This is a genomic window from Ruegeria sp. C12 (assembly GCF_056537745.1).
This window is the reverse complement of sequence record NZ_JBQFSA010000008.1, coordinates 1-112,794: the sequence shown is the minus strand read 5'-3', so window position 1 is coordinate 112,794 and position 112,794 is coordinate 1. Positions and strand designations below refer to the sequence as shown.

111 protein-coding genes and 1 riboswitch (1 of these 112 only partly in view) are annotated in these 112,794 nt (G+C 60.1%); of the genes, 51 read left to right on the top strand and 60 right to left on the bottom strand.

Features of this window, described 5'->3' with window-relative positions; translation table 11 throughout:
• Window positions 1–98, bottom strand: partial view of a YcjX family GTP-binding protein gene (locus tag ACR0C9_RS16070; RefSeq protein WP_170623779.1) — the start only. The gene continues 1,318 nt to the left of window position 1, outside the view; the window shows 98 of its 1,416 coding nt (coding positions 1–98); its start codon is at window positions 96–98; its stop codon lies beyond the left edge, outside the window.
• A 107-nt stretch (window positions 99–205) separates the two neighbouring features.
• On the opposite strand from ACR0C9_RS16070, the gene truA reads away from it, so the two are divergent.
• Window positions 206–973 carry a tRNA pseudouridine(38-40) synthase TruA gene (truA, locus tag ACR0C9_RS16065; RefSeq protein WP_170623781.1) on the top strand — a complete coding sequence of 256 codons (768 nt, stop codon included), beginning with the start codon at window positions 206–208 and terminating at the stop codon, window positions 971–973.
• Between the two features lies 1 nt (window position 974).
• Here truA and ACR0C9_RS16060 read toward each other — a convergent pair whose 3' ends face one another.
• The 4 genes from ACR0C9_RS16060 to ACR0C9_RS16045 are packed head-to-tail and all read right to left on the bottom strand — an operon-like array spanning window position 975 to window position 4,655.
• Entirely contained in the window at window positions 975–1,901 is a 927-nt protein-coding gene (locus ACR0C9_RS16060; protein WP_170623784.1) for a HoxN/HupN/NixA family nickel/cobalt transporter, read from the bottom strand.
• A complete protein-coding gene (locus ACR0C9_RS16055; RefSeq protein ID WP_480580163.1) occupies window positions 1,886–2,611 on the bottom strand; it encodes a DUF1007 family protein in 726 nt (241 codons plus the stop codon). The genes ACR0C9_RS16060 and ACR0C9_RS16055 overlap by 16 nt, the downstream gene beginning before the upstream one ends.
• Window positions 2,608–3,411 (bottom strand): thioesterase family protein, encoded by an 804-nt coding sequence (locus ACR0C9_RS16050; RefSeq protein ID WP_170623786.1) that lies wholly within the window; start codon window positions 3,409–3,411, stop codon window positions 2,608–2,610. The genes ACR0C9_RS16055 and ACR0C9_RS16050 overlap by 4 nt, the downstream gene beginning before the upstream one ends.
• Window positions 3,412–3,419: 8 nt before the next feature.
• Window positions 3,420–4,655 carry an acyl-CoA dehydrogenase family protein gene (locus ACR0C9_RS16045; protein WP_170454357.1) on the bottom strand — a complete coding sequence of 412 codons (1,236 nt, stop codon included), beginning with the start codon at window positions 4,653–4,655 and terminating at the stop codon, window positions 3,420–3,422.
• Window positions 4,656–4,782: 127 nt separating this feature from the next.
• Here ACR0C9_RS16045 and ACR0C9_RS16040 point away from each other — a divergent pair, with 127 nt between their 5' ends.
• Complete coding sequence (locus ACR0C9_RS16040; protein ID WP_170632835.1) at window positions 4,783–5,718, top strand: 2-hydroxyacid dehydrogenase; 936 nt, start codon at window positions 4,783–4,785, stop codon at window positions 5,716–5,718.
• Between the two features lie 5 nt (window positions 5,719–5,723).
• Here the strand turns inward: ACR0C9_RS16040 and ACR0C9_RS16035 are convergent, their stop codons facing one another.
• Entirely contained in the window at window positions 5,724–6,041 is a 318-nt protein-coding gene (locus ACR0C9_RS16035; protein ID WP_480781455.1) for a hypothetical protein, read from the bottom strand.
• A gap of 217 nt (window positions 6,042–6,258) precedes the next feature.
• On the opposite strand from ACR0C9_RS16035, the gene ACR0C9_RS16030 reads away from it, so the two are divergent.
• The 3 genes from ACR0C9_RS16030 to ACR0C9_RS16020 all read left to right on the top strand — a co-directional run bounded on the left by ACR0C9_RS16030 (window position 6,259) and on the right by ACR0C9_RS16020 (window position 8,555).
• The gene (locus ACR0C9_RS16030; RefSeq protein WP_480781548.1) at window positions 6,259–7,089 is read left to right on the top strand and encodes a bifunctional allantoicase/(S)-ureidoglycine aminohydrolase; all 831 of its coding nucleotides are present in this window, start codon (window positions 6,259–6,261) and stop codon (window positions 7,087–7,089) included.
• 101 nt (window positions 7,090–7,190) lie between these two features.
• On the top strand, window positions 7,191–7,514 hold the full coding sequence (locus ACR0C9_RS16025) for a hypothetical protein (protein WP_480626831.1): 324 nt from the start codon (window positions 7,191–7,193) through the stop codon (window positions 7,512–7,514).
• Window positions 7,515–7,568: 54 nt separating this feature from the next.
• Entirely contained in the window at window positions 7,569–8,555 is a 987-nt protein-coding gene (locus ACR0C9_RS16020) for a type I glyceraldehyde-3-phosphate dehydrogenase (RefSeq protein WP_480781454.1), read from the top strand.
• A gap of 101 nt (window positions 8,556–8,656) precedes the next feature.
• On the opposite strand, the gene ACR0C9_RS16015 is transcribed toward ACR0C9_RS16020, so the two are convergent.
• Window positions 8,657–9,145 carry an ureidoglycolate lyase gene (locus ACR0C9_RS16015; RefSeq protein WP_480781453.1) on the bottom strand — a complete coding sequence of 163 codons (489 nt, stop codon included), beginning with the start codon at window positions 9,143–9,145 and terminating at the stop codon, window positions 8,657–8,659.
• Window positions 9,142–10,560, bottom strand: a complete 1,419-nt coding sequence (puuE, locus tag ACR0C9_RS16010; RefSeq protein WP_170454369.1) for an allantoinase PuuE — start codon at window positions 10,558–10,560, stop codon at window positions 9,142–9,144. Before puuE ends, ACR0C9_RS16015 begins: the two co-directional genes overlap by 4 nt.
• A 163-nt stretch (window positions 10,561–10,723) precedes the next feature.
• Here puuE and uraH point away from each other — a divergent pair, with 163 nt between their 5' ends.
• Entirely contained in the window at window positions 10,724–11,080 is a 357-nt protein-coding gene (gene uraH, locus ACR0C9_RS16005; RefSeq protein WP_480580137.1) for a hydroxyisourate hydrolase, read from the top strand.
• Window positions 11,081–11,275: 195 nt separating this feature from the next.
• Here uraH and ACR0C9_RS16000 read toward each other — a convergent pair whose 3' ends face one another.
• Window positions 11,276–12,199 (bottom strand): LysR family transcriptional regulator, encoded by a 924-nt coding sequence (locus ACR0C9_RS16000; RefSeq protein WP_480580134.1) that lies wholly within the window; start codon window positions 12,197–12,199, stop codon window positions 11,276–11,278.
• Between the two features lie 96 nt (window positions 12,200–12,295).
• On the opposite strand from ACR0C9_RS16000, the gene ACR0C9_RS15995 reads away from it, so the two are divergent.
• From ACR0C9_RS15995 to ACR0C9_RS15985, 3 genes are all read left to right on the top strand, one after another.
• A complete protein-coding gene (locus ACR0C9_RS15995; protein WP_170623801.1) occupies window positions 12,296–13,519 on the top strand; it encodes a urate hydroxylase PuuD in 1,224 nt (407 codons plus the stop codon).
• Between the two features lie 144 nt (window positions 13,520–13,663).
• Window positions 13,664–15,469, top strand: coding sequence for a BamA/TamA family outer membrane protein (locus ACR0C9_RS15990; RefSeq protein WP_170520482.1), 1,806 nt, complete (start codon window positions 13,664–13,666; stop codon window positions 15,467–15,469).
• Complete coding sequence (locus ACR0C9_RS15985) at window positions 15,469–19,878, top strand: translocation/assembly module TamB domain-containing protein (protein WP_480781547.1); 4,410 nt, start codon at window positions 15,469–15,471, stop codon at window positions 19,876–19,878. The genes ACR0C9_RS15990 and ACR0C9_RS15985 overlap by 1 nt, the downstream gene beginning before the upstream one ends.
• Here the strand turns inward: ACR0C9_RS15985 and ACR0C9_RS15980 are convergent.
• The gene (locus ACR0C9_RS15980; protein ID WP_170454379.1) at window positions 19,875–20,387 is read right to left on the bottom strand and encodes a thioesterase family protein; all 513 of its coding nucleotides are present in this window, start codon (window positions 20,385–20,387) and stop codon (window positions 19,875–19,877) included. The genes ACR0C9_RS15985 and ACR0C9_RS15980 overlap by 4 nt on opposite strands.
• Before the next feature lie 217 nt (window positions 20,388–20,604).
• On the opposite strand from ACR0C9_RS15980, the gene ACR0C9_RS15975 reads away from it, so the two are divergent.
• Window positions 20,605–20,970: an eCIS core domain-containing protein gene (locus ACR0C9_RS15975; RefSeq protein WP_170454381.1), complete on the top strand. Its 366-nt coding sequence runs from the start codon at window positions 20,605–20,607 to the stop codon at window positions 20,968–20,970.
• Between the two features lie 88 nt (window positions 20,971–21,058).
• Here the strand turns inward: ACR0C9_RS15975 and fdhF are convergent, their stop codons facing one another.
• From fdhF to ACR0C9_RS15960, 3 genes are all read right to left on the bottom strand, one after another.
• A complete protein-coding gene (gene fdhF, locus ACR0C9_RS15970; RefSeq protein ID WP_480781452.1) occupies window positions 21,059–23,842 on the bottom strand; it encodes a formate dehydrogenase subunit alpha in 2,784 nt (927 codons plus the stop codon).
• A 13-nt stretch (window positions 23,843–23,855) separates the two neighbouring features.
• Complete coding sequence (locus tag ACR0C9_RS15965) at window positions 23,856–25,559, bottom strand: NAD(P)H-dependent oxidoreductase subunit E (RefSeq protein WP_480781451.1); 1,704 nt, start codon at window positions 25,557–25,559, stop codon at window positions 23,856–23,858.
• An 84-nt stretch (window positions 25,560–25,643) separates the two neighbouring features.
• Window positions 25,644–26,525 (bottom strand): LysR family transcriptional regulator, encoded by an 882-nt coding sequence (locus ACR0C9_RS15960; RefSeq protein WP_170520472.1) that lies wholly within the window; start codon window positions 26,523–26,525, stop codon window positions 25,644–25,646.
• Window positions 26,526–26,778: 253 nt separating this feature from the next.
• Between ACR0C9_RS15960 and ACR0C9_RS15955 the strand changes: the two genes are divergently transcribed.
• Entirely contained in the window at window positions 26,779–27,111 is a 333-nt protein-coding gene (locus ACR0C9_RS15955) for a hypothetical protein (protein ID WP_170454388.1), read from the top strand.
• 198 nt (window positions 27,112–27,309) lie between these two features.
• On the opposite strand, the gene ychF is transcribed toward ACR0C9_RS15955, so the two are convergent.
• Window positions 27,310–28,407, bottom strand: coding sequence for a redox-regulated ATPase YchF (gene ychF, locus ACR0C9_RS15950; RefSeq protein WP_170454390.1), 1,098 nt, complete (start codon window positions 28,405–28,407; stop codon window positions 27,310–27,312).
• A 202-nt stretch (window positions 28,408–28,609) separates the two neighbouring features.
• On the opposite strand from ychF, the gene ACR0C9_RS15945 reads away from it, so the two are divergent.
• The 7 genes from ACR0C9_RS15945 (at window position 28,610) to ACR0C9_RS15915 (ending at window position 34,635) form a co-directional block, all read left to right on the top strand.
• Complete coding sequence (locus ACR0C9_RS15945; RefSeq protein ID WP_480781450.1) at window positions 28,610–29,098, top strand: acyloxyacyl hydrolase; 489 nt, start codon at window positions 28,610–28,612, stop codon at window positions 29,096–29,098.
• 79 nt (window positions 29,099–29,177) lie between these two features.
• Window positions 29,178–29,969, top strand: a complete 792-nt coding sequence (gene trpA, locus ACR0C9_RS15940; RefSeq protein WP_170454394.1) for a tryptophan synthase subunit alpha — start codon at window positions 29,178–29,180, stop codon at window positions 29,967–29,969.
• A gap of 163 nt (window positions 29,970–30,132) precedes the next feature.
• Window positions 30,133–31,299, top strand: coding sequence for an alpha-hydroxy acid oxidase (locus tag ACR0C9_RS15935; RefSeq protein ID WP_480781449.1), 1,167 nt, complete (start codon window positions 30,133–30,135; stop codon window positions 31,297–31,299).
• A 244-nt stretch (window positions 31,300–31,543) separates the two neighbouring features.
• A complete protein-coding gene (locus tag ACR0C9_RS15930) occupies window positions 31,544–32,197 on the top strand; it encodes a 50S ribosomal protein L25/general stress protein Ctc (protein WP_170454398.1) in 654 nt (217 codons plus the stop codon).
• Between the two features lie 124 nt (window positions 32,198–32,321).
• Window positions 32,322–33,002, top strand: coding sequence for an aminoacyl-tRNA hydrolase (gene pth / locus ACR0C9_RS15925; protein WP_170454400.1), 681 nt, complete (start codon window positions 32,322–32,324; stop codon window positions 33,000–33,002).
• Window positions 33,003–33,084: 82 nt separating this feature from the next.
• The gene (locus ACR0C9_RS15920; protein WP_170454402.1) at window positions 33,085–34,248 is read left to right on the top strand and encodes a serine hydrolase domain-containing protein; all 1,164 of its coding nucleotides are present in this window, start codon (window positions 33,085–33,087) and stop codon (window positions 34,246–34,248) included.
• 9 nt (window positions 34,249–34,257) lie between these two features.
• Window positions 34,258–34,635, top strand: coding sequence for a DUF2237 domain-containing protein (locus ACR0C9_RS15915; protein WP_170623822.1), 378 nt, complete (start codon window positions 34,258–34,260; stop codon window positions 34,633–34,635).
• A gap of 226 nt (window positions 34,636–34,861) precedes the next feature.
• Here the strand turns inward: ACR0C9_RS15915 and trpB are convergent, their stop codons facing one another.
• From trpB to rpsA, 6 genes are all read right to left on the bottom strand, one after another.
• Entirely contained in the window at window positions 34,862–36,109 is a 1,248-nt protein-coding gene (gene trpB, locus ACR0C9_RS15910) for a tryptophan synthase subunit beta (RefSeq protein WP_170520461.1), read from the bottom strand.
• Window positions 36,110–36,178: 69 nt separating this feature from the next.
• A complete protein-coding gene (locus ACR0C9_RS15905) occupies window positions 36,179–36,514 on the bottom strand; it encodes a hypothetical protein (protein WP_170454408.1) in 336 nt (111 codons plus the stop codon).
• Between the two features lie 46 nt (window positions 36,515–36,560).
• Window positions 36,561–37,202, bottom strand: coding sequence for a phosphoribosylanthranilate isomerase (locus ACR0C9_RS15900; protein ID WP_480781448.1), 642 nt, complete (start codon window positions 37,200–37,202; stop codon window positions 36,561–36,563).
• A gap of 10 nt (window positions 37,203–37,212) precedes the next feature.
• Window positions 37,213–37,563, bottom strand: coding sequence for a LapA family protein (locus tag ACR0C9_RS15895; RefSeq protein WP_170454588.1), 351 nt, complete (start codon window positions 37,561–37,563; stop codon window positions 37,213–37,215).
• A 7-nt stretch (window positions 37,564–37,570) separates the two neighbouring features.
• A complete protein-coding gene (gene ihfB / locus ACR0C9_RS15890) occupies window positions 37,571–37,855 on the bottom strand; it encodes an integration host factor subunit beta (protein ID WP_050603110.1) in 285 nt (94 codons plus the stop codon).
• 271 nt (window positions 37,856–38,126) lie between these two features.
• Entirely contained in the window at window positions 38,127–39,803 is a 1,677-nt protein-coding gene (rpsA, locus tag ACR0C9_RS15885) for a 30S ribosomal protein S1 (protein WP_170454410.1), read from the bottom strand.
• A gap of 353 nt (window positions 39,804–40,156) precedes the next feature.
• Between rpsA and ACR0C9_RS15880 the strand changes: the two genes are divergently transcribed.
• On the top strand, window positions 40,157–40,564 hold the full coding sequence (locus ACR0C9_RS15880; RefSeq protein WP_170623827.1) for a hypothetical protein: 408 nt from the start codon (window positions 40,157–40,159) through the stop codon (window positions 40,562–40,564).
• A 40-nt stretch (window positions 40,565–40,604) separates the two neighbouring features.
• Here ACR0C9_RS15880 and ACR0C9_RS15875 read toward each other — a convergent pair whose 3' ends face one another.
• A complete protein-coding gene (locus ACR0C9_RS15875) occupies window positions 40,605–42,290 on the bottom strand; it encodes a tryptophan halogenase family protein (RefSeq protein ID WP_170454413.1) in 1,686 nt (561 codons plus the stop codon).
• A gap of 213 nt (window positions 42,291–42,503) precedes the next feature.
• On the bottom strand, window positions 42,504–43,019 hold the full coding sequence (locus ACR0C9_RS15870; RefSeq protein WP_170454415.1) for a hypothetical protein: 516 nt from the start codon (window positions 43,017–43,019) through the stop codon (window positions 42,504–42,506).
• Between the two features lie 220 nt (window positions 43,020–43,239).
• On the opposite strand from ACR0C9_RS15870, the gene ACR0C9_RS15865 reads away from it, so the two are divergent.
• The gene (locus tag ACR0C9_RS15865; RefSeq protein WP_480781447.1) at window positions 43,240–43,719 is read left to right on the top strand and encodes a YHS domain-containing (seleno)protein; all 480 of its coding nucleotides are present in this window, start codon (window positions 43,240–43,242) and stop codon (window positions 43,717–43,719) included.
• A gap of 22 nt (window positions 43,720–43,741) precedes the next feature.
• Here ACR0C9_RS15865 and ACR0C9_RS15860 read toward each other — a convergent pair whose 3' ends face one another.
• Together ACR0C9_RS15860 and aroA are read right to left on the bottom strand one after the other, a co-directional pair.
• A complete protein-coding gene (locus ACR0C9_RS15860) occupies window positions 43,742–44,365 on the bottom strand; it encodes a (d)CMP kinase (protein ID WP_480781446.1) in 624 nt (207 codons plus the stop codon).
• An 8-nt stretch (window positions 44,366–44,373) separates the two neighbouring features.
• Window positions 44,374–45,726, bottom strand: a complete 1,353-nt coding sequence (aroA, locus tag ACR0C9_RS15855) for a 3-phosphoshikimate 1-carboxyvinyltransferase (RefSeq protein ID WP_170454419.1) — start codon at window positions 45,724–45,726, stop codon at window positions 44,374–44,376.
• Window positions 45,727–45,890: 164 nt separating this feature from the next.
• Here aroA and ACR0C9_RS15850 point away from each other — a divergent pair, with 164 nt between their 5' ends.
• Window positions 45,891–46,724, top strand: coding sequence for a hypothetical protein (locus ACR0C9_RS15850; protein ID WP_170454421.1), 834 nt, complete (start codon window positions 45,891–45,893; stop codon window positions 46,722–46,724).
• On the opposite strand, the gene trmB is transcribed toward ACR0C9_RS15850, so the two are convergent.
• The 8 genes from trmB to miaB all read right to left on the bottom strand — a co-directional run bounded on the left by trmB (window position 46,721) and on the right by miaB (window position 55,257).
• Complete coding sequence (gene trmB / locus ACR0C9_RS15845) at window positions 46,721–47,431, bottom strand: tRNA (guanine(46)-N(7))-methyltransferase TrmB (RefSeq protein WP_480781445.1); 711 nt, start codon at window positions 47,429–47,431, stop codon at window positions 46,721–46,723. The genes ACR0C9_RS15850 and trmB overlap by 4 nt on opposite strands.
• Window positions 47,432–47,598: 167 nt before the next feature.
• The gene (metK, locus tag ACR0C9_RS15840; protein ID WP_170454425.1) at window positions 47,599–48,780 is read right to left on the bottom strand and encodes a methionine adenosyltransferase; all 1,182 of its coding nucleotides are present in this window, start codon (window positions 48,778–48,780) and stop codon (window positions 47,599–47,601) included.
• A gap of 5 nt (window positions 48,781–48,785) precedes the next feature.
• Window positions 48,786–48,834: riboswitch (SAM-SAH riboswitch) on the bottom strand.
• Between the two features lie 21 nt (window positions 48,835–48,855).
• Entirely contained in the window at window positions 48,856–50,379 is a 1,524-nt protein-coding gene (lnt, locus tag ACR0C9_RS15835) for an apolipoprotein N-acyltransferase (protein ID WP_170454427.1), read from the bottom strand.
• Window positions 50,376–51,263 (bottom strand): hemolysin family protein, encoded by an 888-nt coding sequence (locus ACR0C9_RS15830; RefSeq protein ID WP_170454429.1) that lies wholly within the window; start codon window positions 51,261–51,263, stop codon window positions 50,376–50,378. The genes lnt and ACR0C9_RS15830 overlap by 4 nt, the downstream gene beginning before the upstream one ends.
• Before the next feature lie 36 nt (window positions 51,264–51,299).
• Window positions 51,300–51,794, bottom strand: a complete 495-nt coding sequence (gene ybeY / locus ACR0C9_RS15825; protein ID WP_170454439.1) for an rRNA maturation RNase YbeY — start codon at window positions 51,792–51,794, stop codon at window positions 51,300–51,302.
• Between the two features lie 35 nt (window positions 51,795–51,829).
• Window positions 51,830–52,852, bottom strand: coding sequence for a PhoH family protein (locus ACR0C9_RS15820; RefSeq protein WP_170520443.1), 1,023 nt, complete (start codon window positions 52,850–52,852; stop codon window positions 51,830–51,832).
• A 136-nt stretch (window positions 52,853–52,988) separates the two neighbouring features.
• A complete protein-coding gene (locus tag ACR0C9_RS15815) occupies window positions 52,989–53,753 on the bottom strand; it encodes an outer membrane protein (RefSeq protein WP_480781444.1) in 765 nt (254 codons plus the stop codon).
• 184 nt (window positions 53,754–53,937) lie between these two features.
• Window positions 53,938–55,257 carry a tRNA (N6-isopentenyl adenosine(37)-C2)-methylthiotransferase MiaB gene (gene miaB, locus ACR0C9_RS15810; protein WP_480781443.1) on the bottom strand — a complete coding sequence of 440 codons (1,320 nt, stop codon included), beginning with the start codon at window positions 55,255–55,257 and terminating at the stop codon, window positions 53,938–53,940.
• A gap of 122 nt (window positions 55,258–55,379) precedes the next feature.
• Between miaB and ACR0C9_RS15805 the strand changes: the two genes are divergently transcribed.
• Window positions 55,380–56,243 carry a glycosyltransferase family 2 protein gene (locus tag ACR0C9_RS15805; RefSeq protein WP_480708517.1) on the top strand — a complete coding sequence of 288 codons (864 nt, stop codon included), beginning with the start codon at window positions 55,380–55,382 and terminating at the stop codon, window positions 56,241–56,243.
• Window positions 56,244–56,313: 70 nt separating this feature from the next.
• Here ACR0C9_RS15805 and ACR0C9_RS15800 read toward each other — a convergent pair whose 3' ends face one another.
• On the bottom strand, window positions 56,314–57,111 hold the full coding sequence (locus ACR0C9_RS15800) for a phytanoyl-CoA dioxygenase family protein (RefSeq protein WP_480781442.1): 798 nt from the start codon (window positions 57,109–57,111) through the stop codon (window positions 56,314–56,316).
• 84 nt (window positions 57,112–57,195) lie between these two features.
• On the opposite strand from ACR0C9_RS15800, the gene ACR0C9_RS15795 reads away from it, so the two are divergent.
• Window positions 57,196–58,092 (top strand): LysR family transcriptional regulator, encoded by an 897-nt coding sequence (locus ACR0C9_RS15795; protein ID WP_480781441.1) that lies wholly within the window; start codon window positions 57,196–57,198, stop codon window positions 58,090–58,092.
• 1 nt (window position 58,093) lies between these two features.
• Here the strand turns inward: ACR0C9_RS15795 and irrA are convergent, their stop codons facing one another.
• Window positions 58,094–58,513: an iron response transcriptional regulator IrrA gene (gene irrA / locus ACR0C9_RS15790; protein ID WP_170454458.1), complete on the bottom strand. Its 420-nt coding sequence runs from the start codon at window positions 58,511–58,513 to the stop codon at window positions 58,094–58,096.
• 211 nt (window positions 58,514–58,724) lie between these two features.
• On the opposite strand from irrA, the gene fabA reads away from it, so the two are divergent.
• Genes fabA through ACR0C9_RS15770 form a run of 4 tightly spaced genes read left to right on the top strand, consistent with a single transcriptional unit; the run spans window position 58,725 to window position 61,526 of the window.
• Window positions 58,725–59,234: a bifunctional 3-hydroxydecanoyl-ACP dehydratase/trans-2-decenoyl-ACP isomerase gene (gene fabA / locus ACR0C9_RS15785; protein ID WP_170326986.1), complete on the top strand. Its 510-nt coding sequence runs from the start codon at window positions 58,725–58,727 to the stop codon at window positions 59,232–59,234.
• A gap of 32 nt (window positions 59,235–59,266) precedes the next feature.
• Window positions 59,267–60,496, top strand: a complete 1,230-nt coding sequence (gene fabB / locus ACR0C9_RS15780) for a beta-ketoacyl-ACP synthase I (protein ID WP_170623841.1) — start codon at window positions 59,267–59,269, stop codon at window positions 60,494–60,496.
• Window positions 60,497–60,501: 5 nt separating this feature from the next.
• Window positions 60,502–61,293: an enoyl-ACP reductase FabI gene (locus tag ACR0C9_RS15775; RefSeq protein WP_170454462.1), complete on the top strand. Its 792-nt coding sequence runs from the start codon at window positions 60,502–60,504 to the stop codon at window positions 61,291–61,293.
• Between the two features lie 59 nt (window positions 61,294–61,352).
• On the top strand, window positions 61,353–61,526 hold the full coding sequence (locus ACR0C9_RS15770; protein WP_170454464.1) for a hypothetical protein: 174 nt from the start codon (window positions 61,353–61,355) through the stop codon (window positions 61,524–61,526).
• A gap of 8 nt (window positions 61,527–61,534) precedes the next feature.
• Here ACR0C9_RS15770 and ACR0C9_RS15765 read toward each other — a convergent pair whose 3' ends face one another.
• On the bottom strand, window positions 61,535–61,963 hold the full coding sequence (locus tag ACR0C9_RS15765) for an FKBP-type peptidyl-prolyl cis-trans isomerase (RefSeq protein WP_170623842.1): 429 nt from the start codon (window positions 61,961–61,963) through the stop codon (window positions 61,535–61,537).
• A gap of 126 nt (window positions 61,964–62,089) precedes the next feature.
• On the opposite strand from ACR0C9_RS15765, the gene ACR0C9_RS15760 reads away from it, so the two are divergent.
• The 8 genes from ACR0C9_RS15760 to ACR0C9_RS15725 all read left to right on the top strand — a co-directional run bounded on the left by ACR0C9_RS15760 (window position 62,090) and on the right by ACR0C9_RS15725 (window position 69,181).
• A complete protein-coding gene (locus ACR0C9_RS15760) occupies window positions 62,090–62,776 on the top strand; it encodes a haloacid dehalogenase type II (RefSeq protein WP_170454468.1) in 687 nt (228 codons plus the stop codon).
• On the top strand, window positions 62,776–63,603 hold the full coding sequence (locus ACR0C9_RS15755) for an alpha/beta fold hydrolase (RefSeq protein ID WP_480781440.1): 828 nt from the start codon (window positions 62,776–62,778) through the stop codon (window positions 63,601–63,603). Before ACR0C9_RS15760 ends, ACR0C9_RS15755 begins: the two co-directional genes overlap by 1 nt.
• Window positions 63,600–64,574: a threonine ammonia-lyase gene (locus ACR0C9_RS15750; protein ID WP_480781439.1), complete on the top strand. Its 975-nt coding sequence runs from the start codon at window positions 63,600–63,602 to the stop codon at window positions 64,572–64,574. The genes ACR0C9_RS15755 and ACR0C9_RS15750 overlap by 4 nt, the downstream gene beginning before the upstream one ends.
• Before the next feature lie 52 nt (window positions 64,575–64,626).
• Window positions 64,627–65,415: a 3-oxoadipate enol-lactonase gene (gene pcaD / locus ACR0C9_RS15745; protein ID WP_480781438.1), complete on the top strand. Its 789-nt coding sequence runs from the start codon at window positions 64,627–64,629 to the stop codon at window positions 65,413–65,415.
• A 12-nt stretch (window positions 65,416–65,427) separates the two neighbouring features.
• Window positions 65,428–66,156, top strand: a complete 729-nt coding sequence (locus ACR0C9_RS15740; protein ID WP_480781437.1) for an alpha/beta fold hydrolase — start codon at window positions 65,428–65,430, stop codon at window positions 66,154–66,156.
• 75 nt (window positions 66,157–66,231) lie between these two features.
• Window positions 66,232–67,449, top strand: coding sequence for a TCR/Tet family MFS transporter (locus ACR0C9_RS15735; protein ID WP_480781546.1), 1,218 nt, complete (start codon window positions 66,232–66,234; stop codon window positions 67,447–67,449).
• Between the two features lie 105 nt (window positions 67,450–67,554).
• Window positions 67,555–68,787, top strand: a complete 1,233-nt coding sequence (locus ACR0C9_RS15730; RefSeq protein ID WP_480781436.1) for a mandelate racemase/muconate lactonizing enzyme family protein — start codon at window positions 67,555–67,557, stop codon at window positions 68,785–68,787.
• Between the two features lie 106 nt (window positions 68,788–68,893).
• A complete protein-coding gene (locus ACR0C9_RS15725; RefSeq protein WP_170737018.1) occupies window positions 68,894–69,181 on the top strand; it encodes a metalloregulator ArsR/SmtB family transcription factor in 288 nt (95 codons plus the stop codon).
• Between the two features lie 3 nt (window positions 69,182–69,184).
• On the opposite strand, the gene ACR0C9_RS15720 is transcribed toward ACR0C9_RS15725, so the two are convergent.
• Window positions 69,185–72,181, bottom strand: a complete 2,997-nt coding sequence (locus ACR0C9_RS15720) for an ABC transporter transmembrane domain-containing protein (protein WP_480781545.1) — start codon at window positions 72,179–72,181, stop codon at window positions 69,185–69,187.
• Between the two features lie 244 nt (window positions 72,182–72,425).
• Between ACR0C9_RS15720 and ACR0C9_RS15715 the strand changes: the two genes are divergently transcribed.
• On the top strand, window positions 72,426–72,785 hold the full coding sequence (locus tag ACR0C9_RS15715; protein WP_480781544.1) for a DUF3307 domain-containing protein: 360 nt from the start codon (window positions 72,426–72,428) through the stop codon (window positions 72,783–72,785).
• A gap of 110 nt (window positions 72,786–72,895) precedes the next feature.
• On the opposite strand, the gene ACR0C9_RS15710 is transcribed toward ACR0C9_RS15715, so the two are convergent.
• From ACR0C9_RS15710 to ACR0C9_RS15685, 6 genes are all read right to left on the bottom strand, one after another.
• Window positions 72,896–74,200, bottom strand: a complete 1,305-nt coding sequence (locus ACR0C9_RS15710) for an FAD-dependent oxidoreductase (RefSeq protein WP_170454482.1) — start codon at window positions 74,198–74,200, stop codon at window positions 72,896–72,898.
• A complete protein-coding gene (locus ACR0C9_RS15705; RefSeq protein WP_170454484.1) occupies window positions 74,197–74,871 on the bottom strand; it encodes a TetR/AcrR family transcriptional regulator in 675 nt (224 codons plus the stop codon). Before ACR0C9_RS15705 ends, ACR0C9_RS15710 begins: the two co-directional genes overlap by 4 nt.
• The gene (locus ACR0C9_RS15700; protein ID WP_170454486.1) at window positions 74,872–76,422 is read right to left on the bottom strand and encodes a trimethylamine methyltransferase family protein; all 1,551 of its coding nucleotides are present in this window, start codon (window positions 76,420–76,422) and stop codon (window positions 74,872–74,874) included.
• A gap of 2 nt (window positions 76,423–76,424) precedes the next feature.
• The gene (locus ACR0C9_RS15695) at window positions 76,425–78,827 is read right to left on the bottom strand and encodes a GcvT family protein (RefSeq protein WP_480626855.1); all 2,403 of its coding nucleotides are present in this window, start codon (window positions 78,825–78,827) and stop codon (window positions 76,425–76,427) included.
• Window positions 78,828–78,940: 113 nt separating this feature from the next.
• Window positions 78,941–79,570, bottom strand: coding sequence for a glutathione S-transferase (locus ACR0C9_RS15690; RefSeq protein WP_170623861.1), 630 nt, complete (start codon window positions 79,568–79,570; stop codon window positions 78,941–78,943).
• 19 nt (window positions 79,571–79,589) lie between these two features.
• Window positions 79,590–80,087, bottom strand: a complete 498-nt coding sequence (locus ACR0C9_RS15685) for a class I SAM-dependent methyltransferase (RefSeq protein ID WP_170623863.1) — start codon at window positions 80,085–80,087, stop codon at window positions 79,590–79,592.
• A 233-nt stretch (window positions 80,088–80,320) separates the two neighbouring features.
• Between ACR0C9_RS15685 and ACR0C9_RS15680 the strand changes: the two genes are divergently transcribed.
• From ACR0C9_RS15680 to ACR0C9_RS15660, 5 genes are read left to right on the top strand one after another with little or no spacing between them, the layout of a single operon-like run.
• Window positions 80,321–82,093 (top strand): ABC transporter ATP-binding protein, encoded by a 1,773-nt coding sequence (locus ACR0C9_RS15680; protein WP_480781435.1) that lies wholly within the window; start codon window positions 80,321–80,323, stop codon window positions 82,091–82,093.
• Window positions 82,086–83,996 carry an ABC transporter substrate-binding protein gene (locus ACR0C9_RS15675; protein WP_170454496.1) on the top strand — a complete coding sequence of 637 codons (1,911 nt, stop codon included), beginning with the start codon at window positions 82,086–82,088 and terminating at the stop codon, window positions 83,994–83,996. The genes ACR0C9_RS15680 and ACR0C9_RS15675 overlap by 8 nt, the downstream gene beginning before the upstream one ends.
• 13 nt (window positions 83,997–84,009) lie before the next feature.
• On the top strand, window positions 84,010–85,038 hold the full coding sequence (locus tag ACR0C9_RS15670; protein WP_170454498.1) for an ABC transporter permease: 1,029 nt from the start codon (window positions 84,010–84,012) through the stop codon (window positions 85,036–85,038).
• Window positions 85,035–86,189: an ABC transporter permease gene (locus tag ACR0C9_RS15665; RefSeq protein ID WP_170454501.1), complete on the top strand. Its 1,155-nt coding sequence runs from the start codon at window positions 85,035–85,037 to the stop codon at window positions 86,187–86,189. Before ACR0C9_RS15670 ends, ACR0C9_RS15665 begins: the two co-directional genes overlap by 4 nt.
• Complete coding sequence (locus tag ACR0C9_RS15660; RefSeq protein ID WP_480781434.1) at window positions 86,186–87,541, top strand: CoA transferase; 1,356 nt, start codon at window positions 86,186–86,188, stop codon at window positions 87,539–87,541. Before ACR0C9_RS15665 ends, ACR0C9_RS15660 begins: the two co-directional genes overlap by 4 nt.
• Window positions 87,542–87,628: 87 nt before the next feature.
• Here the strand turns inward: ACR0C9_RS15660 and ACR0C9_RS15655 are convergent, their stop codons facing one another.
• The gene (locus tag ACR0C9_RS15655; protein WP_170454505.1) at window positions 87,629–90,001 is read right to left on the bottom strand and encodes a mechanosensitive ion channel domain-containing protein; all 2,373 of its coding nucleotides are present in this window, start codon (window positions 89,999–90,001) and stop codon (window positions 87,629–87,631) included.
• Between the two features lie 390 nt (window positions 90,002–90,391).
• Here ACR0C9_RS15655 and ACR0C9_RS15650 point away from each other — a divergent pair, with 390 nt between their 5' ends.
• From ACR0C9_RS15650 to ACR0C9_RS15620, 7 genes are read left to right on the top strand one after another with little or no spacing between them, the layout of a single operon-like run.
• Window positions 90,392–91,606 (top strand): glycosyltransferase, encoded by a 1,215-nt coding sequence (locus ACR0C9_RS15650; protein WP_170454508.1) that lies wholly within the window; start codon window positions 90,392–90,394, stop codon window positions 91,604–91,606.
• On the top strand, window positions 91,603–92,850 hold the full coding sequence (locus tag ACR0C9_RS15645) for a glycosyltransferase (RefSeq protein WP_480580012.1): 1,248 nt from the start codon (window positions 91,603–91,605) through the stop codon (window positions 92,848–92,850). Before ACR0C9_RS15650 ends, ACR0C9_RS15645 begins: the two co-directional genes overlap by 4 nt.
• Complete coding sequence (locus tag ACR0C9_RS15640; RefSeq protein ID WP_480781433.1) at window positions 92,850–93,926, top strand: glycosyltransferase family 4 protein; 1,077 nt, start codon at window positions 92,850–92,852, stop codon at window positions 93,924–93,926. The genes ACR0C9_RS15645 and ACR0C9_RS15640 overlap by 1 nt, the downstream gene beginning before the upstream one ends.
• Window positions 93,923–94,507 (top strand): histidine phosphatase family protein, encoded by a 585-nt coding sequence (locus ACR0C9_RS15635; RefSeq protein ID WP_480781432.1) that lies wholly within the window; start codon window positions 93,923–93,925, stop codon window positions 94,505–94,507. The genes ACR0C9_RS15640 and ACR0C9_RS15635 overlap by 4 nt, the downstream gene beginning before the upstream one ends.
• Window positions 94,504–95,646: a glycosyltransferase family protein gene (locus ACR0C9_RS15630; protein WP_480781431.1), complete on the top strand. Its 1,143-nt coding sequence runs from the start codon at window positions 94,504–94,506 to the stop codon at window positions 95,644–95,646. The genes ACR0C9_RS15635 and ACR0C9_RS15630 overlap by 4 nt, the downstream gene beginning before the upstream one ends.
• Window positions 95,643–96,395 (top strand): polysaccharide deacetylase family protein, encoded by a 753-nt coding sequence (locus ACR0C9_RS15625; protein WP_170623878.1) that lies wholly within the window; start codon window positions 95,643–95,645, stop codon window positions 96,393–96,395. Before ACR0C9_RS15630 ends, ACR0C9_RS15625 begins: the two co-directional genes overlap by 4 nt.
• 17 nt (window positions 96,396–96,412) lie before the next feature.
• Complete coding sequence (locus tag ACR0C9_RS15620; protein WP_170623880.1) at window positions 96,413–96,889, top strand: class I SAM-dependent methyltransferase; 477 nt, start codon at window positions 96,413–96,415, stop codon at window positions 96,887–96,889.
• Here the strand turns inward: ACR0C9_RS15620 and ACR0C9_RS15615 are convergent, their stop codons facing one another.
• Window positions 96,890–98,032, bottom strand: coding sequence for an alpha-D-ribose 1-methylphosphonate 5-triphosphate diphosphatase (locus tag ACR0C9_RS15615; protein ID WP_480781430.1), 1,143 nt, complete (start codon window positions 98,030–98,032; stop codon window positions 96,890–96,892).
• A 53-nt stretch (window positions 98,033–98,085) separates the two neighbouring features.
• Between ACR0C9_RS15615 and ACR0C9_RS15610 the strand changes: the two genes are divergently transcribed.
• Window positions 98,086–98,769 carry a DUF1045 domain-containing protein gene (locus ACR0C9_RS15610; protein ID WP_170454525.1) on the top strand — a complete coding sequence of 228 codons (684 nt, stop codon included), beginning with the start codon at window positions 98,086–98,088 and terminating at the stop codon, window positions 98,767–98,769.
• Here ACR0C9_RS15610 and ACR0C9_RS15605 read toward each other — a convergent pair.
• Genes ACR0C9_RS15605 through phnG form a run of 9 tightly spaced genes read right to left on the bottom strand, consistent with a single transcriptional unit; the run spans window position 98,751 to window position 104,772 of the window.
• Window positions 98,751–99,299 carry a phosphonate metabolism protein/1,5-bisphosphokinase (PRPP-forming) PhnN gene (locus ACR0C9_RS15605; RefSeq protein WP_480781429.1) on the bottom strand — a complete coding sequence of 183 codons (549 nt, stop codon included), beginning with the start codon at window positions 99,297–99,299 and terminating at the stop codon, window positions 98,751–98,753. The genes ACR0C9_RS15610 and ACR0C9_RS15605 overlap by 19 nt on opposite strands.
• Window positions 99,296–99,979, bottom strand: coding sequence for a phosphonate C-P lyase system protein PhnL (gene phnL / locus ACR0C9_RS15600; RefSeq protein ID WP_480579988.1), 684 nt, complete (start codon window positions 99,977–99,979; stop codon window positions 99,296–99,298). The genes ACR0C9_RS15605 and phnL overlap by 4 nt, the downstream gene beginning before the upstream one ends.
• Window positions 99,980–100,001: 22 nt before the next feature.
• Entirely contained in the window at window positions 100,002–100,781 is a 780-nt protein-coding gene (gene phnK / locus ACR0C9_RS15595) for a phosphonate C-P lyase system protein PhnK (RefSeq protein WP_480781543.1), read from the bottom strand.
• Window positions 100,781–101,179: a VOC family protein gene (locus tag ACR0C9_RS15590; RefSeq protein ID WP_480579985.1), complete on the bottom strand. Its 399-nt coding sequence runs from the start codon at window positions 101,177–101,179 to the stop codon at window positions 100,781–100,783. Before ACR0C9_RS15590 ends, phnK begins: the two co-directional genes overlap by 1 nt.
• A complete protein-coding gene (locus tag ACR0C9_RS15585; protein ID WP_480579982.1) occupies window positions 101,176–102,054 on the bottom strand; it encodes an alpha-D-ribose 1-methylphosphonate 5-phosphate C-P-lyase PhnJ in 879 nt (292 codons plus the stop codon). The genes ACR0C9_RS15590 and ACR0C9_RS15585 overlap by 4 nt, the downstream gene beginning before the upstream one ends.
• A complete protein-coding gene (locus tag ACR0C9_RS15580; protein WP_170454538.1) occupies window positions 102,051–102,647 on the bottom strand; it encodes an HAD family hydrolase in 597 nt (198 codons plus the stop codon). Before ACR0C9_RS15580 ends, ACR0C9_RS15585 begins: the two co-directional genes overlap by 4 nt.
• The gene (locus ACR0C9_RS15575; protein WP_170623884.1) at window positions 102,644–103,735 is read right to left on the bottom strand and encodes a carbon-phosphorus lyase complex subunit PhnI; all 1,092 of its coding nucleotides are present in this window, start codon (window positions 103,733–103,735) and stop codon (window positions 102,644–102,646) included. Before ACR0C9_RS15575 ends, ACR0C9_RS15580 begins: the two co-directional genes overlap by 4 nt.
• A 3-nt stretch (window positions 103,736–103,738) precedes the next feature.
• Entirely contained in the window at window positions 103,739–104,314 is a 576-nt protein-coding gene (phnH, locus tag ACR0C9_RS15570) for a phosphonate C-P lyase system protein PhnH (protein WP_170454542.1), read from the bottom strand.
• Window positions 104,314–104,772, bottom strand: coding sequence for a phosphonate C-P lyase system protein PhnG (gene phnG, locus ACR0C9_RS15565; protein ID WP_170623886.1), 459 nt, complete (start codon window positions 104,770–104,772; stop codon window positions 104,314–104,316). Before phnG ends, phnH begins: the two co-directional genes overlap by 1 nt.
• A 102-nt stretch (window positions 104,773–104,874) precedes the next feature.
• Between phnG and phnF the strand changes: the two genes are divergently transcribed.
• The gene (phnF, locus tag ACR0C9_RS15560; protein ID WP_170623887.1) at window positions 104,875–105,585 is read left to right on the top strand and encodes a phosphonate metabolism transcriptional regulator PhnF; all 711 of its coding nucleotides are present in this window, start codon (window positions 104,875–104,877) and stop codon (window positions 105,583–105,585) included.
• Between the two features lie 151 nt (window positions 105,586–105,736).
• On the opposite strand, the gene ACR0C9_RS15555 is transcribed toward phnF, so the two are convergent.
• The 5 genes from ACR0C9_RS15555 to phnC form a co-directional block, all read right to left on the bottom strand.
• Window positions 105,737–106,351, bottom strand: coding sequence for an LbetaH domain-containing protein (locus ACR0C9_RS15555; protein WP_480781428.1), 615 nt, complete (start codon window positions 106,349–106,351; stop codon window positions 105,737–105,739).
• A gap of 19 nt (window positions 106,352–106,370) precedes the next feature.
• Window positions 106,371–107,738: a phosphonate ABC transporter, permease protein PhnE gene (gene phnE / locus ACR0C9_RS15550; RefSeq protein WP_480781427.1), complete on the bottom strand. Its 1,368-nt coding sequence runs from the start codon at window positions 107,736–107,738 to the stop codon at window positions 106,371–106,373.
• Window positions 107,735–108,616: a phosphonate ABC transporter, permease protein PhnE gene (gene phnE, locus ACR0C9_RS15545; RefSeq protein ID WP_170454553.1), complete on the bottom strand. Its 882-nt coding sequence runs from the start codon at window positions 108,614–108,616 to the stop codon at window positions 107,735–107,737. The genes phnE (ACR0C9_RS15550) and phnE (ACR0C9_RS15545) overlap by 4 nt, the downstream gene beginning before the upstream one ends.
• Window positions 108,617–108,682: 66 nt before the next feature.
• The gene (phnD, locus tag ACR0C9_RS15540; protein ID WP_170454555.1) at window positions 108,683–109,585 is read right to left on the bottom strand and encodes a phosphonate ABC transporter substrate-binding protein; all 903 of its coding nucleotides are present in this window, start codon (window positions 109,583–109,585) and stop codon (window positions 108,683–108,685) included.
• Window positions 109,586–109,649: 64 nt separating this feature from the next.
• Window positions 109,650–110,471: a phosphonate ABC transporter ATP-binding protein gene (gene phnC / locus ACR0C9_RS15535; protein ID WP_480781426.1), complete on the bottom strand. Its 822-nt coding sequence runs from the start codon at window positions 110,469–110,471 to the stop codon at window positions 109,650–109,652.
• A gap of 163 nt (window positions 110,472–110,634) precedes the next feature.
• Between phnC and rpe the strand changes: the two genes are divergently transcribed.
• Window positions 110,635–111,324: a ribulose-phosphate 3-epimerase gene (gene rpe / locus ACR0C9_RS15530; protein ID WP_480781425.1), complete on the top strand. Its 690-nt coding sequence runs from the start codon at window positions 110,635–110,637 to the stop codon at window positions 111,322–111,324.
• 67 nt (window positions 111,325–111,391) lie between these two features.
• Here rpe and ACR0C9_RS15525 read toward each other — a convergent pair whose 3' ends face one another.
• Together ACR0C9_RS15525 and ACR0C9_RS15520 are read right to left on the bottom strand one after the other, a co-directional pair.
• Complete coding sequence (locus ACR0C9_RS15525; RefSeq protein WP_480781424.1) at window positions 111,392–112,255, bottom strand: M48 family metallopeptidase; 864 nt, start codon at window positions 112,253–112,255, stop codon at window positions 111,392–111,394.
• A gap of 360 nt (window positions 112,256–112,615) precedes the next feature.
• Window positions 112,616–112,794: EF-Tu C-terminal domain-related protein (locus ACR0C9_RS15520; RefSeq protein WP_480781542.1), on the bottom strand; the 179-nt coding region annotated here is incomplete at its 5' end.

Here is a 112,794-nt window from a genome sequence, read left to right as displayed (position 1 = left end):
CCCAGACGGATGACCGGCTCGAAAAATGTCTCGGACACGCTGTCGCCAATGGTTTCGACGCCGCGCACAAGACTGTCTGCCAGGGATGAGATGACCAAACTGTCGCCCCGCAATTATCGTTTTGCCCAAGATAGGTAGCCGCCTTCGGACATGCCAGTGCTTTCGCCCCCTTGCCCGTTTGCGCGCCGCACGCTACCAGCGGCGCATGCCCAGATATGCGTTGAAAGTCGAATACCAGGGGGAACCGTTTGCCGGTTGGCAGCGGCAGAAGGACTTGCCGTCGGTACAGGGTGCCATCGAGTACGCCTTGTCCCGCATTCAACCGGGCGATCACACCATTGCCGCCGCCGGGCGTACCGATGCGGGCGTGCATGCGCTGGGGCAAGTGGCCCATTGCGATCTGATCAAGGATTGGGATCCGTTCCGCCTGTCCGAGGCGCTGAACTATCACCTCAAGCCGCAACCGGTGGCCATTGTGCAGGCCGCGCAGGTCGCGGACGACTGGCATGCGCGGTTCACGGCGGTCGAACGCCAATACCTGTTCCGCATCCTGATGCGCCGTGCGCCCGCGACCCATGACAAGGGGCAGGTCTGGCGCGTCAATCATAAACTGGATGTCGATGCCATGCAGAAGGGTGCCGACATGCTGATCGGGCGGCATGACTTCACCACGTTCCGCTCGTCGATCTGTCAGGCGGCCAGCCCGGTCAAAACTCTGGATGAGTTGCGGGTCGAGCGGGTTCAGGGCTTTTCCGGCCCCGAGGTTCATTTCCACGTCCGCGCCCGGTCCTTCCTGCACAATCAGGTGCGCAGTTTCGTCGGCACGCTGGAACGCGTTGGCGCGGGCTCGTGGTCACCCGAGGACGTGCGCGATGCGTTGCAGGCCACCGACCGGGCGGCCTGTGGGCCTGTATGCCCGCCGCAAGGGCTGTATCTGGCGCGGGTCGGCTACCCCGAGCCGGTCTTCGACTGACCTAGATCGCGCGCAACAGCAGACCACCGGCTATAACCGCGATCACCAGCCCCGCCACCAGTTCGATGGTCGGTGCCAGAACGGAGGCGAACCGGGTGGCCGAGGCCGAAGCAAGCAGCCCGCCGCGCAGCCCAAATGACGTCCAGCCGACCAAGGTAGTAACCAGTGCCGTGCCCAGCGCCATCGAGAAGGCTCCGGCGATACCGACCATCGCAATACCCATCTGCCAGGTCAGAATCAGCACGAAAAGCGCGCCGGTACAGGGGCGCGCGGCAATACCTGCGATCAGGATGATCGCCTCGCGCAGACTGCCGACATTGGCGACTTCTTCCGCGCTGGGGCCGTGGCGGTGGCCGCAATCCGAACAGACCTCGCCCTCGTGGTGATGATGGTGGTGGTGATCATGGGCATGGGAAGGCTTGGCGTCGTTACGGGACCGCCTGACAAAGCTACGCACCCCCCGAAAAACCAGCCACAGGCCAATCGCTGCAATCGCCGCGTAGCTGATGGGGGCCATTACCTGCTCGGTCGTGCCTACCAAGGTCTCGCGCGACAGCTGAAAGACCAGCACTCCGGCATAGACCAGAACAACCGCCGTCACCGCCTGACCAAGACTGGACAGCACACTGATCGCGGACAAGCGCCAGAACGCGACGCGGCGGCCCAGACCGTACCCTCCGATCAGGACCTTGCCGTGACCGGGACCGATCGCGTGAAAGAACCCGTAGGCGAAACAAACGGTCAGCAGCGTTGCCACGGCTTGCGGCTGCTCGGCCCGCGCTGCCCGCAAGGCCCGTGCGATCTGGTTCTGAAACTCGCGCTGCTCACCCGCGGCCCAGGCGGCGAGGCTGTCAAAGCCACCGCTTCCCCAGAACCAGGCCAACAGGCCAAAGGCGATGGCAACCGGAACGATCAGGTATTTGGACATGACACGAGGATCTCAGTCGCGAAGTTCTCGCCCACCAGAGGGATGTCGTTTTCCTCCAGATCGTAATCCGCATCCAATGTCAGCAGAAACGCCCGCATCTGCGCCAACTGACCATCGATATCGGGATCGACACGCTCGATAAAACATGTGGACGGGCCGGACACGGTCACGGGCCGGTTGACTTCGTATGCGGTATAGTAGGTCTCATCAAACGGTTTGGCCGACAAGGCGTAAGCTGGCACGGCACCCCCTTCGACCTCGCGCAGATGCGTGGTCACGACGCGCCCGTTCTCGGCTGTCGCGTGGGGTTCCAGCGGACCGGACAGCTTGACCGGCGCACCACCGGCAGTCACGACCAGATCGCCGTTGTAGCCTTCGACCCATTGCGCGTCGAACCCGGTCAGATACGCCTCTTCGCTTTCTGTCAGAACGCCATCTGCGTCCTGATCCAGCTTCAAATCCTCCAGAACCAGCAGCGAGTAGAATTCGTCATACGCCCAGGTCACGCGCACATGGGTCAGGTTGCCTGCTTCGTCCACGATGAACTCCAGCCCGGTGTCAATGAAGACATGCGGGTGGGCCAGCGCGGGGATCGGCAGGCAGCAAGTCAGAATGGGTATCAGCCAACGCATGCCGGCAAGATAGGGCGGCAACACCGCAGCGGCAATGCGTTTCCCGGCTTCACCGCAGAAACCGGCCGAGCGCATCATGTGGGTGGGAACAGAACCAACGTTTGCAGCGCTGTCCCCACTGGCCCTTCGGCATCATACAGAACCGATTGCGACATGCCGACGCCCGAAGGTTGCCAGTGCGAGATCGAGTCGGCTGCCAACCATTCCGAGACAGGCTCGCGATGGATGTTCACCGTCAGATCGGTGTTCATGAACCCCATTTCCGCCGTTGGCGCATTCCACGAGATACCGTTGCCGCAATCGGCCAGCGGGCAAAGCGACTGGATCGGCGATTGCACCTCACCCTCCAACAGGTTCGGCGTGCGCATCCAGATGGCTTTCGGCCCGGCCCCCTGTTTGCCCCCTGCCGGGTATCTGATGTCGCTGTAATGGGCAAATCCCGGAAGGTCGTGGCGCAGTTCACCGATCGGGAAAGGCCCATCAACCGCATCTTCGAACCGCAGCTGAGTGACGTGGACATTGGGCACTGTGCCCAGATCACGACGCGCCAGATGCATGGTTGTCGCCGTAGCGCACAGGGTGTCGTCCAGATCGTGCACCGTCACCCGCGTGGTGGCTAGCGTTTTGGTGTGCCGTGTAGTCTCTGCCGCCACCCGCAAGCCCGACAGGGGCAGAGGGCGCAGCAGATCAACCGTCAGACGGGTCAGCATCTTCTCGGGCCCAACCTCGGTTTCAGCAGCGCGCACGATCAGGCCGCTGACGGGCCCCGCGTGACAATGATCGGCTGACCAGGGGCCGCGCGCCGGGTCGTTGCCGACAAAAGCCCCATCTTCTCGCTGATGAAAATAGGCGAGATTGTCGAATTCGTACCTGGTCATGCGGTGCGTCAGACCTTTTCCTGCGTGTGTTTCTTCAATTCGGCCCGCGCGACCTGACGACGGTGAACCGCGTCTGGTCCGTCGGCCAGTCGCAGGGTTCGCACATGAGTCCAGGCGGTGGCCAGTGGTGTGTCCTGACTGACCCCTTGCCCGCCGAACATCTGCACCGCCTCGTCGATCACCTTCAGCGCGACCCGAGGCGCAACCACCTTGATCTGGCTGATCCACGGGGCCGCGGCCCGCGCATCGCCCTGATCCATGTACCACGCCGCTTTCAGACACAGCAGGCGGGCCATCTCGATCTCCATCCGGCATTCGGCGATGATGTCGTAATTGGCACCCAGCTGCGCCAGCTTCTTGCCGAACGCCTCACGCTGCATGGAACGCTTGCACATCTGCTCCAGTGCGCTTTCCGCCTGACCGATTGCGCGCATGCAATGGTGAATGCGCCCCGGCCCCAAGCGGCCCTGCGCAATCTCGAACCCGCGGCCTTCGCCCAAGAGGATATTCTCTGCGGGCACGCGCACGTCGGTAAACCGAATATGCATATGGCCGTGCGGCGCGTCGTCGTGGCCGTAGACCTGCATGGGTCGCAGAACCTCGATCCCGGGCGTATCGGCGGGCACCACGATCATCGACTGGCGCTTGTGCTTGGGCTGATCCTCGCCGCCGGTTTTGACCATCACGATATAGACCTTGCAGCGCGGATCGCCCGCGCCGGATGACCACCATTTCTCGCCATTCAGGACATAGTCATCGCCGTCCCGCACGCAGGACATCGACACATTGGTCGCATCGGATGAAGCCACATCCGGTTCGGTCATCAGATAGGCCGAGCGGATCTGGCCGTCGAGCAGTGGCTTCAACCACTGTTGTTTCATCGCCTCGGTGCCGTAACGCTCGAACACTTCCATATTGCCGGTGTCGGGGGCGGAACAGTTGAACACCTCGGCCCCAAGGGGGGTCTTGCCCATCTCTTCGGCGAAATAAGCATATTCAACCGTGGTCAGCCCGAACCCTTTGTCGCTGTCGGTCAGCCAGAAATTCCACAGACCGGCGGCCTTGGCTTTGGCTTTCAGCCCCTCAAGGATTTCGGCCTGGCGTTCGGTATATTGCCAGCGGTCGTCCTTGTTGATCTCGGCCTGGTATTCTTCTTCCAGCGGCATGATCTCATCCCGGACCATGTCGGCGACACGTTGCAAAAGGGCGCGGTTTTCCTCGCGCAAACCAAATGACATATTCATGAAATTCCCTCCTGCCGGGTGAAATCCGGGCTGTACCTTACGGACCGAGGATGGCTTAACTGTTGCGACTCTGTCCAGTTGCGTGACGGAACGTCACCACGTTCAATTTCAAGGGAAGGAACCGCCCATGGCGCTGTTGATAGACACCGGCCTGACCAACTGGATCAGCGATGCGGACATCGCCAATGACATCCGGTCCGCGATCCCCGGTGCCGATATTCGCACGCCGGACGCAATCGGCAACGCCGATGAGATCACGATGGTTGCGGTCGTGGGCCTGAAAGACGACCACCTGCACCAGCTGCCGAACCTGAAACTGGTGCAAAAGCTTGGGGCGGGCGTAGAAACGATTGTCGGCAATCCCAACCTGCCGGATCACATGCGGGTTGCGCGCCTGAAACCGGATGCACCGGCACAAGGCATTGCCGAATGGTTCGTCGCCTACATTCTGCGCGCCCAGCGTCACATGGCATTTCACGAAGCCGCGCAGGCCCGTGCTGAATGGCTGCCCAAGGAACCAACCTTCACGCCCCATACAACCGTCGGCGTTCTGGGTCTGGGTCATATCGGGGACCGCACGGCGCGAATGCTGCGCGCTGTCGGGTTTCAGGTTCTGGGCTGGAGCCGGTCGCCTAAGCAGATCGAGGGCGTCACCTGCGTGCACGGCGACGATGCCTTGCCCGGTCTGCTGGGGCAGTGCGATCATGTCTGCGCCATCCTGCCCTCGACCCCGCAAACGGTGGGTCTGTTCGACGCGCAGATGCTGGCGACTATGAAACCCGGCAGTCAGCTATTGAACGCCGGTCGCGGCGATCTGATTGACGAGGGTGCGCTGATTGCCGCGCTGGATCAGGGCACGCCCGGCCATGCAATTCTGGATGTGACGTGTCACGAGCCGCTGCCAGCCGACAACCCGCTTTGGCAGCACCCAAGCGTGACGATCACGCCCCATGTGTCCGGTTGGCATCTGGGCGATGCGCTGTCGGATGTGGCAGAAAACTTCCAGCGGCTGACAACCGGCGCGCCACTTCTGAATGAGGTCGACAGGGCGCGCGGTTACTAGCGCAATCAGGGCGCCATCACCCAGTTGCCGCCCGCGTCCTTGCATTGACGGGTTCTGACCCCGCGCGAGGCCTCTTTGCCTTCGGGCTGAATGTCGTGTTGCAGCCGGACGCAATTGCCTTCGACCGCATCAATCCGGATTGTCCCCTTTGATCCGGTCTCGACATTGCTCCACCCGATCTCCTTGCCGACGCTGGGCGTGCCGTCGGTCAGCAAGCTGCGCGAGGCTTTGTTTGCCACCTCGAAATCCGCAGGCGAAAGCCCCATTTCGGCGATGATTCGGGACAATGGTTTGGCCGAGGCGGTCGTCGTAACGCCTGCCATGCTAAGTAGTGCCAATGCGAAAAAGACCCGGGCTTTCATTTCTGCCTCGCTGAACTGAAATCAATTTTGACTTCAAGGATATACCTGCGCGGGGGCGTGGCCAACCCCTATGGCGGCGACCTTCAAATTATCCCGAACAAACCTATCGCAAGCCCAGCGCTAGAGGCCGCACCCGGTTTGGTCACATAGTGCAACGCAAACGAACCCGAGGCACATGATGACACAACCAACCTATTTTTCGCCCCTCGGCGGGCACCCCGGCCAGGACCAGCTTTTGACCGACCGGGCGGTGTTCACAGATGCATATGCCGTCATTCCCAAGGGCACGATGCGCGACATCGTGACCAGCTACCTGCCGTTTTGGGAGGGCACGCGCCTGTGGGTCCTGTCCCGTCCGCTCAGCGGCTTTGCCGAGACGTTTTCGCAATACATTATGGAGGTTCAGCCCGGCGGCGGCAGCGATCAGCCTGAAACAGACCCGCGCGCTCAGGCCGTTCTGTTTGTGGTTGAGGGGGCCGTGCATCTGACGTTGAACGGAACGGAATATAATTTGGATACAGGGGGGTACGCCTATATCCCACCCGGCGCGGACTGGACGTTGCACAACCGATCCGACGCCGTGGCGCGGTTTCACTGGGTTCGCAAGGCCTATGAGGCCGTGAACGGGCTGCCCGTCCCCGACCCGATCATCACCAATGAACGAGACGTGACGCCGATCGAGATGCCCGGAACCGAAGGGCGCTGGTCCACAACGCGCTTTGCCAACCCGCAGGACTTGCGTCACGACATGCATGTCAACATCGTCAATTTCGAACCCGGCGGCGTGATCCCCTTTGCTGAAACCCATGTGATGGAACACGGGCTTTACGTGCTGGAAGGCAAGGCCGTCTACCGGCTCAATCAGGATTGGGTTGAGGTTGAGGCAGGCGATTACATGTGGCTACGCGCCTTTTGCCCGCAGGCCTGTTACGCGGGTGGACCGGGGCGTTTCCGGTATCTTCTGTACAAAGATGTGAACCGGCATATGCCGTTATCCTTGCCCCGCTAAACCCGGTTTCATCGCCTTTTACCCCTGCAGGGGTTCACAGCGGCCCCGGAATTTGCTGAAATCCCAGCAAATTCCATTGTTTGAGTATTGGAGACTGGCTGATGAAACTGCGTACCCCCCTGATGGCTCTGGCCGCATGCGCCATGGTGGCCGCAACCTTGTCCACGCCGGTCGCTGCCAAGGATGAGACCAAATCGGTCTTTGTCATGAGCCGCACATGGGCCGTGACCAAAGTCTCGGACGAGCCGGTCATCTACCGTGCCACCCGCGACAACAACAACCTCAACCCGTTCGGCCCGCCCCCGCGCCTGCGCACCCTGCAGGCCATCGCGGCGATCCAGCAGGCAACCGGATGCAAACCGATCGTGGCCAGCATGTATCAGAACATCTCGGGGCAGTTCTTCTCGCAGGTCAGTTGCGGTTGAAATTGGTACAATACTTTCGTTGAGATCGCCTGATCTGCCTGCCATAGCTTGCGCATGAAACTCGCGATCAACGGATTCGGCCGCATTGGCCGCACGATCCTGCGGCAGGTTCTGGCCCAGCCGCAAGGATCAGATATCGAGCTGGTGCTGATCAACGATATCGCACCGCTGGACACCTGTGCCTATCTGTTCAAATACGACAGCACCTTTGGCCCCTATGCCGGGGACGTGTCTGCCGGTGACGAAGCCCTGATCATAGACGGGCGCACGGTGCCGATGACGCACAGTTCCGATCTGGCGAATATCGATCTGTCAGGCGTTGACGTCCTGCTGGATTGCACCGGCATTGCACGCTCATCCGATGTCGCCCGCCGGGGTCTGGCGGCTGGCGCACGCAAGGTGCTGATCTCGGGGCCCTCGCCCGCCGCTGAACTGACGGTGGTTTTGGGTGCCAATGAGGATCAGCTGGGCGATGCCAGCATCGTCTCGAACGCATCCTGCACCACCAATGGCCTCGCGCCGCTGGTTCGGGCACTGGATCAGATCGGCGGCATCGTCTCGGGCCATATGACCACTATCCACTGTTACACCAACAGCCAGCCGATGGTCGACGCGCCGCGCGGCGATCTTGCGCGTTCGCGCGCAGGGGCGCTGTCGATGGTGCCGACCACGTCCAGCGCGACCCACCTGATCGACGTTGTTCTCCCGCATCTGGCCGGACGGATTTCGGGCGCAGCGGTGCGGGTTCCAACCGCCAGCGTTTCGGCGGTGGACCTTGTGGCAACGCTCGGGCGCGGCATGAGCGAACAGGCTTTCGACACCGCGTTTCGCGAAGCGGTCGAGGCTTCGGCGGTTCTTGGCTGGACCGATCTGCCTTTGGTCTCGTCCGATCTGCGATCCCGCCCCGAATCGCTGGTTATCGCAGGCCCCGAGACCCGAGTGGTCGGCAACAATCAGGTCCGTGTCTTCGGCTGGTATGACAATGAATGGGGCTTTTCCGCCCGCATGCTGGACGTGGCCCGTTTGATGGCGACGGGTTGATCCAGACCAACCGCAGCGGGCGGGCCTGCCCGCGCGCTGCCGGGCCCAACGGGTCAGCGCGCATCTTCGATGCGTTCTGACCGGGCGGGAGCCTTCCGGGGTTAGCCCGCGATCACCTCATAGGGGGTGTCGAACCAGAATTCCTCTAGATTTGCACCGCCACCGATGCGATCCACCACGGCAAACAGGCCCGGGCCGTGCAAAGGCGTCAGCACCCCATGCCACGTACCGCGATGATAGTTCACGGCCTGCCCGGCTCGTGTCATGAACGCCCTGGGCCGCCCAGGCTGCCCCCCCTCATCGGGTGCTACGACAACCAGAAACGGCTGATGGGTCATCGGGATAAAGGCCTGACTGCCCTCCGGGTGCCGCTCGACCATATCCAGCGCATATGGCAGCGCGCGCGGGTTGGCGTCGAACAGGCTGATCCCGGCGCGCCCGTCGCTGAAATCCGTCAGCGCCCGATCATGGTACCGCCCGCATTGCCCCTGATTGATGATCTTGTCCGGGTCGCCAGACACTTCAATCACATCACCAAAAGGCGCAAATTGCTCAGCGGTCAGCGGCTCGGCAACGATCCGGCGGCTCATGAGGGCAACACGTCCCGCAGCCGGAATTCGGCGATGCGTTCAACCTGACGGCAGGCCTCGGCAAACTCGGTATCGCGATCCTGTTCAATCCGCCGCTGAAAGGCCGCAAGGATCGAGGCCTTGTCATGATCGCGCACTGCAATGATGAATGGAAATCCGAACGTTTCAGTGTACCGCGTATTCAATTCGGTGAAGGCCGCGCGCTCCTCATCCGTCAGCGCGTCCAACCCGGCCGAGGCCTGCTCGGACGTGCTTTCCTGCGTCAACCGCTTGGCCTGCGCCAGCTTGCCCGCCAGATCAGGATGCGCTGTCAGAACCCCCAACCGCTCGGGCTCAGAGGTCGACCTGAACATCCGCGCCAAGGCGTTGTGCAACCCGCCTGCGGTGTCATGCGCAGGCCCAAGCTCCAGATCATAGGCCCGCTCGGCAATCCAGGCCGAGTGTTCGAAGATGCCGCCATAGGCTTGGACAAACGCATCCCGCCCCATCTGCGATGGCTTCGGATGGGATTGCGGCGGGTGGGTCTGTGCCCAGTGTTCAGCAATCTGCAACCGGGTGGCAAACCACACATCCGAGAAGCTGCGCGCGTATTCCAGAAAACGTTTCAACGCCATGACGCGGCCCGGTCGCCCAATCAAACGACAATGCAACCCGATGGATAGCATCTTGGGCGCCCCCGCCTGCCCTTCCTCATACAATGCGTCGAAACTGTCCTTGAGATAGGAAAAGAACTGATCGCCCGCATTGAACCCTTGCGGCGTGGCAAAGCGCATATCGTTGCAATCCAGCGTGTAGGGCACGATCAGCTGATCCCGACCGTCGATCTGTGTCCAATAGGGCAGATCGTCGTCATAGGTGTCGGCGACATAATCGAACCCGCCCTCTTCGGCCACCAGACGCACCGTGTTCTCGGAACAGCGCCCGGTGTACCAGCCGCGCGGGCGCTCACCGACGACCTCGGTGTGAAGCCGGATCGCCTCGGCAATTTCGGCGCGCTCCTGCGTCTCGGGCATGTCTTTGTGTTCCACCCATTTCAGCCCATGGCTGGCAATCTCCCAACCGGCGTCTTTCATCGCGGCCACCTGATCCGGCGATCGGGCCAAAGCCGACGCCACGCCGTAAACCGTGATCGGCAGGTCCTGCATCAACCGATGCAGCCGCCAGAACCCGGCCCGCGCGCCGTATTCATAGATCGATTCCATGTTCCAATGGCGCTGGCCCGGCCATTGCGCCGCGCCGACGATCTCGGACAGAAACGCCTCGGATGCGGCATCACCGTGCAGAACGCAGTTCTCGCCGCCCTCTTCGTAATTCAGTACGATCTGGACGGCCAGCTTGGCCCCGCCCGGCCATTGCGCCGCTGGCGGGTTGGCACCGTATCCAATCATGTCGCGGGGGTATCGAGGCGGTTGCATGGCGTCTTCCGGTTTTGGATGTTTCGACAGGCTTATCCTAGAAATTCGCCGATGATTATCAAATCAATCCGAACGCTGTTTCCGGTTCTTTCGGCATTTCCCCTGTTTTGATCTTTGCGCCACACTGTGTCACAGCAAAGTGACGTATCTGAGGGAGGCTTTCGTGGCAGGCTATCTGACAACTCATGTTCTGGACACCGCCCGGGGCTGCCCCGCCGCCGGGTTGAAAATCGCGTTGTACAGCGTGTCCGGCAATTCCCATCGCAAGCTGGTCGAGATGGAAACCAATGCCGATGGTCGCACGAACAGCCCGATCCTGCCGCAGGAGACATTCAAGACGGGCACATACGAGCTGATCTTCTTCGCCGGCGATTACCTGCGCGCGACAGGACAAGACGGGGATGACCCTTTGTTTCTGGATCAGGTGCCGATCCGGTTTGGTATGTCCGACCCCGACGCACATTACCACGTGCCCCTGCTGCTTTCCCCTTACGGCTACTCGACCTATCGCGGCAGCTAACCCTCCCGCCGGTCAGAGACCCTTTCAGGGTCCCTTCCCGTTGGGCCCAGCGCCGCGCCCTGCGGGCCCGGCGCGGTTGCGCTTTTATCAATGGCAACGCCACACCCGATCCCGTCGCACCCGCGCCGCAGCACAGCTGCGGCGCCCGGCCCAACGCTGTGCGGTGCCGGAACGGCACAAACAGGGGCGGGAGCGCTACCCGGCTGGCAATTCCGAGTTTCGGACGACTTTTCCGATCCGCTCGATCATGAAATCCATGAACAGGCGCGCCTTGGGGTCCTGATGGCGGCGGTGTGTATAAAGGCACGCCATCTGCACCGGCACGGGCGGCGTATCCTGCGCGACGGCCACCAGACGACCCGCGCTTAGGTGATCGGCCACTTCAAACACCGGCTTCATGGCAATGCCCTGCCCGGACAGCGCCCAATCTGTCAGGACGTCTCCGTCGTCACATTCGAACCGGCCTGACACCGCATAGCGTTTCGGGCCGTCGGCGGTTTCCAGCATCCACTGAAACTCGGTCGCGCCGGGAAAGCGCAGGTTCAGGCATTCGTGTTTGTCCTTCACCAGATCAGCCCCCGTCGCAGGCATCCCCCGCCGCGTGACATAGTCAGGGGCGGCGCACAGCACGCGCTGGCAATCGGCGATTTTGCGGATGCGCAAGGTGCTGTCCTCGGGCTGACCGATGAAAAAGGCCAGATCCAACCCCTCGGTCGTAAGGTCAACGGATCGATCCGTCAGGCGCAAACGCACATCGATTTCGGGATATTCCGCCAGAAAATCAGGCACATGCGGGGCCAGCAACCGCCGCCCCACCCCCAGCGGAGCCGCCACGAACAGAGACCCACGCGGGGCTTCGGTCAGATGCGTCACCTGCGCTTCGGCCTCATCCACCGCATCCAGCACCGCCACCGCGCCGGGGTAAAACGCCTTGCCCTGCTCGGTCGGTGACAGGTTCCGCGTCGTGCGTTGAAACAGACGCACGCCTAGATGATCCTCAAGCTGAGAAATCCGGGCCGAGGTCACGGCGGGTGAAATCCGCAAATCGCGCCCGGCGGCGGACATGCTGCCCAGATCATAAACCCTGACGAAGGTGCGGATATTGTCGAGATAGGACATCTTATCGTTTTTTTTGATACAGTTTGACAATATACGGGAATACCGAAGAAAAGCCCGTTTGCCTAGTGTGGCGGCAACCAATCGGAGACCTCATTCATGTACGACTTTGCCGTGTTCTGGGACTGGATGGCATTTGCCGTGCGCTGGCTGCATGTGATCACGGCCATGGCGTGGATCGGATCGTCCTTCTACTTCATCGCGCTGGATCTGGGCCTGAACCGCAATATCCCCGGCCCTGCGGATGGCGAGGAATGGCAGGTGCATGGCGGCGGCTTCTACCACATTCAGAAATATCTGGTCGCGCCCGAGCGGATGCCCGACCACCTGACCTGGTTCAAATGGGAAAGCTATTCAACCTGGCTCAGCGGTGCGGCGCTATTGATGATCGTCTACTGGGTCGGCGGAGAACTATACCTGATCGACGCCGAAAAGGCCGATCTGGCACTGTGGCAAGGCATTCTGATCTCGGCAGCGTCCCTGACTATCGGATGGCTGGTCTATGACTTTCTGTGCAAATCCGGTCTGGGCGAGCGTCCAACCCTGTTGATGGTACTGCTGTTCGTCCTGCTGGTGGCTATGGGCTGGGGATACAACCAGATTTTCACCGGGCGCGCGATGATGCTGCATCTGGGGGCCTTTACCGCCACGATCATGACGGCCAACGTGTTCTTCATCATCATGCCGAACCAGCGCATCGTTGTGGATGACCTGAAGAACGGGCGCACACCCGACCCGAAATACGGCAAGATCGCCAAGCTGCGTTCGACCCACAACAACTATCTGACCCTGCCGGTTCTGTTCCTGATGCTGTCCAACCACTACCCGCTGGCCTTTGCGACCCAATACAACTGGATCATCGCCGCGCTGGTGTTCCTGATGGGCGTCACCATCCGGCACTATTTCAACACCCGCCACGCGCGTGCAGGCAACCCCACCTGGACCTGGCTGGCAACCGCCATGCTGTTCATCGCCATCATGTGGCTGTCGACCGCACCGATGTATGAACCGGTTGAAGAGGCCGAGGCGCAGCCGTTGACGCCCTATGAACAGAAATTCGCAGCAGCCGAAGGGTTTGAGCAGGCACACGACATCGTTCTGGGGCGCTGTTCCATGTGCCATGCACGTGAGCCGGTTTGGGAGGGCATCCTTTGGGCCCCCAAAGGCGTTTTGCTGGAAACCGAGGCGGATATTGCCCGCAACGCGCAGCAGATTTACCTGCAGGCCGGTGTGACCCATGCGATGCCGCCGGCCAATGTGACCTTTATGGAACCAGAAGATCGCGATGCCATCATCCGATGGGTCCGCAACGCCGGGCTGTAACGCGGTCACGGATCACGGCAATTCGGCGCATCGCGCGATTAACCCCTTCCCCCAAACGGTTTCAGATGCTCTAACTTGAATTCAAAGAGCCGTGTAGAAACACGGCACAAGAGATTTCGACTCGGGGGCAGTTGGAGCCAACTGATGCAGGGAAGCAAGCCGCGACGCGGTCTGAGATGCTGGCTATTGGGCGCTGTCGCCGCCCTTGCGCCAACAACGCTGGTTGCGTTGGAAACCACACTGACCGCCCCCGGAGCCCCCAAGGAAGTTGTCGAGCGCCTGAAAGAAACCTCTTCCGTCGCCACCGCCGAAGATCGCGGGCTGGACACGCCGCTGGAAATTCTGTCTGCCGCCCTGTCGGATTATCGGACGCTGGTGCAGATCCTATATGACGAGGGGTATTTCAGCCCGGTCGTCAGCATCAAACTGGACGGGCAGGAAGCAGCCGAGATGAGCTCGCTCACCGTTCCCAATCAGATCAACCGCGCGGTTATCACAGTGGAAACCGGCCCGACCTTCAAATTCGGCACGGCAATTGTGCAACCTCTGGCCCCCGACACGGTGCTGCCCGAGGAATTCGCCACCGGCAAGCTGGCCACCACGGGCGCGATCCAACAGGCGGCCTCGGCCGGTGTTCAGGCGTGGCGGGACGCGGGTCATGCCAAGGCAAGTGTGGCCGGGCAGCGAGTGATCGCGCGCCATGCTCAGGCGCGGCTGGATGCAGAGATTGATCTGGACCCGGACAGGCGACTGACTTTTGGCCAGATGTTCATCAAGGGCGACACCGATGTTCGCCACCGGTCGATCGAAAAGATCGCGGGCTTTCCCAGCGGCGAGGTCTATTCGCCCGCCAAAATCCAGAAAGTCGGCACGCGCCTGCGCCGCACCGGAACCTTCAACGTGGTGTCCCTGCAAGAGCGTGAGAAACCGAACCCAGATGGTACGCTGGATTTCGATGCGACCTTCGAAGACCTACCCAAACGCCGTCTGACCTTCGGTGTCGAGCTCGCATCCCGCGATGGTGTCGACGTCACCGCCACCTGGACCCACCGCAATGTCTTTCGCCGGGCCGAACGTCTGCGGTTCGAGGCCGCCCTGCGCAATATCGGCGGGGCCGAGGATCTGGACGGACGCATTGGCCTGCGACTGGATCAACCCGACCGGCTGGGCCCGGACGACAACACCTTCTGGAGCGCGCTGCTGGAGCGTCGAAACACCGACAATTACAACGTGACCGTGGCATCGCTGGCTTATGGTGCGCGGCGCACCTTTTCGGATCAGCTATACGCCGAAGCGTCGGCGGGCTTTCAATGGTCGAACGCAGATGATGCCTATGGTGACGGGCGCAAGTTCCGGTATTTTATCCTGCCATTCCGATCCGAATGGGATCAGCGCGACAGCAAGGTCAGTGCGACAAAAGGGTTTTATCTGGATTCGCAGGTCATGCCGTTTGTTGGGCTTTCGGGTACGGATACCGGCATCCGGCTGTTCTTTGACGGTCGCGCCTATACCAGCCTTGGAACCGGTGGCAGGCTGGTTCTGGCGGGTCGGGTCCAGCTGGGCTCGGTCATCGGGCCACCACCGGATGGGGTGACGCCGGACTTTCTGTTCTTCTCAGGCGGGGCCGGGACGGTGCGCGGGCAACCGTTTGAAAGCCTTGGCATTCCGGTCGGCACCGGCGTTGCGGGCGGCAAATCGTTCCTGGGCTTTTCGGGCGAGGTGCGCGGCAAGATCACCGACACCCTGTCGCTGGTCGGGTTTTATGACTACGGTATCGTAGACACGTCCTCATTCGTCGGCACCGGGGCCGAGGATCATGCCGGGGCTGGGCTTGGGGTCAGATATGATCTGGGCGGTTTTGGTCCGCTGCGCTTTGACCTCGCAGTGCCTGTTCAGGGCGACACGGGCGATGGGTTGCAATTCTATATCGGGATCGGACAGGCCTTTTGATACAGCGTCTTTCATACCCCGTTCTGGTCGTCACACTGACCTGCGCGCCGGTTGCGGCATACGCACAGGACGAAGGCGGCAGCATGATCGAGCGGTTCCTGCAGGACACGCTGTCGGGAGACGATCAGAACGTCACTGTAAAAGGCTTGGAAGGCGCGCTGAGTTCACGCGCAACGATAGAAGAGATCACGGTGGCCGATGACGAAGGCGTCTGGCTGACGATCAAAGGGGCGGAACTGGACTGGAACCGTCTTGCCCTGATCCGGGGCCGGTTTTCAGTCAACGCCCTGACCGCGCAAGAGATCGACGTGGCCCGCGCTCCGGGCACTACAACGACTGAAGCCCCACCCCCGTCAGCAGAAACCCAGCCGTTTCAATTGCCGGAATTGCCGGTCTCAATCGAAATCGGCGAGATTCGGATCGATGAGCTGGCCTTGGGCGAGCCCTTGATCGGCGTGGCCGCGGAACTGACGGTCACTGGCGACCTCTCGTTGGCGGACGGTACACTGGACACAAATCTCGACATTACAAGGCTGGACCGTGCAGGGGATGAGATCACGCTGGCGGCAGGGTTCCAGAACTCGAACAGTCAGATCGATCTGGATCTGAACGTGACCGAAGCCTCGGGCGGGTTGATCTCGACTGCGTTGAAAATCCCCGATAGCCCGCCCATTGGACTGACCGCCAAGGGATCAGGGCCGCTGACAGATTTCACCGCCGATATCGGACTGAGCAGCGACAACCAGCAACGGGTGGCCGGTCAGGTCAGGTTGCGTTCGGCAACGGCCGAGGATGAAACGGCCGAAGACGGGATTGCCTTCACTGCGGACCTAAGCGGTGATCTGACCCCCTTTGTCGCCGACGACATGGATGTATTCTTTGGTCACGACACGCGCCTGTTTGTCGACGGCAAAACACAGCCCGAGGGCGCATTGCAGATCAGCGATCTGGATTTCACGTCCCAGGCCCTGAATCTGGAAGGCGAATTGCAACTGGCGGCGGGTGGGACCTTGCAACTGGCCGCATTGCAGGGGCGCATATCACCGCCCAATGGGGAAACTGTTGTCTTGCCAGCCTCGGGCGGCGAAACTTCGATTGAAGCCGCTCAAATCTCGGCCCTGTTCGATCAGGCGAATGGCAATCTGTGGGACCTGAGTCTGACGGCCAACGCGTTCAAATCGCCTCAGATCAGTCTGGACCGGGCGCAGATCACCGCGCAGGGCACGCTGGAACAGGGCGACATCGTCAACGTCGATGGCGACGTGCAGGCGGCGCTGGACGGGCTTGACCTAGCAGACCCTGCGCTGAACACCGCGCTGGGGGGGCGGATCACGCTGGACGGGGTGTTCGACTATGGCAGCGATCAGTCGCTTGACCTGTCGGGGTTCGAGCTGGTGGGCTCGGACTATACGCTGGGCGTCGATGCGCTGATCAGCGGTTTGACCAGCGGGCTGGCCGTGGATGGCTCGGCCTCGCTGGACGCAACAGATCTGTCCCGGTTCTCTAATCTCGCGCAGTTGCAACTGGGCGGGCAGGCCTCGGCCCGGCTGGTGGGCAAAGGCTCACCGCTTGAGGGCAGCTTTGATGGCAAGCTAGAGGTCAAGGGCAGCGATCTGTCCACCGGGCGCGACGACATCGATCCGGTAATCCGGGGCGAGACAACAATCATAGTCGATGCCAAGCGCGGAGCCGATGGAATCACGCTGCGCGACTTTACCTTGATTGCGGATGCGGCACGGGCGCAGGCAAGCGGGACGGTCACAACCCCTGATGGCAACCTGTCAATCGACGGTCAGGCCAAACTGTCCGCGCGCGATCTGTCAGTTTTTTCCGGTCTGGCGAAACGCGAACTTGGCGGCTCGGTTCAGGCCAGCCTGCAAGGGGCCGGAACGGTTCAGACCCTTGAATTCGACGGCACAGCCAGTGTTACGGCACGCGACATCAAAACCGGGATGGCCGAGATTGACCCCCTTCTGAAAGGCGAAACCATTGTCGAATTCGAAGGGGCGTTGTCGCAAGATCAGATCACGATCCGCGAGGCAACGGTCAACGGGAATGCCGTGACGGCCCAAGTCGCGGCCACGATTGACGATCCAACCGGCGACATTGCTTTCGATGGCGCAACCAGCGCGTCTATTCCCGATCTGTCGCTGTTCTCGGGCCTTGCGGGCCGCGATCTGGCGGGGTCGGTCACCGCCAGTGTCCAAGGGAGCGGGGCCGCGAAAACGCCTCGGTTTGATGGTAAGGCCAGTATGACAAGCCGGGACATCAAAACCGGGATGGCGGATATCGATCCGCTTCTGACAGGGCAAACTTCGGTCGAGTTTGACGGGGCCGTGTCTGAGGATCAGATTACGATCCGCGAGGCCAAGGTCAACGGAAACGCCGTGACAGCCCAGGTCGCGGCCACGATTGACGATCCCACCGGAGATATTGCGGTTGATGGTACGGCCAGTGTGAATGTTCCCAACCTGTCCTTGTTCTCGGGCCTTGCAAGCCGCGATCTGGCGGGATCGGTCGAGGCGCAGCTTCAAGGCAAGGGCGCAGTAGGCAGCAAGGCCTTCGATGTGAACGGCAACGTCAAGGCAGATGGCATCCGCGCGGGGATCGAGCAGGTGGATGCGCTGCTGCAGGGGCGCACGACCCTGACCGTGGACGCCCTGAACGATGAGAACGGGTTGAACATCCGCACCTTCCGCCTGAAAGGAACGGCCCTTTCCGCCAATGCTTCGGGTCAGTTGAGCCGCGAGACCGGGGGGCTGAACTTTACCGCCGCCCTCGACGATCTGGGGCGGTTGTCGGAAACGCTCACCGGTCCGCTGAAACTGGACGGCAATGTTGCGCCGACCGGATCGGGGCTGGAAGGCACGGCCAATTTGCAGGGGCCCGACAGCTCTTACGCCAGCCTTGTCGGAACGGTCGATACCGATGGCTCTGCCGATCTGGACTTTGACGCCAAGCTCAACCGGATCGAGCGGTTTGTGCCCGACTTCCCCGGCACCATCGCGGCAACCGGCAATGCAAAGCGGTCAGACGGGGTCTGGACCATTGATGCCAAGGCAGAAGGACCTGCCGGGATCAACAGCACCGTGGCGGGGACATTCGACGAAACCGCCGGCACAGCTGATCTGAGGGCACAGGGCGGCGTCAACCTTGGCATCGCCAATATCTTCATCACACCGAACAAGATCGAAGGTGCGGCCCGGTTCGATCTGGCGCTGAAGGGCGCACCGGCGCTTGAGTCCCTAAGCGGGTCTATCACCACATCCGGAACGTCCTTTGCGATTCCAACTGCGAGACAGACGGTGACAGGGATCAGCGGGTCGGTCGATCTGGCGCAAAGCCGCGCCACCATCTCAATGAATGGCGGCATGCGCGCCGGTGGCGGGTTTACCGTGTCTGGCCCGGTCGATCTGACGCCGCCGTTCAACGCCCAAATCACCACCGCATTGAACAGCCTCGTGCTGACCGATCAACTGCTGTATGAGACCACGCTCAACGGTCAGATCGTCATGGCGGGGGCTTTGGCCGGAAACAGTTCCCTGTCCGGTCAGATCACGTTTGAGGAAACCAATATCAACCTCGCCGCCGCCTCGGGTGCCGTGGGTGCGGCACCGATCCCCGAGATTACGCATATCGGCGAAAGCCGCGCGCAATATGTCACCCGCGAAAGGGCGCAATTGGTGGTGAAAGAGGAAGCCGCCCAAAGCGACTCGCGCATTGCGCTGGATATCAGTCTGCTGGCCCCCAAAGCCGTCTTTGTGCGCGGGCGCGGCGTGAACGCGGAACTGGGTGGGCGGATTTTCATCGGAGGCACGACACGATCCGTTGTCCCCTCGGGCCAGATTGAACTGATCCGGGGTAATTTCGATATTTTGGGCCGCAGGCTGGCCCTGACCAAAGGGATCGTGACACTGCAAGGCGATCTGACCCCGTATATCGAGTTCGAATCGTCTGCCAGCACCTCGGATGGAACCGCCACGATTGAAATCGCCGGGCCGCTGGATTCCCCGGAAGTCGATGTATTCTCGGACCCCGAACGCCCCGCCGAAGAGGCGCTGGCCATGTTGTTGTTCGGCAACCGGTTCTCGGAACTCTCGCCGTTTATCATCGCGCAAATGGCGGCGTCGCTGGCGCAGCTCAGCGGTGCGGGCGGTGACGCCACCAAAGGGCTGCGCGACTCTACCGGCGTCGACACAATCGATATCGGCGCGACCGAGGGCGGCGCAGGTCGTCTAGGCGCGGGCGCGTATCTCAGCGACAACCTCTACACGGACTTCACCGTCAACACCGAGGGCGATACCGAGGTGAACCTGAACCTGGACGTGAATGATAACTTTACGGTCCGGGGCACGGTCGATGGCAGGGGCGAAACCGGCATAGGCCTGTTCTTCGAGCGCGATTACTAACGGCGAATACCGATTGAGCGACCGATCTGAGGGGCGCTCTCCAAGGTTTTGTGGTCTTCCACCATCCGCGCCAGGCGCGCAATGGCCCAATCCGGGTAAGCAACCGACCGCCCGGTCTGATGGCTGACATTCATGAACAGCGCCTCTTGCGTCGCGCAGACGGCGTTGTCTTCCTCTGAGATCATCTGAGCGAAATAGAGGCCGCGCTTGTGATCAGCGTCCAGCAATCGGAACCGAAAGTAGAACGGCGCGCCAGCGATCACCTCACGCAAAAAATGCAGATGGGCCTGCAGAATGTATGGCCCCTGCCCGTAGGCCTGTACCTGAGGTTCACCAAGCCCCAGATGTTCGACCAGCAGAACCTCGAAGGCATTGTCGAAGGCGACGCCGTAATAGCCCACATTCATATGGCCGTTATAGTCGATCCATTCCGGTTTCACGCCAAAGCCCCGGATTTCCACAGGGGTCGGGTAAGGTCCGTCATATCCGGACAGGGGGCTATTGGTCATCTCATGTCGTCTCCGCTGGGTCAGAATATGAGGCCGATAAACTTCCCGTCTGTCCAGTGTGGAAGTGCGTGACCACAACTCTGCGCTACCTACGTGGGATAAAATTCAATCCTTTCTCAAAAAGTAAAAAATCTGATTTCTATATGTGAAACGTGTCACTGAACCCAGAACCGGGTCGGCGCAAAAAAGGCTTCGAAATCAATACGGAGAGCCATTTATGAAAGCGGAAGAAGCCGAGAAAATCGTCGGGGCATTGAAAAACAAAAAGGCGAAAGTAAAGGCGATCGGAACCGAAGTGTCCGGGACCAAGGCAACCAAGTTGGAAAAGAAACTGCGCGACGGGTTGGAAGGCGCGTTGGGTGCCGACCTGTCCAAGGTCCGCGTTCACATCGGCGGGAATGCCGCCGATATCCGCAAAGAGCTAAAGGCAAAGGCCTTCACCAACGGAAACGACATTTACTTTGGCAAGGGTACGGATTCAAAGAACAACAAGTTGATTGCCCATGAAATCACTCATGTCGTGCAGCAGGCAAAAGGCAAGATGCCAAAACCCCAGAAAGGCAAGGTTCTGGTCTCGGGCTAATTCTTTCCGGTCGTGGGGAACAAAAACAGTGCAACCAAGGTCGGCTCTTGCTTGGGCCGACCTTGGTCGTTTCAGATGGCTTTCCTGCCTATTCCGCCGCGATAGCGTCTTCGATCTTTTCGACGCGAATGGCCGAGAACTTGAACTCGGGGATTTTACCGTAAGGGTCGATGGCCGAGTTGGTCAGGATATTCGCCGCCGCCTCGACATAGGCAAACGGGATGAACACCATATCTTCGGCAATCGCCCGGTCGGCCCGCACCATGATCTCAATCGAACCACGGCGCGTGGTCAGGCGGATCGTTTCGCCCGGCTCGATCCCCATCAGCTTTAGCTGACGCGGGTTCATCGAACAGTTCGCTTCCGGTTCCACGGCGTCCAGAACGGTGGCACGGCGGGTCATCGACCCCGTATGCCAATGCTCCAACTGACGGCCCGTGGTGGCGATCATCGGGTATTCGTCATCCGGCGCTTCATCCGGCGGGATGACACTGGCCGGGGTGAACCGCGCCCTGCCATCGGCACGGGGGAAGCCATCGCCGAACACAATCGCCTGCCCCGGATCGGTCTCTGACAGCGACGGGTAGGTGATGGTTTCGGTCTCAAGCCGCTCCCACGTGATGTTGTCCAGCGAGGCCATGGTAAGCTTCATCTCGGCAAAGACCTGAGACACATCGGTGTAATCCCAGTTCAACCCAATCCGCTGCGCCAGTTCTACCGTGATCTTCCAATCCTCGCGCGCTTCGCCCGGAGGGGTCACGGCGGGCCGCACCCGCTGCACCTGACGGTTGGTGTTCGACACCGTGCCGTTCTTTTCATACAGCGCCGAGGCGGGCAGGATGATATCGGCATAGTTCGCTGTTTCGGTCAGGAAAATGTCCTGCACGATCATCAGATCCAGCTTGGCCAGCGCATCGCGCGCGTGGTTCACATCCGGGTCGGACATGGCCGGGTTTTCGCCCATGATGTACATACCCTTGATGTTGCCCGCATAGGCTTGATCAATGATCTCGGTAACGGTCAGGCCCTTCTCGTTCGAAAAGTCATCCGAGTTCCAGACGTTGTTGAACTTGGCGCGAACGCCGTCATCCATCACCGACTGGTAATCCGGTAGGAACATCGGGATCAGGCCAGCGTCCGAGGCCCCCTGCACGTTGTTCTGCCCCCGCAGCGGATGCAGACCCGCGCCGGGTTTGCCGACATTGCCGGTCATCAACGCAAGACTGATCAGGCAGCGCGAGTTATCGGTGCCGTGAATGTGCTGGCTGACGCCCATACCCCAGAAGATCAGACCAGCTTTGGCCTGCGCAAAGGTGCGCGCCACGCGGCGCAACTGATCCGGTTCGATGCCGCAGATCGGGGCCATCGCCTCGGGCGTGAACTGGCGCAGATGTTCTTTCTCGGCCTCCCAGTTCTCGGTCCAGCGGTGGATGTACTGGCTGTCGTAGAGCTCCTCTTCGACGATCACGTTCATGATCGCGTTCAGCATCGAGACATCCGCCCCCGGACGGAATTGCAGCATCTCATCCGCAAACTTGCGCATGCCGACACCGCGTGGGTCCATCACGATCAGCTTGCCGCCGCGCTTGGTGAACTGCTTGAAATAGGTCGCGGCAACGGGGTGGTTTTCAATCGGGTTCGCCCCGATGATGATCGCCACATCCGCGTTTTCGATCTCGTTGAAGGTCGCGGTCACAGCGCCGGAACCCACGTTCTCGATCAGAGCCGCAACGGACGACGCGTGGCACAGACGGGTGCAGTGGTCGACGTTGTTGTGCTTGAAGCCCTGACGGATGAACTTCTGGAACAGATACGCCTCTTCATTGGTGCATTTAGCCGAACCAAAGCCCGCAACGCTGCGCGGGTCTTCGTTACGCAGGGCTTTCAGCTTCGAGGCCGCCAGATCCATCGCCTCTTCCCAGGTCGCTTCGCGGAAATGGGTGCCCAGATTGCCGGGATCGACGTTCAGCCCCTTTTCAGGCGCATCCTCGCGCCGGATCAGCGGTTTGGTCAGGCGGTGCGGGTGGTGGATATAGTCGAACCCAAACCGGCCTTTGACGCACAGACGGCCTTCGTTCGCGGGGCCGTTGATACCTTCGACATATTTGACCTTACCGTCCTTGACCTTCAGCGAGACCTTGCAGCCAACGCCGCAGAACGGGCAGACGCTTTCGGTCTCGGAATCGTAATCCTTGCTGTCGCCCTTTTGCTGATCGTCCAGCACGGTGGCAGGCATCAGGGCGCCGGTCGGGCAGGCCTGAACGCATTCGCCACAGGCCACACAGGTCGAATCCCCCATCGGATCGTTCTGGTCGAACACCACCTGCGCCGTATGCCCGCGACCGGCCATGCCAATCACGTCATTCACCTGCACTTCCCGGCAGGCACGGACGCAGAGGTTGCAGTTGATGCAGGCGTCCAGATTGACGCGCATTGCAACGTGGCTGTCGTCCAGCAGCGGGATTTTCTCGGCCTCTTTTGCCGGGAAACGGCTGTCTGAAACATCGTTCAGCTTGGCCATATCCCAGAAATGGCTTGAGGTGTCATGCGCCTCTTCGGGCTGGTCGGCGACCAGCAGTTCCATGACCATGGCGCGCGATTTCTCGGCGCGGTCGCTGTCGGTTTTCACGACCATGCCGTCCACCGCCGGACGGATGCACGAGGCGACCAACGTGCGCTCGCCTTCGACCTCGACCATACAGGCGCGGCAGTTGCCGTCGGGGCGATAGCCCGGCTGCGGCTTGTGGCACAGGTGCGGAATGGTGAACCCCTGCCCCTTGGCGGCTTCCCAGATGGTCCAGCCTTCGGGCACGGTGACGTCTTCGCCGTTCAGGTTGAAGGTGACGGTCTTGTTTGGGCTTGCATCAAGCATGGCTCTGTCTCCCTCAGATTTCATCAGCGAAATGTTTCATGACAAGGCGGATCGGGTTCGGGGCCGCCTGCCCCAGACCGCAGATCGAGGCGTCGCCCATGACCTGACACAGATCCTCCAGCAGGTCCTGATCCCACTTGTCCGCCTGCATCAGCTTCACTGCCTTTTCACAGCCCGCCCGGCAGGGCGTGCACTGGCCGCAGCTTTCATCTTCGAAGAAGCGCAGCATGTTCAGCGCCGCATCGCGGGCGGTGTCCTGATCGGACAGGACCACCACGGCGGCCGACCCGATAAAGGTGCCATGCGGTTGCAGCGTGTCGAAATCCAGCGGGATATCATCCATCGATGCGGGCAACAGGCCCGAGGACGGCCCACCCGGCTGATACGCCTTGAAGGTCTGCCCTTCGGCCATGCCACCGGCAGCCTCGATCACGTCCAGAATGGTCGAGCCCGCAGGCAGCAGGTAAACCCCCGGCTTCGCCACCCGGCCCGAGACCGAATAGCTGCGCAGGCCCTTACGGCCGTTCTTTTCCGTGCTGCTCAGGCATTTCGGCCCCTCGCGGCAAATTTTTGAGACCCAATACAGCGTCTCGACATTGTGCACCAAGGTCGGGCGATTAAAGACCCCAACCTGCGCCACGAACGGAGGACGGTGACGCGGCAGACCCTTTTTGCCCTCGATCGACTCGATCATCGCGGATTCTTCACCGCAGATATAGGCACCGGCACCGCGGCGCAGATCGATATAGCCTTTCTCGACAATCCCCGCATCTTCCAGCGCGGCGATTTCGCGGCGCAGGATCTCCAGCACCGCCGGATATTCGTCGCGCATGTAGATAAAGCAGGTCTCGGCCTCGACCGCCCAAGCGGCGATCAACATGCCTTCGAGGAAGACATGCGGCGTACGTTCCAGATAGTAACGGTCCTTGAACGTGCCCGGCTCGCCCTCGTCCCCGTTCACGGCCAGATAGCGCGGGCCTTCGTTCATGCGCACGAAACCCCATTTCTTGCCGGACGGGAAGCCAGCGCCGCCCAGACCACGCAGGCCCGAGGCCAGAACGTCCTCTTGCACCTTCTCCCAATCGCCGCTGTCGCGCAGGTCTTTCAGCTTGGCATAGCCGCCATTTTCGGCGTAGGCGGCAAAGGTTTCGTAGTCGGGCAGATGAGCGTGGGTGTCACCTGCCGCAATCGCCGCCTGCACCTTTTCGGGGGTGGCGCGGTCGATGTGGTTATGACCGATCTCAAGCACCGGAGCCGTGTCGCAGCGGCCCATGCAGGGCGCGCGCACCACGCGGACCTGCGACGCGTCCAAGCCGTCTTCCAGCGCCTTCTGCAACTGCTGGGCACCGGCCATTTCGCAGGACAGAGAATCGCAGACGCGGATGGTCAGCGCGGGCGGGGGCGTCTCGCCCTCTTTTACCACGTCGAAATGGGCGTAGAATGTAGCGGTCTCATAAATCTCGGCCTGTCCGATCCGCATCTCAACCGCCAGCGCGGCGATATGGTCGGCGCTGATATGGCCATGCGCATCCTGTATCAGATGCAGGAACTCGATCAGCAGGTCGCGACGGCGTGGGCGGTCGCCCAGCAGGCGTGTGATTTCCGCCTGTGCCTCATCCGTGAACTGACGGCCTTTGGGCGTGTGCCGCCCCTTGCCTTTACCTGACTTCCAGACGCCCTTGGGTGCGCCTGATGGCTTGGTGTCTAATGGTGCCATGATGCCCTCCGATTAAGGCTCGTGTCTCATCAGACTAGCATATCGTCAAATCGCTTGTCGCAATCGCACGATAACGACAGCTTATCACCGTAAAGACGTCACCACAGCGCGCAGGGCCTCGACCGTGGGCAGTTCCGGGTCGCGGGTCAGGGTCGCCAGACAAATCGGTTTGCTGACTACGGGATCGACCAAAGGCAACACGCGCGTCCCCCTCAGATCGCCCAGCGCCCGCACCAGAACGCGGGGGACAACGGTGGCCGCCAACCCCTCGCGCGCCATCACCATCGAGGCGGTGAAGCCGCTGGTCTCGGCCACCACATCCGGGTGCAGGCCCTGTTCGGCGAAAATCCGATCCAGAATGCGCCGGTTCTGCATCTGCGGCTCCAACAAGCTGAGCGGGAATTCGGCCACCTGCGCCCATGGGATCGGGCCGGTTTCATCCGTCATGTGAGACGGGACCAGCAAAACATAGGTCTCTTCATACAAGGGCTGCACCTGCCGCAGATCGGTGCCGATGCTGTCGCCATAGGTGATGCCCGCATCCAGACTGCCTTCGTCCAGCCGGTGCTGGATCGCGGTCGCGGACATGGTCTCGATCCGGGTTACAATTCGGGGATGAGCGTCCCGCAACCGCTTGACCAGACGCCCGGTGAAGGCAATCGCAGTCGGAATCACGCCGAGGATCAGCGTACCGGTGATCTCACCCTTGGCGGCTAGCACCTGCTGTTCCAATGCCTTGGTGTCGTCCAGAATGCGCCGCGCCCGCTGGACAATCATCTCGCCCTCTTCGGTCAATCCCTGAAACCGGTTGGCACGGCGGACGATTGACACACCCAGCCGGTCTTCGAGGTTGCGAATGCGCATCGAAAAGGCGGGCTGCGAAATCCCGCATTCCTCGGCCGCTTTGGCAAAATGGCGATGCCGTGCAAGGGCGCTGAGGAGTTGGAGGTCGCGGATTTCGATCATTTGGAGATGTCTCTGATACAAGGCCACCGGGTTTTACACGATACCGAAGTGGGGCGCACGCCTTTGTGCACGAACAAGAACTCAATAACCACATTCTGCTTGTCCTTAGCATATTCAAAAAGGGAGAGCGCGCGGTCGACAGGATCCAGCCTGCACTTACCGCTTTAATAAAATATAGTGGTTTCATAAGGTAAGGTGGAATGAATGACAGAGCTGAATACGTTTGTGATTACAGTGAGAGTCCTAATACACAATGCTTGATTTTGATCCCGGCCAACTAACCTTGGCCGCGCGCCGAAAAATAATTAAGCGTGCACGGCGAAATGTCAGTTCAGAAGTCGTCCTGATTTTGACTGCCGGTTTCGCATTGCTGTTGATAACGTCGTTTTGGTTTGGAAACCTGACGTTTCTGCCGCTAGCAGGAATACTGAACATGCGACCAACGGTAGTTTGGATTTGCTTGTCCGCATTCCTCTCAGGCGCTGCCGGCTTGGTTCACGGACTGATCGGAGTAAAGGTTGTTTCGCGTGCGCGGGAACAGGAGTTCTTGATTCATCAATTCGACGAACTAAGAAGCCGCTCTTAAAAAAGATCAGTCGATCACCAAGCAGGCAACCGGCAAAAATCTAATTAGTAGAACGATCCCCGCCCGGCCTTACGCGGCCAGCGACGGATCATTTTGTCACCAAGCTCGGCCGACGCGACGCCTATGCGTTGCAAGCCTTGCTCTACTGGTGACTTAACCAAAATAAGGCACGTCGCAGGCGACCTAACCAGTTCCGGTTCAGGTATTAAACAAAAAGTGCATCACATCGCCGTCCTTGACGATGTAGCCCTTGCCCTCGGCCCGCATCTTGCCTGCCTCTTTCGCGCCCTGCTCGCCATTCGCAGCGATGTAGTCGTCATAGGCGATGGTCTCGGCCCGAATGAAACCCTTTTCGAAATCCCCGTGGATTACACCAGCGGCCTGCGGCGCGGCGGTGCCGGTGCGGATGGTCCAGGCGCGGGCCTCTTTCGGGCCGACGGTGAAATAGGTCTCAAGCTTGAGCAGGTCGTAACCGGCCCGGATCAGGCGGTCGAGGCCGGGTTCTTCCAGGCCCATCTCCTCAAGGAACATCTGCGCTTCGTCCTCTTCCAGCAGGCTGATCTCTTCTTCGATCTTGGCGCTGATTATGACGTGAGAATTGCCCTGCGCGGCGGCCATTTCGGCCACGCGGGCCGAATACTCATTGCCCTCGGCGGCTTCTTCCTCGGACACGTTGCAGACATAGAGCACGGGCTTGGTGGTCAGCAGCTGCAGCATTTTCCACGCTTTGGCGTCCTCGTCGGAGACTTCGACCAGACGCGCGGGTTTGCCGTTTTCCAGCATGGCCTGCGCCTCGGCCAGCAGACGCTCCTGCTGCTGCGCTTCTTTGTCGTTACCTTTCAGCTTGCGCACCAGATTGGCACGGCGCTTTTCGATGCTTTCCAGATCGGCCAGCATAAGCTCGGTCTCGATGGTATCGGCATCGGCTACCGGATCAACGCGGCCATCCACATGGGTCACATCGCCATCTTCGAAACAACGCAGCACATGGGCAATGGCATCGGTCTCGCGAATATTGGCCAGAAACTGGTTGCCCAGCCCCTCGCCCTTCGAGGCCCCTTTGACCAGACCGGCAATGTCCACGAACGTCATCCGGGTCGGGATGATCTGCTTCGATGAGGCAATCGCCGCCAGCTTGTCCAGCCGGTCGTCAGGAACCGCCACATCCCCCACATTGGGTTCAATGGTGCAGAACGGGAAATTCGCCGCCTGCGCGGCCGCGGTCTTGGTCAGCGCGTTGAAGAGGGTCGACTTGCCCACATTCGGCAGACCCACGATTCCCATTTTAAAGCCCATTGCGGCCTCCTGAAAGCGATGTGACGGCGTCTTCTATGCACCTGCGGTGGAATGCGCAAGCAGTAGCGTGACGCGAAACGGACCGAGCCCAAATGGCCACATCACGAAACTGTTCCTAAATCGTGTTCTTGCGCGAATTGAAATTTACATCTTACGATAACCACTTAGCGCGTAACGATGTAACAGCCTTAGAAATACGGTTATGAAGAAGTTCCTTTTCGCCTCTGCTTTGGCGCTTGCCCTTCCTGCAGCAGCCCAGGCTCAATCCTTGATTTTTGGTGCCGGATACGCGGATTTTTCCGATGATGCTGCCGATGATCAGGCCCTTATTTCGCTGGAATACCAGCATCAACCCTTTCACCAGGCGACCCGGTTCAGCGCCGGTTGGGGTGCGGCCCTGTCAGTTGACGCCGATGGCGGCGCCCATCTCGGCGCCGGTCTGATTGGGGTATACAGCCTCAACGACCGTTGGTTTGTCGAAGGCAGCGTGATGCCGGGATACTACAATGAAGGCAGCGATGAGAATGATCTGGGCGGCAGTTTCCAGATCCGCAGCCTTCTGGGCCTCGGCTATACGCTGAATGGCGGCGATAAGATCTCGGTTGCGATCACCCACAAGTCGAACGCCAGCACGCAGGACCCGAACCCGGGCGTGAACACCCTGCTCTTGCGGTATCATCTGGGCTTCTGATCCGTTCTGGTCCGGGCGGGATTGATTTTCGGTGAAACTTTCTGCACATCAGGTCCAAACCTGATTGCAAGGACATCCGATGACCCGTATCGACGCCAAGTTTGCCGCCCTGAAAGCTGAAGGCAAGAAAGCATTTGTTGCCTATGTCATGGCGGGCGACCCCGATTATGACACCTCGCTGGAGGTGGTCAAAGGATTGCCGGGCGCAGGCGTGGACGTGATCGAGCTGGGTTTACCCTTCACCGACCCGATGGCGGACGGCCCCACCATTCAGGCCGCAGGCCAACGCGCGCTGGACGGTGGCATGACATTGCAGCGGACGCTGGATCTGGCGCGCGCTTTCCGTGAAAGCGACGACACCACGCCGATTGTGCTGATGGGCTACTACAACCCGATCTACAGCCGGGGCGTGGACGCGTTTCTGGCGGATGCCAAGGCCGCGGGAATCGATGGCCTGATCGTTGTTGACCTGCCGCCGGAAGAAGATGAAGAGCTTTGCCTGCCCGCTCAAGCGGCGGGCCTGAATTTCATTCGCCTGGCCACGCCAACAACCGACGACAAACGCCTGCCGCGCGTGCTGCAGAATACCTCGGGCTTTGTCTACTATGTCTCGATCACGGGCATCACCGGCGCGGCAGAGGCCGAAGCCACCAATGTCGGACCCGAGGTCGCACGGATCAAATCCGCGACCGATTTGCCCGTCATCGTAGGCTTTGGCATCAATACGCCTGAAAAATCGCGCGCGATTGCAACTGTTGCAGACGGCGCGGTCGTCGGTTCGGCCATTGTCAGCCAGATCGGCGCAGGCAAGCCGGTTGCCGAGGTGCTGGATTTTGTCAAATCCCTGTCCGACGGGGCCCATTCCGTCTGAATAAACGCATCCTAAACTACTTGAGCAAAGCCGCAGCCGGGTCACCCCGCTGCGGCTTTTGTTTTACCGGGGAGTGAACACGGAAAAGGCAATCACGAAAGGCGTAGTGAGGATCTTCAAAACTTGGTAAGAATTTCTAACCAAAACCTCAAAGGTCTGCTACATGCCCGTGATTACCAATATCGATGACCTCAAACGCATCTATGAACGCCGCGTGCCGCGCATGTTCTACGACTATGCGGAAAGCGGCAGCTGGACCGAGCAGACCTTTCATGAAAACAGCTCGGATTTCGAACAGATCCGGCTGCGCCAGCGGGTCGCGGTGGACATGGCGGGGCGTTCGACAGCGTCGCAAATGATCGGACAGGATGTATCGATGCCTGTTGCGCTTGCGCCTGTCGGACTGACCGGAATGCAACATGCGGATGGGGAAATGAAAGCCGCCAAGGCCGCCGAGGAATTCGGCGTGCCGTTCACCTTGTCCACCATGTCCATCAACTCGATCGAGGATGTGGCCGAGCACACAACCAAACCGTTCTGGTTTCAGCTGTATACGATTAAGGATACAGACTACGTCAGCCGACTGATCCAGCGCGCGAAAGATGCAAATTGTTCCGCTCTGGTCATAACGCTGGATCTGCAAATCCTGGGCCAGCGGCACAAGGATCTGAAAAACGGCCTGTCCGCCCCGCCCAAGCTGACCCTGAAAACCATCGCGAACCTGATGACCAAATGGTCTTGGGGCATCGAAATGCTGCGCGCCAAACGGCGAGAGTTCGGGAATATCGTTGGCCATGTCGAGGGCATTTCAGATGCGTCCTCGCTGGGCGCATGGACCGCGGAACAGTTCGATCCAAGCCTGGACTGGACGAAGGTCGAAAAGCTGATGGAGCAATGGGGCGGTAAGGTGATCCTGAAGGGTATTTTGGACGCCGACGACGCAAAAATGGCGGCCAAACTGGGGGCAGACGCTATTATTGTGTCAAACCACGGCGGTCGCCAACTGGACGGCGCGCTCAGTTCGATCCGGGTGTTACCGGAAATCATGGATGCGGTTGGCGGAGATACCGAAGTGCATCTGGACAGCGGCATCCGGTCGGGGCAGGACGTTCTGAAAGCTTTGGCGCTTGGTGCGAGAGGCACCTATATCGGCCGCGCCTTCGTCTATGGCCTGGGTGCGATGGGACAAGCCGGTGTGACCACCGCCCTTGAGGTGATCCAAAAAGAGCTCGACACCACTATGGCGCTTTGCGGGGAACGCAAAGTGACCGATCTGGGCCGTCACAACTTGTTGGTCCCCGAAGATTTTGGTGGGCGTTGGCAAAGCTGATGGGCGTGCGCAGGGGGCTCTGCCCCCGCCGCCCTTCGGGCGGCTCCCCCGAGATATTTGTAGCCAGATGAAGCATGGATCCTTTATTCATCTAGCTATAAATATCCCGGAGCGCGAGGCAGAGCCTCGCAAAAAGGAAAACCGCCAAAAACCCCTTTCCAAACCCAATGAATCAAGCTAAGGACGCGGCTTCACGCGGGCATACAGCCTTGGAGGATGCCCGCCCTAACATTGGAGAATTATCATGGCTGGAGAGATTCCTGATCTCGTAGCTCTGGAACGGACGGGGACAGGCAAGGGCGCCGCTCGTCAGGCACGCCGCGACGGCATGGTTCCGGGCATTGTTTTTGGTGGCGATAAAGAGCCGCTGCCGATTCAGATCCCGTTCAACGTTCTGTTCAAGCGCCTGAAAGCGGGTCGGTTCAAGTCGACACTGTGGAACCTGAAGGTCGAAGGCCACGAAGACGTTCGCGTCATCTGCCGCGACGTTCAGCGTGACGTTGTCAAAGACCTGCCGACCCACCTGGACCTGATGCGCCTGCGCCGGACCACCAAGATCGCGCTGTACATCCCCGTTGAGTTCATCAACGAAGAAGCAGCACCCGGCATCAAGAAGGGCGGCGTTCTGACTGTCGTCCGCCCGGAAGTCGAACTGATGTGCACCGCCGGTGACATTCCTGAGAAGATCACCGTTGATCTGACCGGCCTGAACATCAACGACGTTGTCACCATCTCGTCGGTTGATCTGCCTGCTGGCACCAAGCCGACCATCGACCGTGACTTCGTGATCGCCAACATCTCGGCGCCGACCGGTCTGTCGACCAGCGACGATGAAGAAGGCGAAGAAGTGGCCGCGGACGAAGTAGAAGTCGTCGGCCAGGAAGCTGCAGAAGAATAAATCCGGACCCAACGATTTGGATTTTGAAACGGGGCTCATTTCGGGCCCCGTTTTCTTTTGGTCGGGCTGGAATCGGGTGGTATTCCGTGCCATCAACCCCCTGCACTGCACGAAGGACGAGACGATGAAACTGTTTGTCGGATTGGGGAACCCGGGTTCAAAATACGCCCGCAACCGGCACAATATCGGCTTCATGGCCGTGGACCGGATTGCCGAGGATCACGGGTTTAGCCCCTGGAAGTCCAAATTTCAGGCCGAGATCGCCGAAGGGCGTCTTGGCGGCGAAAAAGTGCTGCTGATCAAGCCCCAGACCTTCATGAACCGTTCGGGTCAATCCGTGGGCGAGGCGATGCGGTTCTACAAGCTGGACTCGACCGACGTGACGGTGTTTCACGACGAATTGGATCTGGCCCCCGGCAAGGTGCGCGTCAAGGCGGGCGGCGGGCATGCCGGGCATAACGGTCTGCGTTCGATCCACGAACATATCAGCCCGGCCTACGACCGGGTTCGGCTGGGCATCGGGCATCCGGGGCGCAAGGAAATGGTGTCGCCCTATGTGCTAGGCGATTTTGCCAAAGCCGATGGCGATTGGCTTGAGGATGTGCTGCGCGGTGTCTCGGATGGTGCTGGGCACCTGGCCGATGGCGATGGCGGCAAGTTCATGAATGCGGTCGCCCTGCGCACCGCTCCACCGCGATCATCCAAACCCCCTGCAAAACCGGCTGCGCCTGCCATCAAAGCCGAACCAGAGCCCCAGCCGGACGACCGTTCGGCGATGCAAAAACTGCTGGATAAGTTCAAGTAGAATCCGCGTGCAGTGCCGCCACGTCCCAATTGCGAATTGAACGAACCGCGTTCTACAACAATCCGCAAATTGGGGGAGATCTATGAGAAAATTGTTGAAGTGGGTGCTGCGCATCCTGCTCATTCTGGTGCTGGCAGCGGCGGTTGTCGGATTCTGGAAGCGCGAAGAGATCAAGCGCCTGATGGCCGTGAACTCTCTGTTTTCGGAGGAGAAAATTGTCTACAATTTCTCTCATATGGATGAGGCATTCCTGACGGCGAACCTGCCGCGCGGTGACGGGCCGGTGTCCGAACTTCCTTATGGCGCTGGTATCGAGCTGCCTGACGGAACCGACCAATGGCTTGAGGAACGGTCGCTGACATCCTTGCTGGTGATCAAGGACGGGCAGATTCTGTTCGAAGACTATTATCAGGGCACCACGCCCGAGGATCGGCGAATCTCCTGGTCGGTCGCCAAAAGCTATCTTGCCACCTTGTTCGGTATCGTGATGGCCGAGGGGGCTATCGACTCGCTGGATGATCCGGTGGTGAAATACGCGCCAAGCCTGAAGGGCACAGCTTATGACGGCGCGACGATCCGCAATGTGTTGAACATGGCCAGCGGCGTCACCTTCGACGAAGACTATCTGGACTACGACTCGGACATTAACCGGATGGGCCGCGTTATTGCTTTGGGCGGTGAGTTGGACGATTTCGCGGCCTCGTTGCAGGACACGTTCGTAACCCCGGGCGAGGATTGGCAATATGTATCGATCGACACCCATGTCATCGGCATGGTGATCCGTGGTGCGACCGGGCGCAGCGTGACAGACCTGTTGACGGAAAAGGTCATACAGCCGCTGGGTCTGGAACAGGATGGCTTCTACATCACCGATGGTGACGGGGTTGCGTTTGTGTTGGGCGGTCTGAACTTCACCACCCGAGACTTCGCCCGGTTCGGTCAGATGATCCTGCAAGAGGGCGAATACAACGGAAAGCAGATCGTTTCGGCTGAATGGATCGCCGAAGCCGTTGCGCCCAGCGCCCCGACAGCGCCCGATGAATACGGCTACGGCTATCAATGGTGGATCCCGCCCGGCGCGCATGAAGGTGAATTTATGGCCCGTGGTGTCTATGGACAGCACATCTATATCGACCGGGCGCGCGGTGTTCTGATCGTCTCGACGGCTGCGGATCGTAAGTTCCGTGAACCGGGCATGAACGATGTGAATTTGGGAATGTTTCGCAAGATTGCCGAAAGCCTGTAAGGTAGGTCCATGCAAAAGCAGGACAGCATCAATGTGTTGGGGGGCGTTCTCGCCCCCTGCTCGCGCGATCCCCTGACCGGGTTCTTCCGCGATGGGGCCTGCAACACCTGTCCCGAGGATCAGGGCAGCCATACGGTCTGCGCCGTGATGACCGCCGAGTTTCTGGCCTATTCGAAATATGTCGGAAACGATTTAAGCACCCCACGTCCCGAATTCGATTTTCCCGGCCTCAAACCCGGCGATAGCTGGTGCCTGTGCGCGGGTCGGTTCCTGCAAGCCCATGACGAGGGCTGCGCCCCGCAGGTGCATCTTGAGGCCACGCATCATCGGGCGCTGGAGATTGTGCCGCTGGACATATTGCGTCAACACTCCACCAAGACCGACTGACGCCACCTGAAATTCGGCATCAAAGACCACAGCCCGCCACGACCCGATAAGCCAACGCACCCCGAGAACTTACGAGGGAGCACCTGAGCTTTATTGCAATGAACCGTTTTTAGGTCCGTTTGGACCCGCCGCAATACGAAGGGTTCGAAACCGTTCTGCACGTAGGACAAAGAAAAACCGGCCCCCACATGTGGGGCCGGTTCCATCCGTTCAAAGGCTTTAGCGCTTAGTCCGCCGAGCGGCCTTCGGTGTCTGACATGTCGAAGTTCAGGTATTTCGCCACGGTCTGCACATCCTTGTCCCCGCGACCGCACATGTTCATGCAGATCAGGTGATCTTTGGGCAGGTCCGGCGCGATTTTCATCACATGGGCCAGCGCATGGCTGGGCTCCAGCGCCGGAATGATACCTTCGGTAGCGCAGCACAGCTGGAACGCCTCCAGCGCTTCTTTGTCAGTGATCGCAACATAGTTTGCGCGGCCAATATCATTCAGCCATGAGTGCTCCGGTCCGATACCCGGGTAATCCAGCCCGGCAGAGATCGAATAGCCTTCGAGGATCTGGCCATCGTCATCCTGCAGCAGATAGGTGCGATTGCCGTGCAGCACACCGGGGCGACCACCGGTCAGAGAGGCGCAGTGTTCCATCTTCTCGTTCACGCCCTTACCGCCGGCCTCGACGCCGATGATGTTGACCTCTTTGTCGTCGAGGAACGGATAGAACAGGCCCATCGCGTTCGAACCACCGCCAATGGCGGCGATGATCGTGTCAGGCAGACGGCCCTCGGCCTTCATCATCTGCTCTTTCGCTTCCTTGCCGATGATCGACTGGAAGTCGCGGACCATCGCCGGATAGGGGTGAGGGCCAGCGACGGTGCCGATGCAGTAGAACGTGTCGCGCACATTGGTTACCCAATCCCGCAACGCGTCGTTCATCGCGTCTTTCAGCGTGCCTCTGCCGCTTGTCACCGGGATCACCTCGGCCCCCAGCAGACGCATGCGGAACACGTTCGGGGCCTGACGCTGTACGTCGTGGGCACCCATGTAGACGATGCATTTCAGGCCGAACTTGGCGCAAACGGTGGCGGTGGCAACGCCGTGCTGCCCTGCCCCGGTTTCGGCGATGATCCGGGTCTTGCCCATGCGGCGTGCCAGAATGATCTGGCCCAGCACGTTGTTGATCTTGTGCGCGCCGGTATGGTTCAGCTCATCACGTTTCAGGTAGATTTTCGCGCCGCCCAGATGCTCGGTCAGGCGTTCGGCGTAATACAGCGGCGAGGGGCGGCCCACATAATTGGCCCACAGATCATCCATCTCGGCCCAGAAAGTCGGATCATCCTTGGCCTTGTTGTATTCCTCTTCCAGCGACAGGATCAGGGGCATCAGCGTTTCACTGACGAACCGTCCGCCGAAGATACCGAAACGCCCCTGTTCATCGGGGCCGGACATGAAAGAGTTGAAAAGATCGTTGGCCATGGGTGTCTCCACTCGTCGTACCCGTTGTTCATAGGAGGTGGCGGCGGGATTTGCCATGGGCAAAACGCATCATGACGCGCGATCTGTGTACTGCTGCCAAACGTCCACGGCCTGTTCGGGCGTCGGGACGCCAATGCAAGGAAAGTGATAAAACCGGTTCACATTTGCCAGCCGGTCAGCCGCCAGCATCACGCGGCGGTGCGGGCCGGATTGCGCGAAGGTCAGCATCGCCTCGATATCCTGCCAGACGCTGAGCGAGAAATAGAGGCCCGCCTGATGGAACACGTCCGCATGGACGCATAGCGGGTCGCCCTTGGCCTGATGCAACGCCTGTCGCGTGCGCCAGAAGAACTCGGGCGCGTTATACCAATGTTTCAACGAAATACCGCCAATGGCTGCCAGCATGTTCCATCTCCCCTTGCAGGAGATACGAAGCAAGGCGCGGATCAGATCACCCCAGCGCGGCTGCGAAGGCTTTGATCAGGGCCGCGTCCTTTTCGCCCGGGGCCGATTCAACGCCGGATGAAACATCGACCTGCTGCGCACCGGTCATGCGCACCGCTTCAGCCACGTTTTCAGGCGTCAGGCCGCCAGCCAGCATCCAGGGACGCCTCCAGTATTTGCGACCGGCCAGCAAGCGCCAGTCAAAGGCCAACCCGTTGCCGCCGGGAAGCTCTGCATTGCGGGGTGGCTTGGCATCGATCAGCAGTTGGTCGGCCACATCTGAATATAGGTCAATCGCGGCCAGATCCTCGGCCTCGGCCACGCCAATGGCTTTCATCACGGGCAGGCCGTAGCGTGCGCGCACCTGCGCCACACGGTCGGGGTTTTCCTTGCCATGCAGTTGCAACATGTCCAGCGGGACGGTCGAGGTGATGGCGTCCAACTCCTCATCCGTCGCGTTGACGACCAAGGCCACTTTTGCAATGCCTGCCGGAACCAGATGCGCCAATTCGGCCGCGTCTGCTGCCGTCACATTACGGGGCGATTTGGGAAAGAACACAAACCCAACATAGCCCGCCCCGGCCTCGACCGCAGCGCGCACATGTTCAGGGGCGGACAAGCCGCAGATCTTGAACCTTACATCGGACATTGGGTGCGCCTTAGCTGGCTTCGTCCAGAATGGCCAGAACTTCGTCTTTGCCTTCGTTCTGCTTTTTCTTCAGCTTCTTGACTTCACGCTCCAGCTTGCGGACTTCGCCTTTTTTCACGGTCGCGTCCTTGCGATGCTTGTGCTCACGCAGCCATTCCCAAAGGAACCCGATGACCAGACCGGCCACAACGCCACCCAGCACCACCAGAAACAAGGGCAAAGTGGTAGTCAGATTGAACCCCAGCAATTCGGCCAGAGCGTCAGGCATCAGCTTGAGTTCAACCGATTGAACATTGGCCAAAGACACCGAAATCAGGATGATCCCAAGGGTCCCGAGAAAAGCATATCGAAGGTAACGCATCATGGGGTCAGGCTTTACCGTTCAATCGGTCCCTTAGCAACTTACCCGTCTTGAAAAATGGTACACATTTTTCTTCGACCTGAACGGTCTCACCGGTGCGGGGGTTTCGCCCGACACGGGCATCGCGCTTTTTCACAGAAAATGCACCAAATCCGCGCAGCTCGACCCGGTCGCCGCGGGCCATGGCATCTGTCACTTCCTCAAATACGGTGTTCACGATCCGCTCGACGTCACGCTGATAAAGATGTGGATTTTCGTCGGCAATCTTCTGAATCAATTCTGAACGGATCATTCGTACTACCCCTCCCAGGCGGCCGGTGTGACAGGTCTACTGTTCTGACAGTATAGGGAAAAAGCCGGATCAGGGGAAAGCAAACTATGGGCGAAGGCATGGGAATTTGGCGCGGACTCACGCGATTTTTTGCCAGTTTTCCCGTTTTCCACACTTAATGCGCGAGCGATACCCCGAATAAGCCGATGAATCGGAACATATTGATTCGCAACAAAAACGGCCCCGCGCGGGTGCGCGAGGCCGTAATTCATGATTGGGACTGCGCCCGGGCTTAGTCGCCCGATTTCAGCGCTGCACCCAGGATATCGCCCAGCGATGCGCCCGAGTCGGAAGAACCGTACTGTTCCACGGCCTCTTTCTCTTCGGCGATCTCGCGTGCCTTGATCGACAGGCCCAGACGGCGGGTCTTGCTGTCAACGTTGGTGACGCGAACGTCGACCTTGTCACCGACCGAGAAACGCTCGGGGCGCTGTTCGGCACGGTCACGGCTCAGGTCCGAACGGCGGATGAAGGACTTCATGCCTTCGTATTCGACCTCGATGCCGCCATCTTCGATAGCAGTCACTTCGACAGTGATGACCGAGCCACGCTTCACGCCGCCCACGGCTTCGGCGAACTTGTCACCGCCCAGGGCTTTGATCGACAGCGAGATACGCTCTTTCTCGACGTCCACTTCCGAGACAACCGCCTGAACGACGTCGCCCTTGCGGTAGTTCTGGATCGCATCCTCGCCACGCTCGTCCCAGGACAGGTCGGACAGGTGAACCATGCCGTCGATGTCGCCTTCGAGGCCAATGAACAGACCGAATTCGGTGATGTTCTTGACTTCGCCTTCGACCTCGGTGCCCTCGGGGTGGGTTTCTGCAAACACTTCCCACGGGTTGCGCATGGTCTGCTTCAGGCCCAGAGACACGCGACGCTTGGCGCCGTCGATTTCCAGAACCATAACGTCGACTTCCTGGCTGGTCGAAACGATCTTGCCGGGGTGGACGTTTTTCTTGGTCCAGGACATCTCGGACACGTGCACCAGACCTTCGACACCGGCTTCCAGCTCGACGAACGCGCCGTAATCGGTGATGTTGGTGACGCGACCCTGATGAACCGAGCCCAGCGGGTATTTCGCAGCAACCAGATCCCACGGATCTTCCTGCAGCTGCTTCATGCCCAGGCTGATGCGGTGGGTCTCTTTGTTGATCTTGATGACCTGAACCTTGATGGTTTCGCCGATCGTCAGGATCTCGGACGGGTGGTTGACACGACGCCATGCCATGTCGGTGACGTGCAGCAGGCCGTCAACGCCGCCCAGGTCAACAAATGCACCGTATTCGGTGATGTTCTTGACGACACCCTCGACGGTCTGACCTTCGGACAGGTTGCCGATAACCTCGGCACGCTGTTCGGCACGCGATTCTTCCAGGATTGCGCGGCGCGACACAACGATGTTGCCACGGCGGCGGTCCATTTTCAGAATCTGGAACGGCTGCTTCAGACCCATCAGCGGGCCAGCGTCGCGCACGGGGCGGACGTCAACCTGCGAGCCGGGCAGGAACGCAACTGCGCCACCCAGATCGACGGTGAAGCCACCTTTGACGCGACCAAAGATTGCACCTTCGACGCGCTGGTCGTCGGCATATGCTTTTTCCAGACGGTCCCATGCCTCTTCACGGCGAGCCATCTCGCGCGAGATGACGGCTTCGCCACGGGCGTTTTCTGCGGCGCGCAGGTAAACTTCGACCTCGTCACCTACAGCGATTTCAGGGGCTTCGCCGGGATTTGCGAATTCTTTCAGATCAACGCGGCCTTCCATTTTGTAGCCGACGTCGATGATGGCTTGGCCGGCTTCGATCGCCAGAACCTTGCCTTTGACAACAGAACCCTCTTCGGGTGTGTCCATTTCGAAGCTTTCATTCAGGAGGGCTTCGAATTCCTCCATGGATGCGTTAGCCATGTGGCGTTGTTTTCCTTTACATACGTTTTTGCTGGCCGAGCGGTTGTCTCCGCCGGTCTTGTTTGATGGTGCCTTCAGGCGTGATCCGGGGCGCATCCGATTACACAAACACAAAGGGCCGAGGTGACCCGGCCCTGCTCAGATACGTCATCCGGACGTTGACCGCCCGTGTTGAGACGGGTGCTCTATAGCGGGTTGGGTCCGGTCCCGCAAGTCGAAAGCCATCTGCGCCCGAAGACATGCCCGAACTTGCCGGTTTCACAATTACTTGATGCCGCGCGTGTCCGGTTGCCCCCGCTGGCGGGACACGGCACCTGACGGTCAATCACAACAAGACACGGAGCCGTCGCCCCATGGGGGAGTTCGACCTTATCGTTTCACAGCAGCCACAGTGGATTCAGATCTGGATGAAAATCCTGACCCTCGGGGCCTTTATCCTGCCCTTTGCGCTGCTGATCTGGCGGCAATCGCGCCTTGTTGCGGTTGTCACGGTCGTCGGCACCGTGCTGGCGGCGCTGGGGGTCAAGTTTATCTTCACCCAGATGGGGTATGTGCGGCTGATGGGGCTGGGCCATATCCCGTTCTGGACACCGCTCGCCATTTACCTGTGGTTCCAGCAGGCCCGCGCCGATATGCCGACGCCACCCCGGTGGATCATCCGCTTCGCCCTGCTGACAATCGTGATCTCGCTTGCCTTCGACTACATCGATGTGATCCGCTATCTGCTGGGTGAGCGGACGCCGGTGCCTGTACCGGCGTAAACCGTCACCATCTTGGTTTTTCGCGCACCCGAAGGGCTTGCTAGAACAACTGCAAGTCCTTCTCGCCGCGTTGAATCTCGGCAAGGTTCGGCATGTTCTGCACCACCAGCGGCGCCGGAGCCGTACCGGGCATCGCCACTGTAGGTTTCGCCGCAACGGCCTTGTCAAAGGCAGGTCGCTTCAGCTCACCCCGGATATCGCGCAGCAGGGTCTTGTGGTCCGGCATCGTCTTGAGGATCTGCGCAAGGTCCACTTTCGCGCCCTTCCACCACTGGAACCAGATCGGCTTTTTCAACGGACGAATACGATCCCGAATGCCGGTGCCATATCCAGTGTCATAGACCTGTTTGCCCAAAAGCACCGTCTGATAGACGCGGAAATTGAACAGCGTTGCAAACTCGATATCGTGTTCCATCGGCAGGCGGTGCTGCCACAGTTCCAAATTCTCGGCCAATCGGTCCGGGATTTTCATCTCGGTGCGCGCGTCGATCCAGTATTGGTCATCCGTGCGGTTGCCCAACCGGTAGTGCAGACAGATGAAATCCAGAACCTCGTCATAGAGCTTATTCACCTGACGATTGTATCTGTCGCGCAACTGCGGCTCGATGTCCCGCGTGGGCAGATGCTCGGCAAACCAGCGGACGGCGTGGTCGATCATGTGGATCGCGGTGCTTTCCAGCGGCTCGATGAATCCACCGGACAGGCCGATAGCGACGCAGTTCTTGACCCAGGCATTGCGCACGCGCCCGACGCGCATCGGGATGACGCGCGGCGTCAGACCTTTGCCGCTGTCGCCCAGCCATTCAAGGTATTCATCCGCCGCCTGATCATCGGTCCGATGCGCCGACGAATACACATATCCGGTGCCCACACGGTTGTAGAGCGGCACCCGCCACGTCCAGCCCGCACCCAATGCAGTCGACCGCGTGACGCTTTCGATCTTTTCCGGATCGGGATGTTCGACCTGCAACGCCATGGCGCGATCATTCGGCAGGTATTCAGAGTAGTCCTTGAACGGCTCGCCGAGGGCCTGATTGATGATCAATCCGCGGAAGCCGGTGCAATCTATGACCATCTCGACGTCATGGCGGCCCTTGCGTTCCAGCATCAGGTGGCTGACATTGCCCTGCTCGTCCAGTTCGACCGCCTGCACCTCATCCTGAATATGTTCGACGCCGCGTTTGGTGCAGACCTTTGTCAGCATGCCTGCAAATTTTACGGCATCCAGATGATAGGCATAGCCAAAGCGCTGCTCGAATTCCGGCTGGCCCAGGGCCCGCGCGCCCTTGCACAGACGGGCCAGGTCGTCGTGCGGTGAGATCGATTGCGTAAAGTCCCGATCCCCATTGCCAAAGCGCAGGAAGTACTCGGCGGCCTCCAACCCCTCAAGCAACTGCCCATGGGCAAAGGGGTTTACGTAGTCGATCCGATTGCCCTTGGCGTCTTTGTTCCAGTTGCAGAACTTCACGCCCAGCTTGAATGAAGCATTGGTTTCACGGAAAAAGTCACGCTCGGAAATGCCCGCCTGACGCAGTGTGACCGGCATGCGCGGAACCGTCGCCTCGCCCACCCCCACGGTCGAGATATTGGGGCTTTCGATCAGGCAGATGCGCGGGCGGTCTTTGGGGGCGGATGTGCGGGAAAGCACCATTTCGAGGATAAGCGCGGTCATCCATCCCGCCGTGCCGCCACCCACGATGGTGATTTTGCGCAAACGATTGTTCATGTATTTCTGTCCCTGTTGGCTTGGGGGATTTTATGGCTGCTACCCCTTATTGTTTGGGGTTTTTGTAGCAGCTGTCCCTTTTTTGCTATGGGAGACTATAGCATCTTTCTTGTGTCCAGCTAGGGTCAATGACGCTATATTTTGTTGGGGGTTCCAACACCGCCCGGACCTGTGAACGCTGCAAGCGACAGGCATCAAGTTCAACGTAAACCCCTAGATTTCCTCGCCCTTCTTCAGCAGATCCTCGATCAGCTGCCGCTGCAACTCATCGCTGTCGCCGCCACCGAATTGAATCGCGCCGCCGGTATAGGATGTGCCATAGGTCGCAGCGATATTCACCGTCTGCGCCAGACCCGAGATCAGCTGGTCCTTCTGCAAGGATGCAAGCGGGTGGATGAACGTCGCCCAAACGGTTCCGTTGGCAATCGCGTATCGGGCATCAAGGGCGGTATCGAAATTGGCCTGCATCATGCGGTGAAGTTCCTCTTTCGACAGCTCATCGGCACTGCGAACCGCCACCATCGCGCGCATCCGGTTGGTGCTGACATCGGTGACAACCAGAACCGGCACGTCCGAGATCGTAAGCTGAAACCCCGGCCCAATCGGTTGCGCCTCGGGGTCCAGGGCAAACAGGATCTTGCCCAGCCTTTCATAATCCATCGGAGGCTCAGCCTCTTGGGCGGCAAGACTTCCGGCCAGTAACATCAGCGCAAGGGCGAGGCGGATCATGATCAATCTCCTGCAAGTGTCCAGCCAACCATAGGCACTGCCATGGCCCCTGACCAAACAAAGCTTAGTGAACAGGATTTTATCCAAGGCCCGCAGGTTTGAACGATCTGCAAGAAACGCGGGCCTTTCTGCGATAACGCGTTCAAAACCCCGCCTCTATGTCTGTTTCACAGGCCGACACCCGGTTCGGCCCGAAACAGAACATGAAAAGGACTACACCATGAAGAAACTTGTTTTGGCCTCTCTGATCGCAACCCTGCCGCTGGCCGCCGCACCCGCTTTTGCGGCAGATGAAATCAATGTGTCCAACGGCATCTCCGCTGCCGGAGCGCCATTGGCCGCCCACGGGGTCGACCTTGTTGCGCTGGTCAATGACGGCAACCCGGTCGAAGGTTTTGCGACCCATTCCGCCACCTATGACGGGGCGTCCTACTACTTTACCACCGCCGCAAACCGCGAAGCGTTCGAGGCCAACCCGGCCGCCTTCCTGCCGCAACATGGTGGCTTCTGCTCGTTTGGTGTTTCGGTCGGCAAGAAGTTCGACGGCGACCCGGATCAATATCTGGTCGCAGACGGCAAGCTGTATCTGTTCCTGAACGCCGAAACCCGCGCCGCCTTCCTGAAAGATGTTGCTGGAACGGCAAAAACTGCTGACGATCAGTGGTCAAAAATTCAAAGCATCGCCGTTGGCGAATTGTAATCTCACCGATCTGCCCGCGTCGCTACCGTGTCGCGGGCAGTTTCTGTGTTATCACCGCAAGCGCCTCGGCCAGGGCTTCGTCGATGCTCAGGTCGGACGTATCCAGAAGAACGGCATCATCCGCCGCTTTCATCGGGGCTGTGCTGCGTTCGGCGTCGCGGGCATCGCGCTCGCGCACATCCTCAAGCACCTGTGCCCGCGTCACGTCGGCCCCTTTGGCGTGAAGTTCCAGAAACCGCCGTTCCGCCCGCACCTCGGGGCTGGCGGTGACGAACAGTTTCACCTCGGCCTGCGGGCAAATCACGGTACCAATGTCGCGCCCGTCTAGAACCGCCCCCCCTGCCCGCCGGGCAAAGGCACGCTGGAAATCAACCAATGCGGCTCGTACCTCGGGGATCACAGCCACTTTGGACGCGGCCTGAGCGATTTCTGCCGTGCGCAGATCACCCTGATCCAGTTCTTCTGCCGTCAGGGACTGCGCCGCTTCCACAGCTTCCACACCTTGCAGCGTACGGCGGCCAACCGCGCGGTACAGAAGCCCCGTATCCAGATGCGCAAACCCGAAATGCGCCGCGACGGCCTTTGATACTGTGCCCTTGCCCGCCGCAGCCGGACCATCAATCGCAACGGTGAAACTGCTTGTCATTGTCCGACTTACCGATTGTTTCTGACAAGCTGCGCCCCAAGGCGCGCCATCAAAGGCTCGAAGATCGGGAACGAGGTCGCAATCGGGCCCGCATCATCCACCGTCACAGGGCTCTTGGCGCCCATCCCAAGGATCATGAAGGACATTGCAATGCGGTGATCCAGAAAGCTTTCACAGGTGCCGCCGCCGGGGGTGTTGCCAATGCCCAGCCCCTCAACCGACCACCAGTCGTCGCCTTCGTTCACCGTGACGCCGTTGGCCCGCAAGCCGCGCGCCATCGCGTCGATCCGATCGCTTTCCTTGACGCGCAGCTCTTTCACGCCGCCCATCATGGTGGTGCCGGTGGCGTTGGCCGCAACGACGGACAACACCGGGTATTCGTCGATCATCGACGCCGCGCGCTCGGGCGGAACTTCAATCCCCTGCATATTCGGAGAGTATTTCGCGCGCAGATCGGCAACCGGTTCGCCGCCCTCTTCACGCTCATTCTCATAGGTCAGGTCCGCACCCATTTCGCGCAGCGTGGTGAACAGGCCCGCGCGGGTCGGGTTCAGGCCGATGCCCGGAACCAGCACGTCCGAGCCGGGCGTGATCAGCGCCGCGCAGACGGGGAAGGCCGCGCTGGAGGGATCACGCGGCACGGCAATGACCTGCGGTTTCAACTCGGGGCGACCGGTCAGGGTGATGACCCGCCCCTCATCGGTGTCCTCAACCGTGATTTCGGCCCCGAAGCCCGCCAGCATCCGTTCGGAATGGTCGCGCGTGGCCTCTTGCTCGATCACCACGGTTTTGCCGGGCGCGTTCAGACCGGCCAACAGAACAGCCGACTTCACCTGCGCCGAAGGCACGGGAACCTCATAGCGCACCGGCACAGGCTCTGCCGCGCCCACGATGGTCATCGGCAAACGCCCACCCGAACGGCCCACCGATTGCGCCCCGAACAGCGCCAGAGGATCCGTAACCCGCGCCATCGGCCGTTTGTTCAGGCTGGCATCGCCAGTGAAGGTCGCCGTGATCGGGCAGGTCGCCATCGCACCCATGATCAGCCGCACGCCGGTGCCCGAGTTGCCGCAGTCGATCACCTGATCGGGTTCGGCAAAACCGCCGACACCCACACCGTGAACGGTCCATTCGCCGCCGCCGTGATCTGTCACCTCGGCCCCGAAGGCGCGCATGGCCTTGGCGGTGTCCAGAACGTCCTCGCCCTCCAGAAGGCCCGAGATCCTTGTCTCACCAACCGCCATCGCGCCCAAAATCAAGGACCGGTGCGAGATCGACTTGTCGCCGGGGACTTCGGCAGTACCGGTCAGCGGACCGCAGGGATGCGAAGTCATCGGAATGGGCGTACCGTGTCCGGACATGGGGGCTCCTTTTGCGCTATCAGTGCCCAAGCCGCTTAGCGAATTGGGACCGGTTGGTCCAGCGTCAAAGGTCCCGCAAAACGCCGCTTTGGTCCGGCGAACGGCTAATTCTGTGAGAAACGCCGCTTCGGTGCTACAATACCGCCATTCGATTTGATTGATTTTTGAACCTGACATTGAAGGAACACGCCATGGCCGACGCCTTACCCCTGATGGCCCGAGGGCCCCGAGACCTGTTTCACCCCAAAGATCCACTGCGCCCTGAAAGCAAGATTGAACAAAGGCTGGCTTTCCTTGTCGGCCTCGTTGCCTTCGGCCTGCCGTTGATTCTGGCTGGCGGGGCAATCTTTGGCGGCAGCTGCTTTCGCGACAGTATCAGCCATTTCTACTATGCCCAGTTTCTGGGGGCGATCTTTGTCGGGTTGCTTTATTTCGTTGGTGGATTCCTGATCGCCTATACAGGTGATACATTCTTTGAGGACACGCTGAGCAGCGTCGCCGGGTTCGGCGCTTTTATCGTTGCCTCAGTCCCCACATTAGACAGCGGCTGCGAAAGCCATCAGACATTCCTGTCGCGCGTCTTTGTCGAGGTTAAGAACGCCCCGCCCATCAAGGTCGGACAGGCACCGGATCAAGGCTTTTTCAACCTGTTCAGCACCGCCAGCAACTGGCACATGATCGCCGCAGGCATTCTGTTCGTCTATCTGGGTCTCTACTGCCTGATCGTGCTGAAACGGGTCATCCCGCAACGGCACGAGAAGGACGGCGTGATGATCGACAGCAAGCGGCGGCGCAACAAGCTTTACAGCATTTGCGGATTGACCATTCTGGCCTGCGTCGCGGTGCTGGCGATCAAAGGCGAAATCGGCGGGCCGGGTTTCCTTAAATGGTGGAACAGCCTGAACCTGACCTTCTTTGTCGAGGCCATCGCCTTATGGGCCTTTGGGATCGCATGGTTTGCCAAAGGGCGTGCATTCCCTGCGCTGAACGACAGCTAACCCAGTCGACGGAACGTCAGATAGTGGGGCGTACGCCCTTCGCGCAGCGCCTTCTGTTCGTACCGGGTGGAAATCCAGTCGTCCCACGGCTCGCGCCAGTCCGAGGGGCGCTCGGCCAGCCATTCGAACCCTGCGCGGGGGACTTCCTCAAGCGTCTGGCGAACATAATCGGGAATGTCGGTCGCAACCCGGAAGATCGACCCCGGCTTCAGGGCGCGGGCCAGAGGTTCCAGATGCTCGGGCGTGACAAAGCGGCGGCGGTGATGCCGGGTTTTGGGCCAGGGGTCGGGATACAGCAGGAAGGCGCGTGAGATACTCACCTCAGGCAAAACGTCGAACAAGTCGCGGGCATCGCCGGGATGTACGGCCAGGTTTTCGACCCCGGCCTGACGGATTTTGCCCAGCAACATGGCGACGCCGTTGACATAGGGCTCGGCCCCGATGATCCCGATATCCGGATTGCTTGCGGCCTGATGCACCAGATGTTCACCACCGCCAAAGCCGACCTCAAGCCAGACATCCTTGCCACCGAACAGGGTATTCAGGTCCAGAGGGTGGCGTTCAGGGTTGCTTTCCCAATCCACCGCGCCGGGCGACAGGGCGTCGAGGTCTTCGTTCAGATACGTCTTCTGGCTCTGCTTCAGGGTCTTGCCCTTGAAGCGGCCATAGAAGTTTCTGCGGGGGCGTTGGGGGGTCTCGGTGCTCATGGCGGTCGCCTTACTGTGACAACTCACGAGTGGCAAGAGGCAGAGGTGGGGGCCAGCCCGTCGCATTGGTTTCTCGGACCAATGGCGCAACCAATAGCGACCCCCAGGGTATTTTCAAAAAAGGGAAGAGCGCCCCCGTTAGGGCGCACCTTTTGATCGCAGGACGGTCAGACCGCCGCTTTCAGCGCATCCGTCAGGTCGGTCCGTTCCCAGCTGAAACCACCATCAGCATCAGGTGTGCGCCCGAAATGGCCATAGGCTGCGGTGCGCTGGTAGATCGGCTTGTTCAGTTGCAGATGCTGGCGAATACCGCGTGGGGTCAGGTCCATGACCTGCCCGACGGCCTGCTCAATCTCGGCATCCGAGATTTGCCCTGTACCATGCGTGTCCGCGTAGATCGACAAAGGCTTGGATACGCCAATCGCATAGCTGAGCTGAATGGTGCAGCGTTCGGCCATACCCGCGGCAACTACGTTCTTCGCCAGATAACGGGCCGCATATGCAGCCGAGCGGTCCACTTTGGTCGGGTCTTTGCCCGAGAACGCGCCGCCGCCATGCGGGGCCGCGCCGCCATAGGTGTCCACGATGATCTTGCGCCCGGTCAGACCGGCATCGCCATCGGGGCCGCCGATCACGAACTTACCTGTGGGGTTCACGTGCCATTCGGTTTCGTTGGTCAACCAGCCTTCGGGCAGAGTTTCGCGAATGTAAGGCTCAACAATGGCGCGGATGTCGGCAGAGCTTAGCGCCTCGTCCAGATGCTGGGTCGACAGCACGATCGAGCTGACGCCAACCGGTTTACCGTCGCGATACACAACCGACAGCTGCGATTTGGCGTCAGGGCCCAGCGCAGGCTCGGACCCGTTTTTACGCACCTCGGCCAGACGCCGCAGGATCGCGTGCGAATACTGGATCGGCGCGGGCATCAGCGCGGGCGTTTCGGTCGTTGCGTAACCGAACATGATGCCCTGATCACCAGCACCTTCGTCCTTATCGCCCGAGGCATCCACGCCCTGCGCGATATGGGCCGATTGTTCGTGCAGCAGGTTCGTCACCTCGACCGTTTCGTGGTGGAACTTGTCCTGCTCGTAGCCGATATCCTTGATACAGGCGCGTGCGATCTCGTCGATGCGGCCCATATAGTCGTGCAGCTTTTCCTGATCAGACAGACCTACTTCGCCACCAATCACGACACGATCCGTGGTCGCAAAGGTTTCGCACGCCACGCGTGCTTCGGGTTCTTCATTCAGAAATGCGTCAAGGACGGCATCCGAGATCCGGTCGCAAACCTTATCCGGGTGCCCTTCGGAAACCGATTCCGAAGTAAATGTATAGTTCTGTCTGGACATAAAAGTGCTCCATTAAGATTTCTCTGTCACGCCAGGAAGCCGTTGTGACAGGCTTTTGCGGGGATACGCGCCTTGTTAAACCGGGTCAATCGGTAATTCAGATCGCCCCCTGCGGGCAAAGGCCAAGACACCGGCAAAAAGCAACAAAAGCGCGACAAAGACAGCTTTATCCCCGATTTGGGAATAAATGGTCTGAGCCTGCGGTTGTGGCAAAACGGCATCGACATAGCCCGCCTCACCCAAGGGCAAGGACGCGGTAACCCGACCCAGCGGGTCGATCATCGCCGACACTCCGGTATTGGCGGCACGCATCAGGGGCAGGCCTTGTTCAATGGCGCGCATACGAGCCTGCACCAAATGCTGGTAGGGGCCGGACCGGGTGCCGAACCACGCATCATTGGTGATCTGCAACAGGAAATCCGCCCGCCCCGGCGCGTCGTTGACGTCCTGCGGGAACACGGCCTCGTAACAGATCAGCGGCACGGCACGGCCCAAGGCGCCAATGTCCAACAGCTCTGGCCCCGGACCCGCGCTGAAGCCGTGGCCCGTCGTTGCAGCCAGACCGTGAATGCCGAACTGGCCGAGCAGATCGCCAAACGGGATGTATTCCCCAAACGGGGCAAGATGGTGCTTGTCATAGAGCCCTGTCCGCGCGCCGACCTCATCGAGATAGATCATCGAGTTATAGATCCGCGGGCCGTCGCCGCGCTGAATGCCCAGCACGACGGGCGTGCCCTGCGCCGCATCGGCAATGGCTTCGAGATATGGATCGGCGCTGCTGAGCCATGCGGGAACCGCGGTTTCCGGCCAAACGATCAGATCGGGCCGCGGCTCGGCCGCGGTGAACTCGATCTGCCGCATGAAGAACAAGGGCGCATAGGCCGGGTCCCATTTCTGGTGCTGAGGCGCGTTTGGCTGGACCAGCCGCACTGTGTTTTCGGTGTTCAGAACAGATGGCCTTGAACCGGCATAGCCCAGTGTCAACGCAACGCTTGCCACAACAAAAACGGCGGGTACAAGAAACCCACGCCCGGTTCGCTGGCCCGTCAGCGCCGCGCCAACAGGAAGCGTCACCATCAGCATCAGCGCCCCCAGACCGTAAGGCCCAATCAAGGACAAAAGCTGCGCTGCAGGCGTATCGATCCAGACCTGAGCCAGTCCAGCCCAAGGAAATCCGGTCAGCACATATCCCCGCGCAAACTCGGCAAGCGACAGGGCCAAAGCCAAAAACAGGGCCTGTCGCATTGCGGTCCCGCGCCCGTGCGAGACCCAGAACGCCGCCGCCCAAAACAGCGCCAACCCACCCGCCATGAAGACAAGGGCGAAAGGGGCCATCCAGGCGTGGCGTTCTGCATCTACCTGAAACGGCTCGATAATCCAGCTTAGAGCATGGGCGAAATATCCGGTCGCAAAAGCCCAGCCCAACCAAGCCGCACGAGCACGGGTTTCAGATGACAGGAACAGCGGAGCTATCAGCACAAAAGCCAGCAGAGTGGCGACCCAGTACCCGAAAGGGGCCAGACCAAATGCGCCCAGCGCCCCCAACGCGGCGGCTGCAACAAATCTCAGGCTGAAGGGCCAGCCCCGGACAGGGGTCATGCAGTCACGTCCGGCAGCATGACACGCAGGCGTTTGATGCGCCGGGGATCGGCGTCCAGAACCTCGAACTCGGGGCCTTCTGGGTGCAGGACGACCTCGCCCCGCGCAGGCACGCGACCCGACAGCAGGAACACAAGACCGCCCAAAGTGTCGATTTCTTCCTCGTCCACATCCTCGTGGCTGGTCAGGGACCGGCCGATCTCGGCCTCGAAATCCTCAAGCGGCACGCGGGCCTGAACGATGTAGCAGCCAGGCTTTTCCTGAACCCATAGCTGATCTTCGTCGGCGTCATGCTCGTCGGCGATCTCACCCACGACCTGTTCGATCAGATCCTCGATGGTGACCAGACCATCGACGCCGCCATATTCATCGATCACAAGCGCCATGTGGCGGCGTTCGGTTTGCATCTTGGTCATCAGCACACCGATCGGCATCGACGGCGGCACAAAAAGCAAGGTGCGCAGCATTGACACCAGATCGAACTCGGCCGATCCGCCGTTGAACCCATGCGTCAGCGCGAAATCCTTGAGGTGAACAAACCCAAGCGGCGTGTCCAACGTCCCTTCATAGACCGGTATGCGTGACAGGCCGCTTTCGCGGAACAGCTGCGCCAACTCGTCCTTGGTGGTTGTCGAGGGAACCGAGATGATCTCGGCCGTGGGGATCGCAACGTCTTCGACCCGCATCCGGCGCAGGTTGATCATGCCTCGGGGCTGATGGGCCGCGACCTGCTGGCCGTTGACAGAACTTTCCTGATCTTCGTCCTGACCGGTAAACGCGTCAAAAATCCGAGAAAAGAAACCGCTTCTCTCAGCTATTTCCGTGGTGCTGTCCTGTGGTTGCGCGCTGTGCGCCGCCCTAGAACTGCCGTCTGTGTCGCCCATTTTCCTGTTCCAATTGTCCGGGTGAAAGTACCCGCTTCATCCATTATATGGGTTATCGATACCCAGTTTGCCAAGTATCTCGACCTCAACAGCCTCCATCAAGGTGGCATCCGGGTCACGAATGTGATCATAGCCCAGCAAATGCAACATTCCGTGAATGATCAGATGTGTCACGTGATCATCTGTGGATTTCCCCGCCTCGGCAGCCTCGCGCGCGCAGGTGTCATATGAGATCGCGATGTCGCCCAACGCAATTTCGCCAGTGAAATCCGGATCGGGCCGGTCGGGTTTGCCGCCCGGCTCCTCGGCGGCAAGATCCTCGGCGGGCCAGCTGAGCACATTCGTGGGCGTGGGTTTGCCCCGGAACTCAGCGTTGAGCTGTGCGATGCGGTCGTCATCGCAGCCCAGAACGCTGATCTCGCAGATTTCGGCGTCCAACGCGCAATACTCCAGAACCGCCGCAATTGCTGGCTTGGTCAACGCCTCCAGCCCCTGCCAACGCGCATCTTCGATTGTTACTTCCAGGTTCATATTGTCAGCCCAAAGCCCCGTTTCGGGGCCATGGATCAACCTGTCTCACGGCCCGCATCGGCCTCATACGCTTCGATAATGGCGGCGACAAGCGGGTGGCGCACCACATCCTTGGACGTGAAGTAGTTGAAACTGATATTTGGAATGGTCTTCAGCAGACGTTCGGCATCGGCCAGCCCCGATTGCACGCCGCGCGGCAGATCGACCTGCGACCGGTCGCCGGTGATGACCATGCGGCTGCCCTCGCCCAATCGCGTCAGGAACATCTTCATCTGCATCGTCGTGGCGTTCTGCGCCTCATCCAGCACCACAAAGGCGTTGGCCAGCGTGCGACCGCGCATGAACGCCAGCGGAGCGATCTCGATTCGCTTTTCCTCGATCAGTTTCGCCAGCTGCTTGCCCGGCAGGAAGTCGTTCAGCGCGTCATAAAGCGGCTGCATATAGGGATCGACCTTGTCCTTCATATCGCCGGGCAGATAGCCCAGCTTTTCGCCCGCCTCGACGGCAGGACGGCTGAGGATGATGCGATCCACGTGTCCCCCAAGGAACATCGACACGCCAACGGCCACGGCCAGATAGGTCTTGCCGGTCCCCGCCGGCCCGATGCCAAAGGCCAATTCGTTGTTGAACAGCGATTGCACATAGGCTTTTTGCGCATCCGTGCGCGGCTCGACCAGTTTCTTGCGCGTCTTGATCTCAACCGCGCCGCCCTTGAACATCTCAAGCTGATCGCCGTCGCGACTGCCCGTGCCCTGTTCGGAATTGCCCATGCGCAATTCGCGGTCCACATCGGCGGCTTCGACGTCGCGGCCACCCTCCAGACGGGCATAAAGCGACTGCAAAACCTCAATCGCCTGCTTCTGAGCATCCTCTTCGCCCATCACAACCAACTGGTTGCCACGGCGCACGATCTGCACGGACAGCTTGTGTTCGATGTCGGTCAGATTGCGGTCATATTCGCCGCAAAGATCAATCAACAAACGATTATCGGGAAACTCTACAAACGCCTCGCGCTGGGGCATTTCATCTTGCGGTGGGGTCAGGGCACCGATGGCCAATCCGTTCTCCTGTCTTGGCGTTTCACCCCAAGCGTAGACAACAAATCTTGGTGGGCGCAAGCCACAGATTCAAAAATTCCGATTCGGATGACAAAACCGTCAACCGGCCAGCACAAAAGGACATCAAGGACCCGCGTCAGAACGTGTAATTGAGGCCAAATTTCAGACCCTGATATCCGGGCGTGGATTTGGTGGAAAAGTCGGAACCGAGGTCCACATCGCGCGAGTCGAAGCGGATATATTCATACTCTCCGGTGATCGACCAATTGTCGTTCAACTTGTGCTCGGCCCCGATACTGGCCGAGAACCCGCCACGTCGATCTGATTCTTCAAACGACTGGCTGGCGAATTCGGACGAGATACTACTGGTGGTTTCGATATCGCCCCAGACATATCCAACGCTCACGAAATACAGGATGCGCCCGCTCTTGTTGGTCAAACCGTTTCGCAGACGTACGGACAGCACATTCGAAATCTCGGTTCCGCCGCGCACCGTATCGCTGCCGATTTGCGTTGAGACAGTGTCGTCCAACGAGCCGAAATTGTAGCCAACCTCGAACCCATAGACATAGTCTCGACCCAGGCTTGTTGGGACAACGCCCCGCCAACCGCCGCGGATTTCACCGTAAGATCCGCTAACGTCCTGTTCGCCAATTGCAAAAACATCGGTACTGGTCCTCAGGCCAAAGCGATCATCGCCGCCTGATCCGTAACCTGCCCCCAATCCAAGGTAGAACGCTTGGACATCGCTGCTGTAACGCAACGGGCTGACCACATCCGGTTCGGTAATATCCCCGATCACATCCCCCGCCATGGTCGCACTGGCCAGAATGGTCACGACCGAGGCCACCGGCAAAACGCGCCACGGACCCGGTATTTTCAATGCCCTAAGAACTTCCACTCGTACCCTCCATCACACGTCGACAAGGCCTGTGATTCGACGCCCAACGACAATTGAAAGACGCTTCCATATTCGTCTGTCAAAAATCTGACCTTCGTCGGAACATAGTTCCAAGCAATAAATCAAGGGTAAATTTTGGAAACAAACACCACAATTGGCTCTTCATCGACGGATAATCGTCAACCTAAAGCAGTTCACCCGCCAGCGAATTTGCCCCCGATTCGGTGATGCGAACGTCGCGCAGATCTCCAACCGCTATTTCAGGGCCCTTGACGTGAACCGAATGCAGATACTCGGATTTACCCACCATCTGCCCATCAAGACGCCCGGATTTTTCGAACAGAACACGCACCGTTTGGCCCACCATCGCATCCTGAATTTCGCGCTGATGGCGCGTGATCAAGGCCTGCAAGCGCTGTAAACGATCATCGGCCGCATCCGGGTCTACCTGCGCCCGCTCTGCCGCCGGAGTACCCGGTCGGGTCGAGTATTTGAACGAATAGGCATAGCCGTATTTGACCTGTTCAACCAAATCCAGCGTCGCCTGAAAATCCTCTTCGGTTTCTTCCGGGAATCCGACGATGAAGTCACCCGACATCACGATATCGGGACGCGCCGCCCGGATACGCTCGATCAGGCGCAGATAGCTTTCGGCCGTGTGGCTGCGGTTCATCCGTTTCAATATCCGGTCCGAGCCCGACTGAACCGGCAAATGCAGATACGGCATCAGTTTCTCGCAGGTGCCATGCGCCTCGATCAGATCATCCGCCATGTCATTGGGGTGCGAGGTGGTAAAGCGGATACGCTCCAGCCCATCAACCTTGTTCAACGCCCAGATCAGACCGGCCAGCGTCATGTCGCCATTTTGGCCCGCCCCGTGATAGGCGTTGACGTTTTGACCCAGCAGGGTGATTTCGCGGACCCCACGTTCCACCAGATCCTGCGCTTCGCGGATGATACGATCCGCCGGGCGGCTGACCTCGGCCCCGCGGGTATAGGGCACGACGCAAAAGGCACAGAACTTGTCGCAGCCTTCCTGCACTGTCAAAAACGCCGTCGGGCCGCGCTTGGCCTTGGGGCGGTTCTTCAGCTTCTCGAACTTGTCCTCTTCGGGGAAATCCGTGTCCAGCGCCTTGGCCCCGGTACGCGTCTTGGCCTCCATCTCGGGCAAGCGGTGATAGCTTTGCGGGCCAACCACCAGATCGACCAACGGTTGACGGCGTATGATCTCTTCGCCCTCGGCCTGCGCCACGCACCCGGCAACGCCAATTTTCAGATCGGGTTTCTCGGCCTTCAGCCCTTTGAACCGACCCAGTTCGGAATACACCTTCTCGGCCGCCTTTTCCCGGATGTGACAGGTGTTCAGCAGAATCATATCCGCATCGTCCGCCGACTTGGTCTCGACATAACCCTGCCCGCCCAGCGTCTCGGCCATGCGCTCGCTGTCATAGACGTTCATCTGACAGCCATAGGTCTTGATAAACAGCTTTTTCGGTTCGGACATGGATCGGGCCTTTGCAGTCGCTGGATCGGCGTCATCTATATGCTTCGAACGCCGCTTGCAATGCGGGCGCAATTACCCGAATTTGGCGGAACTTTCCAGCAAGGCGCGAACGAAAACAGGCGATGCAGTACGAATCCCTCGATACCTTCCTGAAATCGGGTCAGACCGCTCTGCGCAAAGGTCCCGTCGCGCTTGTCTTTGCCGAGGATGAGGTCGAGGTCGAAAGCACGCTGCACCACCACCTGAGCCTCGGGTTCAAATCCGTGATCGCCTTCATGCCCGCCGAGTTCGATCTGAGCGCGGCCATCAGCGAACAGGTGCATCGCGTTACGTTGAAATGCGCCCCGGGGTCTGTTGTCTTCGACACGGTCAACCGCATCACAAAGGCCGCGCCGGGTGTCTGGCTATACTATTGCTACAATGCCGAATATCTGTTCTATCCGTTCTGCGAGACCCGCAGCATTGGCGAGATGCTGGCCTTCCATACCGAGGAACGCCGCGCGTCGATGCTATGCCATGTGATCGACCTGTACGCGGATGATCTGACGCAATTCCCCAATGGCGTCGCCCCGAACAGTGCCATGCTCGACAGTACCGGTTACTATGCCCACACCCGCCACGACGCGACGGGGCAACCGCTCGACCGTCAACTCGACATGTCCGGCGGTCTGCGCTGGCGGTTCGAGGACCATATCCCCTATGAACGACGCCGCATCGACAGGATCGCCCTGTTCAAGGCCGAAAAAGAGCTGACGCTTCAACCGGACCACACATTCAACCAGCCGGAATACAACACCTATTCCTGCCCCTGGCATCACAACCTGACGGCTGCGATCTGCTCGTTCCGCGCTGCAAAAGCCCTGAAAAGCAATGCGGGCTCCACCTTCGACATCCCCAGCTTCCGCTGGCGTAACTCGGTACCGTTCCAGTGGCGGTCAGATCAGCTGATGGAGCTGGGTCTGATGGAACCCGGCCAGTGGTTCTGATCCGCTCTTCATCTGGCCAAAAATATCCCGGGGGAGTCGCGGCTTGCCGCGGCGGGGGCAGAGCCCCCCATCAGCGTTGCAGCAAGACCGGGAACCAATCCTCGCGCAGGCGCTGACCCGGAACCATGTCATGCCCCGGAAATGGCGGTGAGGTCCGGCCTGGACGGTCCACATACCGCGCGTCATCCCCGACCAACCGCAATGAGAACGCCCTGCGGCGGCTGTCCGAATGATTGCCACGCGCACCGTGCAGCGTGCGATAGTTGAAGGCCACGGCGTCGCCTGGCTCCATCTCAAACTCAACAACCTTCATGCCCTCGGCATCCGGATCGGGAACGGGAATGTACTGGCCTTCATCCGGAAAGAACCCCTCTTCACTGACCCAGCGGGTCGGCAGAACCTCTTTCTCCCAGCGATGCGATCCGGCAACGCAACGCAATGTGGCCTGTTTCACCGGGTCCAGCGGTGACCAGAAGCTGATGGTCTGCTGCCCTTCGACAAAGTAATACGGCCCGTCCTGATGCCAGGGCGTCGCCATCGAGGTGCCGGGTTCTTTGACCAGCACATGATCGTGGAACATCTGCACGCTGTTCGACTGCATCAGATCAGCCGCCACTTCGGCCGCCGGAGAATTCTCAATCACCTCGCGAAACTGCGGAATTCGGGTCCAGTTGCAGTAATCGTCAAAGAACAGGCCGGTCTGACCCTCTTTTCTGTTCTCCGAGGCATAGGGCCCAGGCTCTGCCATGTTCGCCGCCACGCCGCCGCGCAATTGATCCACGTGATCGGCAAACAGCCCTTTTATCAGGACAACGCCGTCGGTCTGATAAGTGTCAATCATCTCTTTGGATACGAGGGGATGTGGCATGGCGACCTCCTTGATGTTTGCATCGGTTAAATGCCAACCATGCCTTCTGTTCAAATCATATCTTTGGAAGTTATAAATAACTTGATGTTATATATTTCCTTGCGCCAGTATGAATATGTCTGCGCCATCGGGCGCCATGGCAGCCTGTCTGCGGCGGCTCAGGCCCTCAATGTCTCGCAACCGGCGCTGTCCACCGCGCTGACGCGGGTCGAATCGCATCTTGGCTATCCTCTGTTCACCCGCAGGCGCGGGGCGGCCATGGCTGTGACGCCGCAGGGCCGCCGGTTCATCGAACAGGCACAAGGGCTGGTAAGCGCGGCGGCGGCGATCGAAGGCCCCTCGCCCGTGCCGCAGGGCTCATCCCAGTTGAGGTTGGGCTGTTTCGTCGATCTGGCACCCTTCCATCTGGCCTCGGCGTTGCAGGCCCTGAAGGCGGTCATGCCGGATGTATCTGTGTCCTACCGGGTTGAAAGCTTCGAGGGATTGCAGGACTGCCTCATCGACGGACAGATCGACATTGCCATCACCTATGATCTGGGCATGGATGCGGGTTTTGTCCGGCAAAAGCTGTTCGACTCTGTGCCTTGCGCCCTTGTCCCCCCGGATCATCCCTTGGCGTCGGCTGGGACTGTGTCGCTGGCAGGGTTGGCAAACGACCCCCTTATTCTGTCCAAGGAAGGCCTGTCCGCGCAGCATGTGCTGACCCTGTTCCGGCAAAACGGGCTGCACCCAACGGTCGCGCACAGGGCCGCAACGCTGGAGATTCAACGCAGCCTTGCCGCACATGGCGAGGGGATCGCGATCAGCTATGCCAGCCCTTCGAATGCGCTTAGCTACGACGCCAAGCCCTTGGTCAGCCTTCCGATTACAGACAAAGACGCGCCCGAGGCTGTCGTGTTGGCCCGGCACGGGACAGGACCGGTCGATGCAACAGTCGCTCTGGCCGAGCAAACCCTGCTGAACAGACTAACAGCGTTTTAGGTTACTGCTTTTTGCGCAGGCGGATAACCACGTCGACCGAGGCGATCTCGACCCCTTCCGGGGCTTCGGGAAGGCGTTGAATGACCAGTTGCTCTGATGGCGCATCGCTCAGGCGGCCCTCGTCTTCCCAAAAGAAATGCGGATGGTCATGCGTGTTGGTGTCGAAATAGCTTTTCGATCCGTCCACCGTGATTTCCTGCAAAACACCGGCGTCGCAAAACGCACGCAGGGTGTTGTAGACCGTCGCCAGCGACACTGCGTCGCCATTGGACTTGGCCGAGTCAAACAGGCTTTCGGCTGTCACGTGACGATGACGCCCGTCCCCAACCAGCAATTCGGCCAATGCCACACGCTGACGCGTCGGGCGCAAACCCGCGCCTTCCAACCAATTTGTCGCTATGTTCCGGCTCTGAGGTGTCATAAATCCGATACCCGTTCTTGCTGGTTATATATATAGGGTCGCTTGGTCAGGAATTTCAAATGAAATTCATTCGCAAAAACCTTGCGGGTGCAGGGAAAAGAGTGTCGCTGGAACACCATGACGTGGCCTGCCGCTCTTGCAGGACCTTGCATACGGGTGTTAGACGAGGCCAGATATAACGAACTGACCCCTGGCAGGAGAGGCGGCAAGAATGGCCCAATTCCCGAGCAGCTTTGACAAAGACGATCTGCTGAAATGCGCCCGAGGCGAGCTTTTTGGCCCCGGCAACGCGCAATTGCCCGCCCCGCCGATGCTGATGATGGACCGGATCACCGATATTTCGGCAGACGGGGGTGCGCATGGCAAAGGCCATGTTCTGGCAGAGTTCGACATTACGCCCGATCTTTGGTTCTTTGACTGTCACTTCCCCGGCAACCCGATCATGCCCGGCTGCCTTGGTCTGGACGGCCTGTGGCAGCTGACCGGCTTCAACCTGGGCTGGCGCGGCTGGCAGGGGCGCGGCATGGCGGTCGGCGTGGGCGAGGTCAAGCTGACCGGAATGGTGCGCCCGGACCGCAAGATGCTGACGTATAAAATTGATTTCAAAAAGGCGATCCAGACCCGCCGCCTGACCATGGGCGTCGCGGATGGTATCGTCGAAGCGGACGGTGAAATGATTTACGACGTCAAAGACATGAAAGTCGTTCTGTCCGAAGCCTGAGCCTGACCGGCCCGAATGTAAGGAGCACGCACATGCGTCGAGTAGTTGTCACCGGTCTGGGGATCGTCTCCTCTATCGGCAACAATGCCCAAGAGGTTCTGGCCTCGCTGAAAGCTGGCAAATCCGGCATCGAAGCCAACGAACAGATGGTCGAACATGGCTTTCGCAGCCAGATCGCCGGAACGCTGAAAATCGACGTGGCCGAGCATGTGGACAAGCGTACCCTGCGGTTCATGGGCCCCGGCGCAGCCTATGCCCATATCGCCATGAGCCAGGCGATTGCCGATTCCGGGTTGGGCGAAGACCAGGTGGTCAACCCGCGCACGGGTCTGGTGGCCGGTTCCGGCGGGCCATCCACAAGCGCCATGCTGACGGCGCATCAGACGGTTCTGAAAACCGGCGCAACCAAGCGGATCGGGCCCTTTGCGGTTCCCAAATGCATGTGTTCGACGATTTCCGCCAACCTCGCGACTGCGTTCAAGATCAAGGGTATCAACTACTCTATCACCTCGGCCTGCTCGACGTCGCTGCACTGCATCGGCAACGCGGCGGAACAGATCATGCTGGGCAAGCAGGACGTGATGTTCGCAGGCGGCGGAGAAGAGCTGGACTGGACCCTGTCCTGCCTGTTCGACGCGATGGGCGCGATGTCGTCGAAATACAATGACACGCCCGAAAAAGCCTCGCGCGCGTTTGATGAACACCGCGACGGATTCGTGATCTCGGGCGGCGGCGGCATCGTCGTGCTGGAAGAGCTGGAACATGCGCTGGCGCGCGGTGCCAAGATCTATGCCGAGGTCACGGGCTATGCCGCCACCTCGGACGGTCACGACATGGTGGCCCCATCCGGAGAAGGCGGAGAGCGCGCCATGCGACTGGCGCTGGATACGCTGCCCGAAGGCCGCAAGGTGGGCTACATCAACGCACACGGTACCTCGACCCCGGTCGGTGACGTGGGTGAGGTCGAAGCCGTCCGCCGCATCTTTGGCGAAGGCAACGTGCCGCCGATTTCCTCGACCAAGTCGATGACCGGCCACGCCCAGGGCGCGGCTGGCGCGCTTGAGGCGATCTTCTGTCTGCTGATGCTGGACAACGACTTTATTACTCCGTCGATCAATGTCGACACACTTGCCGAAGGCATCCTGCCCGGTGAAATTGCAACGAAAACAGTTGAAAACGCAGGACTGGACAGTGTCATGACCAACAGCTTCGGCTTTGGCGGCACCAACGGATCCATGATTCTGTCAAAGTATAACGGGTGAATGTGATGTCGGAACTTCTAAAGGGTAAGCGCGGCCTGATCATGGGCGTCGCCAATGACCGCTCGATTGCGTGGGGCATCGCCAAGGCCATGCACGAAGCAGGCGCAGAGCTGGCATTCACCTATCAGGGCGAGGCATTCGGCAAGCGGTTGGCGCCGCTGGCCGAAAGTCTTGGCAGCGATTTCATGGTAGATGCGGATGTCACCGATGACGCCTCGCTGGATCGTGCCTTCGCAGAATTGGCCGCGCGTTGGCCCACGATTGATTTTCTGGTTCACGCAATTGCCTATTCCGACAAGTCGGAACTGGCGGGCCGGTTCCTGGACACCACACGGGCGAACTTCAAGCACTCGATGGACGTTTCGGCCTATTCCTTTGTCGAGGTCGCACGCCGCGCCTATCCAATGATGAAGGACAATGGCGGCTCGCTGCTGACACTGACTTACCAGGGGTCGAACCGCGTTGTTCCAAACTACAACGTCATGGGCGTCGCCAAGGCCGCGCTGGAGTCGGCAACGCGCTATCTGGCCAATGATCTGGGCCCCGAAGGCATCCGCGTGAACGCCATTTCACCCGGCCCGATGAAAACGCTTGCGGGTGCGGCCATCGGCGGCGCGCGCAAGACCTACAAGTTCTGCGACCAGAACGCACCGATGCGTTCGAACGCCACGCTGGAGGCTGTTGGCGGGACAGCGGTTTACCTGACATCTGACGCGGGTGCCTGCACATCGGGCGAGATTATCCGCGTCGATGGCGGTTTTCACGTGCTCGGAATGCCACAGCCCGATTTCATGTGACCATATCTTTCCCTGCCGCCGCCAAGATTTAACCATCTTTCAGCGGCAGGGATTGCAGCATGAGCAAATTTGACCAGATCATCGCAAGCAATGCCCGGACGGCCCGACGCAAATCGGGCTTCCTGAGCCAACGCGCCCGCGTGCTGTTGCTGACCCTGACCACTCTGCTGGTGCTGTTCGTGTTCTTTACGCAGCCGCAGGTGCGCGGCGCGATCGAAGCCCTACTGGGATAGCCCCACGATCAGTTGACCGAGACGACCTCGATCTCGAAGATCAGGTCCTGCCCGGCCAATGGATGGTTGGCATCCAGTGTCACGGTCGCCTCATTCGCCTCGACCACCATAACCGGCAGCGCCTGACCGTCCGGGGTTTGCATCTGCAACTGCGTACCGGGTTCAAGCGGAATGTCATCCGGAATGCCTTCCCGAGGAATAACCTGCCGCATCGCCGGGTTAATCGGGCCATAAGCGTCAACGCAGGCAATCTCGACCCGCTTTTTGTCCCCGACCGCCAGCCCCGGCATGGCGCTGTCCAGACCGGGGATGATCTGGCCCGAGCCCACGACAAACTCCAGCGGATCGCGCCCGTCCGAGCTGTCAAAGACGTTTCCGTCCAGCAGCGTCCCGGTGTAGTGGATGCGAACCGTGTCGCCTTGTTTGATGTCGGTCATTGGGGCCTCCGGGCCGTTTGGGAACTGAACGGCCAACCCTAGGGGCTTACACAATGATGTAAACCCTTCGCCCTTTAACGCCCTGCCCTTGTGTGCCAACCTGCGCCCGAATGTGGAGGGGAGCAGATGGCAATCACAACTTGTATCTTCGATGCCTATGGCACGTTGTTCGACGTGGCCGCAGCCGCCCGTCAGGCCGCATCCGAGCCCGGCTTTGAGGCATTGCGCGACACCTGGCCCGAGGTTGCAGGGCATTGGCGTCTGAAACAGTTGCAATACACCTGGTTGCGGGCCGTGGCCGATGCCCATGCCGATTTCTGGGATGTGACGCAGGACGGTCTGGACTGGGCGCTGGAAGCCGCCGGTTTGCAAGGGGATGCCAAACTGCGGCAGCGTTTGCTGGACCTGTACTGGGAACTGCAAGCCTACCCCGAAGTTCCGGCCATGCTGAAGGCGCTCAAGGATGGCGGCCTGCAATCGGCGATCTTGTCCAACGGCTCGCCCCCGATGCTGGAAGGCGCGGTGAAATCGGCCGGGATCGAGGGCGTTCTGGACGACGTGCTTTCGGTCGAAAGTGTTGGTGTCTTCAAGCCGCATGTCCGAGTCTACGATCTGGTGCAGGGCAGGTTCGGCTGCGCCCGCGACGAGGTCTTGTTCGTCAGTTCGAACGGCTGGGACGCTGCCGGGGCAAGCGGATACGGCTTTGTCACCGCATGGGTCAACCGCGCCGGGGAACCGATGGACCGGCTGCCCTGGACACCCGCACATGTGCTGTCCGACCTGACCTCGATCCCCGAACTGGCGGGGCTTTGATGCCTGATTTCACGACCTCAGACGGCAGGCGGCTTCATTTTGAGGATACAGGCTCCGGTCAACCGGTGCTGTGTCTGGCGGGATTGACGCGCAACAGCCGCGATTTTTCTTTTATGCAGCCGCACCTTGGCGACAAACGCCTGATCATGATGGACTACCGGGGGCGCGGGCAGTCCGATTACGATCCGGATTTCATGAACTACAACATCTTTCGCGAATCCCACGACGCGATCGAATTGTTGGATCATCTGGATGTGCCGAAAGCTGCGATTCTGGGCACGTCACGCGGTGGATTGATCGCCATGGCCCTTGCCGCCAGCCACCCTGAACGCTTGACGCATGTGATCCTGAACGATGTGGGCCCCGTGATAGAACCTGCGGGCATCGCCAAGATCATGGATTACGTCGGCAAGGCCCCGGTTTCGAAAACCTATAACGAAGCCGCCAAGACCCTGCAATCCGTGATGAAGCCGCAATTCCCGGGCGTTCCATACGAACGCTGGCGTGCGCAGGCCGAGATCCAGTACGCGGCAACCTCTGACGGCCTGAGCCTGCGCTACGATCCTGCCTTGCGCACGGCTTTGCTGGAACAGGCGGGTACCGGCGCGATCCCGGATATGTGGATGTTCTTCGAAGCCCTGCGCGACATTCCAACGGGCGTGCTGAGGGGCGCAAATTCGGATGTTCTGGGTGCCGAGACACTGACCGAGATGCACAACCGCCACCCCGGCTTGATTTCGGCCGAGATTCCGAATCGCGGGCATGTCCCGTTTCTGGATGAACCCGAATCCTTAGACATCATTCGCAGGGTCCTGAGTGTGACATGAGTACGATTGAACTGATCGAAGCCGCCGCTGAACGGCTGCATGGACATGCTCGGGAAACCCCGGTTCTGACCTCGCCCTTTCTGGACCAGATCGCAGGTCGACGTGTTCTGATAAAACCCGAGTGCCTGCAACACACCGGCAGCTTCAAATTTCGCGGCGCGTGGTCGGCCATCTCGGCGCTGGAACCGGATCAACGGCAGCGCGGGGTGATCGCTTATTCCTCGGGCAACCATGCGCAGGGCATTGCCATGGCTGCGTCGAAACATGGCGTGGCGTCGGTGATCGTCATGCCCTCGGACGCGCCGCAGTTGAAGATCGACAACACACGCGCATTGGGCGGTGAAGTGGTGCTGTATGACCGCGCGAGCGAGAGCCGTGAAGAGATTGGCGAGGCTTTGGCGTCGGATCGCGGGCTGACCCTGATCCGCCCCTATGACGAACCTCAGGTCATCGCCGGGCAAGGCACGGTGGGCCTTGAGATCGCACGTCAGGCCAAGGCGTTGGGCGTTACTCAGGCTGATGTGCTGGTATGTTGCGGCGGTGGCGGTCTGACCTCGGGCATCGCGCTGGCGCTGGAGAAACACGCCCCCGACCTGCGCCCCCGCCCGTGTGAGCCCGAGGGGTTCGATGACATAAAACGCTCTTTGGCGACGGGGCAGATCCAGAAGAACGCGGCGACCTCGGGCAATATTTGCGATGCGATTCTGACCCCGCAGCCGGGTGAAATTACCTTCCCGATTCTCAAACGCCTTTGCGGCCCCGGCCTGTCGATCACCGAGGACGAGGCGCTGCGTGCCATGGCCTTGGCCTTCCTACGCCTGAAAGTCGTGCTGGAACCAGGCGGGGCCGTGGCGCTGGCTTCGGCCCTGTTCCGGACAGACGAGATCGAAGGTGACGCCGTGATCGTGGTGGCATCCGGCGGAAACGCCGACCCGGAAGTATTTGCAAAGGCGTTGGAATTCCTGACCTGACAATCGCCACAGTTCTGTGCAAAACATCGACACGGACAGAAGGATCAAACGCATGACCTGCGCGGATTTTGGCGATGTAAAGCTGCATTACCGGATCGATGGCGCCCCGGATGGCGCCCCTATTGTCTTTGCCAATTCGCTGGGCACCGATCTGCATCTTTGGGACGCAATTCTGCCCCATCTGCCCGCCGGGCTGCGGATCATCCGGTATGACAAACGCGGGCATGGGCAATCCTCAGTCCCGCGTGGCCCTTATTCCATGGGTGCTCTGATTCGGGATGTCGAACGGTTGCTGGATCACCTTGAGGTGCGCGACTGTGTCTTTGTCGGTCTGTCCATCGGTGGTATGATTGCGCAAGGTCTGGCCGTCAAACGCATGGATCAGGTCCGCGCGCTGGTCTTGTCGAACACCGCAGCCAAGATCGGCAACCCGCCGATTTGGCAGGATCGGATACAGGCCGTGCAACAGGGCGGTATCGAAGCATTGGCCGATGCCACGATGGAGCGCTGGTTTTCCCGGGATTTCCGGGCAGCGCAGAAACATCTGCCGTGGCGAGATATGATGGTTGGGCAGCCGGTCGAAGGCTATCTTGGATGCTGCGCGGCCATTGCGGGCACGGATTTTTATACGCCCACCAGCGGCTTGCGGCTGCCTACCTTGGGCATCGCCGGCAGCGAGGACGGCTCGACCCCACCGGATTTGGTGCGCGAGACGGTCGAGTTGATCCCGGGCGCAGATTTTAAACTGATGCGCAGCGCGGGCCATCTGCCCTGCGTGGAAAAACCTGAAGACTACGCAGCTTTGCTGAACGAATTCTTGACCGGTATCGGGCATATTTGAAGGAGCCAATACATGGCTGATTTCCTTTTGGTCCACGGGTCCTGCCACGGCGCGTGGTGTTGGCGCGACCTGATTCCTGTGCTGGAATCCCTCGGCCACTCGGTCCGCGCCATCGACATGCCCAGCCATGGCGCTGATCCAACCCCGATCGCAGATGTCACGCTGGATGGGTGCAGGGATTCTATCCTGTCGGCGACAACCCCGGACACGATCATCGTGGGCCATTCATGGGGCGGGTATCCCATCAGTGCCGCGGCCGAGGCGCAGCCGGATGCCATGCGCGCGCTGATCTACCTCAGCGCCTATGTCCCGCAGGACGGTCTGTCGATGGTCGAAATGCGCCGACGCGGACCCAGCCAGACGATTGCCGACGCGGTGGAAAAATCCGCCGACGGGCTGTCCTATACCGTCCGTCCGGACTGCGTAAGAGAGCTGTTCTACCACGACTGCGACCCGGACATCACGCCCTACGCCTTTGGCCGCTTGTGTCCTCAGGCCATTCGTCCGCAAGATACACCCTTGCATCTTGGCGCGCGCTACCAAAAGGTCCCGCGCGCCTATATCGCCACCAGCGATGACCACACAGTACCCTTTGAGTATCAGTGCAAGATGAGCGAGGGCATCCCGCCCGCGTTCCGACGCACCATCCACTCGGGGCATTCGGCCTTCTTTTCGCACCCGGATCAACTGGCCAACATCCTGTCTGATCTGAAACAGCAATTGTCGCATGACCAAACATAGATGACCTCGGGCAACTCTTTCCTAACGTAGTAACCCCGCCTAGGGTGCGAGGGTTGAAACGACGTGACGGTTCTGATGCGCCTGCCTTTTGTCTTTGTTCTTTCCATCGTCATGATCGACGCAATGGGCATCGGCTTGGTCATGCCGATCATGCCCCAACTGATTGTCGAGGTTCAGGGCGGTACGCTGGCCAATGCGGCGGTGTGGGGTGGCATCCTCAGCACCGCCTTTGCCGCGATGCAGTTCGTATTCGGGCCGATTCTGGGTAACTTGTCCGATGCTTACGGACGCCGATCCGTTCTGCTGGTATCCCTGTTTGTCATGGTGTTGGACTATGTGGTCATGGCGCTGGCGGGCAGTATCTGGCTGCTTCTGGCGGGCCGTATCGTCGGCGGGATCACGGCGGCCACGCATTCAACGGCGGCCGCTTTCATGGCCGACGTCTCGAAACCGCAGGACAAGGCGGCGAATTTCGGGCTGTTGGGGGCGGCTTTTGGCGTCGGTTTTGTGCTGGGCCCTGTCGTGGGCGGATTGCTGAGCGAATACGGCACCCGCGCGCCTTTTTGGGCGGCCGCGGGCCTGTCTGCAATGACCTTTGCCATTGGCTTGTTCGTGATGCCGGAAACGGTGACGGACAAGACCCGCCGGGCCTTCAGTCTGAGGCGCGCGAACCCGATCAATTCGTTGAAGGCTATTGCCGCCCTGCCCGGCATTCGCCCCTTGCTGTGGGTCTATTTCCTCTACTCGGTGTCGATCTATGTCTATCCGGCCATCTGGGCCTATTTCACGACCGAGCGGTTCGGATGGTCCCCGCAGATGATCGGCGTGTCATTGGGCGTGTACGGCCTTGCTATGGCAGCCGTTCAGGGCGGGTTGATCCGCCCTGCCACCCGCTCTCTGGGTGAACGGGTGACAATCATATACGGGATGGTTTTCGAAATCGTCAGCTTTGGTATTCTGGGTTTTCTGACCAACGGCCTGATCGCCCTGATGCTGATCCCGATCACCGCCATCGGCGCCGTCATTACTCCTGCACTGCAGGCAATGATGTCGCGCGCCACACCGGATTCGCAACAGGGGGAATTGCAGGGCGTCCTGACATCGCTGCATGCCTTGTCGATGGTCATCTCACCCCTGCTGATGACCAGCATCTTCGCGCAGTTCATCAGACCGGACACAATTGTCTACCTGCCCGGCGCGCCGTTCCTATTGGCGCTGGTTCTGATGCTGGCAGGGTGTGTGCTGTTTTTGCGCGCCCGCCCAATCCAGGGCGTAACAGCGACATCAAACTGACGATTTCCGCCTTGCGGCCTGCATCTTCCCGCGCCACCGTGGCTGAAACAGTCCGGCGCATCGCACGCGTCGACACGTCAAACCCACAGGGCCGGAGGGCACGGGATGAAACTGCAGGACCTCGATATCATCATCACAGCGCCACCCGCACCGGGCTGGGGCGGGCGTTATTGGATACTGGTCAAAGTGACCACCGACACAGGCATTACCGGTTGGGGCGAATGCTATGCCTCATCCATCGGTCCCGAGGCCATGCGCCACGTGATCTGCGATGTGTTCGAACGGCACATGCTGGGCGAAAACCCCGAGAATATCGAGTTGATGTTCCGCCGCGCCTATTCCAGCGGTTTCACCCAACGCCCGGACCTGACCGTCATGGGCGCGTTCTCGGGGCTCGAAATCGCCTGCTGGGACATTCTGGGCAAGGATCGGGACCGGCCTGTCTATGCCTTGCTGGGCGGGCTGATGAACGAACGCATCCGCTCTTACACCTACTTGTATCCCCTGCCCCAGCATAACCTGAATGATTTCTGGACCGCTCCGGATCAGGCCGGGGAATGCGCCGCTGAAATGGTCCGGCGCGGCTATACCGCGGTCAAGTTCGACCCGGCTGGCCCTTATACGATCCGGGGTGGGCATATGCCCGCGATGTCCGACATCTCAATGTCCGTGGCGTTCTGCAAAGCGATCCGTGAAGCGGTTGGAGACAAAGCCGACCTGTTGTTCGGCACCCATGGTCAGTTCAACACGGCGGGCGCAATCCGGTTGGGGCAGGCGTTGGAACCCTATTCGCCGCTGTGGTTTGAAGAACCCACCCCGCCGGACAATATCGAGGATATGGCCCGCGTCGCCCGCAACGTGCGCATCCCGGTCGCAACCGGCGAGCGCATGACCACCAAGGCCGAATTCGGTGCAGTTTTGCGCGCCGGTGCCGCCGAGATTCTGCAACCCGCCCTGGGCCGCGCTGGCGGGATATGGGAGATGAAGAAGGTCGCCGCCATGGCCGAGGTCTTCAACGCGCAGATGGCCCCGCATCTTTATGCCGGTCCGGTGGAGTGGGCCGCGAATACGCATCTGGCCGCATCGATTCCGAATCTTCTGTTGCTGGAAACCATCGAAACACCGTTCCATGATCAGTTGATCAATGGCGCAATCCGGGTCGAGGACGGCTTTGTCACGCCGCCAAGCGCGCACGGTCTGGGGATCGAAGTCAACGAAGATCTGGCCCGCGCGCACCCGTACACCGGAGACGGGCTGCACCTGCAAATGCAGGAAGACCCCTGCGATTATGCCAACGGCAATGCCTTTCAGGGCGGAGCCCCCGCCACCGAGGGGTGACAAGCCCGTATGGGTTGGGGCATATTGCGCCAACCCCAATCGGACAAGTGGCCTACCCGTGACCCTGAATGAACTAATCGACGAAACCCCTGATACGTCGGCAAATATGAAAGAAAACGCGGCAAGCGCCGCGGCCTATCTCAAGACACTGGCCCATGAAGGGCGTCTTATGATCCTGTGCCATTTGGGCGACGGGGAAAAATCGGTTGGGCAGTTGGAAGACCTGCTGCAAATCCGGCAGGCGGCCGTCAGCCAGATGCTGGCGCGGCTGCGCGAGGAAAATCTGGTGTCTACCCGCCGCGATGGCAAGACCATCTATTATTCGCTGGCAGACGGGAACACACGGCAGGTGATCGGGTTGTTGTATGAACTGTTTTGCAAGCCCGCCGGCTAGCGGTCAGTTCGACACGTAACCGGCAATCACCTGCATCAGCTTGAAGGCGGTCGCAGCGTCGTTTTCGACCACGGCCAGGAATTCTTCCTCACCAATGCGCAGGCAGGACATCTTGGTCTCGGCCACCATGCTCAGCGCGCGAGGTTCCTTGCGGATCAGGCCCAACTCGCCCACCAACTCACCCGGCCCCACCTTGGTAATCAGCTGATCGGGGCCGTCGGGTTGCGGAAGGAACAGGCCCGCCTCACCTTCCAAAACCACATAGGCCCCATCGGTCGGCTGATCGTCTTTCAGGAACACCACCTGCCCCGGGATCGCCTCGAACCAGCGCGCACCAAAGGCCAGCAGACGCAATTGTCTGCGATCCAGGCCGGAAAACAGAGGTGTTTGTTCCAGGGCGCGCAGCTTGCGCGCAAGGTCAGCCGAGGCGGCGCTGTCTTCTTCCACGTCCGCAGGTCCTTCGTCCGTGACCACACGACCTTGCCGGATTTCGGCATACATGTCGAATACATCCGGGTTCTCGAACTGATCGTTCAGGTAGATGACCGTCGTGTCCGGCATCAGTTCGCGCAGGTTTTTGTAGACCGCTACCTGCGTTTGCATGTCATAGCTGGCCAGCGCGTTTTCCAGAATCAGGATGTCGGGTTTCTTGATCGTCGCACGGGTGAAGGCCAGCGGCTCGGCAAACACGGCGGGCAGGTTCTGACCGCCCAGCGCAACCGGAACGTCATAGATCAACTCGACAACCAGCAGCCGCGCGCCGTTTTCGGCCAGCACATCGACGATCAGCTTGCGCGCCTCGTCGGATCGCGCGCCGCCGATCTGGCTGACTTTGCCAAACAGCGCGTTCTCCATCACCGTCAGGCCGGGGGCGAACTGATCCGGGTCCAGTGAAACGAATACATCCTGCAACCGCGCCAAAAGCTTGTCGGAATGGCTGTGCCGCAGTTCAAGAATGCGGTTCTTCAACTCATCCGTGAAGGCCGGACCGATCTGTTCCGCGGAAATCACCAATGGCACGGCCAGCAGGTTGGCCAATTGCTCGTCATCCAGACCCGAGGCACCCTCTTTCCGTGTCCGCTCAACCAGTTCGACCGCAGTCTCATAGGTTGCGGCCTCAAGCCCCAGTTTGCGGAACAGCGGGTGATCGGTGCCATCAAGACCAAAGATCTGCCGCAACATATCTATCACATCGCGCGTCAGGGCGATCAGCGTTTCATCCAGACCCAACTCTCGCAACTGGCCCAGGAAGACGGTCTGTTTGGCCAGCAAATCCTGCGTCACCGGAACGCGTGGGGTGGCGAACAACAGGTTTTCGGCCACCGGCAACGCGGGGTTATAGCTTTGGCGGTCGAAAATCAGCGCCTGCTGCGTCAGGCCCGCTTTTTGAACAGCCTCTTGAACCTTTGGGCGAAGATCGATCAGTTTGCGGGCAAGCTCCGGGTGGGTGCCCGGATCAAAGACCTGCTCGGCCCCGCGTTGGAACAAGGCGGCACCCGATCCCATTCCATCGATCAGCTTCAACCACCAGTCCCGCAACTCGCTGGCATCCTGCAAACCGGCAAGGGACGGGTCCAGCCATTCGGTCTGGAACGGATCGTCGCTGTTGCCCGCCCGCAAGGTTTCAGCAAAGTCCGGATCATCCGTCTGATCGGACAAGGGCTTGAACCGCATCGGCATCATAACGTTGTCACCCAGCGTGCCCTGAAACATGACCGGCCGGGACGAGGCATAGCCGATCCGCGCCGCCACCACGCCTTGATGAAGCTCGGACAGATTATGATCACCGATTGCCACCTTGCCCGCGCTTGGCAGAATCTCGCGCGTCAGCAATTCGCTTACGGCGCGCCGATCTTCTTCGCTTGGGGCCGCGATGCCGATGATCTTGCCGCCCGGGAACGTCAGGTTCAGATCGTCCAGCACCTGATTGCCGTCCATATCGCGGACCGAGACGTGATCCAGAACGATGTCGCCGTTCAGATGCGGGCGTGCCTGTGGCTCACCCTCGAATAGTCTCTCGTCCTGCATTCCCGAAGGCGCGAAGCGTTCGATCACAACGTCCCAGCGCAGCGACATATCCTGCGTCTGGTTGTAATAGGTCAGCAGTTCCTTCCACGGCGAGCTCAGGTCCTTATACGCTGCCAAAGCCGCCACAAGTGCCCCCAGCGAGACCGAACCCTGCAGCACCAGCAAGCCGCCAACCAGATAGAACATGAACGGGGTCAGTTGCGAGATGAAGTTGTTTATGAACTTCATAAAGAACTTCTTCTGATAGATCTCGAACCGGATCCCGAACAACCGCCCCAACTGATCCGAGATCATTGCGCGGCGATAACGCCAGCCACCATTGGCGCGAAGGGTCGAGGCACCGGCGGCATTCTCGCCGATCTGGGCGGCCAGCACGCGCACCTCTTGTATGCGTTTTTTGTTCAACAGGTTGATCTGGCGCTGCAATTTCGGAATCAACCAGGCCTGCAAGGGGATCAGAGCCACCGCCGCCAGACCGAACCAGACGCTTTGCAGGAACAGGAAGGACAGGATAGTAATCATCTGCCCCGCCTGCAAAACCGGTTGGCTGATCGCATCCCCCATCAAGCCGCCCATCGGCTCGCTTTCGGCGGTGATCATCGACACCATCTCGCCCTGACTGACCCGCTCGAAATAGGGCTGCGGGAAACGCAGGGCACGGCTGATCAACTGATAGCGAAAGCGCCGCAGCATCCGCTCGCTCAGCACCCCCTTCATGGTGTTGATGCGCATCTTCATCAGGCCATGGGCGAGAACCGCAGCAAGGAAGGCAAAACACAGGATGATCAGAAAGTTGGTCTGCGGCAGGCTGTATCCCCAGACGTCCACAATATCGCTGCTGGCACCGATCGCATCGTTGATGATGCGTTTGGGCAACTCCAACGTCAGGTACAGCAAGGGAAATAGCGTCGAGGTCACGGCCAGCAGGATCAGCTGGTCGCGTTTGGAATACTTCCAGATAAAACGAAAGATCGTGCGCTCTATGGAACCTGCCCCTGCTTGTACTCAAAACTCATGATTGGCGATATGCCGGAAAACTGAACAGTATAAATCTACACAATCCCAGCAAAATTTCGCAAACACGTTTTCGAGCCTCAGATTTCTTTGCCAAATGTGAACTACTTCATTTACCAATTGACGCATTCACGCCTAGTATCCGCTGAAGGACGATTTCGGGAGGGAACTTTTGACTGCCAGTTTTGGCGCAGTGTTTGTCATGCTCTGCTTGTTGCAGATCAAACATATGTTCGCTGACTATTACTTACAAACACCGAAAATGTTGTCCGGTCGGGGTGAATATCTTCACATGGGCCGTGCGCAGCATGCCGCTGTGCATGTTGTGGGCTCGATCGTTGTCTTTCTGATTTTTGGCACGCCGTTGGCCTTTATCCTGATCATCGGCGCGCTTGAGTGGTTTATTCACTTCAATATCGACTACGCCAAAGCCAGCTATTCCGACAAAAAACGGCTGGAGCCCAACCAGCCCGCATTCTGGCGCGCGGCAGGTCTGGACCAGTTGATGCACAATCTGACCTACATCGCCATGGCCTGGGCCTGGGTTACTTTCGCACACTGACCGGGACCGCGTCGTGTTTCCGTCGCGCGGCAATGACCAGCATATTGACCAAGGTGTGACCCGCTAGAATTTGGGCCTCCAGTCATTCAGAACGTTTGGTCGCCTTTCGACTACCCCAAAACCGAAAAACTGCTTTCCTCGTTGATCGGGCGTTTGCGCGAATAAAAGCCGACATCGATCATGCGTTTGATGTAGGGCAGTTCAAACTGAAGCGGTTCGGCGTCGTGATCCGCTCCGCCCTCGCAATAATCGATCAGGGCGGTCATCATCTTCCCGGCGATCGGAGCGTTCTTGTACTGGTTCCCGCTGGTGCCGCAGGCCATGTAGAATCCCGGAAGGCTGGACTTGTCATAGATCGGAATCCAATCCGTCGAGGCGTCATACAGGTCAACCACCCCACGGGTCTTGGACGGAATGCCAAGGCTGGGCACACGCTGAGCGTAGCGCATGGCCTGTGTGGTCCACTGGTCGGTAAAATCGCGGTTGTAGTGGATGTCATCCTCGCACCACTGATGCGGGTCGCATTCCGGGTCTTCTGATCCGACAAGGATGTGATTGCCATGCTCGGGGCGGCAATAACACGCGATGTCGCTGTCCGAGACGATGGTGCCGTCGTTTTCGAAATCAAACCCCTCGGGGGCGGGCACATGCACCACCTCTTGCCGTAGGGGGCGGGTTTCGATGGTCATATCGTCCAGCACATTCGCCAGTTTGTTGATGATGGCCGATCCCGGCCCCGCCACGTTCACCACCACTTTGGCGTGGATTTCCTCGCCCGAGGCCAGCTTGACCCCGGCCACACGACCGCCGTCGGTCAGGATCTCGACCACCTCGGCCCCGGTGCGAACCTCGGCCCCGTGTTGTTTGGCCGCGTCCATCAGGTTCTGTGCCGACAGCGCCGGGTCGGTCACGTACCCCGCTTGTGGCCAGTAAACACCGCCCTGCATCTTGCGGCCATTGGGTTGGCCGAACTCCGGATCATCCATGCGGCGCGCGGGCGCGAAACTATCCAGCGAATAGACCGGCAAGCGTTCAACAACCTTGTCGGGCGACCATTCCTCGAACGGGCAATCCAGATCGGCGCTGTTCTTCATGTGCTTTTCCAGCATGCCATTGGCATCGGTTTTCATCACCAGACAGCCCGTTTCACGGAACTGCGCCAGATTGGCATCTGACGGCAGGCCCAGATATTCGGCCCAATCGCGCCAGTAGTGATAACCCTCCCACGCAAAGGCCGTGCCATCGAAGGTCGAATAATGCATCCGAATGATTGCACAAGACCCTGCGGTTGAGCCGTGCCCGACCTGCGCATTGCGATCCAGCGACAGCGCCTTCCATCCAGCCTTGGCCATCTCAAACGCGATGGCGGCACCGATCACTCCGGTCCCTATGATGATTGCATCCGGTTGGCTCATTCTGTGTCTCCTTCCCAATAGCGCTTGGAATAGGCGCTGAATTCTTCCACTTCTTCTGGGCGCGGCTCGACACCCGTGAATACGTACAGGTAATGCGAAACCATCGACAGCCGCGTCTCCATCGGCTCGTTCAGCTGCGCCAGATCGTATCCGATCTGCATGTAATACAGCACGCGGGCGCGGGTCTCGGATTCGATCTCGGAATAGCCAAAACGCGCGAACATGGCGTGAAGCGCCTGCAATCGTCGGGCATCCGATTGATCCAATGCGCGGCGCACCTTGCCGGATTTGCGCGCCCAGTCGCGCACCGCAAAGTCCAGCGCCGTATCGAACAGGTCGGTGTTCACCACACATCGATGCACGTTACAGACCGCTGCCGTGATCGTCCTGGCCGGTGCCTCTGCCTGCGCGACCAACGCAGCCGTATTGGTGGCCTGCCAGCGCGACAGCAGCGCGTCCAGAAGCTCCTGCCGGGATTTGAAATACCAATAGAAGGACGAGCGCGAGACTGCCATGCGCTCGGCCAGGTTCAGGACCTTGATCTGGTCCACACCGTCCGAGATCAGCACGTCCATGGCCACATTCAGCCAGTCGTCGCGCGTGACCTTGATGTTGCCGACCAAGGGTTCAGCCAGTGGATCATCCCGATGCAGAATTGGTTTGGTGTTCATTCAACTCTCCGGCGGTGCGCCGCCCTCGGCGGTCCGGCGCGCGATGAAATCATGTAAGGCACCCAGCCGGTCGCTGTCGCCAGCAGGGGCCTTGAAATCGTTCAGGATTGCCTTCCAGACACCGGTCGCGCGATGGTTGGCATCAACGCCCCCCCGCTCGGTCCAGGTGCCAAAATTGGCGTAGTCGTGAACGTGGGGCTGGTAGAATTCGGTGTTGTAGCGCTCCATCGTTTGACTTGAGGCGAAGAAGTGGCCGCTGGGCTCGACCTCGGCCAGTGCTGTGTCAAAGCCGATCTCGGCAGTCCCGGCCTGCGCCCCGGCACAAAGCTCCGCGACCATGTTCAGGACCTCGGCATCGCAGATCATCTTTTCAAAGGACACCGTCAACCCGCCCTCAAGCCACCCGGCAGAGTGGATGATCACCGTCGCACCAGCCATCAGACAACCCCAAAGGCCGAACTGGTTTTCATTGGCGGCCTGCACATCGTTGATATTCGATGCCGACCCTGCCGCCGACCGCCATGGCAGACCCAGATGCCGCGCTAGTTGCCCTGCCGCAAGCGAGGCTTGGAAGTGCGAAGGCGTGCCAAAGGCGGGCGCACCCGATTTCATGTCCACATTGCTGGTGAAGGTGCCGTAACAAACCGGCGCTCCGGGACCCGCCAGTTGGGTCAGGGTCAGCGCCGCCAGTGCCTCGGCATGGGACAGCGTGATTGCGCCTGCCACGGTGATCGGGGCCATCGCGCCCATCAGGGTGAACGGGGTGATGATCGACATCTGCCCATGCCGCGCAAAGTCGATCAGGCCTTGCGCCATTGGAATGTCCAGCGTGCGTGGACTGTTGGTGTTGATAATCGTGTAGCAGTGCGGGTTGGCCCGGAACTCCGCATCCGTCAGACCGCGCGCGGTAGAGAGCATTTCAAAGCAATCCATCACCTGCGGCGTCCCGCGCGAGAAGAAGAAGGGGAACTTGTCCGTCAACTCCATCTGCGCCTTGGTCGTGAAGTAATGGCGTAAATGGGTCGGCATGTCCTGCGGCTCGACCTGGGGCGAGATCATCTGGAACACGTCGAAATGATGGGTGAGTTTCAGGAACTCCAGATAGTCTTGCCCGGTCGCGGGGCGTCGCCCGCGTTCCAGATCGGTGGCGTTGGGTGCGCCAGCACCGGGCTGAAACACCAGCGAACCCAGTTCCAAAGTAAAATCCCTGCGCCGTGCCCCGGCGCGGCACGCGATCGATTTGGGGGCCGAGGCCACAGCTGCCTCGACCATATCGCGCCCGATGAAGACCATTTCGCTGTCTTCATCCACCTTTGCGCCACCTGCCGCAAACAGGCGTCGCGCCTCGGGCAAAAGGACTTTGACGCCCAGCTCTTCCAACGTGCGCAAGGCCGTTTCGTGCATGTCGGCGATCTGATCGGCGGGGAACACCTCCATTTGCGGGAACGGGTTCCGCAATTGGCGGTAATTTACGTCGCGACTGGGTGCGGGCGCGGCCTCGGCCCCACGTCCGCGCCGTCGCCTGCCACGCTCAGGGGTTTGCGAGATCATCCTCAGCCCCTCATCGCCTTGCCCTGGGGATCATACGGCGATGGGGCGATCACCCGCGCGGGTCGTTCGACCCCCACCACATGCACGGTCAGTTCCGTACCCGGCGCGGCCTTGTCGCGGTTGACCAAGGCCATTGCCAGCGACTTGCCAGTGTAATGGCCATAGCCGCCCGAGGTGACGAAACCAACGCGGTCCTCGCCCGACCAGATGGGTTCATAGCCGCTGGCATCGGCATCCAAAGCGTCCACCTCCAGCGTCACCTGCACCTGCGCCGGGCCGTTGCCATCGCGCTCGGCCAAGGCAGCGTCTTTGCCGACAAAGTTCTTATCCCAGTCGATCCAGCGATCCATACCGGTCATGCCGGGGGTATAGGCCTGGGTGAACTCGGCGGACCAAATGCCAAAGCTTTTCTCAAGCCGAGTCGACAGCATTGCGTTGAAACCGCACTCGCGAATACCGTCCTCGGCCCCGGCCTCCAGCAACATGCGCCTCAGTTTGATGTGATCGCCATAGCGGCAGTTGATCTCGTACCCCTTCTCGCCCGTCACCGACATGCGGGCCACGCGGGCGCGGACCAAACCGATGTCGAAATCTCCACACCCCATGAATTTCAGGCCCGAGATATCCTGTTCCGCCAGTTTCTCGACCACTGCCTGCGATTTCGGGCCAACCACGGCGAACCCGCAGTATTCTTCGCCCAGATCGCGGACCTCAACCCCGTCGATCATGTGATCGTCGAACCAGCGCATGTGCCAGGCGCGCAGATAGTAGCTGCCCATGATCCACCAGGTGCCATCACCCCAGTTCAAGACGGTCAGATCACCTTTGAGGCGTCCGTTCTCGCCCAGCATCGGGGCCAGCTTGGCCCGACCCGGCGCGGGCAGTTTCGAGGCCATGAGTTTGTCCAGCCAGATCTCTGCATTCGGCCCGGTGACCTCGAACCGGGAAAAGCCCGAGATATCCATCAGGCCCACACCCTCACGGATCACCTTGCATTCCTCGGCCACGATGTCATGCGCGTTCGAGCGTTTCAGCGTCGGCGTCTCTTCGAACCCTTTCGGCGCAAAATACAGCGGCACCTCAAGGTCCCAGCTGACGCCCCATTTGCAGCCCGCCTCGGTCATCGCATCATGGGCCGGGGCCATTTTCAACGGACGGCCCGCAGGAAGCTGTTCGTTCGGATAGGTCATCACAAAACGGCGGGAATAGAACTGGCCTGTCGTCTCGCGGATGTAGCGTTTGTTTTGCGCAAAGTCTCCGTAACGGGCCACGTCCATCGGCCATGCGTCGGCCTCGGGTTCGCCATGGATCATCCACTCGGCCAGCGTCTTGCCAACGCCGCCACCCTGAAGGAACCCGGCCATCACCGCGCAGGCCGACCAATAGCCCCGCTTGCTCGGCACCGGCCCGACCAGAGGGTTACCGTCGGGCGAGAAGGTAAACGCGCCGTTTACCCATGTCTTGATGCCCACGTTCTGGATCGAGGGATAGCGTTCAAAACCCAGCGTCAACTCGTTCTCGATCCGGTCGAGCTGCTCCTGAAACAGTTCCTCGCCATAGTTCCACGGCGCGCCATCCATGGCCCAGTGTTCGTGATCGACCTCATAAATGCCAACCAGAACACCCTTCTGGTCCTGCCGCATATAGGTGAACCCTTCGAGGTCCACGGTCATCGGCATCTCAAACTCTGCCTGCGCCACCTCGGGTACGGTGTCGGTGATCAGATAGTGGTGCTTCAGGGGCGAAACCGGCAGTTCGACCCCGGCCATCCGGCCCACCTGCTTGGCCCAGAGGCCAGCGGCGTTGACCACGTGTTCGCAGGTAATCGTGCCCTTATCTGTCACCACTTCCCAACCATCCGCTGTCTGCGTCAGGCTTTCGACCTTGGTTTCCTCGTAGTATTCGGCCCCGCGTTTCTTGGCAGCCGTCGCATAAGCCTGAACGGTGCCGGTGGTGTCGATATACCCCTCGCGATCCGCCCACATTGCGCCCAGAACGCCTTCGGTGGACATGATCGGGCAGCGTTTCTGTGCCTCTTGCGGGGTCAGCAACTCGCAGTCATCGATCCCGATAGACTGGAAGATACGGTAATTGGCCTGCAACCACTCCCACCGTTCGGGCGTGCCAGCCAGCGTCAGGCCGCCGGTCATGTGCAACCCGATATTCTGGCCCGATTCCTTTTCAATCTCGCTGAGCAGGTCGATGGTATAGGCCTGTAGCGAGGCCATATTCGGATCCGCGTTCAGCGCATGGATGCCACCCGCCGCGTGCCAGGACGAGCCCGAGGCGAGCCGCCGCCGTTCCAGCATCACAACATCCGACCAGCCGAATTTGGCCAGATGATACAGAACCGAGGCGCCAACAACGCCGCCCCCGATGACCACGACACGGTATTGGGATTTCATCCCGACCTCCCCTAATCAGAACCTGGAAAGACGCTAGTGGCACTGTTCACTTCTGTCTAGACATTTCTGTACAGTAATCGACCCAATCAGACACCCGCCTGTTTTGGCTGCTTTCAAAGACTGGCGCTGGGCCTGGATTGAACCGTGTGAAACCACGTTTGCGTGGCGGTATTGCCCTCGGGTATCCGCATTTTGATCACGCGCGCGAAATCGACGAAAACGAAGGTCGAGATATCGGCGAGGCTGAAGGTATCCCCGGCGACAAAGGGGCTCTCGGCCAATCTGCCCTCAAGCAAGTCAAAAAACGCCCCGACACGTGCTGCACCACGTTCCGCCAGTTGAGGGATCTGGGCGTAATCGACCGGCCCCGGAATGGCGCGATCCTTGAAGGCCGGATGCGTGTTGCGCAGCGCATCGGCAATCGGGGCCCCGCCCTGTTGTTCGACAAGGGCGTGCCACATTAACACCTGGCCTTTTTCGTCAGGTGTACGCCCCATCAGGGGCGGTTCGGGAAAGCTCGCCTCAAGATAGGCCGCGATTCCCAGGTTTTCCGTCAGGACCGCGCCCTCGTCCGTCACAAGAACCGGCAGGGTCGCGCGCGGGTTCACCGCCAGAAACGCATCCTCCAGCTGCTCACCCTTGGCAATCGAGACCTCGCGCGTTTCGATGTCGATCCCCTTTTCGGCGATAAACATGCGGGCCCGGCGGGGGTTTGGCGCTGTTGAACAATCATAGAAGATCATCGGCTGGGTCCTTCTTGGATCATCGGCGATAGACGAAACAGCGCCCTACGACGGCCTCGCCGGGCAAAGGCAGTTCAGTCAGCGTTTCGAAATACATTCGGTCACTCGACACCATCAGCCCGCCCTCGGCCAGCAGCGGCTCGATCAGCGGGGAAACAAGGCGCGCGAAGGCATCGTTCTTCTCGCGATTATGCCCGCCAAGATCCGCGTGGATCAGGCTGGCAGACGCGCCGAAACGCGCGACCGAGGCGGGCAGTGTCTCGCGCACATCGCCCAGAATGACCCGATCCTCGGGCGGGGTGCTGTCCGGGTGCGAGGCCACCGCGCGTTCGAACACGTAAACCGGGCGGTCCTGAATGTGCCGGATCATGTGATGATAAGTCCGGCCATTGCCCAGACCCAGTTCGAATACCGGCCCCTCCATCCCTGCGGTCTGCGCTATCGCAAAATCCAGACAGGCGCGCTGCGACACCATGCGGTCGATGAACAGATCCAGACGGCTTTGATTCTCGGACACGGGGAAATCTCTCCTTGATACCGCTCACCAGCATAGACGCAGGCGGCTGTGCACTAGATGACAAAAACTCAAGAGTTTGTGTAGCAGCGAAGACATAACTTTCATATTCCCGAGACATTTCAGTCTAAGAACGGGTTTGACTAGACGGGCGGAACCGCGCGACACTGACTAAAAAATCACGGGGAGTTGATACAGCCGATGCTACCGTACGGCCAACGGGGTGGAAAACCCGAATGAGCGCGTTGTTGTCCGTCAGAGACCTCAGCATTGGTTTTGGCGTGGGTGATCCTGTGGTCACAGACGTGAATTTCGACGTTGAGGCCGGTCAGACGCTTGCCCTTGTGGGCGAGTCCGGGTCGGGCAAGACTATTTCCTGCCGGGCAGCGCTGCGCATCCTTCCCCGAACCGCACAGATTCGCAGCGGCTCGATCATTCTGAACGATTCCAAGGGCACCGCTGATCTTGTGAAGATCGGCGAGCGTGAGATGCGCGGCATTCGCGGCAATCGGATTTCGATGATTTTTCAGGAGCCCATGCGCTCGCTGTCGCCGCTGCACAAGATCGGCAATCAGGTGAGCGAGGTTCTCTGGCTGCATCGCGGCGCGTCCGAGGCGCAGGCCCGCAAAGAGGTGCTGACGCAGTTCGAACGTGTCGGTTTCCCCGATCCTCAGCGCGCCTATGACTCGTACCCGTTCGAACTGTCCGGCGGTATGCGTCAACGCGCGATGATCGCGATGGCGATGGTGGCCAAGCCCGAACTGATGATCGCGGATGAGCCGACAACGGCGCTGGACGTGACGACGCAGGCGCAGGTGCTTGGGCTGATCAAGGAATTGCAACGCGAAACCGGGATGGCCCTGATCCTTGTGACTCATGACCTTGGCGTGGTTGCCAACATGGCCGAGCAGGTCGTGGTCATGCACAAGGGACGCGTGATGGAGGCGGGTCCCGCCGCGCCCATCCTAACTGCGCCTGCACATCCCTATACCAAGCAGTTGTTCGATGCGGCCCCCGAAATCCCAGATCAGGATGCTGTGGGCATCCCCATGCCCGACGAAGACCTGATCCTGCAGATGAAAGGGGTTTCCAAGACCTACACGATGCGGGCCAGCAAGGGCTGGCAGGCAGATAAGGAAATTCATGCCTGTCGCGGCGTCGATCTGAAACTTGCGCGCGGCAAGACGCTGGCCATCGTAGGTGAAAGCGGCTCGGGCAAGACCACCGCGGCCCGGATCGCCCTTGGTGCGGAACTGCCCGATCCGGGCGGAGAGGTGCTGTTCCGCACCTCCGCAACCGAAGACCCGATCCCTGTTCACAAAATGAGCCGCGCCCAGCGCACCGCCTTTCAGCGCAAGGCGCAGATGGTGTTTCAGGACCCCTATAGCTCGCTCAGCCCCCGAATGCGGATTCAGGATGCGATGACTGAGCCGTTGGAGATTCACCGGATAGGCTCGACGTCGGAACAGCGGGACAAGGCCGCTAAGATGTTGCAGCGTGTCGGTCTGAACGCCGACATGCTGAAACGCTACCCGCACGCCTTCTCTGGTGGTCAACGCCAACGCCTGTCCATCGCCCGCGCCATGATGCTGGACCCGCAACTGATCGTGTGTGACGAGCCGACCTCGGCGCTGGACGTGTCGGTGCAGGAACAAATCCTGACATTGCTGGAGAACCTGCAGGACAGTCTGAACCTGTCCTACTTCTTCATCTCTCACGACCTTGCGGTCGTGGCGCGCATTGCCGATGAGGTCGCTGTGATGCGCCGGGGGTTGATCGTTGAACAAGCCCCACCCGAAACCCTTTTCTACAATCCGCGCCACCCCTACACCAAGGCGTTGATTGCCGCTCAACCAGAACCCGACATCAACCGCCCGATCGACCTGAAAATGGTCTCATTGGGCGCCGGCGCGCCGGACAGTTGGGATGAAGCCTTTCGTTTCTCTGACACCGTGATACCTTCACTTGTGGAATTGGAGCCGGGCCATAAGGTACGTTGTCATGTTTAAGACCACTCGCCATTTGTTTTTTGCCGCATCGCTGGCCTTTTCATCGACCTTGGCCGCCGCAGCCGAAACACCAACACCGCAAGAGGCCGAATACTGGGCCGCAAAGGTTGACGCCGGAGACTTGCCACCGGTTACCGAACGCTTGCCGAAAGAGCCTTTGGTCGTCGATCTGGCCGCCAAGGGGCGCGAGTTCGGAACGCCGGGCGGGACCCTGCGCACCATGGTGACCCGCTCCAAGGATATCCGTCAGATGGTCGTCTACGGATATGCCCGCCTGGTCGGCTTTGACGAGAATTACGAGATTGTCCCCGACCTGCTGGCCTCGTTCGAAAACGAAGACAATCGCAAGTTCACCCTGAAACTGCGCGAAGGTCATAAGTGGTCCGACGGCTCGCCCTTCACGTCCGAGGATTTCCGCTATTGGTGGGAAGATGTTGCCAATAACGAATTGCTCAGCCCATCCGGCCCCCCGGATTTTCTGATCGTCGAAGGCAAAACACCCACTGTTTCATTCCCGGATGAGACAACCGTGATCTTCGAATGGGATGACCCCAACCCGGATTTCCTGCAATCGCTGGCGCAGGCCCGTCCGCCCTTCATCTACCGGCCAGCCGCTTTCCTGAAGCAATATCACGAGAAATTTGCGGACCCGGAAGAGCTGGCGTTTCAGGTCGAAGATGCCCGCGTCAAAAGCTGGGCGGCCCTGCATAACAAACTGGATAACCTGTATAAATTCGACAATAGTGAGTTGCCGACCCTGCAGCCATGGTTGAATGCCAGTTCGGGCAAGAAGATCCGGCACAGCTTTATCCGCAACCCCTATTACCACCGCGTCGACTCGAACGGTGTGCAACTGCCCTATATCGACGTGGTCGAGATGGAGATTGTTGCCCCCGGCTTGGTTGCAGCCAAGACCAACGCAGGCGAAAGCGATTTGCAGGGCCGTGGTCTGGCATTCCGCGATGCCTCGATCCTGAAAAAGGGGGAAGAGGTTGGCAACTACAAGACATTGCTGTGGAAAACCGGCGTGGCCTCGCAGATCGCGATCTATCCCAACCTGAACTACTCGGACGAAGCTTGGCGCAATGTGCTGCGCGACGTGCGTGTACGCCGTGCACTGTCGCTGGCAATTGATCGCAACACGATCAATCAGGCACTTTATTTTAAGCTGGCAAAGCCGATGGCGATGTCGGTTCTGCCCGCCTCGCCTTTCTACAGTGAGGAAAACGCCAAGGCCTGGGCCGACTTCGATGTCGATCAGGCAAATGCCCTGCTGGACGAGGCCGGGCTGGATCAGCGCGACAAGAATGGCATCCGCCTGCTGCCCGATGGCCGCCCCATGGAACTTGTGATCGAAACCGCAGGCGAACGGCAAGAGGTTGAAAACGCATTGCAAATCGTCACCGACACGTGGCGCGAGATTGGCGTCAAACTGGTGATGCGTCCGCTGGACCGCGACATCCTGCGCAACCGGGTTTTTGCCGGGAACACCATGGCCTCGGTCTGGTTCGGATGGGATGACGGGTTGCCGCAGGCCCATACGTCGCCGTCTTATCTGGCACCGACCGATCAGGTCTTTTTGGCCTGGCCGAAATGGGGCCAGTATTATCAGACCGGTGGCGAGGTTGGCGAAGCCCCCGATATGCCCGAGGCCGAGCGTCTGATGGAACTGGCCCATGAATGGGAGATCGCCACCACGGATGAAGAGCGTGAGGCCGCCTGGACCGAAATGCTGAATATCCACGCCGATCAGCTGTATGCCATTGGCATCCTGAACGGCGCACCGCAGCCCATCGTCGTCTCGAACCGTCTGCGCAATGTCCCGGAACAGGCCATGTGGGCGTGGGAGCCCGGCGCGCATTTCGGCGTTCACCGCCCGGATGAGTTCTTCTTCGCCGACTGACAGGAGCAGCTAAATGGTCATGCTGCGCTATGCGGTGTATCGCTTTTTCACGATGCTGCTGACCCTGTTGGTGGTCTCGGTCCTGATTTTCGTGATCATCAACCTGCCGCCCGGCGACTATCTGAGCAATCAGATCGCCGAACTTCAGGCCTCGGGTCAATCGGCAGGCGTGGCCAAGGCCGAGTTCCTGCGCACGGAATACGCGCTGGACCGCCCGATGTGGGAGCAATACCTGATCTGGATGGGGTTCTGGCCCGGTCCGCACGGCTTTTCGGGCATGTTGCAGGGCAACTGGGGCTGGTCCTTTGAATTCGACCGCCCGGTGTCCGAGATCGTTGGCGATACGCTGTGGCTGACCGTTGTCGTGAACCTTGCCGCGATCCTGTTTGTCTATGCAGTCGCCCTGCCCCTTGGCGTGATTGCCGCCGCGCGGTCGCGGACATGGATCGACTATACCTCGGCCTTTGTCGGGTATTTGGGTCTGGCGACGCCCAACTTCCTGCTTGCGCTGATCCTGTTTTATTACGGCCACCAGTATTTCAACCTGCCCATCGGTGGGCTTATGGACCCTAAATTCGAGGGCCAGCCGATGAGTTGGGATAAACTCAAATCCATCCTGATCCATCTGATCGTGCCAACCTTCGTCATCGGCACATCCGGAGCCTCGGCCATGATGCAACGCCTGCGGGCGAATATGCTGGACGAGTTGGGCAAGCCTTATGTGGAAACAGCCATCGCCAAGGGCATGGCCCCGTCGCGGATGCTGACCAAATACCCCCTGCGCGTGGCCTTTAACCCCTTCGTGGCCGATATCGGCAACCTGCTACCCTCGATGGTGTCGGGCTCGGTTCTGGTCTCGGTCGTTCTGGGCCTGCAGACCATCGGCCCGACCCTGCTGACGGCGCTCAAGACACAGGATCAGTTCCTGTCGGCCTTCATCCTGATGTTCGTGGCCTTGCTGACGCTGATCGGCACCATGATCTCGGACATTCTGCTGGTGATGCTCGATCCACGCATTCGGTATGAGGGGCGCGAAGCATGACCGACCGCCCCGATGATCGCTTTGTCGATGACGCCCCATTCGACCCGCAAGCCTCGGTCCAGCAGCTGGAACGTGCCGATCTGGACGCGCCAAACTGGGTGCTGGTCTGGCGGAAATTCAGAACCCACAAGCTGGGCCTGATTTCGGGCATCTTCCTGTTGCTGTGTTACCTGATGTTGCCCTTCGCCGGGTTCATCGCACCCTATGGCCCAAATGACCGGAACGGCGAACACCTTTATGCTCCGCCTCAATCGATCAACTGGTTCCACGAAGGGGAATTCAAAGGCCCGTTCATCTATCCCATCGTGGCCGAGGCGGATCTGGAGACGTTCCAGTGGAAATTCGTTCCCGATACCGAAGACCCGCGCCCGATTCGGTTCTTTTGCGAGGGGTCTGAATACCGGCTGGCCGGCCTGATCAAATCCGACACCCACCTGTTCTGCGCCCCGGACGGCGCAACCCTGTTCCTGTGGGGTTCGGATCGGCTGGGCCGTGATGTGTTCAGCCGCATCCTTTACGGCGCGCAACTGTCCCTGACCGTGGGCCTGATCGGCATCTCGGTCTCATTTTTTCTTGGTATCCTGTTCGGGTCCATGGCCGGGTATTTCGGCGGGCGCATCGACTGGACCATCAATCGGGTCATCGAGGTCCTGCGCTCTCTGCCCGAGCTTCCCCTGTGGCTGGCCCTGTCCGCCGCCGTGCCATCGAACTGGAGCCCGGTTGCGGTGTTCTTCATCATCTCGATCATTCTTGGCATCCTCGACTGGCCCGGCCTCGCCCGATCCGTGCGCGCCAAATTCCTGTCCCTGCGGGAAGAGGAATATGTCCGCGCAGCCGAGATGATGGGGGCCAGTTCGGGGCGAGTGATCCGCAAGCACCTGCTGCCCAATTTCATGTCTCACCTGATCGCCTCGGCCACCCTGTCGATCCCGGCGATGATCCTTGGGGAAACGGCACTATCCTTCCTGGGCCTCGGCCTGCGCGCACCGGCGGTCAGTTGGGGGGTGATGCTGAACGATGCGCAGAACCTAGCCTCGATCGAGATCTATCCGTGGACCGCCATCCCGATGCTGCCAATCATCGTCGTTGTTCTGGCCTTCAACTTCCTCGGGGACGGATTGCGCGACAGCCTTGATCCCTATCAGCAATGAGCCTGCTTGCCTCCTTACCGGCGTCCGACGGCTATCGCACCACCGGGTCCGGGGTTTTGCCCAGCGCCTTCGCGGTCTCTGAGCTTGCAACTGCCAGCCTTGCCGCCGTGGGTCAGGAGGTATCGCGCCTGATGGTGGCGCTGAACCTGACGCCGACAGCGCCCGACATCGAGGTCAACCAGCGTCTGGCCTCGCTCTGGTTTCGCTATTCCTTCAAGCCCGATGGGTGGCAAATGCCCAGCCTGTGGGACGCCATCGCAGGGGATTACCGCGCCGCAGATGGCTGGATTCGGCTGCACACCAACTTGCCGCACCACCGGGCCGCCGCGCTGAAGGTCCTGGGCACCGAGGCCGACCGGGATGCGGTCACGCAGGCCCTCAGGTCGTGGTCCATTGGTGATCTGGAAAACGCCATCGTCGCGGAAGGCGGCGTTGCCGCTGCAATGCGCAGCCGGGTCGAGTGGCAGGACCACCCCCAAGGTCGTGCAGTCGCCCGAGACCCGCTGATCGGATGGCACAGCCCCAGACATATCACGCTGCGTGATCGGCCCCAGGCCACCGCTGAACGCCCGCTGGCAGGGTTGCGCGTGCTGGACCTGACGCGGGTTCTGGCGGGTCCGGTCTCGACCCGTACGCTCGCCGGGCTTGGGGCCGACGTGTTGCGCATTGATCCACCGGATTGGGATGAACCCGGCGTGATCCCCGATATTTCTCTGGGCAAGCACTGCGCTTATCTGGACCTGAAATCACCTGATGGGCTGGTGCAACTGCAGGCTCTGCTGGCCGAGGCGGATGTCTTTGTCCATGGCTACCGTCCCGGTGCTTTGGACGCCTTGGGCCTGACCAAATCCAAGCGGGACGAACTGGCCCCGAACCGAGTCGAGGTCACGTTGGATGCCTATGGCTGGCAAGGCCCCTGGGCCGGGCGGCGCGGGTTCGACAGTCTGGTGCAGATGAGCGCCGGAATTGCGCATACAGGTATGGGCTGGGCGCAGGCGGACAAACCAACCCCGTTGCCGGTTCAGGCATTGGATCATGCAACCGGATACCTGATGGCAGCCGCTGTCCTGTCTGCACTGGCCGAGGCGGCGCAAAGCAACTCGGTCATGCATGCGCAACTGTCCCTTGCCCGCACGGCCGAGCTTCTTGCCGTTTTGGGCAAGACCGAAGCAGCGGACGAAATCGGGGAAGTCACAAAAAGCGACTATTCCAAAACCATGGAAAATTCAGGCTGGGGGCCCGGATACCGGCTGAAACCGCCCCTTATCGTGGGCGGGACCGAACTGCGCTGGCCCCGTCCCGCCAACAAACTGGGCACATCTGATCCTGTCTGGCCGACGCCGCCCCCCTGACACACCCGCCGCGCGGCACGCGCGGCCCGGCCCAACGCTTTGGGTGGCGTCTCGTCAGAGACGCAGACCAAAGGGGCGGGAGAGCACCTAGCGGTCGTCGCCGCCGGGGCCGATATCGTCCAGATAATCCTCGTCAATCGCGGCCTGAACAGCGCCGGTTACCGCCTCGCGCTGCTTTGGTGTCAGGTCTTCGGCGTTCTTGTCATCTGCCAGCCGCACAGTGACCTCGCGGTGGGCAAAACGGATACCTTCCCGCGCAAACAATTCGCGTATTTCCTGATAGACCTTCTTGCGCACCAGCCACTGATCGCCCGGTTTGGTCATGAACTTGACCCGGATGATCATCGCGGAATCCTGCATCTCGATCACGCCCTGCGATTTCAGCGGTTGGATAAAGTTCTCGCCGATCACCGGATCGCTCAGCAATTGCTGGCCCAGCTTCTTGATCAGTTTGCGCACCTTTTCCACATCGGTGTCATATGTCACTCGCAGGGGCAGCTTCATGATCACCCAATCGCGGGAATAGTTGGTCAGAACCTTGATCTCACCAAAGGGAATGGTGTTCAGCGCGCCCAGATGGTGGCGCAACTGGAACGACCGGACCGAGATCTTTTCGACCGTCCCTTTCACATCCCCAATGTCGATATACTCGCCCTTGCGGAACGCATCATCCAGCAGGAAGAACGCGCCCGAGAATATGTCGCGGACCAGTGTTTGCGAGCCGAACCCAACGGCCAGACCAACCACACCAGCACCGGCGAACAGCGGGCTGACATTGATGCCCAGTTCCATCAGCACGATCAGCACAATCGTGACCACGACAACGGCCAGAATCGCCCCCCGGAACAGCGGTAACAGAGTCGCCAACCGACTTTGACCGCCTTCGCCACCTTCATCGCCCAGTTCGGCCTCGGTCCCGTCATCGGATTCTTCGGCGATTTTACTGTCGATCCAGATGCGGAAGAAGTTGAACAGGATGTAGCCGATGAACAGGATCACCATGACATCCAACGCGCGCCCGACGGGCAGGTCCTCGCTCCAACTGGCCTCGGGGTTCCAGATCACGACCAGCGCGTACATACCGACCACAAAGGCCAGAATACCGGCGACACGGCGGGCAAGGTCTTCGTAGGTCAGGATCGTGTGCTTTCGTTGCGTGGCCTCTGGCGTGTCCGAAACGAGTTCGCCCTCCAGAGGTTCGTCCGCCGTGGCATTCTTTTCTTCGATCTGGCGGTTACGGTTGAAATAGCGTTCCAGCAGATAGTTCATCGCACCATAGGCCACGACGACGGACATGAAGATCGCGTAGCTGCTGGCCACAATCGGGACCGAGTTTTCATTCTCCAGCACCAGATCCACTGCCAGCTTGAACCAGCTGAATACCATGTAAATGATCAGCACCGGGGCCCAGGCGAATGAGATGAACCGCAAGATCCACGACACCTGACCGGGCGCGCGCCCACCCCGGATCGCATTGGAAATGGCACCTGCATTGAACAGGATCATCAGGATATTGCCCAAGGCCCCCACCATGGTCAGGCCACCATAGACCATGGCATAGACATTGTAGTTCAGCCCGAAATCCGCCACCCAGGTCGAGAACATAACGACCGAGATGTCATAGGTGGCCAGTGCCGACGCCCAGATATACAGCCGCTTCGCGTTGCGGTCGGAAAAGGGCGGCAGGCGATATTGGCTCAGATACGGCGACAGCACCATCCGCCACAGGTCGGACACCGTGCGTGACAGGAAAAAGGCCGTGAAGATGGCCGTTACCGTGAATTGGATCGAGATATCCTCGGCCTCGCCAAAAAACAGATACCCGACGATCAGGGCCATCAGCATCGCAAATATGGTTCCGCCGATTCCCATCAGGAAGCGGAACACAAGGAACGGCATTTTTTCGCGATAGCCTTGGGGGTTTTCTTTGCTTCGGGCCACGACCCAGCGTTTGGCAAAGCGTTTGCCGTATATTTCCGTCGACAGCCATCGGCCTAACAACAGGAACAGGACGTTCCAAACCAGAACCTCGACATAGGTCTGAATGCGCCCATCGGGGCTGGTTTGGCGCAGGACGTACTGAACCTCGAATACCGAATAGGGCAAGGCTTCCAGGCGCGAGGCGACCGACTCGCGGAACTTCGAAAACCGCTCTTGCGCCCGCATCAGTTGCGATCCGTCGGCCATTGGGTTTTCCGCCGAGTCCTCGGACGCAGCCCCTCCGCCGGAGGTCGAGGTCACAACCTGCCCCGCACTGTCGATCACGATGACGCTGGCACCAGCCTCGCTGGCGGCGCGGATCGCGGCGGCCAGATCGCCTTCGCTGGCTGTCTCGGTCTCTTCGGTTGATCCTGTCGGATAACCGGGGATCAGAGAGGTTTGCGCAGAAACTCCAGCGGGCAAGACCAGAAGAACAGTCAGCAACGCCAGGATCAATCCAGCCAGAAAGTTAGGTTTCATAGGGTCTTGCATCCTAAACTCAAGATGCCGCTCAGAATACAGAACCCTTACGCTCTGTTCAAACCATCACGGCCATCGAACTCAATATCGTGCCGGGGCGTGGTCCTGGCGCAATGGGTCACTGCGGGTATTTTCAACTTCGCAAAAATTGAATATGACCTGTATTGCGCCCAGGCGCTGCCCAACTGGCCGTTTTCTCGACCATTCCGCTAACAATGCCAAACCCCGGAGAAAAATGCCCGCGATACAACATTCTTCTGTTGCCAATTCGCAATGCCTCGCGCATTTGCGATTGGGCCTTTCCGCCTTTGGCAAGCAAGGCTTAACAATATAAGATAACTGGTGCGAACGCGCGGATCCTGCACCAAGACCAGAAAAACAGGCACCAATATGAGCCTCGGCACAAACACTCTCAAATCCGGTCGCGCGCCGCGCATCCTGTTTTACAGCCATGATACCTTTGGTTTGGGTCATCTGCGACGCTCGCGCGCATTGGCGGCGGCGGCAACGCAGGCAGACCCAACCGCATCGGCGCTGATCCTGACCGGCTCGCCCGTGGCCGGGCGGTTCACTTTTCCCCGCCGCGTCGACCATGTGCGCCTGCCCGGCGTGACCAAGCGCGCCGACGGATCTTATGCCGCGCGCACTATCGGCATGGGAATCGATGAAGTGACCGAGCTGCGCGCGGGTCTGATCCAGACAGCCGTGCAGCAATTCGATCCGGACATGCTGATCGTCGATAAGGAACCCACCGGGTTTCGCGGCGAATTGTTGCCGACGCTGGAGTATCTGGAAAACAAGTGCGGCACCAAGCTGGTCCTTGGTCTGCGCGATGTGCTGGACGAGCCCGAGGTGCTGGCCGCCGAATGGGACCGGAAAGACGCCGTTACCGCGACCGAGCGGTTTTATGACGAGATCTGGGTTTATGGCCTGCGCTCGATCTACGACCCGACCGCTGGGTTGCCTCTGAACCCCGCAACACAGTCCCGCATTCATTGGACCGGCTATCTGCGGCGTGACCTTGGCCCAGTTGGCGAGCCGCCTGAACAGCCCTATATCCTGATCACCCCCGGTGGGGGCGGCGATGGCAAGGCCATGGTCAATCTGGTTCTGTCCGCTTACGAACAAGACCCCAATCTGTCGCCCCGCGCCGTTCTGGTCTATGGGCCATTCCTGTCCGGCGAACTGCGCGACGATTTTGAAGCCCGCGTGGCGGCGCTGAATGGCCGGGTGACGGCTGTGGGCTTCGAATCCCAGATCGAAACCCTGTTTGCCGGTGCTGCCGGTGTGGTCTGCATGGGGGGCTACAACACCTTTTGCGAGGTTCTGTCCTTCGATAAACGCGCCGTCATCGTTCCGCGTACTACACCGCGTCTGGAACAGTGGATCCGCGCCTCGCAGGCCGAGGGGTTGGGTCTTGTCCGAATGCTGGACGAAACCCGCGACGGCCTGACGCCTGATGCAATGATTCAGGCCATTCGTGCACTGCCGCAACAGCCGTTGCCGTCTGAGACGATCCAGGCTGGCCTGCTTGACGGTCTGGATTACGTGACCGACCGGATCGAAACCCTGCTGACCGGCGAACAGGAACGGGCCACCGGATGAGTGCAAATACGCCGAAGCTGGCGGTGCTGGTCAAAGGCTGGCCGCGCCTGTCCGAGACGTTCATCGCGCAGGAACTGGTCGCCCTTCAGGACGCGGGCCACACGTTTGACATCTGGTCACTGCGCCACCCGACGGACACCAAACGCCATCCGCTGCATGACCGCTTTACCGGTCGCGTGCACTACCTGCCCGAATATCTGTATCAGGAACCCCAGCGGGTCTGGTCCGCACGCGCGATTGCACAAAGCCTTCCGGGCTATGCCGAGGCATACCGGGTATGGCGGCAAGACCTGCGTCGTGATCCCACCCACAACCGCATCCGCCGCTTTGGGCAGGCCTGCGTTCTGGCTGCGGAACTGCCCGGCGACACACGGGCGCTTTATGCGCATTTCATGCACACTCCGTCATCGGTCGCGCGCTACGCGTCCATCATGCGCGGCGTTCCATGGAGCTTTTCTGCCCACGCCAAGGATATCTGGACCTCGCCGGACTGGGAGAAACGCGAAAAGCTGCAGGCAGCGACCCATGGCGCAGCCTTCGGGGCCACCTGCACCGACATCGGGGCGCAACACCTGCGCGGTTTGGCGGATACCCCGGATCGGGTCGATCTGATTTACCACGGGCTGGACCTCGGCCGCTTTCCATCCCCGCCCGAGCGCGCGTTGCGCGATGCGAATGGGCCGTTTCACATGATCTCGGTCGGGCGGCTGGTCGAGAAAAAGGGCTTTGACCGTCTGATCGCGGCCTTCGCCCTGCTGCCCAAGACACTGGACTGGCATTGGACACATATCGGCGGCGGTGGTATGGGGCAGGCGCTGCAGGAACAGGCAAAGGCTGCGGGTGTTGCGCACCGCATCACCTGGAAAGGCGCATGTGATCAGCCCGAGGTGATTGCGGCGATGCGGGATGCGGACCTGTTCGTGCTGCCCAGCCGAATTGCCGATGACGGAGACCGGGACGGGTTGCCGAATGTCCTGATGGAAGCGGCCTCGCAAAAACTGCCGATTCTTTCGACGCCCGTTTCCGCGATTCCCGAGTTTATCGAAACCGGAACGCATGGCGTTCTGTCACAGGACGACCCGGCGGCTTTGGCCGAGGCGATGGCCCAGATGGCGGCGCAGCCAGCGACAACTGCCCAGATGGCCCAAGCCGCTTATGATCGTTTGCTTGCCGAGTTTCGGATGGACCCGGGCATCGCTCGATTGTCGGAACGGCTGAGCGCTTTGTGCACGGATGCCGCCTGATGGCGCGCGTCGCGTTCTATGCGCCGATGAAGTCCCCCGACAGCCCAAAACCTTCGGGCGACCGGGAAATGGCCCGCAACCTGATGCAGGCCATTTCGGCGCAAGGGGACCGGGTCGATCTGATCTCGGACCTGCGCATCTATGACAAAACCGGAGACGCGGCACATCAGCAATCGCTGCGTTTGGCGGCTGAGGACGAGGCGCAGCGGTTGATTTCCCGGTTGCCGTCGGACGTCGATCTTTGGGTGACCTATCACAACTACTACAAGGCCCCCGATCTGTTGGGCCCTGCCGTATCAAAGGCGCGCGGCATTCCTTATGTTCAGTTGGAAAGCACCCGCGCCTCCAGCCGCCTGACCGGCCCCTGGTCGGGCTTCGCCCGGGCGGCGCACGCGGCCTGCGATGCGGCGCAGGTGATTTTCTATCACACGGCAAATGACCTGATCACCCTGCAGCGCGACCGCTGCAACAATCAGGCTTTGGTTGAGTTGCCACCCTTTTTGCCGATCTCCGACCTGCCGCCAAGCGGCACCGCGGACGGCCCGATGCTGAGCGTCGGGATGATGCGCCACGGGGACAAGCTGGCCTCGTACACCATTCTCGCCGAAGCCTTGGCGCATCTGACCGGCGAATGGCACCTCAACATCGCAGGGGACGGCCCCGCCCGCCCCGAGGTCGAGACCCTGATGGCACCCTTTGCGGATCGCGTCACCTTCTTGGGTCAACTGGATCGGGACGCTCTGCAAACCGCCTACCAAGCCGCCAGCCTGTTCGTCTGGCCCGGCGTGAATGAGGCCTATGGGATGGTCTACCTCGAAGCGCAGGCAGCCGGCCTGCCCGTTGTGGCGCAGGATCGGCCGGGGGTTCGGGATGTTCTCTGTCCGTCGGATTACCCATCCGTGGACGCCGGGGTACCGGGATTTGCCATGAATCTTCAGGCGCTGCTGGATGACCCCGCCAGACGCCGAACCCTTGGTGCCGACGCGCGGGCGCATGTGGCGGCGCATCACCTGATGCCGCGCGCGACCGAAATATTCTGGTCAACGGTGCGCCCGTTGGTGGAGGCATCGGCATGACCAGACTGGCCCTCTTGCGACACGGACACACAAGCTGGAACCGCGCCGGGCAGATACAAGGGCGCAGCGATATTTCCCTTGATGATGACGCGCGGGCTGAATTGGCGGGCTACGATCTTCCGTCGGGCTGGCAGCAGGCTGACATCTGGTCCAGCCCATTGACCCGCGCCCACGAGACGGCGCAGTTGGTATCGGGTCGCATTCCGCATACATCTCCGGCCCTGACCGAGATGAACTGGGGCGAATGGGAGGGGCTGCGCGGCGTCGATCTGATTGAAGACCCCAAAAGCGGCTATCGCCATATCGAAGACTGGGGCTGGGACTACCGCCCGCCCAATGGCGAAAGCCCCGCCGAGGTCTGGCGTCGCTTACAACCATGGCTGTCTGGGTTGCAGCGGGACACGGTCGCGGTCTGCCATATCGGCATCATGCGGGTGATCCTCGCCCGCGCCTGGGGTTGGAATTTTGAAGGCCCCGCGCCTTTCAAGATCAAACGCAATCGGCTTTATGTCGTTGAGATGCCTGACCTGACCGCCGAACCTGACCCTGTGCGCCTGATCCCTCGCGGAGCCACGCAATGAGAGTGATGATCGTCGTCACCCATCTGCTGGGCACAGGTCATCTGAGCCGCGCGCTGACATTGGGCCGCGCCTTTGTGGACGATGGGCAGCAGGTGCTGGTTGTGTCGGGCGGTATGCCCGCGCCGCAATTGAACACGGACGGCATGACCCTGCTTGGCCTGCCGCCGTTGCGCTCGGACGGGACAAATTTCACGCGCCTTCTGACAGAGACCGGCGAGGTCGCCGATGCAGGGTATCTGACTGCGCGGAGCACCGCTTTGGTTCAGGCGATACACAGCTTTCAGCCCCAGGTTCTGATCACCGAGCTTTTCCCCTTTGGCCGCCGTGTGCTGGCCGCCGAGTTTGAAGCGGGTCTGGAAGCCGCACACGCACTGGAATCGCGGCCCATCATTCTTTGTTCGATCCGGGACATTCTGGCACCGCCCTCGAAACCCGCGAAGGCCGAACGCGCCGATGAGATTGTGCAACGTTATTATGACGGTGTGCTGGTGCATTCTGATGAAAACATCACCCCGCTTTCGGTCAGTTGGCCGGTGTCGGAACGCCTTGCCGAACGGCTGCATTATACGGGGTTTGTCGCACCAGAGGCACCAAGCCTGCATCCAGACGCCGTGGGACGGGACGAAGTTTTGGTCAGCGCAGGCGGCGGATCTGTCGGCCAGCCGATCTTTCGCGCGGCCATCGAGGCCGCCCGAAAGATGTCCAACAGGCGCTGGCGCCTGTTGGTGGGCGGGCGGGACGCAAAGGACCGCATTGCCGAGTTGTCCGGGTACGTTGATGGGGCACCGGTGACACTGGAACCCGTGCGCCCGGATTTCAGGCAGATGCTGCCCCATGCCGCGGCCTCAGTCAGCATGTGCGGCTACAACACCGCTTTGGATATCCTGCAATGCGGAACGCCTGCGGTGTTTGTGCCCTTTGACGACGGCAAGGAAGTCGAACAGGGGCTGCGCGGTCAGAGTCTGTCGGGTTTGCCCGCGATCGAGCTGCTGCACAGTCAGGACCTGACCGGGTCTGTGTTGGCCCAGCGGGTTGAACGCGTGATTTCCGACGGGCGGCGAAAGCCCGAACGCGCAGGGTTTGACGGCGCACAGCGCAGCGTCGAGATCGCCAAACACTTGTGGGAGCAACGGCCATGAACCCCGACTGGAGCCCATTGGACGCCGAACTGGCCCTGTGGCGCGAGGGCGACCTGTCCCTGCCCCTGTGGTGGCGGGACGATGATGCGACGACGCTTACACCGCAATTGGACAGGCTAACCGAACTCTCCGAGCGGTTGGGCTTGCCTGTCCATCTGGCTGTGATCCCCCGTGATGCGGATGCAAAACTTGCGGGATATGTCGACCAGCATCCGGTTTTGATCCCCGTTGTCCATGGATGGGCGCATCAGAATCACGCACCCGAAGGTGAAAAGAAGTCCGAGTTTAGGGCGCATCGACCACTGGATGCGGTTATCGCCGATGCAAAAGCGGGGCTTACCCGTATGACAGAGATGTTCGGTGATCGGCTGCGACCGATGTTTGTCCCACCTTGGAACAGGATCGGCGATGAAGCCGTCGCGCAACTGCCCGCGCTGGGCTTTCGCATCCTGTCCACGGCAACGCCGCGCAAGGCCGCGATGGCCGCCCCGGGGCTGGAGCAGATCAACACCCATCTCGATCCCATTGACTGGCGTGGAACACGCGGGCTGGTTGCTCCGGATGTTTTGATCTTGCAGGTCGTGGACTTTCTCAAGGATCGCCGCAATGGACGGGCAGAGAATGCTGAACCGTTCGGAGTGCTGACCCACCACCTTGTCCACGACCCGAACATCTGGGCCTTCACCGAGGCCCTGCTGACGAAACTACTGGACGGCCCCGCACAGGCGTGGACCGCCCCCAAGACCTGAAGAACGGAGTTCCCCTGATGAGCCGATTGGATTCCATGCTGCGTCGCCTGACTGCCCAGCGCGACGGGCTGAACTGGGCCGCATCCCGGATCGCGGATAAGGACGGCGATGTGCTGGACATGGGCCTGGGCAACGGGCGCACCTATGACCACCTGCGAGAGATCCTGCCCAACCGGCGCATCTGGGTGATGGACCGGGTGTTGCAATGCCACCCCGACAGCACCCCGCCCGAACAGGATTTCCTGCAAGGCGAGGCCGAGCCGATGCTGGAAAGGCTGGCCCGTGAAGGCCACAAGATGGCCATGGCGCATTATGATTTCGGACGTGGGATCAAGGAAGAGGACGTGGCCGAAGCTGCCCGCCTCAGCCCGTTGATCGCGCAGGTGATGCAGCCCGGAGGGTTGCTGATCTCGGGCCAGCCATTGGTGGGCTTCGATCAGATCAAAGGGCCCGAAACCATCGCACCGGACCGGTACTTGTTTTACCTTGCCTGATCAGGCCACGCGCTGCCCACGCGACCAGACCGCCTTCAAGGCCGGAACATCGCCCCGCATCTGAAACCGGATCAGGTCGGCACGCGCGCCGCTGCGCAGCTCTCCCCGGTCGTGCAACCCTGCGGCTTGCGCCGGGGCCAGAGTGACGGTCCTGAGACCGCGTGCCATGTCGCCCCACATCTCACCCAGACGCACTGCTGACAGCAACAGGGCCGACGGCACATAATCCGACGACATGATGTCCAGATGACCCAGCCGGGCCAGTTCCTCGGCCGCCACATTCCCGGAATGAGAGCCGCCACGTATGATGTTCGGCGCCCCCATCATCACCTTGATGTTGTGGTCATGACAGGCGCGCGCGGCCTCGACCGTTGTCGGGAATTCGGCCAGACAAATGCCGTGGCCTGCAGAAACCTTCACCTGATCTTCGGTCGTGTCATCATGGCTGGCGATCACCGCCCCGAACCGTTGCGCGGCCTTCACGGTTTCGACCTCGTGTGTGTCACCGTGTTGGTCGCGCAGGCCCTTCAACTGCGCCACGTGCTGCAAAAACGTATCGTCTTCCATCGCGTATTTGCCCTTCATATAGGCCTCGAACTTTGACAGATCGCGAAACTGCCGCTGGCCCGGCGTATGGTCCATGATCGACACCAGCCCAACCCGGTCCTCGGGGCCGAACTCATTCAGTTCTTCGACCAGCGTTTCCGAGCACACCTCGGCCCGCAGATGCAGGAAATGGCTGATCTTCAGCGCATCCTGTTCCCGCAGGTCCCAAAGCTCCTGCGACAGGCCACGGGCGTATTTCCCGTATCGCGCGGCCCCAGACGGGATCGAGCCCACGCGCATGGCATCGAAGACAGTGGTGATCCCGGTGCTGGCCAACTCGGCATCGTGGGCAAGGATCGCGGCGGCATGCGGCCAGTCCACTCGGGGGCGCGGCTGGATATGGCGTTCCAGATTGTCCGTGTGCAACTCCACCAATCCGGGGCAGACATAGTCGCCGCCGCAATCGATCGCCCCCGTCGGAACCGAGGTGCCTGTGTCCATCTCCGCAATGGTGCCACCGACGATCCGAACGCTGCCGGTCACGGTCTCTTCGGGCAACACAAGCGTGGCATTGGCAAGGATCATTTCTTCTGTCATCTGAACTTCACGCAGTTTGAGATATTGAACGGCCACGTAGCTAGGAGGCCAATGTGACATTCACGCGATACGCGATCTATTTTGCCCCGCCCGTTGACGCGGAATGGACGAGATTTGCCACCCGTTGGCTGGGCTGGGACATGGAGGCCGGAACGCAGGTTACGCACCCGGTTGTCGACGGCATCGACGTGGCCACCGTCACCGAGGTTCCGCGCAAATACGGGCTGCACGCAACGATGAAGCCCCCCTTTCGCTTGCGCGACGGCCAAACCGTGGACGCGCTGCACGATGCCTGCGCCGCGCTGGCCGCGCGTCACGCGCCGGTCACGCTGGACGGGCTCGAGATCGCGCGTCTGGGCCGGTTTCTGGCCTTGCGCCCCGTTGGGAACACCGATGCCCTGAACGCTCTGGCCGCTGGCTGCGTGCAGGATCTGGATACGTTTCGCGCGCCCGCGTCCGAGGCGGAACTGGCCCGCCGCCGGGCGGCAAAGCTGACCCCGGAACAGGACGCCAATCTTGTTCAGTGGGGCTATCCCTATGTGCTGGACGCGTTCCGATTTCACATCACGCTCAGCGGGCGATTGGACAAAACCACGCTGACAGACGTCGAAAGCGCACTGGCCGATCATCTGGCCCCGCTGCTGCCGTCGCCCTTTCAGATCAACGATCTGGCCCTGATGGGCGAGGCTCAGGACGGTCGCTTTCACCTGATCCATCGCTACGCCCTTTCCGACTGAAGCTGCGCAAGGATTTCGCTGACCGTGTCATCCAAAGCACCCGAGTTGTCGATCTCGATCACCCGGTTCAGCCCGTCCGGCAGGGGCGTTTTGGCCCGGCCCAGACGCTTGGCCTGATCCGCCGCGCTTTCGCGCCCCCGCGCGGCCAGCCGTTGTGCAAGCACCTCGGCATCAGCGATCAGAGAGATCACGATCAGATCGCCAAACACCTTCTGCGCCTGCACCAGCACAGCGCGCGAGAAATTGACCAGCACCGCCTGACAACTCTGTCGCTGTTCGGCGATCCCGGCTGGTACGCCATACAGCAGCCCATGCGCCAGCCAATGCATGGCAAAGGCACCGTCCAGCACCATCTGCTTGAACACCTCGACCGAGACACGGTCGAACTCCTCGCCCTCTTCCCCTTCGGGCCGGGTGATCACCCGCCGCAATCGCTGAATACCCGGCGCGCGCGCCTCCAGCGCCACCATGACGCTGTCCTTGCCAACGCCTGATGGACCCACAACCGCTATGACCGGGGCGAGTGTCATGCCGCCTGTCCGGGCGTGAATGTGGACACATCCACCGCGCGGTCGCAGACCCGATCACGCGCATCAACGTCGTGGAATATCCCAACTATCGCCGCGCCACGCGCCTTGGCCTCATCGATCAGCGACAGAACGGTTTCCCGGTTCTGTGCATCCAGACTGGCGGTCGGTTCGTCCAACAACATCGCCGGATACTCATGCGCGAAGCCGCGCGCGATATTCACACGTTGTTGTTCGCCCCCGGAAAAGGTCGTCGGGCTCAGGGACCATAGCCGTTCCGGTATGTTCAGCCGCGCCAACAATCCCGCCGCCTTGTCCAACGCCATCTGCCGATCGCAACCAACCGCCAGTAAGGGCTCGGCCACTACCTCCAGCGTCGGCACCCTTGGCACAACCCGCAGAAACTGGCTGACATAGCCAAGCGTGTCTCGCCGCAGAGCCAGAATCTCGCGCGGTTCGGCCTGCGCAACATCCAACCCAGCAACCAGAACCGAACCGGACGCGGCCAGATAGTTGCCATAGATCACCCGCATCAAGGTGGACTTCCCAGCACCGGACGCCCCGGTCAGGGCAACACATTCGCCCGGCGCCACCTTCAGCGAAGCCCCTTCCATCACCGGAATGACCGCGCTGCCCTGGTTGTGCAGGGTAAAGCTCTTGCTGACGTCCTTCAGCTCAATCATCACTTCATCTTTTCCCAAATACTCAAACCTGCAGGACGCTGGACACAAGCAACTGCGTATAGGCATGTTGCGGATCGTCCAGCACCTGATCGGTCAACCCGGCCTCGACCACATGCCCGTCCTTCATCACTATCAATCGATCCGCCAGCAGGCGCACCACGGCCAGATCATGGGTGACGATGATCGCGCTCAGGCCCATCTCGCGGACCAACCCGCGCAGCAGGTCCAGCAGACGCGCCTGAACCGAGACGTCCAGCCCCCCGGTCGGCTCATCCATGAACACCAGCCGTGGCCCCGTCACCAGATTGCGCGCAATCTGCAACCGCTGCTGCATGCCGCCGGAAAACGCGGTCGGGCGGTCATCGACCCGAGATGCAGCGATCTCGACCCTGCCCAGCCAGTCAATCGCCTTGTCCCGGATATCGCCATAGTGCCGGTCGCCTACGGCCATCAGCCGTTCACCAATGTTGCCCCCGGCACTGACCGACATGCGCAACCCGTCGCGCGCGTGCTGGTGCACAAAGGCCCAATCAGTGCGACCCAGCATCCGGCGCGCGGGTTCCGACATGGTGACTGTGTCCACCGGTCCATCTGCACGGGTGTCAAAGATCACCTGCCCCGTATCCGGCACCAGATGCCCGGCCAGACAGTTCAGCAGCGTGGATTTCCCCGACCCGCTCTCGCCAACAATCCCCATCACCTCGCCGGGGTAGAGATCGAAGCTGACATCTGCACAGCCGATCCGCGTGCCATAGCGTTTCTCGATGCCCTTGACGCTCAACAATGGCACGTTTTGCCCCATCATTCCGCGCCCCAATCCGGAGCAACCGTCTGAGGCTGATAGCTGCCAAACGACCACTCATGCCCTTCTGAATCGCGCGCCCGATAACGGCGCGTTCCGAATTCAGTATCCTCGGGCGGGTAAACAATTTCGGCGCCAGCCGCCTTTGCGGTTTCGAAATGGGCGTCCACATCCTCGACGACCAGATAAACGCCGGGGCTCTGCACCTGCACGGCATCGTCGACCGTGCCCATCATGATGATGCCGTTGCCATATCGCATCTCGCCATGCATCAGCCGACCGTCCTCGCCATCAAAGGCCTGAACAACCTCCAACCCAAACGCACGCTGCAAAAACTCAACCGCAGCCTTTGCATCGACATAGCTGAAATAGGGAACAATCGAAGGCCTTCCTGTCATCTCATCTCTCCTTGCAATTCTGGCTGTGTTTCGCCCAATCGGCCCAAACGGCCCGCCGCGCGGCGCGAGTGGCAGTAATCGGTATCCGAGCATACGAACATCCGGTTGCCCGCATCATCAATGATAACCTCATCCAGATAGCTGTCTTCGGCCCCGCACAGATCGCAGGCGTGATCGGCCTTGGTGGCCTCAAACGGATAATCCTCGAAATCGAGGCTGACGACCTTGGTGTGCGGCGGCACTGCGTAAATCCGCTGCTCCCGCCCGGCCCCGAACAATTGGATCGCGTCCATTTCCAGCTTGGGGTTGTCGAATTTCGGGATCGGCGACGGGTCCATCACATAGCGGTCGGACACTTTCACCGGATAAGCGTATGAGGTCGAAATCGCCCCGTGCTGGCTGATGTCTTCATACAGTTTCACATGCATCAGCCCGTATTCTTCAAGGCTGTGCATCTTCCGCGTTTCGGTCTCTCGCGGCTCCAGAAAGCGCAAGGGTTCCGGGATCGGCACCTGATAGACCAGTATTTGATCCTCGGTCAGCTTGGCCTCGGGGATGCGGTGGCGGGTCTGGATGACCGTCGCCTTTTCCGTCTCTTCCGTGGTTTCAACACCTGCCGTGTTCTCAAAGAACTTTCGGATCGAGACGGCATTGGTGGTGTCATCCGCCCCCTGATCAATCACTTTGAACGTATCATCCGGCGTCAGCGTCGCGGCCGAGACCTGCACCCCGCCCGTGCCCCAGCCATAGGGCATCGGCATCTCGCGGCTGGCAAAGGGCACCTGATAGCCCGGAACGGCCAAACCCTTGAGAATGGCACGGCGGATCATCCGCTTGGTCTGCTCGTCCAGATAGGCGAAATTATACTCGCTCATAGGAACCCTCTTTCAGTTAGAGCGATCTCCAGCGCCTGCGGTGTCGTGAAATGGATACCATCCATTCCGACCGCCCGAGCGCCTTCGACATTGTGCAATCCGTCATCAATAAAAACGCAGCCCTCGGGCGCAATTCCCGCCCGTTCACACAGCAGATGGAATATCCGCGCGTCCGGCTTCATCATCCCTTCTTCGCCAGACACAACCAGAGTTCCGAACACCTCACCCAGACGTGGGTGTACTTTTAACCCCTCGGGCCAGGTTTCAGCGGACCAGTTGGTGATGGCATGCACCGGTGTTCCCTGCGCCTTGAGCCTGTCCAGCACGTCCCAGGTCCCGTGGATCGCATTTTCAACCGTTCGGGCGTAAAGATCGACATATCCGGCGAACAACTCCCGGTCCTGCGGGTCCTCCAGCTCCTGCGCCAGATCAGCAAAGCACTCGCCATTGTCCCCGCGCGCGTTTTTTTCCCGAAAACCTGTCCGCTCAATAAACGCATGGGCGGCGTCCTCGGAACCCAATGCCTCGACCCAGGCCAGATGCGGCTGCCAGTCGATCAGCACACCACCAATGTCAAAAACAACCGCCTTCATTCCGCAGCCTCCCTGGGCGTAATGCGTTCTTCCGCCTCGCGGCGCAGTTTGCGCACCAGTTCCAGTTCGGACTGAAAATCCACGTAATGCGGCAACTTGATGTGTTCGAGGAACCCTGTGGCCTGAATGTTATCCGCATGGCTCAGAACAAATTCTTCATCCTGCGCGGGGGCACCCAGATTTTCCTCTCCCAACTCCTCCCACCGCAGCGCCCGGTCGACCAGAGCCATCGAGATCGATTTGCGTTCAGATTGACCAAAGACCAGCCCATAACCGCGCGTGAATTGCGGCGGTTCGGTTTTTGAGCCTTTGAACTGGTTTACCGTCTCGCATTCGGTCAGTTCGACCTCGCCAATGTCGATGGCAAAACCCAGTTCCGGGATGTCCATCTCAACCGTGACCTTGCCGATCCGCAACTCGCCGACAAAGGCGTGGTTGCGGGCATAGCCGCGCTGGGTCGAGTAGGCCATGCCCAGCACAAACCCTTCATCCCCGCGCGTCAGAGATTGCAGGCGCAGCGGGCGGTTCGAGGGAAACTCCATCGGTTCACGTGTCAGATCGCCCGGGGTTTCATCGCTAAGGGGTTCGTCTTGGATGATATCCTCGCCTTTGAGGAATTCGGTGATATGCGGCGTTGGTTCGGTACGCGCTGATCCTTCAGGGGTGGCAGGCACCTCGCCATCTGCGGCCAGTTTGAAATCCAACAACCGGTGGGTGTAATCAAAAGTCGGGCCCAGAACTTGCCCGCCCGGTGCGTCCTTGAAGGTGGCCGAGATGCGACGGTCGCAAGCCATCTGCCCTGTCTCGACAGGGTTCGAGTAGCCAAAGCGTGGCAGGGTGGTGCGATAGGCGCGGATCAGAAAGATCGCCTCGATCAGATCCCCGCGCGCCTGTTTGATCGCCAAAGCGGCGAGATCAGGATCGTACAGGGACCCTTCGGCCATGACCCGATTGACCGCAAGGCTCAGCTGTTCCCGGATCTGGCCGAGGCTGAGCTCCGCCACATCTGTCGCGCCGCGCCGTTCCTCGGCAAGCCAGCTATGGGCGTTCTCAATGGCTTTTTCGCCCCCTTTGACAGCGACATACATGACCTAGCCCTCCGCCCTGATCTGCGTACTGCGTGGCACGGCAGCGACCTGTTCTCCGCAGGTCAGAAAGAAATCGCACCCCAACGGGTAGAGTTTCGAATTCGCCTGAAACGCAGCGATGTCGGGCACAGCCAGATGCGCCACATCCTTGATGCCGGGACCGGACAAAACAGCACCCACCTGTTCCAGCGCCTCGCATTCGACAATCAGAGTGGCCGAGCGATCCGGGTATTCCGGCGTTCCGATGCGATAGACGTCAAGCGGGGCCAACGCATCCCAGGTTCCAACCGCAAAGTCGGCCTCGGGCGCGGGTACCAGCGGAGCGCCGGTGTGAAAGGTCAGCCAGTTGCGGACAGCGTCGGTGTCAACAGCCCCGGCCAGATTCAGCTTGGTTTCCGGGTCACACAGCGTCAAAAGCAATGTTCCGGCGGCCGCGGACAGCGGGCTGGGCGGCACAACACCGGTCAGCGGGCGGATTTCGCCGGGGCGCGCCATTACTGTCATCGCAGCGCGGAACGCATGAGCGGCCTGGATCGGTGCGTTGTCGAAGCCACCCGAGAATTGCGTTTGCGCCGACATCAATCTTCCCCCCGGACCATCGTGAAGAACTCGACCTTGGTTGCGGCTGCTTTGGCCGCGCGCGTGGCCTTGACCGCCTGCATCTGCTGTTTCAGCGGATCAAGGAGTTCGGACCGCAGGGTTGACGCCGCCGCCGTCTGCATCATCGCATCGATCACCGCCGCCGCCTCGACCTTGGGTTTCGAGCGTCCCTGAACGTAGCCATGCCCAACCGTGCCATCCTTCAGAACAACCGAGCAACGCGTAACCGTCATTTCACCCAGGTTGAACGGCGCACCGGTTCCACCCGCGCGTCCGCGCACCATCACGCCGCCGGTTTCGGGCCGACGCAACCACTCAAAAGGGGGACGGTCCGCAAGATCCTTCCAAAGCGTCAACATTGCATCTTCCGGAGCGCGCGCCAAAAGGCCCATCCACTCTTGCCGGGCAGCCGTCGCGATTTCTGTTTGATGTGTCATCAAAGCCTCTTGGCTGGGTTGTCTATCTATACTATACAACTAGACAAATATTAGCGTGCGTGCGTGCGCCGTGCAATCAGAACTCTGTGAATATTTGGTGACATGAGCAAAACGCCGATCTGGAAAAGCATCGCCCTCAGCCTGACGTCGGATATCGCCGAAGGGCGGTATCAAACGGGTGATCGCCTGCCGACCGAGGCGCAGTTGGCGGCAACTCATGGGGTCAACCGCCACACGGTCCGGCGTGCCCTGTCGGATATGGCCGATCAGGGGCTGGTCCACGCACGGCGCGGAGCGGGCGTGTTTGTGGCGGCGAGGCCCACGGATTATCCCATTGGCAAGCGGGTGCGTTACCACAAGAATATCTCAGCCGGCGGCAAGATCCCCGGCAAGAAAATCCTAGCGCTGACCACCCGTGCGGCGGATGAGGCAGAAGCCGAGGCTTTACAGCTTGAACAAGGTGCCTCGGTGCACGTCTATGACGGGTTGTCTTTGGCGGACGGGCAACCCATCGGCCTGTTTCAAAGTGTGTTTCCGGCCGAGCGGTTTCCCGATCTGCTCAAGGCCCTCTCGGACACGCAATCCGTTACCAAAGCCCTGCAAACCTGTGGCATTTCCGATTACACCCGAATTTCGACCCGGCTGACAGCGCGGGCGGCGACCGCAACACAGGCGCTTCATTTGCATATGGCAGAAGGGGCTCCCGTGCTGTTTTCAATCGGCATAAACGCCGACCCGGACGGCAATCCTGTGGAATATGGCCGAACCGTTTTCGCCGGCGAGCGTGTGACATTGACCCTGAATGAGGATTGAACCCAAGGGGCTCCCGCCCGTCTTCGCCCTCCTGCCGGAGGCCTCATCCTGTTGGGCGTAGCGCCGCGCGCAGCGCGGCGCCGGGCCCAAGGTCGCCAAGGGGGATCGGCGCAGCCGATGCACCAGCGGGCGCGGGAGAGTTTGCCTTTTCCTATTCGTACTTCTCCAGGAAGGCTTCGGCACTCAGGGTGCGGAAGTCCGGAAGGGCCGCCCGCAAACGGGCATTGTCCCAATCCCACCATGACAGGGCCAACATCCGGTCGGACACCGTGTCAGAGAACGGACGGCGTATCTGGGCCGCTGTGACGCCACCAACGATGGTGTAAGGCGCGACATCCTTGGTCACAACGGCACCAGAGGCGACGACTGCCCCATGCCCGATGGAAACCTCGGGCTTGATGATCGCCGCATGACCGATCCAGGTGTCGTGGCCGATCCGCGCCGTCCGGCTGGCACGATGGGCAAACCATTCGGCATCGTCCTCTTCACCGTCCCAATAATCTGCCGACCGGTACAGGAAATGGTGCAGCGAGGCTTTCTCTATCGGGTGATCCGTTGCCCCGATCCGGGTGAAGCTGGCGATATTGGCGAATTTGCCGATCTCGGCATTGGCAATGTCACAGGTCTGGTCGCAATAGGAATAGTCACCCCTGACCGTATTGGCGAGGCGGCTACCCGCGCCGATTTCGACATATTCCCCGAACCGGCTGTTACTGATCTGGCAATCGGGATGGATGAACGGCTGATCCGCGCGCAGTCGTGGCATTGTCTCGTCCGTTGTTAGATCAGGGCAGCAGGAAGGGTTTGCGCTTGGGATCGCGCGGTTTGCGTGCCTTTCCAATCTCCCCCTGTATCAGGCGACGCCGCAACCAGCCCGAGAACCAGTCCATCAGCATCACCATCAGGATGATCAGGACGATGTAATAGGCGACCTCTTCCCAGTCTTTCTGCGTGATGATCGCTTGCGTCAGCAAAAGGCCGATACCGCCGCCCGTGATCGCACCGATCACGGTGGCGCTTCGGGTGTTGGATTCGAGGAAATACAGAAGCTGGCTCAACAAAACAGGTGTGATCTGCGGGATGACCCCAAAGCGATAGCGCTGCGGCGCGTTTGCACCGGTCGATTGCACGCCCTCAATCTGTTTCTGGTCCACATTCTCCAACGCTTCCGAGAATATCTTGCCGAAGGTACCGGTATCCGTCACCAGCATGGCCAAAGCGCCGGTCAACGGGCCGGGCCCAAAGGCGCGGGCCAGAACAACCGTCCAGATCAGGGCATCCACGCCACGCACAAAGTCAAAGATACGTCGCGTGACGAACCGAACGGATTTCAACGGGTTGAAGTTGCGCGTCGCCAGAAAGGCCAGTGGCAGGGCCACGATGGCCGCGCCGAACGTGCCCAGAAACGCCATCAGGATCGTTTCGAATATGGCCCAGGCCACGTCCTGGTGCCGCCACATCTTGTTGGTCCAGAAATCATTGAAGATCGCCCCGGCTTCGCCGGATGCAGCGCGCCCGGCGAGATCGGAGAATGACTGGCCGTAATAGGGGCTGTCCAAAGTGAACCAGAACAGCTCCCACCCGGTGAAATACCGGAACACCTCGGCCCGGTTGCGGGTTACGGTCAGGCGACCGGCATCCGTGGTGATCGCCATCCGGTTCTTTGAAACATTGATCCATTCGGGCACATCGCCCGCTGGCAGTTCGGCCTGCACCCCGGCAGATCGGGTCGGTGTGGCGCGCACGGTGCCGTAGCCGGGAATGTCATATTCGATGGTCTCCGGACCAAAACGCACCACATGTCCGTCTTCCAGATCGATGACCGTCGTTTCGCCTAGCGTTACCCAATCCGGCGCCTCGCCTTCTGGGTAGGCGCCTTTGCGTTCGCCTTCGATGGCGGCTGAGACCTCACCCGTGCGATTGTCCCGCTCGATATGGGTTTTGTAGCTGTAGCTGTCGGCGACCAGAGTTTTGCCGTTTTCCAGGTTCGCCCGCCCTGCCAAACCCGGCACGTCGAAGGCGAAGAACACGTAGACAAGATAGACCAGCACCAAAGCCGGAAGGCCGAAATTCACCAGACGTTTTCGGCTGAACAGACGGTCCGCTTCGGCCTTCAGTTCAACAACGGTCAGATCGGTTGCGAAGGTGCTCATGCCGAAGCTCCTTTTTCCGACCCATGGGTCAGGCGGTCGCGCAGCACACCCGAGATCTGGTCCACGACGACAATAGTGACAAAGAGAAGAAGGAAGATGGCGGCGGCCTCGTCATAGCGCCCCTGCCCCCAGGACATCGAGTTGCGCAGCTCATAGCCCAGACCGCCAGCCCCGACGAAACCGAGGATGGCCGAGGCGCGGATGTTGATCTCGAACCGCAGCAAGGCATAGCTGACATAGTTCGGCCCGACCTGCGGGATCACACCCAGATACATCCGTTGTGACCAGTTCGCACCGACCGAATGCAACCCCTCGACCGGTTTCAGCGAGGCGTTCTCATTCACTTCCGAGAACAGCTTGCCCAAGGCCCCTGCCGTATGAATGGCAATCGCGATCATCGCCGGAACCGGACCACCGCCCAGAACAAAGATCAGCACCAGCGCGATCACGATCTCCGGTATCGCCCGGCAAATGTCGGCAATGCGGCGGAACAGCGGGATCAGCGAAGGCCAAAGCGCCATGCCCCGCGTCGACATCAAGGCCAGAAACGTCCCCGCGATAGTCCCGATCAGGGTCGATGCTGCGGCGATGTTGATTGTCTCGATCAAGGCCGGGAAGAACGTGACCAGATTCTCGGGCATCGCGCCGATCTTCTCCCACGCCTCGGCCAGAACCTCGGACGGGTAGTCGAAGATGCGGTGCCAACCATCGATAAAGCTGCCCGCGTTGCGGCTGTCTGCTGTACGAAAGCCCGCGACCATCAGCGCCACAAACAGGATCAGAAGGATACCACCATAGACCCGCTTGCGCCGTGTCATCTCGGAATAGTCGGCCCGGATCTGGGCGACGCTGGGGGGCCCTGCGGTCAGGTCTGTCATGGAATGCTCCTGAGTGGAAAAACGGGGCCCGGCAGGTACCGGACCCCGATCTTGGAGGATGCAGGCTTAGTTCGACTTCAGCTTGCGCGCTTCGATGATGATTTCGTAAGCGTCATGGGTGATCGGTTCGAACGCTTTGGCCTCACCAGCGGCAACGCCGTAGAAGCATTCACGGTCCTTTTCGGCCAGACCCGCCATCAGCGCGGTCATCTTTTCCTTCACATCCGCAGGCAGCGCGGTGCGCAGTACAACCGGGCCTTCCGGGATCGGCTTGGACTGCCAGATCATGACCATGTCGTTCATGTCGATCAGACCCGCATCAACCGCACGACGCAGGGCACCGGAGTTGAAACCGTCTTCCCAGTCACCCAGTCCATCGGCCCAGGTCACGCCGCCATCAACGTCGCCGTTATTGACAGCAACGATGGTCTGTTCGTGACCGCCAGTGAACTTGACTTCACCAAAATAGTCGCCCGACTCCATGGTCGAACCGGTGGCCTGTGGGATTTCGATGGACGGGATCAGATAGCCCGAGGTCGAGTTCGGATCGCCGAAGCCAAAGGTCTTGTCCTTCATGTCTTCCAGCGAGGTGATGCCGCTGTCCTTGCGGGCAAAACCGATCGAGTAATAGCCGTAGCCGCCATCGGTGTTGACCTTGACCAGAACCGGCTCGACCGCTTCGGGGTCGCTCAGATAGGTTTTTGCGTAACCCGATGCGCCCAGCCACGCCATGTCGATTGTGCCGCCCAGCAGGCCTTGAATCACGCCATCATAGTCGGCAGGCGCGAACAGCTTGGTTTCAACGCCCAATGTTTCTTCGGTGTATTCACGCAGGCATTCGTTGTTGTTCAGGCGGTCCTGAGCGTTCTCACCGCCCAGAATGCCAATGCGGAACTCGCTGATGTCGTCAGCCAGGACCGGCGCGGCCAAGGCGGTGGTTGCAGCAAGGGCAGCAATCAGTTTTTTCATCTGTCTCTCTCCAGGTTTTTGTGCCGGCCTTTCATCGGCCGGTCGATGAAAGGGGTTGGGTGGCTCAGATGGTGGCTTCTGCTTCCATCAGGGCCTTCTGGGTGGCGTCCAGAGTGTCGATCTCGGTCGAGGTCGCCTCTTCCGAGAAGCTGGCATCAGCGCCATAGATTTCGCGGGCGACGCCGGTGGTCAGTTGCTCGGGCAGGCCGTCGAACACGATGCGACCGTCACGCATTCCGACGACGCGGTCGCAGTAGCGGCGCGCCGTGTCCAGCGTGTGCAGGTTGGCGATGACGGTGCGGCCATCTTCCTCGTGGATACGACGCAGCGCCTGCATCACCACCTGCGCATTCATCGGGTCGAGTGAGGCAATCGGCTCATCCGCGAGAATGATCCTAGGGTCCTGCATCAGGGCGCGGGCAATGGCCACGCGCTGCTGTTGTCCACCCGAAAGCGCCTCAGCCCGTTTGGGCGCGTGTTCGGCAATGCCCAGACGGTCCAGAATATCGATGGCGCGGTGAATTTCGGCCATCGGGTACAGGTTGAACATCGTCGCCAGCGTCGAGTGGCGGTTCAACGTGCCGTGCAACACGTTGGAAACCACATCCATGCGGGGCACAAGATTGAACTGCTGGAAGATCATCGCGCAATCCGCCTGCCATGCCCGTTTCTCTCGCCCCTTCAACTGGGTCACGTCGCGGCCTTCGAACAGAATCCGACCTTCCGTCGAATCCGTCAGACGGTTGATCATCCGCAACAGCGTCGATTTGCCCGCACCCGAACGTCCGATGATGCCGATCATGCACGGCTTGTCCACATCCAGCGTCGCCGCGTCCACGACTGTATTCCCGCCAAAGCGTTTGGTCAGTTTCTCGATCCGCAGCACGTGCCACCCCCAATTCGTGTTGGCGGTCAGCTACAGATGCCAGTAAACGGATATGTGTCACTGCGGTGAAAGTTTTGTAACGCCGCACGTCCCACTAGGGCTACCCATCGGGGCAAGGCGCGGGTATACGCGACCGCGACTCTTTTGCTGACACGAGGCCGCCATGAGCTTTGACCGCACCATCAAGATCGCCCCGTCGATCCTGTCCGCCGACTTCGCCAATTTCGGGGCCGAGATTCAGGCCATCGAAGCCCAAGGCGCAGACTGGGTACATGTCGACGTGATGGACGGCCATTTCGTGCCGAACCTCACCTTCGGCCCCCCGGCGGTGAAGGCGTTCCGCCCACATGTGAAAACCGTGATGGACGTGCATCTGATGATCACGCCGGTTGACCCCTACATTCAAGCCTACGCAGATGCGGGCGCCGACATCCTGACCGCCCATGTCGAGGCCGGCCCGCACACCCACCGCACCCTGCAGGCCATCCGCGCCGCAGGTATGAAGGCTGGCGTCGCCCTGAACCCCGGCACCCCGGCCGAGGCGGTCGAGCATCTTCTGGACCTGACCGATCTGGTCTGCGTCATGACCGTGAACCCCGGTTTCGGTGGCCAGAAGTTCATCGACATGACCGCCAAGGTCCGCAAACTGCGCCAGATGATCGGCGACCGCCCCGTGCATATCGAGATCGACGGTGGCGTCGATCCCAAAACCGCACCACTGGTTGCGGCAGCGGGTGCGGATGTGCTGGTGGCCGGATCGGCTGTGTTCAAGGGTGGATCAGTGGATCAGCCGGAGGTTTATGGTGAGAACATCCGGGCCGTTCGCGCGGCGGCTGAGGGTGGGTTGTCCTAATTCAGCAGCTTATGGCGGCGGCTGACTGGGTCTGTGCCGAATGGCTCCCGGGTCACAAAGTCAGTCGCTATGTAGCCATTCTTGCGCCGCTGACACGGCGTTTGCGGGCCCGGCCACGGGAAGCGGAAACGCTTCTCGGGTATTTTTGTTTGGCGAAGACGATAAGCTCTGACACTCGTGTGCAGTGGTGTGGGAAAGACGAAAAAGCACGGGCCAACCAGCCAAAGAAACTCCCATTGTATTTTCTTCCCTGTGCCACATACGCGCGAACGTTGACACGGTCAGCAATCTCGGAGCCTACAGCCATTTTCATCATCGACCTCACAGCAACCCGAGTGTTGCCATCAATCATGCGCAATCCCATTCTGTCGCCTGATAGTTTGGTTGCGCGTTCGTAGGGGAAAAGCAAAATATTGAAGATCAATAGCTTCTCCACACTGTTAATGAAGAATTGCAACCAGCCAAACCGGAAATGTTTAGCTGCCAATGCGCCCACAAATCGCCCCACAATAAATCGCAGTTCGTCCTTAGTGTTTTCGTTCCTCAGAAGCTCGGAATTCAGAAGCAATATCTTGGTGTTGAGAAGCGACAGGATTGATGCATTGTAAGATCCATCCTCATGAACATATGCCTCGACCGTTCGGTTGTAACCAAAAAGCTCCTTCGCTTCTTTGATCGCATCGTTGGCTTCAGGGAAAGACGCCGCTGAAACCTGGACAAAATTGTTCATCCAATGCGCGACAGCCAACCTAAGGCTAAACCACAGCGAGAAAAGGATGATCGGAACCAGCAAAAGAATGGTTCCAAAAGTTGCGACTGTTAGCAGCGCCGTTACGAAACCAAACGGAATCAAAACAAACAAGGTTATGTAAAAGCGTGGAGTCTCAGTAGGATGTCTTAGTTCCTGCATTTCATTTTTTGACAAAGGCATGGGAAATCCCCCACAAAAATCGTGAAAAGTAATAGATTATGAAATTACATCTATTTTGTAAGACGAAATCAACTGTTCAGTCTTTCTACGGAATCGCGGAACCCGGTCGTATTATTGAGTACTATGCGCTAACGCCAAATGTTCGGCGATGACTTTCGCAGCGAAGGGCTCGCCACAAAAAAGGCCGCCCCTTAGGGAGCGGCCTTCTCAATCTCAACGACGAGCCGGGCTGAAGCCTGGCCTACCGATTACTCGATGATCTTCGACACACTACATTTGGTGTGTCTCAGGATCATTGCGTTCAAACAAAAAGGGCGTCCCGAGGGACGCCCTTTCCGTTTGATCATTCGCACGTGCGAATTATTCAATAATTTTGGAAACAACACCCGCACCAACGGTGCGGCCACCTTCGCGGATCGCGAAGCGCAGGCCGTTTTCCATCGCGATCGGTGCGATCAGCTCAACGCCGAACGACACGTTGTCGCCGGGCATGACCATCTCGGTGCCTTCGGCCAGGGTCACGGTGCCGGTCACGTCAG

Excerpts from the sequence above, each read along its gene's own strand:
- truA (WP_170623781.1), top strand. The coding sequence starts at position 206 with ATGCCCAGATATGCGTTGAAAGTCGAATACCAGGGGGAACCGTTTGCC.
- ACR0C9_RS16060 (WP_170623784.1), bottom strand. The coding sequence starts at position 1,901 with ATGTCCAAATACCTGATCGTTCCGGTTGCCATCGCCTTTGGCCTGTTG.
- ACR0C9_RS16055 (WP_480580163.1), bottom strand. The coding sequence starts at position 2,611 with ATGATGCGCTCGGCCGGTTTCTGCGGTGAAGCCGGGAAACGCATTGCC.
- ACR0C9_RS16050 (WP_170623786.1), bottom strand. The coding sequence starts at position 3,411 with ATGACCAGGTACGAATTCGACAATCTCGCCTATTTTCATCAGCGAGAA.
- ACR0C9_RS16045 (WP_170454357.1), bottom strand. The coding sequence starts at position 4,655 with ATGAATATGTCATTTGGTTTGCGCGAGGAAAACCGCGCCCTTTTGCAA.
- ACR0C9_RS16040 (WP_170632835.1), top strand. The coding sequence starts at position 4,783 with ATGGCGCTGTTGATAGACACCGGCCTGACCAACTGGATCAGCGATGCG.
- ACR0C9_RS16035 (WP_480781455.1), bottom strand. The coding sequence starts at position 6,041 with ATGGCAGGCGTTACGACGACCGCCTCGGCCAAACCATTGTCCCGAATC.
- ACR0C9_RS16030 (WP_480781548.1), top strand. The coding sequence starts at position 6,259 with ATGACACAACCAACCTATTTTTCGCCCCTCGGCGGGCACCCCGGCCAG.
- ACR0C9_RS16025 (WP_480626831.1), top strand. The coding sequence starts at position 7,191 with ATGAAACTGCGTACCCCCCTGATGGCTCTGGCCGCATGCGCCATGGTG.
- ACR0C9_RS16020 (WP_480781454.1), top strand. The coding sequence starts at position 7,569 with ATGAAACTCGCGATCAACGGATTCGGCCGCATTGGCCGCACGATCCTG.
- ACR0C9_RS16015 (WP_480781453.1), bottom strand. The coding sequence starts at position 9,145 with ATGAGCCGCCGGATCGTTGCCGAGCCGCTGACCGCTGAGCAATTTGCG.
- puuE (WP_170454369.1), bottom strand. The coding sequence starts at position 10,560 with ATGCAACCGCCTCGATACCCCCGCGACATGATTGGATACGGTGCCAAC.
- ACR0C9_RS16000 (WP_480580134.1), bottom strand. The coding sequence starts at position 12,199 with ATGTCCTATCTCGACAATATCCGCACCTTCGTCAGGGTTTATGATCTG.
- ACR0C9_RS15995 (WP_170623801.1), top strand. The coding sequence starts at position 12,296 with ATGTACGACTTTGCCGTGTTCTGGGACTGGATGGCATTTGCCGTGCGC.
- ACR0C9_RS15990 (WP_170520482.1), top strand. The coding sequence starts at position 13,664 with ATGCAGGGAAGCAAGCCGCGACGCGGTCTGAGATGCTGGCTATTGGGC.
- ACR0C9_RS15980 (WP_170454379.1), bottom strand. The coding sequence starts at position 20,387 with ATGACCAATAGCCCCCTGTCCGGATATGACGGACCTTACCCGACCCCT.
- ACR0C9_RS15975 (WP_170454381.1), top strand. The coding sequence starts at position 20,605 with ATGAAAGCGGAAGAAGCCGAGAAAATCGTCGGGGCATTGAAAAACAAA.
- fdhF (WP_480781452.1), bottom strand. The coding sequence starts at position 23,842 with ATGCTTGATGCAAGCCCAAACAAGACCGTCACCTTCAACCTGAACGGC.
- ACR0C9_RS15965 (WP_480781451.1), bottom strand. The coding sequence starts at position 25,559 with ATGGCACCATTAGACACCAAGCCATCAGGCGCACCCAAGGGCGTCTGG.
- ACR0C9_RS15960 (WP_170520472.1), bottom strand. The coding sequence starts at position 26,525 with ATGATCGAAATCCGCGACCTCCAACTCCTCAGCGCCCTTGCACGGCAT.
- ACR0C9_RS15955 (WP_170454388.1), top strand. The coding sequence starts at position 26,779 with ATGCTTGATTTTGATCCCGGCCAACTAACCTTGGCCGCGCGCCGAAAA.
- ychF (WP_170454390.1), bottom strand. The coding sequence starts at position 28,407 with ATGGGCTTTAAAATGGGAATCGTGGGTCTGCCGAATGTGGGCAAGTCG.
- ACR0C9_RS15945 (WP_480781450.1), top strand. The coding sequence starts at position 28,610 with ATGAAGAAGTTCCTTTTCGCCTCTGCTTTGGCGCTTGCCCTTCCTGCA.
- trpA (WP_170454394.1), top strand. The coding sequence starts at position 29,178 with ATGACCCGTATCGACGCCAAGTTTGCCGCCCTGAAAGCTGAAGGCAAG.
- ACR0C9_RS15935 (WP_480781449.1), top strand. The coding sequence starts at position 30,133 with ATGCCCGTGATTACCAATATCGATGACCTCAAACGCATCTATGAACGC.
- ACR0C9_RS15930 (WP_170454398.1), top strand. The coding sequence starts at position 31,544 with ATGGCTGGAGAGATTCCTGATCTCGTAGCTCTGGAACGGACGGGGACA.
- pth (WP_170454400.1), top strand. The coding sequence starts at position 32,322 with ATGAAACTGTTTGTCGGATTGGGGAACCCGGGTTCAAAATACGCCCGC.
- ACR0C9_RS15920 (WP_170454402.1), top strand. The coding sequence starts at position 33,085 with ATGAGAAAATTGTTGAAGTGGGTGCTGCGCATCCTGCTCATTCTGGTG.
- ACR0C9_RS15915 (WP_170623822.1), top strand. The coding sequence starts at position 34,258 with ATGCAAAAGCAGGACAGCATCAATGTGTTGGGGGGCGTTCTCGCCCCC.
- trpB (WP_170520461.1), bottom strand. The coding sequence starts at position 36,109 with ATGGCCAACGATCTTTTCAACTCTTTCATGTCCGGCCCCGATGAACAG.
- ACR0C9_RS15905 (WP_170454408.1), bottom strand. The coding sequence starts at position 36,514 with ATGCTGGCAGCCATTGGCGGTATTTCGTTGAAACATTGGTATAACGCG.
- ACR0C9_RS15900 (WP_480781448.1), bottom strand. The coding sequence starts at position 37,202 with ATGTCCGATGTAAGGTTCAAGATCTGCGGCTTGTCCGCCCCTGAACAT.
- ACR0C9_RS15895 (WP_170454588.1), bottom strand. The coding sequence starts at position 37,563 with ATGCGTTACCTTCGATATGCTTTTCTCGGGACCCTTGGGATCATCCTG.
- ihfB (WP_050603110.1), bottom strand. The coding sequence starts at position 37,855 with ATGATCCGTTCAGAATTGATTCAGAAGATTGCCGACGAAAATCCACAT.
- rpsA (WP_170454410.1), bottom strand. The coding sequence starts at position 39,803 with ATGGCTAACGCATCCATGGAGGAATTCGAAGCCCTCCTGAATGAAAGC.
- ACR0C9_RS15880 (WP_170623827.1), top strand. The coding sequence starts at position 40,157 with ATGGGGGAGTTCGACCTTATCGTTTCACAGCAGCCACAGTGGATTCAG.
- ACR0C9_RS15875 (WP_170454413.1), bottom strand. The coding sequence starts at position 42,290 with ATGAACAATCGTTTGCGCAAAATCACCATCGTGGGTGGCGGCACGGCG.
- ACR0C9_RS15870 (WP_170454415.1), bottom strand. The coding sequence starts at position 43,019 with ATGATCCGCCTCGCCCTTGCGCTGATGTTACTGGCCGGAAGTCTTGCC.
- ACR0C9_RS15865 (WP_480781447.1), top strand. The coding sequence starts at position 43,240 with ATGAAGAAACTTGTTTTGGCCTCTCTGATCGCAACCCTGCCGCTGGCC.
- ACR0C9_RS15860 (WP_480781446.1), bottom strand. The coding sequence starts at position 44,365 with ATGACAAGCAGTTTCACCGTTGCGATTGATGGTCCGGCTGCGGCGGGC.
- aroA (WP_170454419.1), bottom strand. The coding sequence starts at position 45,726 with ATGTCCGGACACGGTACGCCCATTCCGATGACTTCGCATCCCTGCGGT.
- trmB (WP_480781445.1), bottom strand. The coding sequence starts at position 47,431 with ATGAGCACCGAGACCCCCCAACGCCCCCGCAGAAACTTCTATGGCCGC.
- metK (WP_170454425.1), bottom strand. The coding sequence starts at position 48,780 with ATGTCCAGACAGAACTATACATTTACTTCGGAATCGGTTTCCGAAGGG.
- lnt (WP_170454427.1), bottom strand. The coding sequence starts at position 50,379 with ATGACCCCTGTCCGGGGCTGGCCCTTCAGCCTGAGATTTGTTGCAGCC.
- ACR0C9_RS15830 (WP_170454429.1), bottom strand. The coding sequence starts at position 51,263 with ATGGGCGACACAGACGGCAGTTCTAGGGCGGCGCACAGCGCGCAACCA.
- ybeY (WP_170454439.1), bottom strand. The coding sequence starts at position 51,794 with ATGAACCTGGAAGTAACAATCGAAGATGCGCGTTGGCAGGGGCTGGAG.
- miaB (WP_480781443.1), bottom strand. The coding sequence starts at position 55,257 with ATGTCCGAACCGAAAAAGCTGTTTATCAAGACCTATGGCTGTCAGATG.
- ACR0C9_RS15805 (WP_480708517.1), top strand. The coding sequence starts at position 55,380 with ATGCAGTACGAATCCCTCGATACCTTCCTGAAATCGGGTCAGACCGCT.
- ACR0C9_RS15800 (WP_480781442.1), bottom strand. The coding sequence starts at position 57,111 with ATGCCACATCCCCTCGTATCCAAAGAGATGATTGACACTTATCAGACC.
- ACR0C9_RS15795 (WP_480781441.1), top strand. The coding sequence starts at position 57,196 with ATGTTATATATTTCCTTGCGCCAGTATGAATATGTCTGCGCCATCGGG.
- irrA (WP_170454458.1), bottom strand. The coding sequence starts at position 58,513 with ATGACACCTCAGAGCCGGAACATAGCGACAAATTGGTTGGAAGGCGCG.
- fabA (WP_170326986.1), top strand. The coding sequence starts at position 58,725 with ATGGCCCAATTCCCGAGCAGCTTTGACAAAGACGATCTGCTGAAATGC.
- fabB (WP_170623841.1), top strand. The coding sequence starts at position 59,267 with ATGCGTCGAGTAGTTGTCACCGGTCTGGGGATCGTCTCCTCTATCGGC.
- ACR0C9_RS15775 (WP_170454462.1), top strand. The coding sequence starts at position 60,502 with ATGTCGGAACTTCTAAAGGGTAAGCGCGGCCTGATCATGGGCGTCGCC.
- ACR0C9_RS15770 (WP_170454464.1), top strand. The coding sequence starts at position 61,353 with ATGAGCAAATTTGACCAGATCATCGCAAGCAATGCCCGGACGGCCCGA.
- ACR0C9_RS15765 (WP_170623842.1), bottom strand. The coding sequence starts at position 61,963 with ATGACCGACATCAAACAAGGCGACACGGTTCGCATCCACTACACCGGG.
- ACR0C9_RS15760 (WP_170454468.1), top strand. The coding sequence starts at position 62,090 with ATGGCAATCACAACTTGTATCTTCGATGCCTATGGCACGTTGTTCGAC.
- ACR0C9_RS15755 (WP_480781440.1), top strand. The coding sequence starts at position 62,776 with ATGCCTGATTTCACGACCTCAGACGGCAGGCGGCTTCATTTTGAGGAT.
- ACR0C9_RS15750 (WP_480781439.1), top strand. The coding sequence starts at position 63,600 with ATGAGTACGATTGAACTGATCGAAGCCGCCGCTGAACGGCTGCATGGA.
- pcaD (WP_480781438.1), top strand. The coding sequence starts at position 64,627 with ATGACCTGCGCGGATTTTGGCGATGTAAAGCTGCATTACCGGATCGAT.
- ACR0C9_RS15740 (WP_480781437.1), top strand. The coding sequence starts at position 65,428 with ATGGCTGATTTCCTTTTGGTCCACGGGTCCTGCCACGGCGCGTGGTGT.
- ACR0C9_RS15735 (WP_480781546.1), top strand. The coding sequence starts at position 66,232 with ATGCGCCTGCCTTTTGTCTTTGTTCTTTCCATCGTCATGATCGACGCA.
- ACR0C9_RS15730 (WP_480781436.1), top strand. The coding sequence starts at position 67,555 with ATGAAACTGCAGGACCTCGATATCATCATCACAGCGCCACCCGCACCG.
- ACR0C9_RS15725 (WP_170737018.1), top strand. The coding sequence starts at position 68,894 with ATGAAAGAAAACGCGGCAAGCGCCGCGGCCTATCTCAAGACACTGGCC.
- ACR0C9_RS15715 (WP_480781544.1), top strand. The coding sequence starts at position 72,426 with ATGCTCTGCTTGTTGCAGATCAAACATATGTTCGCTGACTATTACTTA.
- ACR0C9_RS15710 (WP_170454482.1), bottom strand. The coding sequence starts at position 74,200 with ATGAGCCAACCGGATGCAATCATCATAGGGACCGGAGTGATCGGTGCC.
- ACR0C9_RS15705 (WP_170454484.1), bottom strand. The coding sequence starts at position 74,871 with ATGAACACCAAACCAATTCTGCATCGGGATGATCCACTGGCTGAACCC.
- ACR0C9_RS15700 (WP_170454486.1), bottom strand. The coding sequence starts at position 76,422 with ATGATCTCGCAAACCCCTGAGCGTGGCAGGCGACGGCGCGGACGTGGG.
- ACR0C9_RS15695 (WP_480626855.1), bottom strand. The coding sequence starts at position 78,827 with ATGAAATCCCAATACCGTGTCGTGGTCATCGGGGGCGGCGTTGTTGGC.
- ACR0C9_RS15690 (WP_170623861.1), bottom strand. The coding sequence starts at position 79,570 with ATGATCTTCTATGATTGTTCAACAGCGCCAAACCCCCGCCGGGCCCGC.
- ACR0C9_RS15680 (WP_480781435.1), top strand. The coding sequence starts at position 80,321 with ATGAGCGCGTTGTTGTCCGTCAGAGACCTCAGCATTGGTTTTGGCGTG.
- ACR0C9_RS15675 (WP_170454496.1), top strand. The coding sequence starts at position 82,086 with ATGTTTAAGACCACTCGCCATTTGTTTTTTGCCGCATCGCTGGCCTTT.
- ACR0C9_RS15670 (WP_170454498.1), top strand. The coding sequence starts at position 84,010 with ATGGTCATGCTGCGCTATGCGGTGTATCGCTTTTTCACGATGCTGCTG.
- ACR0C9_RS15665 (WP_170454501.1), top strand. The coding sequence starts at position 85,035 with ATGACCGACCGCCCCGATGATCGCTTTGTCGATGACGCCCCATTCGAC.
- ACR0C9_RS15660 (WP_480781434.1), top strand. The coding sequence starts at position 86,186 with ATGAGCCTGCTTGCCTCCTTACCGGCGTCCGACGGCTATCGCACCACC.
- ACR0C9_RS15655 (WP_170454505.1), bottom strand. The coding sequence starts at position 90,001 with ATGAAACCTAACTTTCTGGCTGGATTGATCCTGGCGTTGCTGACTGTT.
- ACR0C9_RS15650 (WP_170454508.1), top strand. The coding sequence starts at position 90,392 with ATGAGCCTCGGCACAAACACTCTCAAATCCGGTCGCGCGCCGCGCATC.
- ACR0C9_RS15645 (WP_480580012.1), top strand. The coding sequence starts at position 91,603 with ATGAGTGCAAATACGCCGAAGCTGGCGGTGCTGGTCAAAGGCTGGCCG.
- ACR0C9_RS15640 (WP_480781433.1), top strand. The coding sequence starts at position 92,850 with ATGGCGCGCGTCGCGTTCTATGCGCCGATGAAGTCCCCCGACAGCCCA.
- ACR0C9_RS15635 (WP_480781432.1), top strand. The coding sequence starts at position 93,923 with ATGACCAGACTGGCCCTCTTGCGACACGGACACACAAGCTGGAACCGC.
- ACR0C9_RS15630 (WP_480781431.1), top strand. The coding sequence starts at position 94,504 with ATGAGAGTGATGATCGTCGTCACCCATCTGCTGGGCACAGGTCATCTG.
- ACR0C9_RS15625 (WP_170623878.1), top strand. The coding sequence starts at position 95,643 with ATGAACCCCGACTGGAGCCCATTGGACGCCGAACTGGCCCTGTGGCGC.
- ACR0C9_RS15620 (WP_170623880.1), top strand. The coding sequence starts at position 96,413 with ATGAGCCGATTGGATTCCATGCTGCGTCGCCTGACTGCCCAGCGCGAC.
- ACR0C9_RS15615 (WP_480781430.1), bottom strand. The coding sequence starts at position 98,032 with ATGACAGAAGAAATGATCCTTGCCAATGCCACGCTTGTGTTGCCCGAA.
- ACR0C9_RS15605 (WP_480781429.1), bottom strand. The coding sequence starts at position 99,299 with ATGACACTCGCCCCGGTCATAGCGGTTGTGGGTCCATCAGGCGTTGGC.
- phnL (WP_480579988.1), bottom strand. The coding sequence starts at position 99,979 with ATGATTGAGCTGAAGGACGTCAGCAAGAGCTTTACCCTGCACAACCAG.
- phnK (WP_480781543.1), bottom strand. The coding sequence starts at position 100,781 with ATGGGGCAAAACGTGCCATTGTTGAGCGTCAAGGGCATCGAGAAACGC.
- ACR0C9_RS15590 (WP_480579985.1), bottom strand. The coding sequence starts at position 101,179 with ATGACAGGAAGGCCTTCGATTGTTCCCTATTTCAGCTATGTCGATGCA.
- ACR0C9_RS15585 (WP_480579982.1), bottom strand. The coding sequence starts at position 102,054 with ATGAGCGAGTATAATTTCGCCTATCTGGACGAGCAGACCAAGCGGATG.
- ACR0C9_RS15580 (WP_170454538.1), bottom strand. The coding sequence starts at position 102,647 with ATGAAGGCGGTTGTTTTTGACATTGGTGGTGTGCTGATCGACTGGCAG.
- ACR0C9_RS15575 (WP_170623884.1), bottom strand. The coding sequence starts at position 103,735 with ATGTATGTCGCTGTCAAAGGGGGCGAAAAAGCCATTGAGAACGCCCAT.
- phnH (WP_170454542.1), bottom strand. The coding sequence starts at position 104,314 with ATGTCGGCGCAAACGCAATTCTCGGGTGGCTTCGACAACGCACCGATC.
- phnG (WP_170623886.1), bottom strand. The coding sequence starts at position 104,772 with ATGACACATCAAACAGAAATCGCGACGGCTGCCCGGCAAGAGTGGATG.
- phnF (WP_170623887.1), top strand. The coding sequence starts at position 104,875 with ATGAGCAAAACGCCGATCTGGAAAAGCATCGCCCTCAGCCTGACGTCG.
- ACR0C9_RS15555 (WP_480781428.1), bottom strand. The coding sequence starts at position 106,351 with ATGCCACGACTGCGCGCGGATCAGCCGTTCATCCATCCCGATTGCCAG.
- phnE (WP_480781427.1), bottom strand. The coding sequence starts at position 107,738 with ATGAGCACCTTCGCAACCGATCTGACCGTTGTTGAACTGAAGGCCGAA.
- phnE (WP_170454553.1), bottom strand. The coding sequence starts at position 108,616 with ATGACAGACCTGACCGCAGGGCCCCCCAGCGTCGCCCAGATCCGGGCC.
- phnD (WP_170454555.1), bottom strand. The coding sequence starts at position 109,585 with ATGAAAAAACTGATTGCTGCCCTTGCTGCAACCACCGCCTTGGCCGCG.
- rpe (WP_480781425.1), top strand. The coding sequence starts at position 110,635 with ATGAGCTTTGACCGCACCATCAAGATCGCCCCGTCGATCCTGTCCGCC.
- ACR0C9_RS15525 (WP_480781424.1), bottom strand. The coding sequence starts at position 112,255 with ATGCCTTTGTCAAAAAATGAAATGCAGGAACTAAGACATCCTACTGAG.